This window comes from Streptomyces sp. CB02056 (assembly GCF_001905545.1).
Classification (GTDB): domain Bacteria; phylum Actinomycetota; class Actinomycetes; order Streptomycetales; family Streptomycetaceae; genus Kitasatospora.
In genome coordinates this window covers 513642-628984 of record NZ_LIPD01000002.1, presented here as the reverse complement: position 1 = coordinate 628984, position 115343 = coordinate 513642, and the positions used below count along the sequence as shown (strand labels likewise).

Below are 115343 nucleotides of genomic sequence, written 5' to 3'. Positions count from 1 at the left end.
CCTCCAGCTGCACGTCGAGGTAGCCGTTGAAGGCGATCGGCTCGTCGTACTGCGAGGTCTGGAAGTTCTTGGGCATGTCCGGGTAGAAGTAGTTCTTCCGCGCGAACCGGCACCACTCGGCGATCTCGCAGTTCAGCGCCAGGCCGATCTTGACCGCCGACTCCACGCCGACCGCGTTGACCACCGGCAGCGAGCCCGGCAGGCCCAGGCAGGTCGGGCAGGTCTGGCTGTTCGGCTCGGCACCCAGCTCGGTCGAGCAACCGCAGAACATCTTGGTCTTGGTACCCAGCTCGACGTGGACCTCAAGGCCCATCACCGGGTCGTACGACGCGAGAGCGTCCTCGTAGGAGACCAGGTTCATGACGCTCACAGCGTCCCTTCTCACTTGAAGCTTGGGAGGTACGGGCCCGGCCGCCGCGTCGCGCGGGGCCGGGCCTGGGCGCTTGACTCAGCTCAGCCCAGCAGCACGTCGTCGGAGCCCAGCTGACGCAGCTCGCGCACCAGCAGGGCGGTGCCGGTGACCAGCGCGGCCGCGCCGACCAGGGCGTTGACCAGCTTGAGGGTGTCGCTCTCCTCGCGGGCCTTGCGGACGTCCTTGACGACGGAGATCGCGCCGAACGCGCTGGTGCCGATGGACAGCCACAGGCCGGGCTTGGAGTGCTTGAAGCCCTTCAGCGAGCCGGAGCCCTTGGCCTTCTCGATCTTGCTCACAGTGCCGGTGCCTCCTCCAGCAGGGTGTGCCCCCACTTGTCGTTGAGTGCGGCCTCGACGGCGCCGCCCACGCGGTACAGGCGGTCGTCCGCCATCGCGGGTGCGATGATCTGGAGGCCGACCGGGAGATTGTCCTCCGGGGCCAGGCCGACCGGCAGCGACATGGCCGCGTTGCCCGCCAGGTTCGACGGAATCGTGCACAGGTCGGCCAGGTACATCGCCATCGGGTCGTCGGCGCGCTCGCCGATCGGGAAGGCGGTGGTCGGCGTGGTCGGCGAGACCAGGACGTCCACGCCCGCGAAGGCCGCGTCGAAGTCGCGCGAGATGAGCGTGCGGACCTTCTGGGCCGAGCCGTAGTAGGCGTCGTAGTAGCCCGAGGACAGCGCGTAGGTGCCCAGGATGATGCGGCGCTTGACCTCGGGGCCGAAGCCGGCCTCGCGGGTCAGGGCGGTGACCTCCTCGGCCGAGCGGCTGCCGTCGTCGCCGACCCGCAGGCCGTAGCGCATCGCGTCGAAGCGGGCCAGGTTGGAGGAGCACTCGCTGGGCGCGATCAGGTAGTACGCCGGCAGCGCCAGGGTGAACGACGGGCAGGAGACCTCGACGACCTCGGCGCCCAGCTCGCGCAGCAGCTCCACCGACTCGTTGAAGCGCTGCATCACGCCGGCCTGGTAGCCCTCGCCGGCGAACTCCTTGACGACGCCGATCCGCATGCCGCGGATGTCGCGCATCTTGGCGGCCTCGACGACGGCCGGGACGGGCGCGTCGATCGAGGTGGAGTCCAGCGGGTCGTGGCCGGCGATGGCCTCGTGCAGCAGGGCCGCGTCCAGCACGGTGCGGGCGCACGGGCCGCCCTGGTCCAGGCTGCTGGAGAAGGCGACCAGGCCGTAGCGGGACACCGAGCCGTAGGTCGGCTTGACGCCGACGGTGCCGGTGACGGCGCCGGGCTGGCGGATCGAGCCGCCGGTGTCGGTGCCGATCGCCAGCGGGGCCTCGAAGGCGGCCAGCGCGGCGGCCGAACCGCCGCCGGAGCCGCCGGGGATGCGGGAGAGGTCCCACGGGTTGCCGGTCACGCCGTACGCGGAGTTCTCGGTGGAGGAGCCCATCGCGAACTCGTCCATGTTGGTCTTGCCGAGGATGACCACGTCAGCGTCCTTGAGACGGCTGGTCAGCGTGGCGTCGTACGGCGGGATCCAGCCCTCGAGCATCTTCGAACCACAGGTGGTCGGGATGCCCTTGGTGGTGAAGACGTCCTTGAGCGCGAGCGGGACGCCGGCCAGCGGGCCCAGCTCCTCGCCCTTGGCGCGCTTGTCGTCCACGGCCTTGGCCGCGGCCAGCGCGCCCTCGGTGTCGACGTGCAGGAAGGCGTTGACCTTCTTGTCGACGGCTCCGATGCGGTCCAGGTGGGCCTGCGCGACCTCGACGGCAGACACCTCGCCCTTGGCGATGGCGCTCGCGGTCTCGGCGGCGGTGTAGCGGATCAGCTCGGTCATATCGGTCAGTCCTCCCCGAGGATCTGCGGCACACGGAAACGCTGCTCCTCGGAGGCGGGGGCGCCGGACAGCGCCTGCTCCGGGGTGAGCGACGGCCGCACCTCGTCCGCGCGCATGACGTTGGTCAGCGGCAGCGGGTGGGAGGTCGGCGGGACGTCCTGTCCGGCGACCTCGGAAACGCGGGCGACCGCGCCGATGATCACGTCGAGCTGCTCGGCGAAGTGGTCCAGCTCTTCGGGCTTCAGCTCAAGACGCGACAGCCGGGCGAGGTGGGCGACCTCCTCGCGCGTGATGCCAGGCATGCAGCGATCCTCAGGGTGAGTTCTGGTGAGACCCGGCGGTGCCTTGCGGGCGGAGCCGGGCCCGGGCAGGAGCAGCCGGGTTCGGCGCTCCGTCCTCGTGGTCTTTGGACCCCATCCTATGGGGCCCGTCCCCTACCCCGGCCAACGAGTGATCCGCGGCGGCCGTCGCCGACACCTGTCACGCCCGTCGCCGGCTCCCGTCGCGGCCCGGCGGCGGCGTCCGGCGGGCTACTGCGGCCGGGTGCGGGCCCAGCCCTGCGGCTTGATCTCCCGGTGCGCGGCCTGCACCACCTGGGCCACCGGCGGCAGCGTGGGCGGGATGACCGGCGGCCGGACCGGCGGGAGCGTCGTCGGCGGCAGCGCCGGCGGCCTGGCCGCCGGGCCGATCGGCTTGGCGCCCTGGGCCGGCTGGAAGCCGGCGTGCAGCTGGGGCGGCAGGCCGAGCCGCTCCACCGGCGGGGCGCCGGTGCGGTGCACCCGCAGCCAGGCGGTGGCCTGCTCGGCCGGCAGCGCGGCCGACACCAGCCAGCCCTGGACGGCGTCCACGCCCATGCAGTGCAGCCGCTCCCAGGTCTCGTCGTCCTCGACGCCCTCGGCGACCACGGTCAGGCCCAGCGAGTGGGCGAGCTCCACCGAGCAGCGGACCACCGCCGCGTCGTGGTCGTCGGCGACCATCCGGGAGACGAAGGAGCGGTCGATCTTCAGCTCGCCGACCGGCAGGCTGCGCAGCCGCACCAGCGAGGAGTGCCCGGTGCCGAAGTCGTCCAGGGACATCCCGACGCCGTAGCCGCGCAGTTCGGCCAGGGTGTCGGCGGCCCGCCGGGAGTCGTCCAGCAGCAGCCGCTCGGTGATCTCCAGCTGGAGCGCGTGGGCCGGCACCTGGTGGCGGACGAGGTGGCCGGCCACCCGCTGGGCGAAGCCGGGGTTGAGCACGTCGCGCGGCGAGACGTTGACCGCGACCTGCACCTGGAGGCCCTGCTCGCGCCAGTAGGCGAGCTGGCCGACGGCCGCCTCCAGCACGTAGTCGGTGAGCCGCGGCATCAGGCCGCTGGACTCGGCGAGCCCGACGAACTCGTCCGGCGAGACCTTCCCCTGGCCGGGCCGCTCCCAGCGCAGCAGCGCCTCCAGGCCGACCACCCGGCCGTCGAAGGCCACCTTCGGCTGGTAGTGCAGCTGCACCTCGCCGGTCTCCAGCGCCCGGCGCAGGTCCCCCAACAGCCCGATCCGGTACGGCGTGTCGGCGTCCTGGGTCTCGTCGTACTGGGCGACGCCGCAGCAGCCGCGCTGGGCGTGGCCCATCGCGACGTCGGCCCGGCGCAGCAGCGACTCGGCGTCCTGGGCGTGCTGCGGGTAGACGCAGACGCCGCCGCTGGCCTCCAGGACGAGCAGCAGCCCGTCCAGCCGGATCGGGGCGGCCAGTTCGGCGATCAGCGCCTTGGCGACCCGCTCCAGGCTGTCCGGGCAGTTGATGCCGGGCAGCAGGACGGCGAACTCGTCGCCGCCCATCCGGGCCACCATCGGGCGGCCGCGGCGGTAGTGCCGGGGCAGGCCGGCGAAGACGTCGTCGATGGACTCCCGGGTGGCGCTGCCGGCCGGGCCGCCGGAGCGCAGGGCCCGGTGCAGCCGGCGGGCGATGTGAACCAGCAGCCGGTCGCCGGCCGTATGACCGAGTGTGTCGTTGAGCGATCGGAAGCGATCGAGGTCGAGCAGGATGAGACCGACGCTGTACCCCTGCTCACACTCCGCAATCGCCTCCTGGGCGGCCAGCAGCAGGGCCTGACGGTTCGGTAGATCCGTCAGCGGGTCGGTCAGTTGGTCGCGGGCGCGGTCCCGGGCGATCCGCCAGGCCGCCACCAGCACCGCCAGGGGCACGGCGAACAGCGGCAGCAACTCGGGTTCGTACCGGTAGACCAGGACGGCCAGCGGGATGAGCGGCGCGGCTCCGGCCAGCAGCACGCCGAGCAGCAGGACCGCACCCGCCACCCCCTGCGGCGGGCGTGTGGGCGCACCGCCGGTCGTACGATCCATAAGCCCTGTCCTCCGTCGGGCCCGCCCCGTCAGGCCGCCTTACGGTGAGGCACCGTGCCGGTACCGACAGCTGCCGGGCATGGAGCGACCCCGTGGAACTCCGGTCCAGCCGGCGCCCCCACCCCTGCTGACACTCTGTTGCGCTCCAGGGTATGCCGGGGTCCACCCGGTGGGCAGACTTTCGGACAACCGGAAACGCGCCACCGCGCCCGGGTGCCGCACAGTGACACAATGCCCGCTTTCACGGTGCGGCACCCGGTGACGTTGCATCAGGACGATAACAACACCGATCCGGTCATCAGCCGATCGGGGCGGCTCCGGATCAGTCCTCGACGGTCTCCCCCACCGCCTCTCCGGCCTCCTCGGGCTCCGGAAGCCCCAGGTGGGCGCGGGCGGCGGACGGCCCGTCGGCAAGCAGGACGGTGAACCCCGCGTCGTCCAGGACCGGCAGGCCGAGCTGAACAGCCTTGTCGTACTTGGACCCTGGGTTGTCACCAGCGACCACAAAATCGGTCTTTTTCGAAACCGAACCGGTCACCTTCGCTCCGCGCGAGGTCAGCGCCTCCTTGGCGCCGTCCCGGGTGTGGCCGGCCAGCGTGCCCGTCACCACCACGGTCAGCCCCTCCAGCGGGCGCTCCGCCTCCTCCTCGTCCGCGAACTCCTCGGTGAAGCGGACGCCGTCCGCCTCCCAGTTCCGGAGGACCTCCTTGTGCCACTCCTCCGCGTACCACTCCTGGATCGAGCGGGCGATCGTCGGACCGACCCCCTCGACGGCCGCCAGCTGCTCCTCGCTCGCCTCGAAGATCTTCGTCAGGTCGCGGAACTCCCGGGCCAGCGCCTGCGCGGCGACCGGACCGACGTGCCGGATCGACAGACCGTTGACGAACCGCCACAGCGGCCGCTGCTTCGCCGCCTCCAGGTTGTCGATCAGGGCCTGCAGCGACTTCTTCGGCTCGCCCTTGGTGGTGGCGAAGAAGAAGACCTCCTTCTCCTTGCCCGTCTTGTCGTCCAGCTTCGGCATGCCCGTCTTCGGGTCCCGGACCAGCACCTTGATCGGCAGCAGCTTCTCCCGCGTCAGCCGGAAGATGTCGGCCTCGTTGCGCACCGGCGCCTCGGCCGGCTCCAGCGGCTGGGTCAGCGCGGTGGCCGCGACGTAGCCCAGCCCCTCCACGTCCAGGCACTGCCGCCCGCCGAGGAAGGCGATCCGCTCCCGGATCTGGGCCGGGCAGCGCTCCGCGTTCGGGCAGCGCAGATCGATGTCCCCCTCGGCCATCGGCCGCAGCTCACTGCCGCACTCCGGGCAGTGCGAGGGCATCACGAAGGCCTGCTCGGTGCCGTCCCGCAGGTCGTACACCGGGCCGAGGATCTCCGGGATGACGTCGCCCGCCTTGCGCAGCACCACGGTGTCCCCGAGCAGCACGTCCTTGGCCTTGACGATCTCCTGGTTGTGCAGCGTCGCGTACTGCACCATCGAGCCGGCCACCTTCACCGGCTCGGCCAGCACCGCGTACGGGGTGGCCCGGCCGGTGCGGCCGATGCCGACCTTGATCTCCGCCAGCCGGCCGGTGACCTCCTCCGGCGGGTACTTCCAGGCGATCGCCCAGCGCGGCGACTTGGAGGTGGCGCCGAGCCGGCCCTGCAGGGCGATCTCGTCCACCTTCACCACGACGCCGTCGATCTCGTGCTCGACCGAGTGCCGCTGCTCGCCGAAGTGCTTGATGAACGCCCGCACCTCGGCGAGCGTCCCCACCACCCTGTTGTGCCGGGCCGTGGGCAGGCCCCAGTCGTGCAGCAGCCGGTAGGCGTGCGACTGGTTGTCGATGTCGAAGCCGACCCGGGCGCCGATGCCGTGCACCACCATGTGCAGCGGGCGGGAGGCGGTGACGTGCGGGTCCTTCTGGCGCAGCGAACCGGCGGCGGCGTTGCGGGGGTTCATGAACAGCCGGATCATCGCCCGGGGCCGCTTGCCCTCCCTGGCGCGCTCCTCGTTCTCCTGCCGGCGCCGCTCGTTCTCCTCCGCGAAGGAGGCGTTGAGCGCGTCGAACTCCTCCGTCGGGAAGTAGACCTCGCCGCGGATCTCCACCAGCTCCGGGACGTTCTCGCCCTTGAGCCGGTGCGGGATCTCCTTGATGGTGCGGACGTTCGCGGTGATGTCCTCGCCGACCCGGCCGTCGCCGCGCGTCGCCGCCTGCGTCAACTGCCCGTTCTCGTAGGTGAGGTTGACGGCCAGGCCGTCCACCTTCAGCTCGCACAGGTAGTGGTAGTCGATGCCGTGCAGCTCGGTGGCGACCCGCTCCGCCCAGGCCGCCAGCTCCTCGTCGTCCATCGCGTTGTCCAGGCTGAGCAGCCGCTCACGGTGCTCGACCTCGGCGAACAGCACAGTGGGGGCGCCGCCGACCCGCTGCGTCGGCGAGTCCGGGGTGACCAGGGCCGGGTGCTCGGCCTCGATCCCCTCCAGCTCCCGCATCAGCACGTCGAACTCGGCGTCGCTGACGACCGGCGCGTCCTGCTCGTAGTACCGGGCCCGGTGGTCGGTGATCTCCGCCGCCAGCTCGGCGTGCCGCCTGCGCACCTCCGCCGGGACGTCCTCCCAGCCCTCGACAGCCGTCACCGCAAGCCCTCCTACGTTCTCATTCCGGGTTGTCCACCAGGCTCTGTGCCGCCCGCGCCGCGGACGACAGCGCCCTGCGCGCGTACGCCGGGGAGGCCCCGGCCAACCCGCAGGTCGGCGTCACCAGCACGCGACGGCCCAGCAGCTCCGGGGCGAACCCGAGCCTGCGCCACAAGGTCCTGACACCCTGGACACTACCGGCAGGGTCGGACACTGCCTGGTCAGTGGCGGGGACGACACCAGCGAGGATCATCGTGCCGCCCTCCACCGCCTCGCCGAGATCGTCGTCCTGGCGCTCGGTGAGGAGCGAGAAGTCCAGCGAGATCCCGGCGACCCCGGCCCGGCGCAGCAGCGGGACCGGGACGTCCGGCGCGCAGGAGTGCACGACGACCGGCGCGTCCAGGCTCCCGACCACCTCGCGCAGCACCTCCTCGGCGACCTGCCGGTCGACCGAGCGCAGCCGCTGGAAACCGCTCGCGGTCTTCACCGACCCCGACAGCACGGCCGGCAGCGAGGGCTCGTCGAGCTGGAGGACCACCTCGGCCCCGGGCACCCGCCTGCGGACGTCCGCGAGGTGGCGGCGCAGGCCCTCGGTCAGCGAGCCGGCGATGTCCCGGCAGGCACCGGGGTCGGAGAGCGCCTTCTCCCCGTGCTTGAGCTCGATGCTCGCCGCCAGCGTCCAGGGGCCGACGGCCTGGACCTTGACCGCCCCCTGGTAGCCCTGGGTGAACTCCTCCAGCGCGTCCAGGTCCTCGCCGAGCCAGGAATGGGCGCGCCGGGTGTCCCGGCCCGGACGGTCGGTGAACCGCCAGCCGCTCGGCTCGGTCTGCGCGAACAGCTCGACCAGCAGGCCGGCGCCGCGGCCGATCATGTCCGCGCCCGGCCCGCGCGCGGGCAGCTCGGGCAGGAACGGCAGGTGCTCCAGTGCCCCGGTGGAGGTCTTGGCGGCCTCCCGGGCGTCGGTACCGGGCAGCGAACCGACACCGGTGGCGGTGCCACGCAGGTCGGGGAAGGGATGTGGGGTGCTCACCCGCCCGAGCCTACTCAGCCGGACGGCCCCGGCGCCGAGCACGGGGCTCGGCACCGGGGCCGTCGGGGTGGGGCGGGGTCAGTACGACTGGTAGCCGAACAGGTCGACGATCAGGTGCAGCGGAGCACCGCTCGCGTTGTAGAACGACACCTTGCCGTCCTTGACCGGGACGACCACCTGGTTGGGGATCGTCTCGCCCGGCAGGAAGTTCAGGTTCGAGGCGTTCGGCGCCGCGTCCCCGTGCGGGAAGACGGTCAGGTGCCCGTCGGTGCCCGGCTCGGTGACCGTCACGTTCAGGGTCACCGCCGCGGCGTTCGGGATCTCGCCGACCGGGACGTCCACCGTGCCCCAGGCCGGGACGGTGGCCGCCGGGCGGACGCCCGACTCCCAGTAGGTGTCCTGGCGGGTGTCGAGGACCCGGATCGGGCCGGCCGGGCGGTAGCTGACCTTGCCCTCGGTGGCGTAGTAGCCTGCGAGGTCGGCGACCAGGTGCACCGTGCCGCCGGAGGCGTTGTGGAAGGACACCTTGCCGTCCGCCACCGGCACCGTCACCAGGTTCGAAACCGTACGCCCAGCTGGCCAGTTGAGGTTGGAGGTGTTCGGCACCGCGGCACCGTGCGGGTAGACGGTCAACCAGCCGTCGACCTGCGGATCGGTGACCGTCACGTTCATCGTCACGGCCGTCACGCCCTCCACCGGAACGCCCGCGACACCGGCCACCTGGAGGTCGACGGTGCCGTCCGCCGCCACGGCCTGCGCCGCCGGCACGCCGATCGGCTGACGGGTGTCCAGCAGCCGGGCCGGACCCTGGGCATGGAACAGCGAACCCTTCGGGCCGTAGTAGCCCGCCAGGTCGGCGACCAGGTGCACCGTGCCGCCGGAGGCGTTGTGGAAGGACACCTTGCCGTCCACCACCGGCACCGTCACCAGGTTCGAAACCGTACGCCCGGCTGGCCAGTTGAGGTTGGAGGTGTTCGGCACCGCGGCACCGTGCGGGTAGACGGTCAACCAGCCGTCGACCTGCGGATCGGTGACCGTCACGTTCATCGTCACGGCCGTCACGCCCTCCACCGGAACGCCCGCGACACCGGCCACCTGGAGGTCGACGGTGCCGTCCGCCGCCACGGCCTGCGCCGCCGGCACGCCGATCGGCTGACGGGTGTCCAGCAGCCGGGTCGGACCGGCCGGGGTGAAGGCGCTGCCGATGTCGAGCATCTCGTAGGCACCGCGGTCGCGGAAGCCGCTGCCCGTACCGGTGTTGGCGACCGTCGGGTCGTCCACCGGGGCCTGGCCGCCGCGGTCGGTCGGCAGCATGCCCGGGGCGGTCTCGTCCGCCGAGTCGATCCGGTGGTCGACCGGGGCGTCCGGGCCCTTCGGCACGTAGGTCAGGGCGACGAAGTCGTGCACGCCCTGGCCGCTGTTCGCGGTGAGCTGGTCCTGGGTGCCGAAGGCGGCGCCGGCCCAGCTGTAGGGCGCGCCGCCGCTGCGCGGGTCGATCAGGTTGTAGTCGACCTTGGTGCCCGCGGTGGCGTTCGCCCCGACGGTGATCCCGGTGGCGGCGGCCGGGGTGGCGCAGGCCGCGCTCTGGTTCTTCGCGGTGTTCACCACGTTGTTCTCGACCACCGCGCCGGTCGAGCCGCCGTCCAGCACGATCCCGGCGAAGCAGGACGAGGTGACGGTGTTGGCCACCACGACGGTGTTCGGCGCGTCCTTGACCAGGATCCCGGTCATGTCGGACACGTAGTTGGCCTGGACCACGTTGGTGGTCAGGACGGTCCCGGTGGAGCCGCCGTCGACCTGGAGCAGCGGGCCGGGCGCGTAGCTGAAGTCGCCGCGGGCCCAGGTGACCTTGTCGGAGGCGTCGGTGATCCGGACGCCGCCGCCCGAGGCCGCGATGTTGGTGAAGGAGACGTCGTGCCCGCCGTCGACCACGACGGCCGGACGCTGGTTGCTCAGCACCGTCAGGTTCTCGAAGCGCAGGTGGTCGGCGCCCTTGACCACGATGGCGCTGTCCGGGTGGTTCGGCGCCCCGCCGCTGAGCGAGGCGACGCCGCCCGGCGAGTACTGCTGGGCCTGGCTGCGGAAGGTGATCGGGGCGTCGGCGGTGCCGGAGCGGGTCACGGTCACCGCGGTGTCGACGTAGGACCCGGCCGCGATCTCGACGGTCTGCCCCGGCTGGACGACCGCCGCGGCGGCCGCGACGTGGCAGAACGGCGCCGACTGGGCGCCGCTGCCGCTGTCGGTGCAGTGCGCACCCGCGGCGTTGTTGACGTAGAGCGTGCCGCCTGCCGCAGCCGCGCTGCTCGCACCGACGGCCGGCAGACCGACCGTCCCTACGAGCAGCGCGCCGACGGTCAGCGCGGATCGGACTCTGGACACGAATCCCCCCTGGTCACAGCGATCTCAGATCGCTAGGCAACCCTCGCCGCCGGACATCCCGGGGAAGGGCGCGGACATCCTTCCACGGGCTGTTCGGTCGGTACCAGGAGATTTTTCCCGAACTCCGGTGGGCGCGCGGGGCGTCGGCCGTCGCCGGTGTCCCGCGCGGCGCGTCAGCGCCCCGGGCGGACGGTGATGTCGGTGATCTCCGCGTCGCGGGAGGCGTCGAGGGCGGCGAGGACCGCCTTGGCGACGGACTCCGGCTCGATCCAGCGGTCGGCGTCGTACTCCTTGCCCTCCTGCTGGTGCACCTTGACCTGCATCGCGGTGGCGGTGCGGCCGGGGTAGACGGAGGTGACCCGGACGCCGTTGGCGTGCTCCTCGTGGCGCAGCGCGTCGGCGAGCGCCTTGAGGCCGTGCTTGCTGGCCGCGTACGCCGACCACTCGGCGTGGGCGTTCAGGCCGGCGCCGGAGTTCACGAAGAGCACGTGGCCCTTGACCAGCCGGATCGACGGCAGCAGGAGGCGGGTCAGCTCGGCGGGGGCGACGAGGTTGACGTTGAGCGTCTCCTGCCAGGCCTTGGGGGTCAGGTCGCCGACCGGGCCGAGCTCGACGACGCCCGCGACGTGCAGGAGGGAGTCGAGCTCGACGGGCAGCTGCTGGTGGCCGAAGGCCCAGGAGAGCTTGCCCGGGTCGCCGAGGTCCCCGACGAGGGTGCGGGCCCCGGGGAAGCGCTCGCGCAGCTCGGCGGCCCGGCGGGCGTCGCGGGCGAGCAGCCAGAGCTCGTCCCCGCGCTCGGCGAGTCGCTCGGCGAGGACGGCGCCGATGCCGGAGCCGGCGCCGGTGATCAGATGTGCAGCCATGGACCCGATCCTCTCAGGCCTTGAGCTGGGCGAAGACCTCGGCGGGGGTGTCCGCAAAGGTGATCAGCTCGGCGAGCGGGCGCGGCAGGAAGCCCTCGGCGTCCATCCGCTCCATCTGGGTGCGCAGGCCGGAGTAGAAGCCCTCGGTGTCCAGCACGACCACCGGCTTGTCGAACATCCCGTGCTTCTTGAGCTCCAGCACCTCGGTCACCTCGTCCAGGGTGCCCAGCCCGCCCACCAGGACGACGATCGCGTCGGCCCGGGCCGCCAGCTCCGCCTTCCGCTCGGGGAGGTCGGCGGTCCACACCAGCTCGTCGGCGCCGACGTACGCCTTGTGCCGCAGCATCTCGACCATCACGCCGACCAGTCGACCGCCGGCCGCCTTCACCTCGTCGGCGAGCAGCCCCATCAGCCCGGCGTTCGAGCCGCCCCACACCAGGGTGTGCCCGCCCTCCCCCAGGAGCCGGGCGAACTCGGCGGCGGGGGCGGAGTAGCGGTCGTCGAGCGAGTACGCGGAGCAGAAGACAGAGATATTCATAGTGTCGTCTGGTCTATCACGCCCCCTGCCCACCGCTCACCGCCATTACTCGGTGTACGGCACGAGCTTCGACAGGCTCAGGCTGAAGCCGAAGGGCTCCGGGATGGTGATCGCGTCGCCGAACTTCCGGTCGCTGCGGGTGTGGTAGCGGTCGTGGTTCGGCTCGGAGAACAGCGTCACCGTCTGCTGGCGCGGGTCCACGATCAGGTACAGCGGGATGCGCATCACGGCGTAGTCGTGCAGCTTGTCCATCCAGTCGTTGCCCGGGTTGGACGGCGAGACGATCTCCACGGCAATCAGGGCTTCGGCGGCAGGGGCTTTGTTACCCGGCTGGGAGAGGACGTCGAGGGGGAGGTAGGTCAGGTCCGGCTCACGCCCCTTGGAGACGTCCGGGCTGACGATCTCGCTCCGCTCGCTGGGAAGGTAGCCGTCAGGAGCGTGCTGCTCGAACTGCCTGCGCACCTGGGCCACGTTGAGCTGATGGATGTTGGACGGCGACGCCTGCATGATCAGCGTGTCTCCGGACCATTCGATCCGGACGCCTTCCGGGGTGATCCGCTCCAGCTCCTCGATGAACTCGCGGTGCTGCTCGTAGAAGGTCATGCCGTCCACTATGGCCGACCGGGCCGACATCTCACCCGCTGCCGGTCGGCCTGCCGACACCGGGATCCAGCCGGGCCTCTGCGTGGACAGGAGGCCCGACCGCCGGCCGCTGCCGCTCAGGCGGTGACGGCCGGGCGCTCGGTGGTGGCGATGGTGGCGGAGCCGACGACGCGGGTGCCGTCGTAGAGGACCACGGCCTGGCCGGGGGCGATGCCGCGCACCGGGGTGTCCAGCCGCACCCGCAGTTCGCCGTCGACGACCGAGGCGCTCACCGGCACCTCCTCGCCGTGGGCGCGGAGCTGGGCGGTGTAGCGCCCGTCGGCGAGGGGCTCGGTGCCGCACCAGCGGGGGCGGATGGCGGTCAGCCCGGTGACGTCGAGGCCCTCGACCGGGCCGACCGTCACGGTGTTGTTCACCGGGGAGATGTCCAGGACGTAGCGCGGCTTGCCGTCGGCGGCCGGGCGGCCGATCCGCAGGCCCTTGCGCTGGCCGATGGTGAAGCCGTACGCGCCGTCGTGCTCGCCGAGCTTGGTGCCGTCGGCGTCGAGGATGTCGCCGGGCGCGGTGCCGAGGTGCTTGGCGAGGAAGCCCTGGGTGTCGCCGTCGGCGATGAAGCAGATGTCGTGGCTGTCGGGCTTCTTGGCGACGGCCAGGCCGCGGCGCTCGGCCTCGGCCCGGATCTCCTCCTTGGTGGTGTCACCGAGCGGGAAGAGCGAGTGGGCGAGCTGGTCGGCGTCGAGGACGCCGAGGACGTAGGACTGGTCCTTGGCGGAGTCGACGGCCCGGTGCAGTTCGCGCGCGCCGGAGGGCAGGTCGACGATCCGGGCGTAGTGGCCGGTGCAGACGGCGTCGAAGCCGAGGGCGACGGCCTTGTCCAGCAGCGCCGCGAACTTGATCTTCTCGTTGCAGCGCAGGCACGGGTTGGGCGTGCGCCCGGCCGCGTACTCGGCGACGAAGTCGTCGATGACGTCCTCGCGGAAGCGCTCGGCGAGGTCCCAGACGTAGAAGGGGATGCCGATCACGTCGGCCGCCCGCCAGGCGTCCCGGGAGTCCTCGATGGTGCAGCAGCCGCGCGCGCCGGTCCGGAAGGACTGCGGGTTGCTGGACAGCGCCAGGTGGACGCCGGTCACCTCGTGTCCGGCTTCGACGGCGCGGGCGGCGGCGACGGCGGAGTCGACTCCGCCGGACATCGCCGCGAGCACGCGCAGACGGCCGGTGGACGGAGTGGTCGGGGCACCCGGGAAGTCAGTCATGATGGCAACAAGGGTACGGGGTGGCCCGGCTGTTCCCGGAAGACGGGATCAGCGCCGGACGGCCGGGAACGGCGCCGCACGGCCGGGATCAGCGCCGGACGGAGGCCAGCCCGGCGTTGCGCGCCCGCTGCACCGCCGGCCCGATGGCCGCCGCCAGCGCCGTCACGTCCTCCCGCACCGAGGTGTGCCCGAGCGAGAACCGCAGCGACGCGCGCGCCAGCAGCGGGTCGACGCCCATCGCGAGCAGCACGTGGCTGGGTTGCGGCACCCCGGCGGAGCAGGCGGAGCCGGTCGAGCACTCGATGCCCTGGGCGTCCAGCAGCATCAGCAGGGCGTCGCCCTCGCAGCCGGGGAAGGAGAAGTGCGCGTTGGCGGGCAGCCGCCCGGCCGCGGACGGGTCGCCGTTGAGGATCGCGTCGGGGACGGCGTCCAGCACCGAGGCCACCAGTTCGTCCCGCAGCGCGCCCAGCGTGACGGTGTGCTCGGCCCGCCGTTCGACGGCGATCGCGGCGGCGGCCGCGAAGCCGGCCGCGCCGGGGGCGTCCAGGGTGCCGGAGCGCACGTCGCGCTCCTGCCCGCCGCCGTGCAGCAGCGGTACGGGCGCGGCGCCCCGGGAGAGCAGCAGCGCGCCGATGCCGAACGGGCCGCCGATCTTGTGTCCGGTGACGGTGAGCGCGGTGAGGCCGGATTCGGCGAAGGAGACCGGGACCTGACCGAGCGCCTGCACCGCGTCGGCGTGCACGGGGATGCCGTACTCGGCCGCCACGGCGGTCAGTTCGCGGACCGGCTGGACGGTGCCGACCTCGTTGTTGGCCCACATCACGGTGACCAGCGCCACCGACGCCGGGTCGCGTTCGATCGCGGACCGCAGCGCCTCGGGGTGCACCCGGCCGTGCTCGTCGACCGGCAGGTACTCGACGGCGGCGCCCTCGTGCTCGGAGAGCCAGTGCACCGCGTCCAGCACCGCGTGGTGCTCGACCGGGCTGCACAGCACCCGGGTGCGGGCCGGGTCTGCGTCCCGGCGGGCCCAGTACAGGCCCTTGACCGCGAGGTTGTCGGACTCGGTGCCGCCGCCGGTGAGCACGATCTCGCTGGGGCGGGCGCCCAGCGACTCGGCCAGCGACTCCCGGGACTCCTCGACCACCCGGCGGGCCCGGCGGCCGGCCGCGTGCAGGGCCGAGGCGTTGCCGACCACCCCCAGGTGCGCCGTCATCGCGGCGATCGCCTCGGGCAGCATCGGCGTGGTCGCCGCATGGTCCAGGTATGGCATAACCATCCGATTGTAGAGCGCCGCACGGAGCGGGGTTCCGGCCCGGGGCACCGATCCAGCCACCGCCCGCACGGGCCGGACGCACCACGGCCGGACGGCCGCGTCCGGTACTGGTTTGTACCACTGAGCCACCCAGCGGTTAGCCTGACGCCACCAGTCAGCCGGATCCACGGGGAACGCCATGTCGCAGTCGGTCGACCGCGCGCTGACCCTGCTCGACGCGCTCGGCGACGCACCGCTCTCGCTGGAGCAGGCCGCCAGCAGCCTCGGGGTGCACAAGTCCACCGCCCTGCGGCTGCTGCGCACCCTGGAGGAGCACGGCTTCGCCCGCCGCCAGCCGGACCTGCGCTACCGGATCGGCGGCCGGGTGCTCTCGCTGGCCCACCGCGCGCTGGAGGACTTCGACGTCCGGCAGGTCGCCGCGCCGTACCTGGCCGCGCTCAACGCCCGCTGCGGCTACACCGTCCGGCTCGCCGTGCTGCACGACGGCGAGGTGCTCTACCTGGACGAGGTGGCCGGGCCGCCGGGCGCGGAGCCGTCCCGGATCGGGCGCCGGGCCCCGGTCGACGGGACGGCGGTCGGCCGGGTGCTGCTCGCCGGGCTGTCCGCGGACGACGCCCGCGCGGAGCCCGAGCTGGCGGCGGTGCGCCGCCGGGGCTGGGCGGCCGAGTCGCGCGAGCACCGGGAGCCGGTGACCTGCGTGGCCGCGCCGGTCGCGGGCAGCGGCGGGCGGACGGTCGCGGCCTGCGCGCTGAGCGCCCCGGCGAGCGAGGTTCCGCCGGCCGAACTGGCCAGGATGGTGCCGGAACTGCTCTGCACGGCCGAGGCGATCTCGCTCGCGTACGGCGGCTCGCCTACTCCTCGCTGGTGCGAGAACCGTTGCGGTGCCAGGCCCGCGGGGCACGCCAGCCGTACTTCAGGGCGAGCATCCGCAGCCCGAAGGCGGTGAGCGCGGCGGCGGTGCCGGTCACGCCGGTGAGCCGGTCGGTGGCGATCAGCAGGGCGACGACGGTGGCGCCGACCAGGGCGGGGACGGCGTAGATCTCCCGGTCCCAGCGCAGCAGCGAGGGGATCTCCCCGGCGAGTATGTCGCGGATCACGCCGCCGCCGGCCGCGGTCACCATGCCGAGCGCGATCGCGGCGACGGCGCCGAGCCCGAAGTCGTGGGCCTTGGCGGTGCCGGTCACGCAGAACAGCCCGAGCCCGAGGGCGTCCAGGGTCTGCACCGCCCGGTTGATCCGCTCGACCTCCGGGTGCAGGAAGAACACCACCAGGGCGGCGCCCAGCGGGGTCACGAAGTAGCCGAGGTTGGTGAACGCGGCGACCGGGGTCGCGCCGATCACCAGGTCGCGCATCACGCCGCCGCCGAGGGCGGTGACCTCCGCCAGTACACAGATGCCGAAGATGTCCATGTTCTTGCGGACGGCGAGCAGGCCCCCGGAGAGGGCGAAGACGAAGATGCCGACGAGGTCCAGCGACTGCTGGACGTCGGTCGGGAAGAGCTGGGATGTCACCGTCCATGTGTACCCGATGTGCACGGATGTGCCGGTGAACGTCCGTTCTCTGGATGCGAACGCACCGCCGGAAGGGTGCCGGACGGCTTGCGCGCCGTCCGGCCGGAGCGGCTCGGCTAGCCTCCGCCTGTGAAGCTCGTGAAGCCCAGGTCGGCCCCGGCGTCACCGCCGGAACCGTCGAAGTCGCCGCCGGAACCGCCCGCCTCCGCCAGGCTCGGCTGGCTCGACGCGCTGCGCGGCGTCGCCGCCCTCGCCGTCGCCATGCACCACTTCGGACTGCTCGGCAAGATCCCCCACGCGGACCGGGTGCCGCGCCAGCTGGACCTCGGCTTCTTCGGCGTGATGCTGTTCTTCCTGGTCAGCGGGTACATCATCCCGGCGTCGCTGGAACGGCGCGGCGACGTCCGGGCGTTCTGGACCGGACGGCTCTTCCGCATCTACCCCGCGGTGGCCGTCACGATCGTGGTGAGCCTGCTGGTGCTGCCCCGCGGCGGCCAGATCGTCCAGAGCTTCCCCTTCGACCACCCGGTGCTGTCGCTCGCCGCCAACGGCCTGCTGCTCCAGGACCTGGTGGGGGTGCCCAGCGCCATCGGCGTGATGTGGTCGCTCACCTACGAGATGGTCTTCTACTACTTCGTGTGCGCGCTGTTCGTCCGGGGGTGGCACCGGAACAGCGCGCCGATCGCGGTCGGCTTCGCGTCCGTCGCCCTGGTGCTCGGCACCTGGCTGCCGATCGGCGGGATCTCGGTGGACCTGCCGGCCACCAGGCACCTGGTGGCGGTGGCCGGGATCGTGGTGCTGATGGCGATGGCCTGCATCGCCACCGCCCGTCCGGACCTGACCCGTTGGGGCGCGCTGCTGCTCGGCGGCCTGGGCCTGGTCCTGATCACGGTGAACAACCGGAGCACCGGCTTCGAGACCATGCTGATCTTCGCGACGATGTTCGCCGGCACCGTGCTGTACCGGCTGGAGCACGGCCTGCTCGACCGGCTCCCGGCCCTGCTCTGCTGCGCCTTCGTGGTCGTCGCCGGCGTCACGGTCGGCTACCTGTACAACCGGGACACCGCGCTCTGGCACACCTGGACCCCTTCGTGGCAGTCCTTCTCCCTCGCCTACCTGGCCGCCTGGGCCCTGTTCGCGGCGGCCATGCTGCTGCGCCGGCGCCGCTTCCCGCGCTGGCTGAGCGGGCTCGGCACGATCAGCTTCTCGGTCTACCTGCTGCACGGGCCGCTGATGTACTTCGTCGGCTGGAGGCTCCAGGGCTACCCGCCGATCGTCGGGCCGACGGGGCAGGCCGCGCTCACCCTCGGCTACCTGGGGGCGCTCGTGGTGCTCTCGTACCTGTCGTACCGGCTGGTCGAGATCCCGTTCCAGCGCCTCGGCCGCCGGGTGGTCCGGGCGCTGGACCGCCGCTTCCCGGCCCCCGCCCCGGGCCCGCGCGAACCGGCGCCGAGGCCCGAACCGGTGTCGGCCGCGGGCGTCTGAGGCGCCCGGACGCCTGGGACGCGGACACCGAAGAGGCCGCCCGCCCCGGGGGTCCGGGGCGGGCGGCCTCTCGCGTCCGTGCGGGGACCTCAGGCCTTGGCGTCGGCCGGAGCGTTCCCCGGAGCGTTCTCTGGGAAGTGGCACGCCACCTGGTGCCCGGTCTCGAGCACCGCCAGCGGCGGCTCCTGGCTCGCGCACACGTCCTGCGCCTTCCAGCACCGGGTGCGGAAGCGGCAGCCGCTGGGCGGGTTGATCGGCGAGGGGACGTCGCCCTTGAGCAGGATCCGGTCGCGGCCCGCGCGCTGGCGGCGGCGCGGGTCCGGGACGGGCACGGCGGACATCAGCGCGTTGGTGTACGGGTGCATCGGGCTGCGGTAGAGCGAGTCCCGGTCGGCGATCTCCACGATCTTGCCGAGGTACATCACCGCGACCCGGTCCGAGACGTGCCGGACCACCGAGAGGTCGTGCGCGATGATCAGGTAGGTCAGCCCGAGCTCCTGCTGGAGGTCGTCCAGCAGGTTGACCACCTGCGCCTGGATCGACACGTCCAGGGCGGAGACCGGCTCGTCCGCGATGATCATCTTCGGCTTCAGCGCGAGCGCCCGGGCGATGCCGATGCGCTGGCGCTGGCCGCCGGAGAACTCGTGCGGGTAGCGGTTGTAGTGCTCGGGGCTGAGCCCGCACAGCTCCAGCAGCTCCTGGACGGCCTTCTTGAGGCCGCCCTCGGGCACCGCGTTCTGGAGCCGGAACGGCGCGCCGACGATGGTGCCGACGGTGTGCCGGGGGTTCAGCGAGGAGTACGGGTCCTGGAAGATCATCTGGATGTCGCGGCGCAGCGGCCGCATCGCCCCGACGCTCAGGTGGCTGATGTCGGTGCCCTCGAACTCGATGGTCCCGCCGGTCGGTTCGTCGAGCCGGGTGACCAGTCGGCCCATGGTCGACTTGCCGCAGCCGGACTCGCCCACGACGCCCAGCGTCTCGCCGGCGTTGACGGTGAAGTCGATGCCGTCGACGGCCCGCACCGCGCCGGTCTGGCGCCGCAGCAGCCCGCCGCGGATCGGGAAGTGCCGGGTCAGGCCGGCCACCTTCAGCAGCGGCTCACGGCCGGGGGCGGGTGCCGACCGCGGGGTCGGAGCCGCCTGAGTGTCCGTCATCGGTTCTCTCCAGAAAGGTGGTACGAGGCCGGGCTCACAGCCGGGGCGCGATCTCTTCGGCGAAGATGCGGTGCCGCTCGCCGGCCGCCAGGTGGCAGGCCGCGAAGTGCCCGGGCACGGCCTCGGCCAGTGCCGGGACCTCGCTCGTGGAGCGCCCGTCGGTCAGGGCGGCGTACGGGCAGCGCGGGTGGAAGGCGCAGCCGGACGGCACGTTGATCAGGCTGGGCGGGGTGCCCTTGACCGGCACCAGCCGGTCCTGGAGTTCCCGGTCCAGTCGCGGCATCGAGCCCAGCAGGCCCCAGGTGTACGGGTGCTCGGGCGCGTCGAAGAGGGTCTCGGCCGGGCCGCGCTCGACGCACTTGCCGCCGTACATGACCAGGATGTCGTCGGCCAGTTCGGCGACCACCCCGAGGTCGTGGGTGATGATGATGACCGCGGAGCCGAACTCCTCCTGGAGGTCGCGGATGAGGTCCAGGATCTGCGCCTGGACGGTGACGTCCAGGGCGGTGGTGGGCTCGTCGGCGATCAGCAGCGAGGGGTCGTTGACCAGCGCCATGGCGATCATGGCGCGCTGGCGCATGCCGCCGGAGAACTGGTGCGGGTAGTCGTCCACCCGGCGGTCCGGCTGCGGGATGCCGACCCGGTCGAGCATCTCGACCGCGCGGGTCCGGGCCTGCTTCTTGGTGGCCTGGGGGTGGTGCACCCGGTAGGCCTCGACGATCTGCTGCCCCACCGTGTAGTAGGGGTGCATCGCGGTCAGCGGGTCCTGGAAGATCATCGCCAGTTCGCGGCCGCGCAGTTGGCGCACCCGGTCCGGGCCGGCCGCGATCAGGTCCTCGCCGTTCAGCCGGATCTCGCCGCTGATCCGGGCCCGCTTGGAGCGGTGCAGGCCCATGATGCCGAGCGAGGTGACGGACTTGCCGGAGCCGGACTCGCCGACGATGCCGAGGGTGCGCCCCTTGTGCAGGTCGAAGCTGACCCCGTCCACCGAGCGGACCAGGCCGTCGTCGGTGTCGAAGTGGATCCGCAGGTCGCGCACGGAGAGGAAGGGGTCGCCGGCCGGGGCGGGCGCGGCCGCCGGGTCCTTCTGGAGGTCGGTCACGAGAGCCTCACCCGGGGGTCGACGAGGGCGTACAGGAGGTCGACCACGAGGTTGCAGGCGACGATGAAGAAGGCGGCGAGCAGGGTGACGCCGAGGATCTTGGGCAGGTCGTTGTCGGAGATCGCCTGGACGGCGAACTGGCCGACGCCCTGGAGCGAGAAGACCTGCTCGGTGATCAGCGCGCCGCCGAGCAGCAGCCCGAGGTCCATGCCGAAGATCGTGACGATCGGGGTGAGCGCGGCGCGCAGCCCGTGCCGGGCGACGACCTTGCGCTCGACCAGGCCCTTGGCCCGGGCGGTGCGGATGTAGTCCTCGCTCATGGTCTCCAGCATCCCGGCGCGGGTGAGCCGGGCGTAGAGCGCAGAGTAGAGGAAGGCCAGCGAGATCCAGGGCAGGATCAGGTTGCGGGCCCACATCAGCGGGTCGTCGGTGAAGTCGACGTAGTGCAGGTTGTCCAGGATCGGCCACTCGTAGCTGAACAGCGTGAGCAGCAGCGCGCCGGTGAAGAAGACCGGCAGCGAGACGCCGGCGAGCGCGACGCCCATGGAGAGCCGGTCGAAGATCGACCGCGGCTTCAGGGCGGAGACGACGCCGGTGGCGACGCCGGAGACCAGCCAGAGCACCGCCGCACCGGCGGCGAGCGAGATGGTGATCGGGATCCGCTTGGTCAGCTCGGGCCAGACCTCCAGGTGGTTCTTGAAGGAGTAGCCGAAGCAGGGCACGTGACAGGTGGCCGGTTCCGGTCCGAAGTGGTACTCGGCGCCGCTGACCAGCCCCTTCAGGAAGTTCCAGTACTGGGTGTACAGCGGCTGGTCGAGGCCGAGGTTCTGCTTGACCGCCGCGATCGCGTCCGGCGACGGGTTCTTCCCGATGTACTGGGCGGCCAGTTGGTCGGCCGTCTCGCCCGCGAGGCGCGGGAGCAGGAAGAAGATCGCGAAGGTGACCGCGCTGACGACCAGCAGCAAAATCGCCGCCGCGAAGATCCTGCGGATGATGTAGGCAAACACAGTTGGGCGGCTCCGGCGGCCGCCGCCGTCCGGGATCTTCCGGACGGCGGCGGGCGCCGCTGCCTTCACCTGCCTTCAGGGATGCGGAGCCAGGCTCTTACTTGACGCCGATGTTCAGGTAGTCGTACTCGCCCGAGAACGCCGAGGTGGAGACCACGTTGGTGGCGTTGTCCGGGCGGTACAGGAAGACCTTGAAGTAGGTCAGCGGGACGTAGACCGCCTGGTCCATGACCTTCTTGTCGACGTCGCCGTAGATCTTCTCGCGGGCCGTCTTGTCGGGGTTGATCGCGGCGTCGTCGAGCAGCTTGTTGACCGCGGGGTTGTCCAGCTGGGCCAGGTTGTTGTTGCCGGACGGCTTGATGGTGCGGCCGTCGACGATCTGCTGGAGGAAGCCGTAGCCGGTCGGCCAGTCGGCACCCCACTGCATCATCATCAGGCCGATGTTGTGCTCGGCCGCGAACTGCGGGGAGCCGGCGCTGTCCTGGAGGTACTTGCCCTGCGGGTACTGCTGGATCTCGGCGTTGATGCCGACCTTCTTCAGCGCGGCCTGGATCGAGGTGGCCGCGGCGACCTCGGTGGCGCGCTCGGTGCGGGCGGAGAGGACGGTGTTGATGCCGCCCTCCTTGCCGCAGGCCTTCAGGGCCTCCTTGGCCTTGGCCTCGTCGCCCTTGTTGTCCTTGGTCTCGTACGTGTTGAAGTCCTGGTGGCCCGGGATGTCCGGCGGGAGCACCGTGTTGGCGATCTGGCCGCGGATCGGGCCGCCGAGGGCGGTCTGCACCGAGACCTTGTCGACCGCGTACTGCACGGCCTTGCGGCACTCGATGTTGTCGAACGGCGCGAGCTTGGAGTTGATCGCCATGTAGACCAGGCGGCCGCCGTAGGCGTTGTCGGTGCTGGCCTTCAGCTTCTGGTTCTGGAGGATCTGCGCCTGGGTCTGCGGGTCGACGCCGCCGCCCACCAGGTCGACCTGGGCGTTGCCGGCCAGCAGGTCCTTGTCGATGGTGGACTGGTCGATGTTCATCCGGAGCACGATCTTGTCCGCGAGCTGCTTGCGGATCGGGTCGGTGCTCGCGTCCCAGTTGGTGTTCGGGACCAGGACGGCCTGCTTGCCGTCCTCGTAGGACTCGAACTTGTAGGAGCCCGAGGAGACGATCTTCTTCACGTACTCCGAGCCGGTGTCCTTGGCCTGCGGGACCGGCGCGGTCTGCGGGGCGCTGACCAGGTAGTCGAAGTCGGCGAAGGGCTGCTTCAGGTGGAAGACGATCGTGGTGTCGTCGGGCGTCTCGATCGAGTCGAGGCCGCCCTCCTTGTCCTTGTACGGGCCGGCGTACGGCGTGGCGTTGTCCACCAGGTGCTCGCGGAAGTAGACCGGGCCGTTGGAGTTCACGTCCAGCGCGTAGTTCGAGCGCTCGACGGCGTACTTGACGTCCTTCGAGGAGATCGGGGTGCCGTCGTCGTACTTCAGGCCCTTGCGCAGCTTGTACGTCCAGGTCAGGCCGTCCGCGCTGACCTGGCCCATCGACTCGGCGAGGTCGGGGACGAGCTTGTTGCCCTCGTCGCCCGGCGCCGGGTTGAAGGTGGTCAGCGAGCGGGCGTACAGGCGCGAGAAGTTGTAGATGTACGCGTAGTACGTGTTGCCCGGGTCGAGCGAGTCCGGGGTGCCCTTCATCTCGTAGGTGACCGTCCCGCCCTTCTTGTCCGAGGCGTTGACGATGCCCTTGGTGGCGGCGTTGGCGCCGGAGCCGCCTCCGGTGCCGGAGGACGAGGCGGAACCGGTGTCCTTCGACGAGCTGGTGCAACCGGTCACGACCAGGACGGCGGCGGCTGCGGCCGCGGTCAGGGCGACGGTACGGGACCTACGCATGGGTGAGATCAACCCCTTGGGGATGGGAGGCGGTGAAGGAGAGCCTTGACGGCGCATCACATGATGCGTGGTCATGTGCGGCGGGATCAGTTGCTCTTGGGATCGAGGGCGTCGCGAAGACCGTCGCCGAGCAGGTTGAAGGCGAGCACGGTGACGAAGATCGCCAGACCGGGGACCACCATGTACTGGGGGTCCACCTGGTAGTACCGGATCGCGTCCTGGAGCATCCCGCCCCAGGAGGCCTGCGGCGGCTGGATGCCGACGCCGAGGAAGCTCAGCCCCGCCTCGAAGAGGATGTTGGTCGGGATCAGCAGGGTCGAGTAGACCAGGATCGGACCGACCAGGTTGGGCAGCAGCTCCTTGAACAGGATGAACGGGCCGCGGGCGCCGAGGCTGCGGGCCGCGTGGACGAACTCCCGCTCGCGCAGCGAGAGCGTCTGGCCGCGCACGATCCGACCCATGTAGGGCCAGTTGAAGAAGCCGATCACGAAGATCAGCACCAGCATGTGCAGCGGCAGGCCGTGCAGGCCGAAGGCTCCGCCCTGGAGCGAGGTCGAGATCGCGATGGCGAAGAGCAGCAGCGGGAAGGCCAGGAAGACGTCCATCACCCGGCTGATCACGGTGTCCACCCAGCCGCCGTAGTAGCCGGCCATGATGCCGAGCACGGTGCCGATGGTGTTGGACAGCAGGGTCGCGCCGAAGGCGACCAGCAGGGAGACCCAGGAGCCCTCGATGACGCGGGTGAGCAGGTCACGGCCCTGCAGCGGGTCGATGCCGAGCGGGTGTTCGAGGCTCATGCCGCCCCAGTCGCCGAACGGCAGACCGCCGAGGTCGGCGTCCAGCAGGTCCTGGTGGAGGGCGTCCGGGTCGAGCCCGAACATCGACTCGATCGGCTTGGCCAGCACGGCGAGCATGATCAGCAGGATCACCACGACGCCGCCGGCGACGGCGGCCTTGTCCCGCTTGAAGCGGGTCCAGGCGATCTGGCCGAGGGAGCGGCCCTCGATCTTCTTGGCCGGTCCGGCGGCGGCTGCTGCCTCCGGCTCGTTCCCGGCGGTGGTCACGGATGTCATGGTCAGTTGGTCCCCTCGCCGACGGTGGCCGGCCCACGGGTGCCGGTCGCCGTCTTCGGCGGTGCGGCTGCGGACGTGCGGAGGTGCTTAGGAGGAGCGGGTGTTGACGGCAGTGCGTCGTGCACAGGCACTGCCACCACGCGGGATGGGCGTCGCGTGGACGGGCTTGTCGGCGTGCGCGCTCACCTTTGTGGGGTTCCAGCACGCGCGGTGCGTTGCGCAGAACTCTCTGCCATCCGAACTGGCTTGCGCCAGCCCTGACAACCGACAGATGCCCAACTGTGATCTGCGTGCATGCACCTCCCCGATCTTCGGCATATACCTCTTCACATGGCTGTAACTGCCATGTCAAGATGACCGGGCCGCACATCCGGAAATTCGTCCGGAAAGCATCGAAGCCGACTTGACGGACAATCAAGTCGGCTTCGGAGAATGGGTTTTGGGATTCAGCGCCCGGGGTAGCCGGGCCACGGCCGCTGCGGCTGCTGCTGCCAGCCCTGCGCCGGCGGCTGGGTGCCGTACGCGTAGCCCGGCATCGACTGCCCGGGGTACGGCGGCGGGGGCACCGGCGGGTACGGGCCGGTCGGCGGGCGGCCCGCCTCCCGGTCGAAGAACGGCCGCGCGTTGGCGCGCATCCACAGCGCCACCGGGTCGTACTCGTCCGACATCGCCACCGTGGACACCGCGAGCCCCTCCGGGGCCACCGCGATCGCGCGCTGCATCAGCGCCCGCACCGCCTCCACCGCCGGCGGCGAACTCTCGTAGAGGTCAAGGCCGATGGCCAGGTACGGCTCCCCCACCGCGGGCTGCACCCAGGCCCGGCGCAGCGCCCGGACCGCGCGCACCTCGGCGGCCTGCCGCTCCAGCAGCGCGAAGAACGGCTGGGCGTTCAACTGCGGCTCGCTGAGCTTCAACGGCCCGGCCGGCAGCCGGTCCAGGCCCGCGGCGACCCGCCGGAGGTCCGCCCAGGGCACCCCGACGCCGCCGCCGGGGGCGTGCGGGTTGAGCCACAGGCCCCAGCGGGTGCGGTACAGCGAGGCCGCGATCTCCCGGCCGGAGACGACCTCGTGGGCCCGCGCCCAGCCGGAGGCGGTCAGCTGCTCGGGCGAGGTGACGGCCGGCGCGTAGCCGTGGCCGCTGATCTCCATGTTCCCGTACTGCGCGTCCGGGCTGCCCGGCGTGCCGTGCCACAGCAGCATCCAGACCCGGCCGTCCGCCAGCGCGTGCAGCAGCCGCTCGTACGCGTCGTAGCGCTCCGGCGCGACGTCGCGCAGGGCGCGCTCCAACGCGCCGGGATCAGCTCCCGGGCGCCCGGCCGGTGCCTGGCCCCAGGGCCCCGGCACACCGCCCGCTCCCGTTCCCGCACTCATGCGCCCACCTCGCCGCGCCTCTTTCCCTCAACCCGCCGACCCGTCGGCCGTCTGCACGCACCCTATGGCGCGGCACCGGCCACCGCCACGGCGACGTGCCTCTGATCCGGACCCGCTCACGCCCGCGTGTGGAAAGGCAGTACCCGGGTGAGCAGCCACTCGACCACCGGGTCGTCGGCGAGGTCGAGCAGTACGAGGTGGACGCCCCCGGGCAGCGGCGCGGTTCCCAGCGCTCGCCCGAGTGCCTCGTTCACCGCGGCCGGGTCGGCCGGGGCCGCCGGGTCCAACTGGACGCCCACGAACATCACGGTCGGTTCGCCCTCGATGCTGGCCAGCGCCCTGCGGGCGGTCAACACACCGGGCAGCGCCGACAGTTCGCTCCGGCAGGCGGCCAGGAAGTGCTCCGGGTCCTCGCCCGGCACCGGCTCGCGCAGCGCCACCCGGCCGCCGGTCGGCTCCGCGGCGCCCTCGGCCTGTTCCCAGCGGTCCTCGCGCGGGCCGCGGCGCAGCTCGGCGACCCCCTGCGGCGGCACCGGGAGGCCCACCGGCGCGTCCGGGTTCACCGCGATGCCGAGGCCCAGCGGCAGCCCGCGGGCGAACTCCCACACCGGCGCGATCGCGAAGGCCATCCCCGGCGCCTGCCGGAGGAACACCTCCTGCGAGGAGAACACCGGCACGTACGGGTCGCCGCCCAGCTCGATGGTCGGCAGGTCGAGCGCCTGGCCCTGCGGGTCGGCCCCGGCCGGCAGCGGCACCCACACCTGGCTGCGCGCCAGCACCTCGAACACCCGTGGGGTCGCGCCCGGGTCGCCCAGGGCCGCGGTCAGCACCTGCTCCAGTTCGTTGGCCGGCCAGGAGCCGCCCGCCGGCGCCTCCTCCGGTCCGCCCCACCCCTGCTGCTGCTCCACCGGGTACCCCATGCGCCGCCGATTCCGCCCTCTGCCGTCGGCCGCCCACTGCCGCACCGACGCGCAGCAGTCTAGAGGCGTGCGGGGGGTGTGGTCAGGACTCGTGTTCGGGTCCCGCGCGGTGTGACCGGGTCCCCCCTCCCCTCGTCGTCCGGGACGTGCCATGATGTGCCCGTCCGACGGCATGCGCCGCGGGCCCCCACAACTCCATACCGGCCGCTCGAACCCGCGCGGGAGAGCCCGGAGTGCCGCTCAGGCACAGCCGGCGCCGAAGGAGCAAGTCCTCCCCGGAATCTCTCAGGCACCCCTACCGCACGGGTTAGGCACATCTGGAAAGCGGCGCCCGGCCCTGTCGTGCGCCCACCCACGGTGCAAGCCGTCATGCTGTCCCCCAAGCTGGAAACGGCTGCGGGCGGCGGGGCGGTGAAGCTCTCAGGTTCGACGACAGATGGGGAGACCCACGCCGCCGCATGCCCGCGCGCAGGGTCGGCCCCCAGCGGGTCCGGTCCGGTGCGTGCACCCCTGAGTGCCCCGACCGAGGAGTTCCTGGCCATGTCGTCCCTCCGCCTGACCGCGCTCGACGCGCTGCACCGCGCCCTCGGCGCGACCATGACCGACTTCGCCGGCTGGGACATGCCGCTGCGCTACGGCAGCGAGCGCGAGGAGCACCTCGCCGTCCGCACCAAGGCCGGCCTGTTCGACCTCTCGCACATGGGCGAGATCACCGTCACCGGCCCGCAGGCCGGCGAGATGCTGGACCACGCCCTGGTCGGCTTCGTCTCCGCGCTGGGCGAGCTGCGCGCCCGCTACACCATGATCTGCGCCGAGGACGGCGGCATCCTGGACGACCTGATCGTCTACCGCCTGCGCGAGGACGCCTTCCTGGTCGTCGCCAACGCCTCCAACGCCCAGCTGGTCCTCGACGAGCTGATCGCCCGTGCCAAGGGCTTCGACGCCGTCGTCACCGACGACCGCGACACCTACGCGCTGATCGCCGTCCAGGGCCCGGAGGCCACCGGCATCCTGGCCGACACCACCGACGCCGACCTGCCCGGCCTGAAGTACTACGCGATCCTCCCGGCCTTCGTGGCCGACCGCGAGGTGCTGCTCGCCCGCACCGGCTACACCGGCGAGGACGGCTTCGAGATCTTCTGTCACCCGGCCGACGCCGAGCCGGTCTGGCAGGCGCTGACCGCCGCCGGCGCGGACCGCGGCCTGGTCCCCTGCGGCCTGTCCTGCCGCGACACGCTGCGCCTGGAGGCCGGCATGCCGCTGTACGGGCACGAGCTGTCCACCGACCTGACCCCGTTCGACGCCGGCCTGGGCCGGGTCGTCCGCTTCGACAAGACCACCAACGAGGGCGCCTTCGTCGGCCGCAAGGCCCTGGAGGCGGCCGCCGCCGCGGCCGAGACCAACCCGCCGAAGGTGCTGGTCGGCCTGGTCTCCGACGGCAAGCGGGTGCCGCGCGCCGAGTACACCGTGGTCTCCACCGAGGGCGAGCCGATCGGCCGGATCACCTCCGGCGCGCCGTCCCCGACCCTGGGGCAGCCGATCGCGATGGCCTACGTCGACGCCGCCCACGCCGCCCCCGGCACCACCGTCGCGGTGGACGTGCGCGGCAAGCACGAGCCCGTCAGGGTCGTGGCGCTGCCGTTCTACAAGCGCGCCCGCTGACCCCTCGCACGCCCCCCGTTTTCCCATACGCGCACGTCGCAGCCGTCCGCGCGGCGGCCCGCTTCGTCGTACCCGCTTCCCATCCTGGAGAATGACGCCATGAGCAACCCCCAGCACCTTCAGTACACCAAGGAGCACGAGTGGCTGACGGCCGCCGTGGACGGTGTCTCCACGATCGGTATCACCAAGCACGCCGCGGACGCGCTCGGTGACATCGTCTACGTGCAGCTGCCCGAGGTCGGCGAGACCGTGACCGCCGGCGAGACCTGTGGCGAGCTGGAGTCCACCAAGTCGGTCAGCGACCTGTTCTCCCCGGTGACCGGCGAGGTCACCGAGGTCAACCCGGACGTCCTGGACAACAACGCCCTCGTCAACAGCGACCCCTTCGAGGGCGGCTGGCTGTTCAAGGTGCGCGTCGAGGCCACCGACGAGCTGCTCAGCGCCGACGAGTACGACGCGCTCACCAACCCCCAGGGCTGAGCCCCCGACGGGACGGGCCGCCGCACCGCGGTCCGTCCCGCCCTGGCCCCTTTCCCTCCTCCTCCCGGGAAGACCACACCATGACTGTTCTCAACCAGTCCCTGCACGCCCTCGACCCGGAGATCGCCGCCGCGGTCGACGCCGAGCTGCACCGCCAGCAGACCACCCTGGAGATGATCGCCTCCGAGAACTTCGCCCCGGTGGCGGTCATGGAGGCCCAGGGCTCGGTGCTCACCAACAAGTACGCGGAGGGCTACCCCGGCCGCCGCTACTACGGTGGCTGCGAGCACGTCGACGTGGTCGAGCAGATCGCGATCGACCGCATCAAGGCCCTGTTCGGGGCCGAGCACGCCAACGTCCAGCCGCACTCCGGCGCGCAGGCCAACGCCGCCGCGATGTTCGCGCTGATCCAGCCGGGCGACACCATCCTGGGCCTGAGCCTGGCCCACGGCGGTCACCTGACCCACGGCATGAAGATCAACTTCTCCGGCAAGCTCTACAACGTGGCCGCGTACCACGTGGACGAGAAGACCGGCCAGGTCGACATGGCCGAGGTCGAGCGCCTCGCCAAGGAGCACCAGCCGAAGCTGATCATCGCCGGCTGGTCCGCCTACCCGCGCCAGCTCGACTTCGCCGCGTTCCGCCGGATCGCCGACGAGGTCGGCGCGCTGCTCATGGTGGACATGGCGCACTTCGCCGGCCTGGTGGCCGCCGGGCTGCACCCGAACCCGGTGCCCTACGCGGACGTGGTCACCACCACGACCCACAAGACCCTGGGCGGCCCGCGCGGCGGCGTCATCCTGTCCAAGGCCGAGTTCGCCAAGAAGATCAACTCCGCGGTCTTCCCCGGCCAGCAGGGCGGCCCGCTGGAGCACGTGATCGCCGGCAAGGCGGTCGCCTTCAAGGTCGCGGCCTCCGAGGAGTTCAAGGAGCGCCAGCAGCGCACCCTGGACGGCGCCCGCATCCTCGCCGAGCGCCTGCTCCAGGCCGACGTGGCCGAGGCCGGCGCCAGCGTGCTCTCCGGCGGCACCGACGTCCACCTGGTCCTGGTCGACCTGCGCAACAGCCAGCTCGACGGCCAGCAGGCCGAGGACCGGCTGCACGAGGTCGGCATCACCGTCAACCGCAACGCCATCCCGAACGACCCGCGCCCGCCGATGGTCACCTCGGGCCTGCGCATCGGCACCCCGGCCCTGGCCACCCGCGGCTTCCAGGCCGAGGACTTCCGCGAGGTCGCCGACATCATCGCCGAGGCGCTCAAGCCCGCCTTCGACGAGACCGTCGCCGACGCGCTGAAGGCCCGGGTCTCCGCCCTGGCCGCGAAGTACCCGCTCTACCCGAACCTCTGATCACTCCGGTGATCGTTCGGGCGGGGTGACCGGCCTCACCCCTCCGGCGTACCAGGCACCCCGGGGCACCGCGCACACTGGAAGTGCGCGCGGTGCCCCGTCCCGTGTCGGCCCCTCCCTGCCCGCAAGTCCTTCCACGAGACCAGACAAGGACGTCCCCCGTGGCCATCAGCGTCTTCGACCTCTTCTCCATCGGCATCGGCCCGTCGAGCTCCCACACCGTGGGCCCGATGCGCGCCGCCCGGATGTTCGCCCGCCGACTGCGCACCGAGGACCTGCTGGACCGGGTGACGGGCGTACGGGCCGAGCTGTACGGCTCGCTCGGCGCCACCGGCCACGGCCACGGCACCCCGAAGGCCGTCCTGCTCGGCCTGGAGAACGCCTCGCCCCGCACCGTCGACGTCGACCAGGCCGACAAGGACGTCGAGCGGATCCTCGCCGAGAAGCGGATCAACCTGCTCGGCGAGCACCCGATCGACTTCGACCCGGACACCCAGCTGATCCTGCACCGCCGCCGCTCGCTGCCGTACCACGCCAACGGGATGACCCTGTGGGCGTACGCGGCGGACGGCTCGACCCTGCTGGAGAAGACCTACTACTCGGTCGGCGGCGGCTTCGTGGTGGACGAGGACGCGATCGGCGCGGACCGGGTCAAGCCCGACGACACCGTGCTGAAGTACCCCTTCCGCACCGGTGACGAGCTGCTGCGGCTCAGCCGGGAGACCGGCCTGTCGATCTCCGGCCTGATGCTGGAGAACGAGAAGGCCTGGCGCAGCGAGGAGGAGATCCGGACCGGTCTGCTGGAGATCTGGTCCGTGATGCAGGAGTGCGTGCGGGCCGGCATGTCCCGCGAGGGCATCCTGCCGGGCGGGCTGAAGGTCCGCCGCCGGGCCGCCTCGGGTGCCCGCGCGCTGCGCGCCGAGGGCATCGGGCCGGCCAACGCGATGGAGTGGGTGACCCTCTACGCGATGGCCGTGAACGAGGAGAACGCCTCCGGCCGCCGGGTCGTCACCGCGCCGACCAACGGCGCCGCCGGGATCATCCCGGCCGTCCTGCACTACTACCTGAACTTCATCCCGGGCGCCGACGACGACGGCATCGTCCGCTTCCTGCTCGCCGCCGGCGCCATCGGCATGCTCTTCAAGGAGAACGCCTCCATCTCCGGCGCCGAGGTCGGCTGCCAGGGCGAGGTCGGCTCCGCCTGCTCGATGGCCGCGGGCGGCCTCGCCGAGGTCCTCGGCGGCACCCCCGAGCAGGTCGAGAACGCCGCCGAGATCGGCATCGAGCACAACCTCGGCCTCACCTGCGACCCGGTCGGCGGCCTGGTCCAGATCCCCTGCATCGAGCGCAACGGCATGGCCTCCGTCAAGGCCGTCACCGCGGCCCGGATGGCGCTGCGCGGCGACGGACGGCACCACGTCTCGCTGGACAAGGCGATCAAGACGATGAAGGAGACCGGGGCCGACATGAAGATCAAGTACAAGGAGACCTCGCGCGGCGGGCTCGCCGTCAACGTCATCGAGTGCTGAGCTGACCGGCTTTTCCGCAGGCCCCCGGGCGGTCCCCCGTTCCGCCCGGGGGCCTGCGCGTTCTCCGGATCACCCGGCCGTGGCCGCCTTCGCGGGGGTGTCGGCCGGCTCCGGCTCCGGGTCTGGCTTCGTCGGCTCGGGCTCGGGCTTCGGCGGCTTGATCTCCCTGGCCGCTCCCTGCCGCGGGCGGACCAGGCAGGCGAGGGCCGTCGCCGCGGCCGCCAGCAGCACCCCGCCCACGACCGTGCCGTGCAGGCCGCCGGTGACCGCCGCCCCGACGGCGTCGCGAACCTCGGCCGGGAGGCCGTCGAGGGAGGCCGGGGTCAGCCCTCCGCCGGTGAGCCGGCCGGCCTCGGCAGCCCCTAGGTGCTCCGTGAGGGAGTCGGTGAGCCGCGCCGTGTAGACCGCGCCGAGCGCCGCCATGCCGAGCGAGCCGCCGATGCTCCGCAGCAGCGTCACCACGCCCATCGCCGCGCCCATGTCCTGCGGGCGGACGGCCCCCATCGAGGTCAGCAGGGTGCTCTGCATCACCAGGCCGAGGCCGATCCCGGCGACGGCCGTGAGGGCCGAGGCCACGGCGATCGGGGTGTCGGTGCGCAGGAGCAGCAGCAGCGCGCCGCCGGCCAGGGTGACCGCGCCGCCCAGCAGCGGGTAGCGCCGCTCGCCGCCGGGCCGGCCCATCAGCCGCGCCGTCACCAGCTGGGTGCCCATCATGCCGAGCATCAGCGGCAGCAGGAGCAGCCCGCCGGCGGTGGGCGAGGCGCCCCGGGCCAGCTGCAGGTAGAGCGGCAGGTAGCCGACCAGGGCGATCATCACCGCGCCGGTGAGGAAGCCGAGCACCTGCGCCACCGTGAAGTTGCGGTCGCGGAACAGCGCGGGCGGGATCAGCGGCCCGGGGGCGCGCAGTTCGGTCCGGGCGAACCAGCCCAGCGCGACCACCGCGACGAGCGCCGTGCCGAGGAGCACCGGGGAGGTCCAGGAGTAGGCGGTGCCGCCCCAGCTGCTCACCAGGGTGAGCGCGAGGATGCCGGTGGTCAGCAGGGCGACCCCGGCCCAGTCGAACGGGGCGCGCACCCGCTCCGTCCGCAGCCGCACCCCGACGCCGACCGCGAGCAGCGCGACCAGCCCGACCGGCAGGTTGACGTAGAAGGCCCAGCGCCAGCTCAGCCGTTCGGTGAGGAAGCCGCCGAGCAGCGGTCCGCCGACGAAGGCGATCGGCATCAGCACGCCGACCACCGACTGCACCCGCGCCCGGTCGGAGGCGGGGACGAGCACCCCGATCACCGAGAGCGCACCGACCATCAGCCCGCCCGCGCCGATCCCCTGGAGGCCCCGGAAGGCGATCAACTGCCCCATGTCCTGGGCGAGTCCGGCCAGCACCGAGCCGGCCAGGAACACCACCACCGCCCACTGGTAGGCGCCCTTGCGCCCGTACAGGTCGCCGAGCCGGCCCCAGAGCGGGGTGGCGGCGGCGGAGGTCAGCAGGTAGGCGGTGACCGCCCAGGAGAGGTGCTCCAGCCCGCCGAGGTCGCCGACGATGGTCGGCAGCGCGGTGCCGATGATCTGGCCGTCGAGGGCCGAGAGGAAGATGCCGAGCATCAGTCCGACGACGCCGAGCAGCGGCGGCTTGGGCCGCTCGTCGGCCTGCTCCTTGTTCTGGCCCCCGCTCTGTTCCGTGGCCATGCCGTCCGCCCCCTTCCCCGGCTCAGGCCGCGAACGGGCGGGCCCGGCGGGCGTCCCGCAGCGCCTGCGCCCACCAGGTGAGCTGGTCGAGCATGGTCTTGGCGGCGGTGTCGGCGGCCGGGTCGATCGCCTTGCCCTCGGCGTCGAAGCACTGCGAGGCGCCGTGGAAGCTGACCGTGTTGCGGATCGTGGCGGCGTTCAGCTCGGCCATCACCACCCGCAGCTGCTCGACCGCCCGCAGGCCGCCGGACAGGCCGCCGTACGAGACGAAGCCGACCGGCTTGCCGTGCCACTGCCGGTTGTGCCAGTCGATGGCGTTCTTCAGCGGGGCCGGGAAGCTGTGGTTGTACTCGGGCGTGACGATCACGAAGGCGTCGGCCGCCTCCAGCCGGGGCGACACGGCGGCCAGCAGCGCGGCGTCGTCCGGGGAGAGCTCGCCGCCGAAGGACGGGAAGGTGACGGGCAGCGGGGTCTCCACCAGGTCGATCCGGTCGGCGGTCAGGTCGCCGCGCGCTTCGAGGTGGCCGAGCAGCCAGTCGGCGACCACCGGGCCGAAGCGGCCGTCGCGGGTGCTGCCGACGAGGACGGCGACCTTCAGGTTCTGCTCGCTGGACGCCTGCTCGCTGGACGTCCGCTCGCTGGACTTCTGCTCGCTGGACTTCTGCTCCGTGGACATGGGAGTCCCCCTCCGGGATGGCTGGTGTGTACGGCGTATCCGTCTCGAATACAACGTACACATCGACGTGTACGGCGTCCACTGCCGATACGCCGTACACAGGAGGGTGCTACGGTGGGACCGACCCCCAGTCGGAAGGAGCCCGCCCCCATGCCCGCTCAGCAGGCCCCCACCGGGGACACCCCCGCCGGCGACGACAGGCCCCCGGCGTCACTCTGGGAGCGCCTGGACCGCCCGGCCCCCGCCCCGCGCACCACCCTGACCCCGCAGCGGATCGCCGAGGCCGCCGTCGCCGTCGCCGACGCCGAGGGCCTGGACGCCGTCACCATGCGCCGACTGGCCGCCGAACTCGGCGTCGCCCCGATGGCCGCCTACCGGTACGTCTCCGGCAAGGACGAACTCATCGAGCTGATGGTCGACTTCGTCTACGGCCGACTCCCCCTGGACGCCGCCCCCGCCAAGGACTGGCGGGAGACCATGCGCGCCCTCGCCCTCCACCTGCGGGCCATGCACCTGGCCCACCCGTGGACCGTCCGGGCGGCCACCCCGTTCTCGCTCAGCCCGAACCAACTCGCCGTCCCCGAGCACGCGTTCGCCGCCCTGGCCGAACACGGCCTGGACGCCGACACCACCATGGCGGTGTTCCGCACCGTCACCGGCTACGTCCACGGCTCGGTCACCACCGAGGTCACCCTGAACACCCTGCGCCGCGAGCGCGGCTGGTCCGACGGCGACCAGACCCGGGCCGGCCTCGCCCCCCGGATGACCTGGCTGATGGGCACCGGCCGCTACCCCAACTACCAGCGCTACCTCCACGCGGCCACCCGCAAGGACGACCCCGACTGGCAGTTCGAAACCGGCCTCGACTGCGTCCTCGACGGCATCGCCGCCCACTTCGCCCTCTGACCGGGCCGCTCACGGAGTGGGAAGTCGGCCGGTCCGACTTCCCACTCCGCCCCCTCTTACTTGCCGGCCGCCCCGGCCCCCAGCCGCGCGGCGACGGCACCCAGCCGGCCCATCGCGTGGGCCACGCCCAGGCCGTCCATGTAGTCCCGCACGTGCACCAGCAGGCCGTCCCGGGCGCGCATCACCAGCAGGCCCGGCACGGTGAACGGCTCCCCGGTGGTGGCGAGCGTCCCGACCACCTGCTGCTCGACGGTCAGCACCTCGGGGTCGGCCCCCGGATGGACGGCCACCTCCCGGATCTCCCGCGGCCGCGCCGCACTCGCACCCCAGGCGGCGCGGTAGCCGGCCCGGATCTCCTCCCGCCCCCGGTACCGCTCCGGCATCCCGGGGAACAGGAACGGGAACTCGTGCACCCCGTCCTCGGCGTACAGCTCTGCCAGCGCGTCCGCGTCCAGGTCGAGCATCGCCCGCCGGTAGCGGACGAGCAGGTCGAGCGGGCTGGGTGTGCTGGGCGGGCTGGGCGTGGCGGAATCCGGCATGACGGCGGCCCCTTCGGCAGCGGACGGGGACGCCAGGATCCCTCTACGGCAATCGACTTGGCCCCCGCGCATCGATCGATGGCCCCAACCCTAGCCGCCGGAAGTCGGCTCCCCCTCGACGACCTGACAGCCACCGCGCTCCAGCAGGCCTTCACCCGGCACCGAGGGGCCGTCCTCGTACCCCCGGGATCGGCACCTGCGAGTCCTGCGCTCCGTTCACGGCCCTCGGTCAACCAGCCGCACTGCACAGGAAGTCGGCCGGTCCGACTTCCTGTGTGGCGGCAGCCGCCGAGAACGCCTACCCGGCCGGCCGCTCGCCGGCGAGGACCAGGCGGTAGCCGTAGTCCATGCTGTCCCGGTCGAGCAGGTCGGCGTACCGCCGGTGCCACGCCCCCGAGGCGAGGTCGGCCCGCAGCCGCTCGACGGCCGGCTCGACCACCTCCGGCGGCAGCTGCGCGAAGGTCGAACTGGCCTGCCGGACCACCGGGTCCAGGTAGTGCTCGGGCCGCCGCCAGTGGGCGATCTGGAAGCCGTCGGTGAAGTCCCAGGGGACGGGGAAGGGCAGCACGGTGTGCGCGTCCAGGGCCTCCACCACCTGCTCCAGCGGCGTGAAGCGGGAGTCCTCCAACTCCCTGATCTCCGGCAGGTAGTCCTCCAGCAGCCACAGCTGCGGCCGGTGCGCCGGATCCCAGGTGAACACCGCCTGCCGCCGCGCGACCCGCCGCAGCTCGGCCAGCCCGCGCCGCGGGTCCGACCAGTGGTGGACGGTCAGGACGGCCATCGCCGCGTCGAACGCACCGTCCTCGAAGGGCAGTTGCTCGGCCGAGGCCTTGACCTTCCGCTCCCCCGGATGCTGGTCGAGCATGACCTGCGACGGGTCGACGGCCGTGACCTCGGCGTCCTCCGGCTCGTATGACCCCGCCCCCGCACCGACGTTGACCACCGTGCGCGCTCCCCGCAGCGCCGACCCGATCAACGCGTGCAGCCGCGGATCGGGCCGACGGACCTGCCGGTACCCGACGCCGATCCGGTCGTACCTCGCCGTCCGGCTCTCCTGCCCCGTGTGTCCCATCCGACCAGCCCATCAAACGGGACCACCGGAGGCAACCGCTTCACGTGAACCCGCACCGACGGAGGAGGCCGTGGCGGTACCGTCGGCCGCATGACCGAACTCAGCGACTGGACCTACGTGGTGACCGACATCGAGGTGGACGGCCCGTGGCCGGGACCGAACTCGATGCGGTCCTTCGCGTCCGTGGCCACGACCATGGACGGCCGGACCTTCGGCGAGTTCGAAGCCGTCCTCGAACCGCTTCCCGGATCGGCCCCGAACCCGCGCACGAAGGAGTGGTTCGACTCCGAGCCGGGCGCCTGGGAGGCCGCGACGACGAACCCGGAGCCCGTCACCGACGTCATGACCGGGTACGTCGAGTGGGTCCGGTCCCTGCCCGGCCGGCGGGCGTTCGCCGCGGCACCCCTGTCGTTCGACGGAACCTGGATCGACTACTACCTGCGCCGGTTCACCTCCTTCGGACTGCACCAGGGCCCCTACGAGCAGGATCTCCTCTTCCACGGCCCGGCCCTGTGCCTGCGCTCGTACACGGCGGCACTGACCGGCCGACCGCCCGCGGACCTCCCGGCACCGGCGCTGCCCCCGCACTGGCTCGGCGGCGTGCGGCACACCCACAAGGCCCTCGACGACGCGCGCGGCTTCGCCGAGCTGCTGCACTTCCTCACCCGGAACTCCGGGACGCCCGCCATCACCCTCGACACCTGAGGACCACCCCGCGACCACCGGTCCCCGGTCACGCCTCCGGAAACGGCGGAGCATCCCTCCCTCCCCCCACCACGAGTGCCCCGAGGCCCTCGCGCGAGAAGTCGGCCGGTCCGACTTCTCGCGCAGACCAACACTCCCTATCGCTACCCCGGAAGCACCAAGAAGGCCAACCCCCGGCCAGGTCAGCGAGCCCACGACGGCAACTCGCCCTCGCAGACCACGTGCGACGCCCGACCAGTTCGAGCAGGAACGGCACCGTGGGAGCCGTCGCCTCGCCGACAACGAACCCCAGCGCGCAGACGACATCGGCCAGTTCACCAACAGCCCTGCGGGCCGCCCCCTCCTCCCCACAGCCGATCCGGGACGGCAACAGGAGAACGCGCCCGGCCAAAGCCCCCGCCACATCGCGCAACTCACCCCAACGAACCCCGAGAACCACCCTCCGCAACCTCCCCCACCACGAGCGGCCCAGGGCCCTCGCGTGAGAAGTCGGCCGGTCCGACTTCTCACGCAGCCCAGCACTCCCTACCGCCGACCCGGGAGCACCAGGAAGGCCGCACCCGGCCAGGGCAGCGAGCCCGCAACCGACCGGCCCACCAGGACAGCCCTCCGCGCGGCCGCCTCCAAGCCAGGCTGCGGCCGACAGCTCGCCGCCCCGATCCCCCGTCGCGTCCCGCAGCTCACCCCTGCGGACCGCGAAAATCGCCCTCCGCAGACTTCCTGCGCCACGAGTACCCCGAGGTCATCACGCGAGAAGTCGGCCGGTCCGACTTCTCGCGCAGACCAACACTCCTACCGCCACCCCGGAAGCACCAGGAAGGCCAACCCTCCAGCCAGGACAGCAAGCCCACGACCGACCAGCCCGCCTGAACGGCCCTCCTCACGGCCGCCTCCAAACCGGGCTGCGGCCGACAGCTCGCCGCCCGGATCCCCCTTCGCATCCCGCAGCTCACCCCGGCGGCCCCCGAACACCGCCCCAGCAGCCTTCCCCCACCGCGAGCGAACCGGGGCCCTCGCGCGAGAAGTCGGCCGGTCCGACTTCTCGCGCGGGCCGACGCACCAACCGGAAAGCCGGGAGCATCAGGAAAGCCGACCCTCCGGCGAGGACGGCGAGCCCGCAACCGACCAGCCCACCTCGCGACCGCCTCCGACAACTCGCCGTTGCCGACCACATGCGGCACCCCGACCAGTCCGAGCAGGAACGGCACCGTGGGAGCCGTCGCCTCGCCGACAACGAACCCCAGCGCGCAGACGGCATCGGCCAGTTCACCGACAGACCTGCGGGCCGCGCCCTCGTCCCCGTAGGCGATCCGGGACAGCAACAGGGGAACGCGGTCGGCCGGAGCCCCCTTCGCATCACGCGGTTCTCCCCAGCTGACCCCGGAAACCGCCCTCCGCAGAGTTCCCGCACCGCGAGCGAACCGGGGTCCTCGCGTGAGAAGTCGGCCGGTCCGACTTCTCGCGCAGACCAACGCTCCTTCCGCCGAGCCGGGAGCGCCAGGAAGGCCAGGACGGCGAGGCCTCGACCGACCAGCCCGCATGGACGGCCCTCCGCGCGGCCGCCTGTAAGCCGGGCTGCGGCCGACAGCTCACGCCGTGCCGACCGGAGCCCCCGTCGCATCGGGCGGCTCTCCCCTCAGCAGAGTTCCTGCACGGCGAGTGACCCGGACCCTCGCGCGAGAAGTCGGCCGGTCCGACTTCTCGCGCGGGCCGAGGCCCCTACCGCCGAGCCGGGAGCATCAGGAAGGCCAGCCCTCCGGCCACGACGGCGAGCCCGCGACGGCGACTCGGCCTTGCGGACCATGTGCGGCGCCCCGGGCAGGTCGAGTAGGAACGGCACGGACGACGAACCTCAGCGCGCGGACGGCATCGGTCAGTTCACCGACAGACCTGCGCCCCCACAGGCGATCCGGGACAGCAGCCGGGGAAAGTGCCCGGCCACATCGCGCAGTTGCCCCCTTGGCAGGGTTCCTGCAGTGCGAGCACCCCCGGGGCCGCTACCGGCGGGCTGGGAGGGCCAGGAAGGCCAGGCCTCCGGCGAGGATGGCGAGGCCGTACCAGGAGGCGGTGGGCAGGCGTTCGCCGAGGGCGGCTACGCCGAGTACTGCGGCGACGGCGGGTTCGGCGAGGGTCAGGGTGGTGGCGGTCTGGGCGGTGGTGTGGCGCAGGCCGTGGCCGAAGAGCCAGTAGGCGAGGAAGGTGGTGATCACCGCGAGGTGCAGCACCACGCCTGCCCCGCGCGGCGTGAGCAGCCAGCCCGTGGGGCCGCACAGCAGCACCGGGAGGACGATCAGCGCTCCGCCGCCGAACATCGCGCCCATCACCCCGCCGGAGGGGTGTCCGCCGGCGATCAGCCGCCCGCCGATCAGCGAGTAGACGGCGTACGAGAGTCCCGAGAGCGCGGCCAGGAGCACGCCCGGCAGGTCCACCGTCGCGCTGCCTCCCGCGAGTTCGGGGCCGAGCACCAGGAGGGCGCAGCCGAGTACGGCCAGCGCGGTGGCCCCGGCCCAGCGTCCACCGGGCCGTCCCTGTCGGGTGAGCCAGCCGAGCAGTCCGGTGAACACGGGCGCGCTGCCGAGCGCGATGACGGTGGCGACGGCCACGCCGGTACGGCTCACCGCCGGGTAGAAGGTCACCGGGTATCCGGCGACCGCGATGGCGCCGGCCGCGAGCAGCCACCGCTCGTGCGGCCCGCACTTCCGGGGCAGTACGCGGGCGGTGCGGTCGGTGAGGAAGAGGAGCAGCCCGCCGAGGACCAGCCCGGCGGCTCCGATTCCCGCGGCCGGGGCGCCCGCGGGTGCCAGCGAACTGGCCGTCCCGGTGGTGCCCCAGAGCACGGCGGCGGTCAGGATCGGCGCCACGCCGCCACGCGGGCGGGTACGGCGGGCGCGGCGGGGGGCCGTGGGGAGGGTGCGGGCAGGTGAGGACAAACGATTCGGCACAGTCGTGAACTTCCGTCGTCGAAGACCGTCAGGGGAACGGGTTTCCGAGAACGGGCGCACGCCGCCGACCCACGGCGGCCACTGTCGGGCCGAGCCGGGGTCGTGGGGGGGTCAAGCCACCGAAGCGCGCGCCCGATCAGGCGCTGAGCGGTGGCAGCACGACGTGCCAGTACAGGTTCACGCGTCGATGGTACCGACCGGCGGGCATGAGAAGTCGGCCGGTCCGACTTCTCACGCGGCGAAGGCCGTTGACGCGTCCTCACCCCGCAGGAACGGTCTCCTCGCGGCAGTCGCGGGGTCCGGGGCGCAGAACGCCTGACCGCCCGCCCCACGCGCCCCCGGGAGGCCGTCACGCCCCTCCCGGGGGCGCGTCTCCTCGGCCGTGCAACCATCGGCGGCCCGCCCTCGACTTCCGGACCGTAGCGGACCGTTCATTCCTCCCTACGCTGAGTGTCGACCCCATCGGCCCACCGGAAGGACCCGCTCGTGCGCCGCTCAAGCCTCGTGCTGTCCCTGGCCCTGACCACCGTGGTCGCCTCCGCCCTGATGGCCGCCGACGTCGTGAAGGACGAGCCCTACCTGTCGGTGACCCTGCCGGTGCTCCGCGATCCGAAGGCCCAGCAGTTGCTCCACCACATGACGGACCCGGTGCAGGAGTGGGTGGAGTCCCGGGATCCGGCGGCGGCCGGCTACGCCGGGACGGTGATCGACGCGGCGAACCAGCACGCCGACATCTACTGGAAGGGCGAGACCCCGGCCCAGGTCCGTTCCCTGCTGGACGCGAACGCCGCGGACGTCGGCCCCGGCTACACCGTCGACGTCCATCCGAGCCCGTACTCCCGCGCGGAGATGCGCGCCGCGATCGACCGGTTCACGGCCGCGGTGGCGCGGGACGCGTGGACGTCGATCGGCCCGCAGGAGGACGGCACCGCCATCGCGATCACGTACGCGCCGGCGCCGGCGAAGCAGCTGACCGGCGGCGACGCGACCGTGCAGGCGTACTCCTCGCGGGCCGCCGAGATCGCCGGGATGCCGGTGTCGGCCGGCGTCGAGGAGACACCGGTGGCGCTGTCCGGCAACCGGCACTCCGACAGCGCGCCGTACTACGCGGGCGCCGAGGTGAACACCGGAAAGGCGTCGTTCTGCTCGACGGCGTTCAGCGGCTGGAAGGGCGGGACGAAGGTGGTGCTGACCGCCGCGCACTGCGGCGGCGGCCGGTACTACAACGGCACCGGCAGCTACATCGGCGACCTGGCCGCGGTCGGCAACGGCCTGGACGTCGGCATGATCGCGGTCAACGGGAACGGCGGCGGCCGGTTCTACGACGGCTCCTGGTCGGACAACGGCGGCTCGTCCCGGCACACGTACGGCGCCGGGCGGAACAACGTCGGGGACCTGATCTGCCTGAGCGGCGCCCAGTCGGGGTGGAGGTGCGACGTGCAGGTCAAGCGGGTCGACGTGGAGACGACGAACGACGAGGGCACCAAGATCAAGCCGGTGGACATCGCGGAGTCGAAGGGCGGCGACCGCCGGGCGGTCGCCGCGAAGGGCGACAGCGGCGGCCCCGCACTGGCGAACCCGTCCGGCCCGAACGGCGACATGGAGGCCCGCGGCGTGATCGTCGCCGCCCGCTCGGAGGTCGCCTGCCCGCCCGGATCGACGGCGCACCAGACGACCTGCTATGCGCAGGTGCTGTACGTGCCGATGACGCCGGTGGTCAACCAGATGGGCTTCTCGATCTCCTGAAGGCGTCATCGACGCGCCCCGAAGCGCGAGAAGTCGGCCGGTCCGACTTCTCGCGCAGGCCCTCAGGTGGAGAGAGGGTCAGCGGCGGTGACGGCGGCCCTGGCCGCGTCGTCGGCGAACACGGCGAGCACGGCGAACTCGGCGCGAGCGGACGCCACATCCGCCGCGAAGCCCTCGTCCTGCCCGAACCGCCGGAGAACGTCGTTCAGCGCGGCTCCGTTGCCCGAGGGGGCGGCCCGACCAGCGCGACGCGGCGGCCGCCCCGGGCGTGAGCGCCGTGGGCTTCCTTGGCAGGTCGCACGGTCACCGCGCGGCCGGGTGCAGGCCGACGATGGGCCATCTCGGGCCGGTGTCCGGGGCGCCCTGCCAGGCCCACTGGGAGTCAGGGGTGACGGTGATGCCGTAGTCGTACAGGTCGGGGCGGCCCAACGCCTCCCACTGGGACCAGGCGGCCAGCACCTCGTCGCCGAGGCGGCGCGGCCCGCCCTGGAGGAGCTGCGGCAGCTCACCGTCGCTCCGTGCGACGAGGGTGGCCCATGACCGTGGCCGTCGTGGATCCAGACGTTGGTGCCGTCGGCATCCCGGGCGGTGAGCAGCACGGCGTCCGGGACGGCGACGCGCAGCGCGAACCGGAGGTGCCAGTCCTCCAGGCCGACCGGGTCGCGGTTCAACGCCCTGCTGGTCTCGGGTTCGGTGTCACCGCGCACCTGCGCATAGGCGGCGGGCCCACCGTCCGGCTGGGCCGGAGCGTGCCGGTCGCCCATGAACTGGGCCAGGCCCTGGACCCAGCCGGTGGCGGACTGTCCGTCGTCGGCGACGGTGAGGGCGATGTGTCCGAGCCGGCCCCAGGGGTAGACGATCCGTCCGCCCGGTCGTACCGCCTTCACCCAGGACCAGGGGACGGTCTCGACGGCGTAGGTGGCGTGCAGCCGGTCGACCTGGCCACCCCCCGGCACCCCGCCGTCGGTGCCGTCGCCCGCCGTCACCTCGGCGTCGAGGCCGGCGGCCGCGAGCCGGGTGCGGGCGAACGCGACCAAGCGCTCGTCGACTTCGGTGCCGACCACCAGGCCGGGCCCGGCCCGCCAGGCGGCCAGTGCCGCCGTCCAGCCCTGGCCGGTGCCGAGGTCCCACACCCGGTGCCCCGGTTCCACGCGGAGGCTGTCCAGCATGTCCGCCACCACGGAGGGCGCGGACAGCGACGAGGACGGCCGGCCGCCGTCGAGCTGGGTGACGGCCGCCGAGTAGACCCCGGAGTACAGCTCGTCCGCCCAACCGGCCGGATCCACCGCGCGGTCGACCGGCACGTAGGCCCGACCGTCCCACCGCCACAACCGGTCCGGCGCGAACCGGTCACGCGGCAGCACGGCGAAGGCGTCGCGTAGCCATGGCGAGTCGACCGGCCACGCCCCGCCCCGCTCCATCGCCGAGTCCAGGCGCGTCCGGCACCCGGCCAAGTCGTCGTCAGCGGCCACTACTTGCGGTGCTTTCCGTCGGACGGCGGCTGGGGCGGGACCTCGCCATCGGCGTTGCCGGGCGGGGGCGTTCCCTGCCCGGGGTCCGGCGGCGGCTTCTCGTGCTCACCCATCGTGGCTTCCCCTTCGGTCGGGTGCAACGGTCGGCAATCACTCTGGCGCGGCACCGCACCAGGAGGTAGAGGCGTGCGGGAGCTGCCAGGGGCGCGCGCGCAGGAAGTCGACCCGGCCGACTTCCTGCGCATCAGGCCCGTGACGTGTCAAAACAGGGATGCTTGCGTCCGCTCGGCTTCGCCGCCCTTGCCATCATCGTCCCCCCGCGCCGCCACGGCGCTGGCAAAATCGTCGCCGATGTACGGCACGCCGCCGTAACTCCCGCCGAGGTACCGCCGCTCGCGATTCTCCTCCTGGCGCGGCTTGAAGTCGGCGAGGGCGAACAGCTCCGTCTCGCCGTGCTCGTTCTTCTCCACGAACCAGACTTGGTCCCGCCGCAGGACGTCCTCGCCGTCGGTTCGGCCGAGCAGGCTGGCATCGTGCGAGGTGAAGATCAGCTGGGCACCGTTCGGGTTGGTCGCGGAATCCTGGAACAGCCCGATCAGGCGCGCTGTCAGGATCGGGTGGAGGCTCGAATCGATCTCGTCCACCACGAAGGTGCCACCCCGACGGAGCGCCCCCATGAAGAGAGGTGCCTGCCGCAGCAGGGCCTGGGTGCCCTCGGACTCCTCGGAAACGTCCATCCTGACGATCCCGTCGCGCCCGCGATGGCCTATCCAGGGGCGCATGACCTCACGCAGTCCGTGCTTTTCGAGTTCCTCCAGCCGCCACGACGGAATGCGCGTACCGCAGCTCTTCCTCGTCGAGCAGCACGCGCTCCGTGCCGCATTCCGCGATCCCGAGGTCTGCGGCACGCAGGAGCGCGACGAACTCAGGGTGCTGGTCCGGGTTTTCGAGGATCCGCGCTGTACCGATGCGGCCAGGGCCCTGCATTCGCCGGCTGAACTGGAGGCTTCGGGCGAACCAGTCGTACACCGGGCGGAAGCCGTCCTGCCGGGAGCGTGCCGCGAGGGACATGAAGAGGACGTCGGGCTCGGTGATGTTCTCGACCAGCTCCAGCTCTCGCCGGTGCTGCGGGTCACCGATCTCCAGCCCGTCGACCGAACGCTCGAAGATCTTGCGCTTCCTGCCGTGGGGGAAGCTGTGCAGCCATTCGTCGACCACCCGGTCGTCGTCCACGCTGAACCCGTAGGTGTAGCGGATCCCGTCGATCAGCAGGTCCACCACGTACCAGGACGGTTCCCCGCGCGCCGCCTCTTCGAGCCGGAAGTTGTCCGCGTCGTAGACCGGGTTCAGCTGTAGGGATTGCTCGTCTCTGATCGAGCGGTGGTTCGCGACCCTGAAGTTCAACAGCATCTGTGATCCCCCCTTCGCGGGCTGTGGGGCCTTTCTGTGCAAGTGAACAGACCTCACTCGCCGAGGCCCCCGACCGGCGCGAGAAGTCGGTCGGGCCGACTTCTCGCGCGGCCGGCGGCTGGCCGCGCCACCCGCGACGGCCCCGGGTGTTCCGTCCCGTGAGGTCGGGGATGCGGGTGCCACCGGTGGCGTCGGCGCCGCGAAAACCCCGGCGGGGCTTGCGGGCGCTGCCGTAGGATCCGGGCCCGTGCAGAGTGACGATACGACCGGGTCCGAGAGTGACCAGGGAGCCGAGGAGCCCAGCGGCCTCCGGGCGATCTGGGCGAACACCCTGGAGCCGGTGGCTCCGCTGCCCTGGTACCGGCGGGTGCCCCGCAACGCCCTGATCGCGGGGGCCGTGGTCGTCGTCCTGTTCACCGCGGTGACGGTCGCGGCGGTGACCGGGTTCGGCGCCCCGACGCGGCACCGGATCGTGCTCACGGACCGGATCGGCGACCAGGTGCGGCTCCCGGACGACGACAGCGTCCTGACCCTGCGCGCCGACTACGAGCGGCAGATGACGGCCCTGCGGCCGTACCGGGAGCTGACGGTGGCCGGCTACGGCGCCGCCGGGTCGACCGAAACCACGCTGACCGTGATCGGGCTGACCGGCAGCTTCCCGGACGTCCGGCGGGAGCTGGACAAGTACTTCGGCACGGAGACGCAGACGGCGGGCGCCCCGTCGGACGACCCGGTGGTGGTCGGGCGCCAGGACTACCCGGCCGGCCCCCTCGGCGGCGCGCTGGACTGCGCGGTGATCGAATCCCCGGCCGCGTCCCTGGCCACCTGTGCCTGGGCGGACGGCAACACCGTCGGCATCGTCGTCGACGAAACGGGCGCCGGCAAGCCCGGGGAACTGGCCCGGCGCACGCTGGACATCCGGGCGGCCGTCGAGGTCGAGGAGAAGGACTGATCGACGGTCCGGCCGGAATCGTCGGACACGACCTGGAGCCGCTGAGATGAAACCCAACCTTGTGGACCCGTCGACGGTCACCACGGAGATGGCCGTGCAGGTTCGCACCTGGCGGGTCGACGAGGAGTTCAGTTGGCGCGCCGTGGCCCGGGCCGCCACCGACCTGTGGGGCTCCGGGTACGGCAGCAACCAGCTGTACGGCCGGGACCTCTGTGCGGCCGCCGCTCACGTGCTGGGCGAGGACCCGGACCGGGAGCCGTGGAACTGACCTCCACCAAAGCGGTTGAGCGCGAGAAGTCGGCCCACCCGACTTCTCGCGCGGCCGGCGACAGGACCGGCGGCGGGGCCGGTCAGTCCCGGTGCGGCTCCGGGGACCTCCGGCCGAGCCACTGGTCGGCGCCGAAGGCCTCGAAGCGCTCCACCTCGGCGAAGCCCAGCTTCGCGGCGAGGCGCATCGAGGGGAGGTTGGCGGTCTGGGTGGCGAGCACCACCGGCTCGCCGGGCAGCACGCCGGTGAACCAGTCGAGGACCGCCGCGCACGCCTCGGTGGCGTAGCCACGCCCCCAGGCCTGCGGCAGGAACAGGTAGCCGAGTTCGGCCTGCTCACCGACCCGGCCGAGGCGCCCCGCCTCCTTGCGGAGCAGGACCTGGCCGATCGTCTCCCTGTCGCGATCGACGGCGAAGACCCCGGGGCTCCGGCTGGGCGCCCCGGGCATCTCGCGCTCGATCTCGTCCCGCGGCTTGGGGCCACCGAGGTAGGTGTTCACCTCCGCCGAGGCCAGCAGCTCGACGAACGCCGCACGGTCCCGGGCCTCGGGCTCGCGGAGTACGAGCCGCTCGGTCCTGATCGGGGCGGGCGGCCAGGGCAGCGGGCGCATACAGGTCTCCTGATCCTCTCGGGCGCCGGTTGCCGACGCCGTCGAAGATCAGGACGCGCTCCGGCGGAGCGCCAGTTGCGCGTCTCCGCAGGTCGCGGGCTCAGCCGTGCGGGTTGGCCGGGGTGGGAAGGGCGAGTTCGCACCAGACCGTCTTGCCGATGTAGCCGTCACCGCGCAGGTGGGCGCCCCACGAGGTGGCCAGGGCGGCGACGAGTTCGAGGCCCCGGCCGGACTCGTCCTCCGGGGTGGCCTCGCACGGGGTCGGGAGGGTGGAGTTCGCGTCCGAGACCTCGATCCGGAGCAGGGAGTCGGTGGGGAGGAGAACGCGGACACCGATCATCCGGTCACGCGGGGAACGGGCGTGGCGGCAGGCGTTGGTGACGAGTTCGCTGAGGAGGATCAGCCCGGTCTCGGCGGAGTCGATGGGCACCTCCCACTCGAAGGCCTGCCGGATGAACCGGATACGGGCACGGCCGGCGCTGCGGGGGAGTCGGGGGAACATCCACTCGACGACATCGACGGGCTGAGTGAGCATCAGGGTCCTTGGGTGTGTACGGACGGCGTCACTCGGGAGAGCTGAGTTCGGCCATTTCACCCTTCGATCGTCGGCATCCAGGCATAGCCTCAGCAGTTACACCGCATGTACAACGACAGCTTGACCGCCCTGTGACCAGGGCAGGGAGGGGTACCGGCCGTGAGCGCGCCGAAGGAGAACCCGATGTCGTGGAAGTACTGCGGCGACCAGCTCAAGCGGTGGCGCCAACGGTCGGGCGTGACGCGGGAGCAGTTGAGTCAGGCAGCCAGCTACGACATCGAGAGCATTCGGTCGATGGAGGCGGGGAGGCGGCGGCCGACGCTCAAGGTTCTTCAGGCTGCGGATGAACTGTGCGACGCGCAGGGGATGCTGACAGCGGCCAACCCTTACCTGATGCCAGAGCCACGGCCCGCACGCAGCGATGTCTTCTTTGATATCGAGAAGGAGGCAGTTGCCCTCTACTTCTTCGAAGCCCTCCACATCCCGGGCTTGTTGCAGACCGAGAACTATGCCCGGACGCTTCTCAGCCTGCCCATTCCGCCCGTGGACAGCGCCACCGCCGAGACCCGCCTGGCGATCCGTCTCAAGCGACAAGAGAGGCTCACGGACCCCGAGGTACTGTTCAGCTTCACCATCTACGAAGCAGCCCTCCACACTTCCATCGGCGGCAGGGAGGTCATGAAGGAGCAGCTCCACCGGCTGCTTGAGTTCGAGGACTCTCACAACATTCGGATCCAGATCGTGCCTACCGGGCGAATCACCCCGTCCGGACTCTCGGGATCGCTCACGATCTTGGAGACGATCAACAACGAGCAGTATGCGTATGTTGAGACGCACGAGACGAACGCACTCCACTCCGAACCACGACTCGTAGGTAGGCTCAGCCGACGCCACGCGATGATCCGCGCGCAGGCCCTGAACACGCGGGAGTCAGCACAGCTCATCCGAAAGACAGTGGAGCAACTATGAACGCCACCAAACCGTGGTATCGCTCTAGCTACAGCAACCACGACGGTGGCGAGTGCGTCGAGGTCGCCACCTCCCCCTCCGCCATCCACGTCCGCGACTCCAAGGACAAGGCCGGCCCCACCCTCACCTTCTCCCCCGAGGCCTGGTCCGCCTTCATCACCTTCGCCACCGAAGCTCAAGTGACACGAGCCGAGTGACCCCTTAATGGAACGGTGAGGTAACTACCTCCCAACCACCCCCGCACGCAGCACATATGACTTATCGTCACGACTACACCACAGCCGGTTCCCCCGTGTAGCGTGCGCACCAACGAAACAACCCCCGCCAGTGCTACCAACACCGAACGGGGGTCTGACCGGCACGATCGAAAGTGAAGTTCGATCCTGTGGCTACCCACGACGATACCGCCATGGCCACCCCTGGGTACGGCAAGCAGTCCGCCCCGGAGCAACTCCCCCGCTCCGCGCGCGACTTCGCCCACCTCCCGGCCCGCGAGGCCTACCTCGCCTCGCTCATCGACCATCTCCCCGACGGCGCCGCCATGGACGCGAAGACCCTCGCCGTCCTCCAGCCCCACTACGGGCAGATGGCCTGCCGCTCGGCCCTCACCAAGCTCTCCACCGCAGGTCACCTGCGCCGCGTCCGCGAGCGCCTCGACTCCCGCCAGTGCCGCTGGGTCTTCCGCACCTACTTCTCCCGGACGCCCCGCTCCGACGGCTGGTGGGCGCACTTCCTCTCCACCGGGGAGGCGTCAACGCCCGCCGCACCCGATCCCCCCAGGGAGCGAACGCTCAACCGCACCTCCCCCACTTCGGCCGCCTACGCCGCCCTCGCCGGCCTCGGCCTCGTGGACCCCCGCCTCGCCCTCTCCGCCGCCGACTGCGCCGCACTCGAACCGCTGGCCGCCGAGTGGCTGGACCGGGGCACCACGCTCCCCCTCTTCACCGCCGCGCTCACCGCGAACCTGCCGCCGGACATCCACAGCCCGGCGGGCTTCACCCGGCGCCGCCTGATCGACAAGCTGCCACCCGAGCGCCCGCAGCCCCCGCGCCCCCCGCAGCCGGTCCCCATTCCCGAGTGCACCGACTGCCGCACCCCCTGCCGCCCGCACGCCCTCCTCGGCGGCCTCTGCCGCGCCTGCCGCAGCACCCCCGGCGCCCCACCGGCCGCACCACCCCGCCCGGGCACCCTCTCCCCGGCCGCCGTCCACCGCCACGCCGCCCGCGCCAGGGGCGCACTCCGGCGGGACAGCACCCCACCCCTGCCCCTGCGAGCCCCTTGATACCGAGCCCCCGGCAGACCTCGCCGTCACAGGCAAGCAGGCCCGTGATCATGAATATTCACAGGCGGCAGCGTTAACCTATGCAAAATCCAAAGGTGAACTACGTAACATGCCTTGCATTCGAAGTCATCCGGTTTGCCCGCATGCTGAGATTCGTGCGATAGTCGAAGCAGCCCAACGGCGGGCGACACCGCACGCCGCCCTGGGTTGATGACTTCGGCGGGCCCGACCTGGCACTGCCGACGCCCATCGCGCGGCACGCACCCCCTTGGCCGGCGCGATGACTTGCAAGGGCCCCCGGCCGCCGGACCACGGCGAATCCGGGGGCCCTGCGCGTTTCCCCACAAAAAAAGCGCCGACCGGCCGGACGCCTCAGCCCCGCTCGCGCACCTTCAGCTCGAACCAGACGCCCTTGCCCCGCGGCAGCAGGTCCGCGCCCCAGCGGTCGGCGAGGTCGTCGACGACCCTCAGCCCCCGCCCGCGCTCGTTCACCGGCTGGGCCTCGGCGAGGATCATGCAGGGCAGCGCCCGGGAGGAGTCCCGGACCTCGATCCGGAGCCAGCCGGGCTTGCGGCTGACGTGCAGTCCGATGGTGCGTCCGGCCGCGTGCCGCACCGCGTTGGACACCAGCTCACTGGTGAGCAGTTCCCCGGCCTCCAGGTGCTGGTGGAGCTCCCAGGACTCCAGGACCGAGAGCACCAGCCGACGGGCCACCGGGCCCGACTCCGGCCGGGAGGGCAGCCGTACCTCGTTGGGCGCGGACTGGTCGCACAGTCTGCTGGAATACATCTCCTCCAGCTCCGCGGAGGTGAGCCGCTCCAACGCCGAGAGCCCGCCGCCCTGCACGTCGATCCAGGACACTTCGGCGACCACGCCGGCCCCGGAAACCAATGACTGATCTGCTTCGCCCCAACCCGCCATGCGGACCATCATTGCGGAACGCAAGCAGCCGCGTACGGACAATGAGCAAACGATCTCTCCGCGTCGGCATATGCCGGATGCAAGAAGGGGTCCCCCCGGGCCGACTTCCGTCAATCCCGGGTTGACCCCTCCCCCACCTCAGCGGCGGTTTACCAGGCGCTCCACGGGACGTTCCAGCCGCTCAGCCCGTTCGACGGGTCGAGCGTCTCCTTCCTGATCGAGTTCTTCACGATCATCACGTCACCGATCAGCGAGCCGTCGTAGAACTTGCCCGCCGACGTGCCGGAGCCGCCGCCCTCGACGTCCTTGAGGCCCACGCAGCCGTGGCTGACGTTGTCCTCGCCGAAGGTCCTGCTGCTGCTCCAGTAGTTGCCGTGCACGTACGTGCCGGAGTCGGTGAGCCGCATCGAGTGCGGGACCTGGAGGTCGTACGGCGCGCCGGTCATGCCGGGCATGCTGCTGGACTGCATCCGCACCACGCCCTCCTTGGACATGACCACCATCGTGCCGTTCCAGGTGGGGTGTTCGGGCGCGCCGGCGCTGATGTCGATCTCGCTCGACTGACCACCCTGTACGACCGTCATCTTGTGCGCAGCGGCGTCAACCGTCGAAATCTGGGACCGCCCGATCGTGAAGGGCTCGTCCCGGTCCGCGCCGTACACCCCGGGGGCGATCTCGACGCTCTTCAGCCGGTACTTGACGGTCACCTTGGTGTCCGGCGCCCAGTACTGCTCGGGGCGGAAGTCCAGCCGGCGGTCGCCGAACCAGTGGCCCTTGACCACGGTGCCGTTGCTGGTCTCGAAGCTGATGCCGCGGGCGACCTCGTCCCGGTTCTTCACGTCCTTGCTGAAGTTCACCGAGACGATCATGCCGACGCCGTACGTGGCGTTGTCGTCCACGTTGTCCGAGGCCTTGGCGAGCGCCGTCGGGGTCAGCGTGGTGAAGTCGCTGTCCGCCGTGGCGACCGCGCCGTCGGCGTCCGCGGCCATCGCGCTGACCCGGTAGGCGGTGCCCACCTCCAGGCCCGCCGCGGGCGTCCAGGAGGCGCCGTCGGCGGAGATCGTCCCGGGGACCTCCTTGCCGCTCTTGTCGCTCACCTTGACGGTGGTCAGCTTGCCCCCGGTCGCGCCGACCTTGAGCGCGTTCGGCGCCACGTCCACCGAGCCGGCCTTGGGCTCGATGCTCACGGCGGCCGTCGAGACCTTCGGCGTCTTGCTGCTGGGCGCCGCCTCCGTGGGCTTGGCGCTCGCCGCGCCGGCCGCCAGATCGGCCTTGGCCGCGCTCCCCCCGCCCCCGTTCCCCCCGTTTGCCCCGCTGCCCCCACCGCAGGCGGCCGTCAGCGCCATCGCCCCGCCGACCAGACCGACGGCCACCACTCTGCGTATCGACCTCATCGTCGATTCCCTCCCTCAGAAGATCCGAGAAACTCCCCGTGGACCCGACGGACCCGACCGGTATACGCAACCGGCCACCGGAAAGGTTGCGCCATGCGCAGGGCTGCTCGCCCCGGAAACCGCGGCGGCCCGACCCCAACGAGTGAGGACCGGGCCGCACGACGGACGACGGACGCCGAAGGGGCCTACCAGGCGGCCCAGTCGACGTTCCAGCCGCCGAGCCCGTTGGAGGGCGCGACGGTCTTCTCCTTGGTGTTCACGACCTTGATCGGGTCACCGATCATCGAGTCGTTGAAGAACTTGCCGGCGACGGAGGAGTCGCTGCCGCCCTTCACGTCCTGCATCGACACGCAGCCGTGGCTGGCGTTGGTCTTGCCGAACGGGCTGGCCCAGTAGTTGCCGTGCACGAAGGTGCCGGAGGTGGTCAGCCGCATCGCGTGCGGCACGTCCTGGATGTCGTACTCGCCGCCGAGACCGACGGTCTGCGAGTTCATCCGGGTGACCTTCTCCTTGGACATGACCACCATCGTCCCGCCCCAGGACGGCGTGGCGTCCGCGCCGAGGGTGACCGGCAGGGTGGTGCTCTTGCCGTCCCGCTCGACGGTCATCTGGTGCGCCTTGGCGTCCGCGGTGGAGACCATCGACCGGCCGATGGTGAACGGCTCGTCCTTGTCCACGTCGCCGTAGATGCCGGGGGCGACCTCGACGTTCTTCAGCCGGTACTTGACGGTCACCTTGGTGCCCGGCGCCCAGTACGCCTCCGGGCGGAAGTCCACCCGGCGGTCGCCGAACCAGTGGCCCTTCACCACGGTGCCGTTGCTGCTCTCGATGGAGATGCCCTTGACGACGGCGTCCTTGTTCTTGACGTCCTTGTTGAAGTTCACCGAGACGATCATGCCGACGCCGTAGGTGGCGCCGTCGCTGATGTTGTCGTTGGTGGAGATCTTCTTCTCCGGCGTCAGCGTGGTGAACGAGGTGGTGGACGCGGCCACCAGGCCCTCGCCGTCCTTCGCCTGGGCGTTCACCTTGTACGCCATGCCGACCGCGAGCGCGCCCGCGGGCTTCCAGCCGGAACCGTCCGGGGTGATCGCGCCCTCGACCGGCTTGCCGTCCTTGTCGGTCACCTCGACCGTCGTCAGCTTGCCGTTCGAGACGGACACCTGCAGCCCGTTCGGCGGGACGTCCAGGGCACCGTCCTTCGGCTCCACGGCCAGCACCGCGGCCGAGGGCTTCGGCGTGGCCGACCCGCCCCCGTCCGCCGCGGCCGAGGCCGCGCTGCCGCCGCCCGAACCCCCCGTACCGCCCGAACCACTGCCCTTGTCGTCGCCACAGGCCGCGGTGAGCAGCAGTACCCCGCCCATGACCAGCGCCATCGCACTCTTCCGCCCGTAGCGGTTGGTGGTGCGTATCGCGGTGCCGGCCGTCTTCCCCGTCTTCACGGTTTCTCCCCTCCCGGTATTCACTCTCTTGACGCGTTGAGTGCCCCCGTGAGTTGCACCGGACGTGGATCTTTCCGGGCCGGGCTGCGGGCGCGCCGGAGCAGGATAGCTAAGCCGTCCGAGTGAAACCTGAGAGGAGTCGGTTGACGCGGGCGTGAAACCGTGGTGAAGACAGGACGTAACGGGCGAACGGGACTTACGGCAGCGCCGAAGCCGACGGAGGAGCCGCCGAAGCGGACGCGGTGGCCGCCGCCCCCCGACCCAGCGCGCTCCCCGCCACCCACTGCTCCCACGGCACGTTCCAGCCGTTCAGCCCGTTCTGCGGCGGCACGAAGTCCCCGGACGAGGCCTTCACCTCCAGCACGTCCCCCTCCAGGGTGTGCTCGAACAGCCAGCCCGCCGGGGAGTCCTTGCTCGCCCCGCCCTTGGCGTCGGACAGCCCGATGCAGCCGTGGCTCGTGTTGGCGGCGCCGAACACCCCCGGGTCCGCCCAGTAGTTGCCGTGCACGAAGGTGCCGGAGGCGGTCAGCCGCATCGCGTGCGGGACGTCCTTGATGTCGTACTCGTCGCCCATGCCGACGGTCTGCGAGTTCATCCTGGTCACCTTGTACTTCTCCGACACCACCATCACCCCCCGGTAGGTGGAGTGGTCCCGGCTGCCGCCGGAGACCTTGAGCACCCGGACCACCTTGCCGCCCTGCCCCGCCCGGACGGTCAGGGTGTGGGCGTCCAGGTCGACGGTGGAGACCTGCGCCCGCCCGACGGTGAAGTGCAGCTCCCGGCTCTGGGTGCCGTACTCCCCCGGCGCGCCCTGCACGTCCTTCAGCCGCAGCGCCACCGTGACCCTCGTCCCGGCCGCCCAGTACGCCTGCGGGCGGAAGTCCAGCCGCTGCCCGTCGAACCAGTGCGCGGCCACCGGCACCGGCGGATCGGCGGTGACCTGCACCGCCTTCTCCACCGCCGCCCGGTCGGTGATCGGACGGCTGAACCGCAGCGAGACCGGCATCCCGACCCCAACCGTGGAACCGTCCTCCGGGGTGAAGAACGCCACGAAGGTGTGCGTCGGGGTGACGGTCGTGAACGCCGAGTGCTGCGCCGCCCGCTGCCCCTGGTCGTCCTCCGCCACGGAGTCCACCGTGAAGGCCGTCCCGAGCGGCAGCGGCCCGTCCGGCGCCCACTCGCCGCCGTCGGCCGCGATCGTGCCCGGCACCTCCGTGCCCTTCCCGTCCGCCAGCCGCACCGAGACCAGCCGCCCCTGCGCCACCGTCACCCGGACGGCCCCCTCCGGCCGCACGTCCTGCGCCCCGTCCACCGGCTGCACCGAGAGCACCGCCCGCGAGGGCGCCGCCGGGGCCGTACGCCCACCCGGCCCCACCGCGTCCCCGTCCGGCACGACCGGAGGCCCGCCGCACCCCGCCAGGACCGCCACGCAGCAGGCCACCGCCGCCACGCCCCGCGCCCACACCCGTCCACGGCGCCGCATCCCGGGGCCCTCCCACTGTTCAAGTCCGATGCCCGGAACAACGAGAACCCTCCCAACGAAGACACGCCGCCCCCGAAACCCCCGCTCCCGAAACCCCGGACCGCTTCCGGCCAACACATTCCGGGAAAGAGAAGGTGAATGGACCCAGAACACCCCGCCCAGGGAGGCCCCCGCCATGGCGTCAGAACAGCAGCTGAACCCCGGCAGCTGCCAACCCCTCGGCGCCCGCCACCACCTGGACCGCACGGGCCGGCGAGGCACCAACTTCGCCCTCTGGGCCCCCGCCGCCGAAGCCGTCGAACTGTGCCTGTTCGACGAGGACGGCCAGGAGACCCGCCACCACCTCACCGAGCAGGACGTCCAGGTCTGGCACGGCTTCCTCCCCGGCGTGCGCCCCGGCACCCGCTACGGCTACCGCGTGCACGGCCGCTGGGACCCGTGGACCGGCGCCCGCTGGAACCCCGCCAAGCTGCTGCTCGACCCGTACGCCCGCGCCGTCGACGGCTGTTACACCTCCCACGACGCCGCCTGCGCGGCCGTCCGCAACTGGCCCGAGGCGGACGTCGCCGACACCGTCCGGGACAACCGCGACTCCGCGCCGTACGTGCCCAGGTCCGTGGTCGTCCACGACGAGGACGACTGGTCCGACGACCGCCGCCCGAAGACCCCGTGGGCCGAGACCGTCCTCTACGAGCTGCACGTGCGCGGCTTCACCATGCGCCACCCCGACGTCCCCCCGCCGCTGCGCGGCACCTACGCCGGCCTCGCCCACCCCGCCGCCCTCGCCCACCTCACCCGCCTCGGGGTGACGGCCGTCGAACTGCTGCCAGTGCACCAGTACGCCAGCGAGGACCACCTCCAGGCCCGCGGCCTGGTCAACTACTGGGGCTACAACACGATCGGCTACTTCGCCCCGCACGCCGGCTACTCCGCCTCCGGCTCCCGCGGCGGCCAGGTCGGCGAGTTCAAGCGGATGGTCCGCGCCCTGCACGCCGCCGGGATCGAGGTGATCCTGGACGTGGTGTTCAACCACACCGCCGAGGGCGCCGAACTCGGCCCCTCGCTCAGCCTCCGCGGCATCGACAACGCCGCCTACTACCGCCTCCCGCCGAACCGCCCGCGCGGCTACGCCGACTACACCGGCTGCGGCAACACCCTGGACACCCGCCGCCCCCAGGTGATCCGGCTGGTCACCGACTCGCTGCGGTACTGGGTCACCGAGATGGGCGTGGACGGCTTCCGCTTCGACCTGGCCGCCGCCCTGGCCCGCGGCGGCACGAACGGCGGCGACGCCGTCGACACCGACCACCCCTTCCTCGCCGCCGTCGCCCAGGACCCGGTGCTGAACCGGGTGAAGCTGATCGCCGAGCCCTGGGACGTCGGCCCCGGCGGCTACCAGGTCGGCGGCTTCCCCCCGCTGTGGGCCGAGTGGAACGACAAGTACCGCGACACCGTCCGGGACTTCTGGCGCGGCGCCCGCCCGGACGTCCGCGAACTCGGCTACCGCCTCTCCGGCTCCTCCGACCTCTACCAGCGGGCCGGCCGCCGCCCGTACGCCTCGGTCAACTACGTGACGGCGCACGACGGTTTCACCCTGCGCGACCTGGTCTCCTACGACCGCAAGCACAACGAGGCCAACGGCGAGGACAACCGGGACGGCACCGACGACAACCGCTCCTGGAACCACGGCGCCGAGGGCGAGACCACCGACGAGCAGGTCAACCGGCTGCGCCTGCGCCAACTGCGCAACCTGACGGCCACCCTGCTGCTCTCCGCCGGCGTCCCGATGCTCACCGCCGGGGACGAGCTCGGCCGCACCCAGGGCGGCAACAACAACGCCTACTGCCAGGACAACGAGGTCGGCTGGCTGGACTGGTCACTGCTGGAACAGCCCGGCTGGCAGGAGCTGTGCGCGCTCACCGCCCGGCTGGTCCGGCTGCGCCGGGACCACCCGGTGCTCCACCGGCGGGCGTTCTTCTCCGGCCGGGCCACCACCCCCGGCGGCCGGCCCGACCTCACCTGGTTCACCCCGCGGGGCACGGAGATGACCGAGGCCGACTGGTTCGCGCCGACCGCCTGCCTCGGCATGCTGCTCTCCGGCTCCGCGCTGCCCGAACGCGACGAGGCCGGGCGGCCGATCGGCGACGACGGCTTCCTGCTGCTGCTCAACGCGGGCCACGAAGCGGTGGTGTTCACCCTGCCCGCGGCGGCGCCGGCCCCCGGCTGGGAGCCCCTGGTCGACACCGCCGCCGCACACCCCGACGAACCGGCCCCGGCCGGCGCCGTCGTGCTGGGCGGGCGCTCGCTGCGGCTGCTGCGCGCGCCCGCCCCCGCCACGTAGCCGGGGCTCAGCTCCCGGCGTGCCCGAGCTCGACGTTCTCCAGCACGCCGATCGCGTCCGGCACCAGCACCGCCGCCGAGTAGTAGGTGCTCACCAGGTAGGAGGCGATCGCCTTCTCGTCGATGCCCATGAAGCGGACGTTCAGACCCGGCTCCACCTCGTCCGGGATGCCGATCTGGGTCAGGCCGACCACGCCCTGGTTGTCCTCGCCGACGCGCATCGCGATGAACGCGCTGGTCTGCTGGTCGGACACCGGGATCTTGTTGCACGGGAAGATCGGCACCCCGCGCCAGGTCGGCCGCTGCTTGCCGAGGACGTCGACGGTGGACGGGTAGACGCCGGCCCGGTTGCACTCCCGCTCGAAGGCCGCGATCGCGCGCGGGTGGGCGAACAGGTAGTCGGTGTCGCGGCGCATGCTCAGCAGCTCGTCCAGGTCGTCCGGGGTGGGCGCCCCGGCGCGGGTCTGGATCCGCTGGTCGAAGTCGGTGTTGCCGAGCAGCCCGAACTCCGGGTTGTTGATGATCTCGTGCTCCTGCCGCTCCCGCAGGGCCTCGATGGTCAGCCGCAGCTGCTCCTCGGTCTGGTTCATCGGCTGGTTGTAGAGGTCCGCGACCCGGCTGTGCACCTTGAGCACGGTCTGCGCGACGCTCAGCTCGTACTCGCGCGGCCTCAGCTCGTAGTCCACGAAGGCGCCGGGCAGCTCGTACTCGCCCTGCCGGCCGGCCGCGAGGTCGATCTCCGCCTCGCCGTGCTCGTTCTGCGCCTGCGCCGCGTCCGCGGCGAAGCCCAGCAGCTGCTCGCGCAGCGACTCGGAACGGCCGATCAGCTCCTGGAGCACCGGCCAGGACAGCGCCATCGCGACCCCGGAGGTGCTCGCCTTCACGGTGTACGGCCAGCTGCCGCCGCCCTCGGTGATCGCCTCGTCGCCGACGTGGTCGCCGTCGGCGAGCGTGCCGAGCACCGTCACCTCGCCGTACTTGCCGGTGCCGATCCGGTCCACCTTGCCGTGCGCGATCAGGAACACCTCCTCGATCGGCGCCCCCTCCTGCACCAGCACCTCGCCCTGCGCGAAGTCCCGCTGCACGAACCGGCGGGCCAGCTCGGCCAGCACCTCCTCGTCCTCGAAGCCGCGCAGCGCCGGGACCTCCGCCAGCGAGGGGGCGATCACCGTCACCGCGGCGCCGGTCTTGGCGAAGCTCACCCGGCCGCGCCCGGGCGCGTAGCTCAGCCGCCGGTTGACCCGGTAGGTACCCGCGCTGACCTGCACCCACGGCAGCATCTTCAGCAGCCAGCGGGAGGTGATCTCCTGCATCTGCGGCTTCGACTTGGTCGTCGTCGCCAGGTTCCTCGCCGCGGTCGTGCTGAGGCTGAGCTGGGCCCGTACCTGCACGATTGCCGAGCCGGGGCCGGGGGTGGGCTCGGTTTCGACCGTCATCTGTGCACTCCTGTCACTCACGCACCACTGGACATCCGTACAGGACGTGTCATCGGCTCATCGGCAGGCGCCCGCAAGAGGCGCACGGCGCACTCCTACCTGCACGAATGGCGGCGCGCGCCCCCTGATTCGCGCCCGCACCGCCCGTCCGAGTGGCCGGTTCTCGCCGGGCGCCACCGACAGGGGCGAAAAACCGGATGAGAAATGACGGCCCGTCTGCCTACCCTCACCGCGATGGCCGAGAACAGACAAGACCCCGAGAACCCGACCCCGGGAAGCCCCCAGAGCGACGGAACCGGCCCCGCCGGGCCCGGGCCGCGGCACTCCACGGTCCGCTCCCTGCTGCGCCTGTGGCCGTACGCGCGCGCCGTCCGCGGCCGGCTGGCCGTCTCGGTGACGGCCGCCACCCTCGGCATGCTCAGCACCCTCGCCGTCCCGGTGGTCCTCGGCCTGATCGTGGACGGCCCGCTCGCCGAGCACGACCTGGCCGGCCTCTGGCCGCTGGTCGGCCTGCTGCTGGTCCTCGGCACGGTCGAGTCCGCGCTGTTCTACACCCGCCGGGTGGTGCTGGCCCGCCCGCTGGCCGGGCTGGAGACGGCGATGCGCGGGGACCTCTTCGCCAAGCTCCAGCGGCTGCCGGTCTCCTTCCACGACCGCTGGGGCTCCGGCCAGCTGCTCTCCCGGGCCACCGCCGACATGTACACCATGCGGCTGTTCCTGGCCTTCCCGCTGGTCTTCCTGATCGTCAACTCGGTGATGTTCCTGGCCGGCACCGTGGTGATGTTCACCCAGGACTGGCGGCTCGCGCTGATCGCCCTGGTGCCCGTCGTCCCGCTGTTCGTGCTCACCCGGCGGTTCGAGTCCGGCTTCTCCGGCGCCGCCCGGCTCGCCCAGGACCAGAACGGGGACATCGCCACCCTGGTCGAGGAGTCCGTCCTCGGCATCCGCATCCTCAAGGCCTTCGGCCGGCACCGGTCGATGACCGAGCGCTTCCGCGCCCAGGCCCAGGAGCTGCGCCGCACCGAACTGCGCAAGGCGCACCTGCTCGCCAACCTCTGGGCCGTCATCGTCGGCCTGCCGGAGATCGCGCTCGCCGGCGCCCTCGCCGTCGGCGCCTACCTGGTGGCCCACGACGACCTGAGCGCCGGCACCCTGGTCGCCTTCCTCTCCACCGCGCTCGCGCTGCGCTGGCCGGTCGAGTCGCTCGGCTGGCTGCTCGCCTACGCCAACGAGGCCGCCACCGCCACCGACCGCTTCTTCGAGGTGCTGGACGAGCCGGACACCCCCGAGGCGGACACCCCCGCCCCGGGCACCGCCGCCGCGCCCACCGCCCCGGACGGCATCCGCTTCACCGGCGTCCGCTTCCGCTACCCCGACGCCCCCGACGACAGCCCCGACCTGCTGGCCGGCGTCGACCTGCACATCCGCAGCGGCGAGACGATGGCCCTGGTCGGCGCCACCGGCAGCGGCAAGACCACCCTCACCGCCCTGCTCCCCCGGCTGTACGAGGCCACCGCCGGCACCATCACGCTGGACGGCCGGGACATCCGCGAACTGCCCCGGCCGCGGCTGCGCGAACTCGTCTCGGTCGCCTTCGAGGAGCCCACCCTGTTCTCCGCCACCGTCCGGGAGAACGTCCTGATGGGCGCCCCGGGCGCCGGCGAGGAACAGCTGCGCACCGCCCTCGACACCGCCCAGGCCGGCTTCGTCGAGAAGCTCCCGAACGGCCCGGACACCGAGGTCGGCGAGCAGGGCCTGAGCCTGTCCGGCGGCCAGCGCCAGCGCCTCGCGCTGGCCCGCGCGGTGGTCGGCGACCCGGCCTTCCTGGTCCTGGACGACCCGCTCTCCGCCCTGGACGTGCACACCGAGGCCCTCGTCGAGCGGGCCCTGCGCGAGGTCCTCGGCACCACCACCGCCCTGGTGGTCGCCCACCGCCCCAGCACCGTGCTGCTCGCCGACCGGGTCGCGGTGCTGGCGGACGGCCGGATCACGGCCGTCGGCACCCACCAGGAACTGCTGCGCGACTGCGCGCACTACCGGGAACTGATGTCGGGCGAGGCCGCCCTGATACCCGACGGCCCCCTCGCACCGGAAGGAGCGCGCGCATGACCACCACCGCCGAACCCGTACGGGCCGAACCCGTCGCGCCGGCCGAGGAGGAGCTCCCCCCGCCGCCCGCCGACGAGGAGGACATCCCCGTCCCACCGGGCGCGCCCCGGGCGCTGCTGCGCTCGCTGCTGCGCACCCACCGGGCCCGGATCACCGTCGCGATGGTGGTGATCCTGGTCCAGCAGGCCGCGCTCCAGTCCGGCCCGCTGCTGGTCGCGGTGGCGATGGACCGCGGCATCCCGGCGCTGCGCGAGCACGACTCCGGCCCGCTGGTCGCCGTGGTCGCGGCCTACCTGTTCTGCGCGCTGCTCAGCCCGGTGCTGCAGTGGGTCTTCATCAAGATCAGCGCCCGGGTCAACCAGGACATCGTGCTGGAGCTGCGCGGCCGGATCTTCCGGCACGCCCAGCGGCTCAGCCTGGACTTCCACGAGCGCTACACCTCGGGCCGGATCATCTCCCGCGCCACCAGCGACATCGACGCGCTGCGCGAGCTGCTCTCCGAGGGCCTCCAGGAGCTGCTGACGGTCCTGCTGTCGGTCTGCTACATCTCGGTGCTGCTGGTGGTGCTGGACTGGCGGCTCGGCCTGGTCTCGCTGGCGTCCTTCCTGCCGCTGGCCCTGATCGCCCACTCCTTCCGCCGCCGCTCGCGCCGGGTCTACCGGCGCTCGCGCACCTCGGCCGCCTCGCTGATCGTCCGCTTCACCGAGACCATGAACGGCATCCGCCCGGTGCAGGCCTTCCGCCGGGAGAAGGCCAACGACGCCGCTTTCGCCGTGGTCAACCGGCAGTCCGCCACCGCCACCGCGGACGGCCTGCTGGAGATCGCCCGCTACGTCGGCCTCTCCCGCCTCACCGCCAACCTGTGGTTCGCCGGCGTGGTGCTGCTCGGCGCCTACCTGGTCGTCGACGACGCGCTGGAACTGGGCGTGCTCACCGCCTTCGCGCTCTACCTGCGCCGGCTCTTCGACCCGGTCGACCAGCTGGCGATGTTCCTGAACAGCTACCAGTCGGCCGCCGCCGCCCTGGAGAAGATCGCCGGCCTGCTCGCCCACGAGCCGACCGTCGCCGAGCCGGCCGAACCCGCCGAGCTGCCGGAGGCCTCCGGCCAGGGCCGCGCGGTCGCCTTCGAGGGCACCCGCTTCGCCTACCGGACGGGCAAGGAGGTGCTGCCGGCCTTCGACCTGCTGATCCCCGCCGGGCAGACGGTCGCGGTGGTCGGCGCGACGGGCGCGGGCAAGTCCACGGTCGCCAAGCTGCTGGCCCGCTTCTACGACCCGACCGACGGCCGGATCCGGCTGGACGGCGTGGACCTGCGCGACCTGGCCACCCCCGAACTGCGGCGCGGCGTCGTGATGGTGACCCAGGAGTCCTTCCTGTTCTCCGGCACCGTCGCCGAGAACATCGCGGTCGGCCGCCCCGGCGCCACCCGGGAGGAGGTCGAGCAGGCCGCCCGGGACATCGGCGCGTACGAGTTCATCGCCGCCCTGCCGGACGGCTTCGACACCGACGTGCGCAAGCGCGGCGGCCGGATCTCGGCCGGCCAGCGCCAGCTGGTGGCCTTCGCCCGCGCACTGCTGGCCGACCCGGCGGTGCTGATCCTGGACGAGGCGACCAGCTCGCTGGACGTCCCCGGGGAGCAGGCCGTGCAGCGGGCCATGCGCACCGTGCTGGCCGGCCGGACGGCCGTGATCATCGCCCACCGGCTCTCCACCGTGGAGATCGCCGACCGTGTCCTGGTGATGGACCAGGGCCGGATCGTGGAGGATGGCTCCCCACAGGAGCTGATCGACGGCTCCGGCCGTTTCGCCGCCCTCCACCGGGCCTGGCGGGACAGCCTGGTCTAGGGCCCCGGCCCCGGACCCCACGAATGTGCCCGTCCGGGTGCGCCGTCACGCACCCGGCCGGGCATTCCCCATTTCCCGCACGGAGGTACGCGGGCGGCCGCCCACCCGGTTCACCACCGGTGGACGGCCGCCCGCGGCCTCAGCGCAGCAGCCCCGCGTCCATCCCGGCCGACTCGGCCGGCAGCGCGACCAGCCCCAGCTCGGCCGGCGAGGCCAGCCGCGGGTGCGCGGGCAGCACCCGGACGGTGTAGCCGAACGGGCCGGTCCGGCAGAGCTCCAGCGAGCCCTCGTAGCGGATCCGGCCGTCCAGATCGGGCCCGCCGACCGGCTTGAGGGCGAGCAGGCAGGCGTCCGAGATCCGGTCCCGCTCGTCCACCCGGCCGGAGACCGCCTGCACCTCGACGTCGCCCGGCCGCAGCGTCCCGAGCGCGACCTGCACCCGCAGCTCCAGCGAACTGCCCAGCTCCTGCGCCTCGGTCGGGCAGTCCGCCTCGACGTGCTCGACCCGGACGGCCGGCCAGGCCTCCCGGACCGTCGCCTTCCAGAGCGCCAGCTCCCGCGCGCCGTGGCCGTGCTGCCCGGCCAGCTCCCGCTGGGCCTGCGCCGCCGGGGCGTACAGCCGCTCGACGTACTCCCGGACCATCCGCCCGGCCAGCACCTTGGGCCCGAGGGTGACCAGGGTGTGCCGGACCATGGCGATCCACTGCTGCGGCAGCCCGTCCGCGTCCCGGTCGTAGAACCGGGCGGCGACCTGGTTCTCGATCAGGTCGTAGAGCGCGGCCGCCTCGATGTCGTCGCGCCGCTCGGCCTCGCCGCTGTCCGGGTCGAGCGCCCCGCCGCTCTCGTCGGCCGTGGGGATCGCCCAGCCGTTGCGGCCGTCGAACCACTCGTCCCACCAGCCGTCCAGGACGGACAGGTTGAGGCAGCCGTTGAGCGCCGCCTTCATCCCGGAGGTGCCGCAGGCCTCCAGCGGGCGCAGCGGGTTGTTCAGCCAGACGTCGCAGCCCGGGTAGAGGCGCTGGGCCATCGCCATGTCGTAGTCCGGCAGGAAGACGATCCGGTGCCGCACCGCCGGATCGTCGGCGAACGCGACCATCTGCTGGATCAGCCGCTTGCCGCCGTCGTCCGCCGGGTGGGCCTTGCCGGCGACCACGATCTGCACCGGCCGGGTGGGGTGCAGCAGCAGCGCGCGCAGCCGCTCCTGGTCCCGCAGCATCAGGGTGAGCCGCTTGTACGAGGGCACCCGGCGGGCGAAGCCGATGGTGAGCACGTCGGGGTCGAGCACCGAGGAGACCCAGCCGAGCTCGGCCTCGCCGGCCCCGCGCCGGCGCCAGGAGGCGTGCAGCCGGCGGCGGGCCTCCTCCACCAGCTGGGCCCGCAGGGCGCGCCGCAGTTGCCAGACCTCGGTGTTGCCGATCCGCTCCAGGCCCGTCCAGCGCTTGCTCTCGCCGGTGGTCATCGCCTCCTCGGCGCGCTCGGCGCCGATCTCGGCGGCGCCGAGCCGGACCACCGCCGGGTCGATCCAGGTGGCGGCGTGCACGCCGTTGGTGACCGAGGTGATCGGCACCTCGGCCGGGTCGAAGCCGGGCCACAGGCCGTTGAACATCGAGCGGCTGACCTCGCCGTGCAGGGTGGACACCCCGTTGGCGCGCTGGGCCAGCCGCAGGCCCATGGCGGCCATGTTGAAGAGCTTCGGGTCCCCGTCCTGCCAGCTCTCGGCGCCGAGCGCGAGCACCTGCTCGACCGGCACGCCGGGCAGCGCGGCGTCGCCGCCGAAGTGGCGGGCGACCAGCTCGCGGTCGAAGCGGTCGATGCCGGCCGGGACGGGCGTGTGGGTGGTGAAGAGGGTGCCGGCCCGGACGGCCTCCAGGGCGGCGGCGAAATCGAGGCCGGTCCGGTCGTCGGCGACCAGTTCGCGGATGCGCTCCACGCCGAGGAAGCCGGCGTGGCCCTCGTTGGTGTGGAAGACGTCGGGGGCGGGGTGCCCGGTGAGCCGGCAGTAGGCGCGCACCGCCCGGACGCCGCCGATGCCGAGCAGCATCTCCTGGAGCAGTCGGTGCTCGCTGCCGCCGCCGTACAGCCGGTCGGTGACGTCCCGCTCGGCGGGCGAGTTGGCCTCGATGTCGGAGTCGAGCAGCAGCAGCGGGACCCGCCCGACCTGGGCCTTCCAGATGTGGGCGGCCAGGGTGCGGCCGCCGGGCAGGGCCAGGTCGACCCGGCCGGGGGTGCCGTCGGCCTCCCGCAGCAGGCTGACCGCGAGTTCGTCCGGGTCGAGCAGCGGATAGCGCTCCTGCTGCCAGCCGTCCCGGCTCAGGGACTGGCGGAAGTAGCCGTGCCGGTAGAACAGGCCGACGCCGACGACCGGCACGCCGAGGTCGCTGGCGGCCTTGAGGTGGTCGCCGGCCAGGATGCCGAGCCCGCCGGAGTACTGGGGCAGCGCGGCGGCGATGCCGTACTCGGGCGAGAAGTAGGCGATCGCGGCGGGCAGCGGGGCGGCGTCGGACTGCTGCCGGGTCTGGTACCAGCGGGGGCCGGTCAGGTACTCGCGCAGGTCGTCGGCGAGGTCGCCGAGTCTGCGCAGGAAGCGCCGGTCGGCGGCGAGCGCGGCCAGCCGGGCGGCCGGGACCTCCCCGAGCAGCCGCACCGGGTCCTCGCCGGTCGCGGCCCAGACCTCCGGGTCCACGGACCGGAAGAGGTCCCTGGTCTCGGGGTGCCAGGACCAGCGCAGGTTGAGGGCCAGCTCGTGCAGCGGCTGGAGTTGTTCGGGCAGGACGGTGCGGACGGTGAATCTGCGGATTGCCTTCACGGCGTGAAGCGTAGCCGTGGCGGTCGGCCGGACAGTGCGTCAAGTGGACTATTGGGCATCCGTTCGGGCTATTGATGAGATCGCATTCGGCGCATTGGACTGCACGGGGGGCGCGCGAGGCGCACATTTCGGGGGCCCGCGCTACCAATACGTGAACTCTTCGGTACGGCTTCATTTCCGATGGCGCATCCACCCGGGAGAAGGCCCGAAACTACTGTCGTACCGCTGCAAAAACCTTGTCGCCGGTGCGAGGATGACCGAAGGTCGTTGATGCAGTGGGGAGTACGACGACGGGTGGCGTCCCCCGCGAAGCAGCACGTCCGAATCCTTTTCGTGTTGTCCGTTCCCGTCCTTCTTAGCCCATTCGGCGCTCACCGCGCACGGACGCGTGTCCTCCCTACCGGCCCGCTCGTTCACGGGTGGACCGGGTCGGCCGGGGCGCGCCCGGCGGAGGCGTGCGCCGGGACGCACACGGGCTCCGGGGCGTCCCACCGCCGGCTCGGCGGGCGCCGGGCAGGTTGCCGGGAACAGCGGCGCGGGCAGGCTTCCGGTCGCACGTCCTCCCCACCCAGCAGTCCTCCGGTACTCCCCCGGCCCGTACCCAGGCCCGCGGGGAGCTGCCGCCGATCTCGGGCAGGAGCTTGGCATGCACGGCGACACGCGGGACCAGTCCACACCGGTGGCCGAAGGCCTCGACGCAGCGGTCGCGGAATCCGCCGGACGGATGGATTCTGACACTCGGACAGATCCGGCGATGCCGGCGCCGAGGGCCTCCGGGGCGGTCCGTGCCGGATCCTCCGAATCCGAAGCCCCCTCGACGGCCCGGCACCCCGCGGCCGAGGAGGACCGGGCGGCGGCACCCCGCAGGCGCACCACCACCACGCGCCGCACCACCGCCACCACCCCGAAGACCGCAGCTCCGAAGGCCGCCACCGCGGAGGCCGCCGGGTCCGCCTCCGCGAAGGCCCCGGCCACCGGGGCAGCCGCCCGGAAGGCCCCCGCTCGCAAGCCCTCCGCCCGCAAGACGACAGAGAGCGACACCGTGATCGGCCGCATCCCCGTCCTGGACGTCAGTCCCCTCGTCGACGCCGGCCGCCGCCCGGCCAAGGCCGTCGTCGGCGAGACCTTCCTGGTCACCGCGACCGTCTTCCGCGAGGGCCACGACGCCGTCAACGCCAACGTGGTGCTGCGCGACCCGCGCGGCCGCAGCGGCCCGTGGACGCCGATGCGCGAGCTGGCCGAGGGCACCGACCGCTGGGGCGCGCACGTCACCCCGACCGCGCCCGGCCGCTGGTCGTACCTGGTGGAGGCGTGGAGCGACCCGGTCGCCACCTGGCGCCGGACCGCCTCGGTGAAGCTGCCCGCCGGGATCGACACCGCGCTGGTCCTGGAGGAGGGCGCCCGGCTGCTGGAGCAGGCCGCGGCCGGGGTGCCCAAGAAGGAGGGTCGCGCCGACGTGCTGGCCGCCGCCGACGCGCTGCGCGACCAGACCCTGCCGCCGCTGTCCCGGCTGGCCGCCGCGCTCGCCCCCGAGGTGCTCGACGCGCTGGTCCGCCACCCGCTGCGCGAGCTGCTCAGCGCCTCCCGCCCGATGCCGCTCCAGGTCGACCGCGAGCGCGCGCTGTTCGGCTCCTGGTACGAGTTCTTCCCCCGGTCGGAGGGCGCCGTGGTGGACCCGGCCGGCGTCGAGCCGCCGCGCCCTGGCAACCTGCGCAGCGCCGCCGAACGCCTGCCGGCCGTCGCCGCGATGGGCTTCGACGTGGTCTACCTGCCGCCGGTCCACCCGATCGGCCGAGCCTTCCGCAAGGGCCCGGACAACACCCTGACGGCCGGCCCGCACGACGTCGGCTCGCCCTGGGCGATCGGCTCCCCCGAGGGCGGCCACGACGCCGTCCACCCGGACCTCGGCACCATCGAGGACTTCGACCACTTCGTCGCCGAGGCCAAGGCGCTGCACCTGGAGGTGGCGCTGGACTTCGCCCTCCAGTGCTCCCCCGACCACCCCTGGGTGAACAAGCATCCGGAATGGTTCAGCCACCGCACGGACGGCACCATCGCGTACGCCGAGAATCCGCCGAAGAAGTACCAGGACATCTATCCGGTCAACTTCGACCAGGACATGGACGGAATCGTCAAGGAAACCATCCGGATCCTCCGGTTCTGGATGTCGCACGGCGTCCGGATCTTCCGGGTCGACAACCCGCACACCAAACCGGTGGTGTTCTGGGAGAAGGTGCTCGCCGACGTCGCCCGGACCGACCCCGACGTGGTGTTCCTGGCGGAGGCCTTCACCCGCCCCGCGATGATGCACACCCTGGCGAAGATCGGTTTCCACCAGTCGTACACGTACTTCACCTGGCGCACCACCAAACCGGAACTCACCGACTACCTCACCGAACTCAGCGGTGACGCCGCCGCCTACATGCGGCCCAACTTCTTCGCCAACACGCCGGACATCCTGCACGAGTACCTCCAGCACGGCGGCCGGGCCGCCTTCGCGATCCGCGCGGTGCTCGCCGCCACCCTCTCCCCCAGCTACGGCGTCTACGCCGGCTTCGAGCTGTACGAGAACGAGCCGGCCCACCCGGGCTCCGAGGAGTACCTCCACTCGGAGAAGTACGAACTGCGCCCGCGCGACTGGAGCCGCACCGACACCCTGGCCCCGCTGCTGACCGTGCTGAACCGGCTGCGCCGCCGCCATCCCGCCCTCCAGCAGCTGCGCGACCTGCGCTTCCACCCCACCGACAACGACCAGGTGCTCGCCTACTCCAAGACCGCGACCACCCCCGAGGGGCTCACCGACCAGGTCGTCACCGTGGTGAACCTCGACCCGCACCACGTCCAGGAGGCCACCGTCACGCTCGACGGCGACGGCCCGTACGCGGTGCACGACGAGCTCACCGGCGCCGTCTACACCTGGGGCCGGCACAACTACGTCCGGCTCGATCCCTCAGCCGAGCCGGCTCACCTCCTCACGGTTCGGAGGAACCCAGCGTGACAGTGAACGAGCCCGTCCCCGACACCTTCCCCGAGACCTCGAAGAAGAAGCTCGACCCGCAGTGGTTCAAGCGTGCGGTCTTCTACGAGGTGCTGGTGCGGTCCTTCCAGGACAGCAACGGCGACGGGGTCGGGGACCTCAAGGGGCTCACGGCCAAGCTCGACTACCTCCAGTGGCTCGGGATCGACTGCCTCTGGCTCCCCCCGTTCTTCGCCTCGCCGCTGCGCGACGGCGGGTACGACGTCTCCGACTACACCTCGGTGCTGCCGGAGTTCGGCGACCTCGCCGACTTCATGGAGTTCGTCGACGCCGCGCACGCCCGCGGCATGCGCATCGTGATCGACTTCGTCATGAACCACACCAGCGACCAGCACCCGTGGTTCCAGGCCTCCCGCTCCGACCCGGACGGGCCCTACGGCGACTTCTACATGTGGGCCGACGACGACAAGCAGTACCCGGACGCCCGGATCATCTTCGTCGACACCGAGACCTCCAACTGGACCTACGACCCGGTCCGCAAGCAGTACTTCTGGCACCGCTTCTTCTCGCACCAGCCGGACCTCAACTACGACAACCCCCGGGTCCAGGACGAGATGATCGCCGGGCTGCGGTTCTGGCTCGACCTCGGCATCGACGGCTTCCGGCTGGACGCGGTGCCGTACCTGTTCGCCCGCGAGGGCACCAACTGCGAGAACCTCCCGGAGACCCACGAGTTCCTCCAGCGGGTCCGCAAGGAGATCGACGCCAACTACCCGGACACCGTGCTGCTCGCCGAGGCCAACCAGTGGCCGGAGGACGTCGTCGACTACTTCGGCGACTTCGCCTCCGGCGGCGACGAGTGCCACATGGCGTTCCACTTCCCGGTGATGCCCCGGATCTTCATGGCGGTGCGCCGGGAGTCCCGCTACCCGGTGTCCGAGATCCTCGCCAAGACCCCGCAGATCCCCGGCGGCTGCCAGTGGGGCATCTTCCTGCGCAACCACGACGAGCTGACCCTGGAGATGGTCACCGACGAGGAGCGCGACTACATGTACGCGGAGTACGCCAAGGACCCGCGGATGCGCGCCAACGTGGGCATCCGCCGCCGGCTCGCCCCGCTGCTGGAGAACGACCGCAACCAGATCGAGCTGTTCACCGCGCTGCTGCTCTCCCTGCCCGGCTCGCCGGTCCTCTACTACGGGGACGAGATCGGCATGGGCGACAACATCTGGCTCGGCGACCGGGACGGCGTGCGCACCCCGATGCAGTGGACCCCGGACCGCAACGCGGGTTTCTCCTCCGCCGACCCGGGCAGGCTCAGTCTGCCGCCCATCATGGACCCGGTGTACGGCTATCAGGTGACCAACGTCGAGGCGCAGCAGAGCAGTTCGAGCTCCCTGCTGCACTGGACGCGTCGCATGATCGAGATCCGCAAGCTCAATCCGGCGTTCGGCCTCGGCAGCTACGCCGAACTGCCCTCCAGCAACCCCGCCGTGCTGGCCTTCGTGCGCGAGTACGAGGGGGACCTGGTCATGTGCGTGAACAACTTCTCGCGGTTCGCGCAGCCGACCGAGCTGGACCTGCGGCAGTACGGCGGGCGGTACCCGGTCGAGCTGATCGGCGGGGTGCGCTTCCCGTCGATCGGCGAGTGGCCCTACCTGCTCACCCTGGCCGGGCACGGCTTCTACTGGTTCCAGCTCCGGCAGCCCCCGCGCCTGAGCGGGACCAGGCGATCGAAGTAACGATCCGCCGCACGTGGCACAGCAGCCGTGAACAGCACCACCAGACCCTCCGGGGGCGCGAGTTGAACCCCCGCGCCCCCGGAGTTCTCTGCACCACCGCGTACGGAGAACAGCCCAACGGCCACCCACACGAAGGCGTGACACCCGAGCCGTGCTCGCGTGCCGCGACCGCCGCGCCGCCGCAATCCGGAAGACTGACGGACCCGGCCACGACCCGTCGGGCAGTCCGCGTGCTTCCGGGGAAAGGGAGCCATGTCCGAAACCTCCCGTTCTCAAGCCCACCTCCAGGACGACGCCCCCACCGGTCCCGCCACCCCCGCGGGCACCCGGGGCGCCGGGGCCCGGAGAACCGCCCTGGGCGTCAGCGAACTCGTCCAGGCGGCCCTGCCACTGATCGCCTCCTGGCTGCCCACCCAGCGCTGGTACGCCGGCAAGGGAAGGCCCATCACCGGCCTCACCCCGGTCGTCGGCACCCCGCTGCAGGTCGGCGACCCGGCCCTGCTGCACCTCCTGCTGCGGGTCGAGCACGCCACCACGGCCGGCGCCCCGCACGGCGACATCTACCAGCTGCTGCTCGGCATCCGCTCCGGCGGGCTCGGGGACATCGGGCCCGCCGCCGTGCTCGGCCGGCTCAGCCAGGGCCCGTACGACGGCGCGACCCTCTACGACGCGGTGCACGACCCCGAACTCACCGGACGGCTGCTCGAACACCTGGCCACCGGGGACCGCTTCGGCGCGCTCTCCTTCCGCCGCACCCCCGGCTCCGGACTGCCCGCCAACCTCCCCGGCCGCGCCTCCACCGCCGAGCAGTCCAACAGCTCGGTCATCTACGGCACCTCGTACATCCTGAAGCTGTTCCGCCGCATCCACCCCGGCACCAACCCCGACCTCGAACTCTCGCTCGCGCTCTCCCGGGCCGGCTCCACCCGCATCCCCCGGGTCGCCGCCTGGTTCGAGAGCCGGATGGAACGCGCCGAACCCGCCACCCTCGGACTGCTGCAGCGCTACCTGCCGGACGCCGAGGACGGCTGGGAACTCGCCCTCGACCAGGTCGGCCGGCTCAAGGGGGACCGCTCCCCCGGCAACTTCGCCATCGAGGCGCACCGGCTCGGCCGGGCCACCGCCGAGGTGCACCGGGTCCTCGCCCGCTCGATGCCCGTCGCCCGGCTCGACCGCGCCCAGACCGGACGGCTGGCCGGCGCCATGGCCGACCGGCTGGACAGCGCCGTCGCCGCCGTCCCCGGCCTGCTGCGCTTCCGGGCCGCCCTGCGCACCGCCTTCCAGCAGCTCGCCGACGCCCACCCGGACGGCCTGCCGGTCCAGCGCATCCACGGCGACCTCCACCTCGGACAGGCCATGCGCACCCCGCACGGCTGGGTGCTGCTGGACTTCGAGGGCGAGCCCGCCAAGTCCGTCAACGAGCGCCGCGAACCGCAGCCCGCCCTGCGCGACGTCGCCGCGATGCTGCGCTCCTTCGACTACGCGGCCGCCCACCTGCTGGCCGGCGGCCCCGTCGACCCGGAACTGGCCCACCTGGCCGCCGCCTGGGCCCAGCGCAACCGCACCGCCTACGGCGCCGGCTACACCGCCGGCGGCGGCGCCGACCCGGCCGCCTCACCGGAGCTGATGCGGGCGCTGGAGATCGACAAGGCGGTCTACGAGGTGGTGTACGAGGCCCGGCACCGGCCGAGCTGGCTGCCGATCCCGCTGGCCGCGATCAACCGGCTCGCCCTGTCCGTCTGACCGGCCCTTCCCGTACCCACGCCTTTTCCGCACCGCCCGATTCCCGCACCGCCCGTCTCCGCACCACGCGTCTCCCGTCCCACCCGTTTCCTGTCCCGACCGTTTCCTGTCCCGCCCGCAGGAGTTCGCCCACCCCGCCGCAGGAGGACCCCGCCGTGACGCCGATCGACCCGACCGGCCGCCCCACCCGCCCCGTACCGGCCACCTTCCTGGCCGGACCGCTCCCCGCCGAAGGCCACACCGGCCACGAGCACGGGGCGCACCGGGCGGCCGAGGAGGAGGGGGGCGCCGGCACCGGCTCGGAGCCCCCGGACGCCCTCCCGTCCCCGGCCGACCCACTCGCGGCCCCGCAGCCCCGGGGGGCCGAGCGCCCGGCCCCCACCGGGGCGCTGCGGCTGCCCGAGGCGCCGCTGCCGCCGGCCGAGGTCGACCGGCTGGTGGGCGGGCAGCACCACGACCCGCACGCGCTGCTCGGCGCGCACCCGGTGCACGGCGGCACGGCGATCCGGGTGCTGCGCCCGTTCGCCGAGCGGGTGGTCGTCGAGACCGCCCACGGCCCGGCCGAACTCACCCACCAGCAGAGCGGGTTGTTCACCGGCCTGGTGGCCGGCGGCGAACCGCCGGAGTACACCCTGCTGGTGACGTACCCCGACGGCGAGCCGCTGCGCCAGCACGACGGCTACCGCACCCCGCCCACCCTCGGCGAACTCGACCTGCACCTGATCTCCGAGGGCCGGCACGAGCAGCTGTGGCGGGCGCTCGGCTCGCACGTGCGCACCGTCGACGGGGTGGCCGGCACCGCCTTCGCGGTCTGGGCGCCGAACGCCGTCGGGGTGCGGCTGATCGGCGGCTTCAACCACTGGAACGGCACCGGGCACCCGATGCGCTCGCTCGGCTCGTCCGGGATCTGGGAGCTGTTCGTCCCCGGCCTGGCCGAGGGCGCCACCTACAAGTACGAGGTGCACACCCGGCAGGGCTGGGTGCTGGACAAGGCCGACCCGCTGGCCCGGGCCGCCCAGTGCCCGCCCGGCACCGCCTCGGTGGTCACCTCCTCCGACTACGCCTGGCAGGACGGCGAGTGGATGGCCCGCCGGGCCCGCGCCGCGCACCACCGGGCCCCGATGTCGGTGTACGAGCTGCACCTGCCGTCCTGGCGCCCGGACCTCACCACCTACCGCGCCATCGCCGAGGAACTGCCGCGCTACCTCCAGGAGTTGAACTTCACCCACGTGGAGCTCATGCCGGTGATGGAGCACCCCTTCGGCGGCTCCTGGGGCTACCAGGTGTCCGGCTACTACGCCCCCACCGCCCGGCTCGGCGGCCCCGACGACTTCCGGTTCCTGGTGGACACCCTGCACCGGCACGGCATCGGCGTGATCGTCGACTGGGTGCCCGCGCACTTCCCCAAGGACGACTTCGCGCTCGCCCGCTTCGACGGCGAGCCGCTGTACGAGCCCGCCGACCCGCTGCGCGCCGAGCACCCCGACTGGGGGACGCTGGAGTTCGACTACGGCCGCAAGGAGGTGCGCAACTTCCTCGTCGCCAACGCGGTGTACTGGTGCGAGGAGTTCCACGTCGACGGCCTGCGGGTGGACGCCGTCGCCTCGATGCTCTACCTCGACTACTCCCGCGAGGGCGGCGACTGGACCCCCAACCGGTTCGGCGGCCGGGAGAACCTGGACGCCGCCTCCTTCCTCCAGGAGATGAACGCCACCGTCTACCGGCGCTGCCCGGGCGCGGTGACCATCGCCGAGGAGTCCACCGCCTGGGACGGGGTCACCCGCCCCACCGACGCCGGCGGGCTCGGCTTCGGGCTGAAGTGGAACATGGGCTGGATGCACGACTCGCTGGTCTACATGTCCAAGGAGCCGGTGCACCGCAAGTACCACCACAACGAGATCACCTTCTCGATGGTGTACGCCTACTCCGAGAACTACGTCCTGCCGATCTCGCACGACGAGGTGGTGCACGGCAAGCGGGCGCTGGTCTCCAAGATGCCCGGGGACTGGTGGCAGCAGCGCGCCAACCACCGCGCCTACCTCGGCTTCATGTGGTCCCACCCGGGCAAGCAGCTGCTGTTCATGGGGCAGGAGTTCGCCCAGGGCGCGGAGTGGGACCACGAGCAGGGCCCGCAGTGGTGGGTGCTCGACGAGCGGTGGCCGGCCCACGAGGAGCACCTCGGGGTGCGCCGGCTGGTCCGCGACCTCAACCGGCGCTACCTCGACACCCCGGCGCTGTGGGAGCTGGACACCGTCCCGGAGGGCTTCCGCTGGCTCGACGGCGGCGCCGCCGAGGACAACCTGCTCTCCTTCGTCCGGTACGCGGCCGACGGCTCGCCGCTGGTCGCGGTCTGCAACTTCTCGCCGGTCGTCCGGCACGGCCACCGGGTCGGGCTGCCCCGGCTGGCGGGCCGCGACCAGCTGTGGGAGGAGGCGCTGAACACCGACGCCGAGGAGTACGGCGGCAGCGGCGTCGGCAACTCCCACCCGGTCAAGGCCGAGCCGGTGGAGTGGGACGGCCAGCCCCGGTCCGCCGAACTGGTCCTCCCCCCGCTCTCCACCGTCTGGCTCCGCCCCGCGCGCTGAGCGCCGGGCGCCTCCGGTGCCCCGGACGCCCCGGGTGCCCGCCCCGTCGGCGGGCACCCGGGGCGGGACCTCCGCCCCTTGCCCGAACCCCGTCGCTCTGCTCGCGGACACCCGTTCGGGGTGCGAAGGTATGGTCGATATGACCACTTTCCGAGACGACGGGACGGAGACAACCACGTGGCGCGCAGCGTGTACGTGACCGGCATCGACCGGGGGGACGGCCGCCAGGCGGTCGAACTCGGGGTCATGGAACTGCTCACCCGCCAGGTGGACCGGGTCGGGGTGTTCCGCCCGCTGGTGCACGCCGCCCCCGGGCAGCCGGGCTCCGACCACGTGGTCGAGCTGCTGCGCGGCCGCTACCGGCTCGACCTGCCCAGCAGCGAGCTGTACGGCCTCGGCTACGAGGAGGCCGCCGCCCTCCAGGCCGCCCACGGGCAGGACGAACTGGTCTCCGCGCTGGTCGACCGCTTCCACGCGCTGGAGCGGCGCTGCCAGGCCGTCCTGGTGCTCGGCACCGACTTCGCCGACACCAGCATCCCGGACGAACTCGCCTTCAACGCCCGCCTGGCCAACGAGTTCGGCGCCGCCGTGCTGCCGGTGGTCGGCGGGCACGGCGAGGACCCCGAGACGGTGGTCGCCGAGCTGCTGGGCGCCCACCGCGCCTACACCGACCTCGGCTGCCAGACCCTGGCGATGATCGCCAACCGGGTCGCCCCCGGCGCCAAGCAGCGCATCCAGCGCGCCCTCACCGAGAAGCTGCCCGTCCCCGCCTACGTCATCCCGGAGGAGCCGGCCCTGGCCGCGCCCACCGTCGCCCAGCTGGTCGAGGCGACCGGCGCCGAGGTGCTGCTCGGGGACGCCGCCGGCCTCGCCCGGGACGTGCGCGGCTACGTCTTCGGCGGCGCCATGCTGCCCACCTTCCTGGACGCGCTGACCGAGGGCGCCCTGGTGGTCACCCCCGGGGACCGCGCCGACCTGGTGATCGGCTCGCTGGCCGCGCACGCCGCCGGCGCCCCGCCGATCGCCGGCGTGCTGCTGACGCTCGGCCAGCACCCCGGCCCCAACGTGATGGCGCTGGCCGCCCGGCTCGCCCCCGGCACCCCGGTCGCGGTCGTCCCCGAGGGCAGCTGGCCCACCGCCGCCCACCTGACCCACCTGGAGGGCAAGCTCACCTCGGCCAGCCCCCGGAAGGCCGAGATCGCCCTCGGCCTGTTCGAACTGCACGTCGACACCGCCGAGTTGACCAACCTGATCGAGGTCGGCCGGTCCGAGCGGGTCACCCCGATGATGTTCGAGCACGAGCTGCTGGAGCGCGCCCGGGGCACCCGCAGGCACGTCGTCCTGCCGGAGGGCACCGAGGAGCGGGTGCTGCGCGCCGCCGAGATCCTGCTGCGCCGCAACATCTGCGACCTCACCCTGCTCGGCGAGGCGGACGCCGTCCGCCGCAAGGCGTCGAGCCTGAGCATCGACCTCCCGGCCGAGGACCCGGCCGCCGACCGCGCCCAGGTGCGGATCGTCGACCCGGCCACCAGCCCGCTGCGCCGCCAGTTCGCCGAGCTGTACGCGAAGCTGCGCGCCCACAAGGGGATGACCGTCGAACTGGCCCTGGACGTGGTCACCGACGTCTCGTACTTCGGCACCCTGATGGTCCAGGAGGGCATCGCGGACGGCATGGTCTCCGGCGCGGCGCACTCCACCGCCGCCACCATCCGGCCCGCCTTCGAGGTGATCAAGACCTCGCCGGGCGCCTCGATCGTCTCCTCGGTCTTCTTCATGTGCCTGGCCGACCGGGTGCTGGTGTACGGCGACTGCGCGGTCAACCCCGACCCGGACGCCCAGCAGCTGGCCGACATCGCCATCCAGTCGGCCGCCACCGCCGCCCAGTTCGGGGTGGAGCCGCGGGTCGCGATGCTCTCGTACTCGACCGGCACCTCCGGCTCCGGCGCGGACGTCGACAAGGTCCGCAAGGCCACCGAGCTGGTCCGCGAGCTGCGGCCGGACATCCTGGTCGAGGGCCCGATCCAGTACGACGCGGCGGTGGACGCCCGGGTCGCGGCCACCAAGCTGCCGGGCTCCCCGGTGGCCGGGCGGGCCACCGTGCTGATCTTCCCGGACCTCAACACCGGCAACAACACCTACAAGGCGGTCCAGCGCTCGGCCGGGGCCGTCGCGGTCGGCCCGGTGCTCCAGGGGCTGCGCAAGCCCGTCAACGACCTCTCCCGCGGGGCGCTGGTGCAGGACATCGTCAACACCGTCGCGATCACCGCCATCCAGTCCCAGGACCACGCCTCCCAGGACCGCACCTCCCAGGACCTCGCGTCGGACAGCAAGGAGCTCCCCGCATGAGCAAGGGCACCCGCGTCCTCGTCCTGAACGCCGGCTCCTCGTCGGTGAAGTACCAGCTGATCGACATGCTGGACGGGGCCAGGCTGGCCGCCGGGCTGGTCGAGCGGATCGGCGAGGCCGGCGGGCGGCTGGTGCACACCCCGCGCACCGGCGGGCCGCGCGAGACCGTCCAGGCCTTCCCGGACCACGCCGCCGCGCTCAAGGCCGTCGCCGAGGAGCTGTCCGCCGACGGCGTCGGGCTGGACTCCCCCGAGCTGGCCGCGATCGGCCACCGGGTGGTGCACGGCGGCCTGCGGTTCACCGAGCCGACCGTGATCACCGACGACGTGCTCAAGGAGATCCGCCGGCTGATCCCGGTCGCCCCGCTGCACAACCCGGCCAACATCACCGGCATCGAGGTCGCCCGGGCCCTGCGCCCCGACCTCCCCCAGGTGGCCGTCTTCGACACCGCCTTCCACGCCTCGATGCCCGAGTACTCGGCCCGGTACGCGATCGACAAGGACGTCGCCGACCGGCACCGGGTGCGCCGCTACGGCTTCCACGGCACCTCGCACCAGTACGTCTCGCGGGCCACCGCCCGGCTGCTCGGCAAGGACCCGGCCGAGGTCAACGTGATCGTGCTGCACCTGGGCAACGGCGCCTCCGCCTCGGCGGTCGCGGGCGGCCGCTGCGTGGACACCTCGATGGGCCTGACCCCGCTGGAGGGCCTGGTCATGGGCACCCGGTCGGGCGACATCGACGCCGGCGTGGTGTTCCACCTGCACCGGGTCGGCGGGCTGTCCGTGGACGAGATCGACGACCTGCTCAACCGCCGCAGCGGCCTGCGCGGGCTGTGCGGCGAGAACGACATGCGCGAGATCATGCGCCGGGCCGACGAGGGGGACGCGGACGCGAAGCTCGCGTTCGACTCGTACGTCCACCGGCTGCGCAAGTACATCGGCGGCTACTACGCGGTGCTCGGCCGGGTGGACGCGATCGCGTTCACCGCCGGGGTCGGGGAGAACGCGGCGCCGGTGCGCGCGGCGGCCACCGCGGGACTGGAGGAACTGGGCATCGCCGTCGACCCGGAACTGAACTCGGTGCGGTCCGGCGAGGCCCGGATCGTCTCGCCCGAGTACGCCCGGGTGGCGGTCGCCGTGGTGCCCACCGACGAGGAGCTGGAGATCGCCCGACAGACCTTCGCGCTGGTGCACCGGGAACGCCGGGAGTCCGAGGACTGACACGGATCCGTCTCACTCCTCGGAAGCTTTCGTCGGCGATTCCTCCCGGTGCGTGCCGAATGCACCTATAACACGAACGGATAGACTGATCCATATGCGCCGAGCGAAAATTGTCTGCACCCTGGGTCCGGCGACGGACTCCTACGAACAGCTGAAGGCCATCGTCGAGGCGGGCATGAACGTCGCCCGACTGAACATGAGCCACGGCAACCACGCGGACCACGAGGAGCGGTACCGCAAGGTCCGCCAGGTCTCGGAGGACACCGGCAAGGCCATCGGCGTCCTGGCCGACCTCCAGGGTCCGAAGATCCGTCTGGCGACCTTCGCCAACGGCCCGGTGACCGTCGACAACGGCGACGAGTTCACCATCACCACCGAGGACGTCCCCGGTGACCAGCACATCTGCGGCACCACCTACAAGGGCCTGCCCGGCGACGTGAAGGCCGGCGACCCGATCCTGATCAACGACGGCGTCATCGCCCTGGAGGTCGTCAGCGTCGACGGCCCGCGGGTGAAGACCGTGGTGATCGAGGGCGGCGTGCTCTCGAACAACAAGGGCATCAACCTGCCCGGCGCGGCCGTGAACGTGCCCGCCCTGTCCGAGAAGGACAAGGACGACCTGCGCTTCGCGCTGCGCCTGGGCGTCGACATGATCGCCCTGTCCTTCGTCCGCAACGCGGACGACATCAAGGACGTCCACGAGGTCATGGACGAGGTCGGCATCCGCGTGCCGGTCATCGCCAAGATCGAGAAGCCGCAGGCCGTCGAGGCCATGGAGGAGATCGTCCTCGCCTTCGACGCCATCATGGTCGCCCGCGGCGACCTGGCCGTGGAGTACCCGCTGGAGCGGGTGCCGCTGGTCCAGAAGCAGCTGATCACCCTGGCCCGCCGCAACGCCAAGCCGGTCATCGTCGCCACCCAGATGATGGAGTCGATGATCCACGCCTCGCGCCCGACCCGCGCCGAGGTCTCCGACGTCGCCAACGCCATCCTGGACGGCGCCGACGCGGTCATGCTGTCCGCCGAGTCGAGCGTCGGCAAGTACCCCGTCGAGACCGTCCGCACCATGGCCCGGATCTGCGAGACGGCCGAGGGCGAGCTGCTCGCCCAGGGCCTCCAGCCGCTCAACCCGGGCCGCAAGCCGCGCACCCAGGGCGGCTCCGTCGCCCGCGCCGCGTGCGAGCTGGGCGACTTCCTGGACGGCAAGGCGCTGGTCGCCTTCACCAAGTCCGGCGACACCGCCCGCCGGCTGTCCCGCTACCGCTCGCCGATCCCGGTGATCGCCTTCACCCCGGACAGCGCCACCCGCAACCAGCTCTCGCTGAGCTGGGGCGTCGAGGCGTACGTCACGGAGCAGGTGGCCACCACCGACGCGATGGTCGCGCAGGTCGACCGGGAGCTGCTGAAGCTCGGCCGGCTCGGCGAGGGCGACACCGTCATCGTCACCGCCGGTGTCCCGGTCGGCGTCCCCGGCACCACCAACATGGTGCAGGTGCACCACCTGGGCACCCGGGGCGAGTGAGCACCCGTCAGGCCTGAACGCCCGTGGGGCGGTCCTCCTTCCGGAGGGCCGCCCCACGGTCCTTGTGGCGTCCGCTACTTGTCGCTGTAGGGGGCGTCGTCGTTGAACAGGCGCATCCCGGGGATGCGCAGGGTGCCGCCGAACTGGCCGGCCTGCTTGGCGGTGACGCCGGTCAGCTCCAGGTCCAGCGGGATCGGGATGGAGCCGATCAGGTCGTACAGCCAGCGCGGCAGGGTGTCCGGGGTGAGGGTGATCTCGCCCAGGTCGATCGGGATCGGCAGGCCGAGCACCTTGGAGAGGTGGCCGGACAGCCGCTCCACGTACATGGTGACCGGGCCCTTGCGCATCGTCGAGGTGGAACCCGGGGCGCCCTGGACGTGGAAGGTGACGCCGTTGCCCTCCAGGGTCGACATGTCGAGGTTGTCGATGTCCACGCTGTCGACCACGAACTTCAGGACGCGCTTGCTGCCGGTCACGGTCTTCACGTCGTAGACGCCGTGGAAGGCCGCGCCGTGCAGGGCGAGCCGGCTGGTCTTCAGGGTCCAGTTCTGCTCCGGGACGACGTGCCCGGGGGCGGGCGCGCCGGCGGTCAGGCCCCGGGCGTCCACATCGCAGTCGGGGTTCTCGGTCGGCGTGCCGGACGGGCTGCCGGAGGCGCCCGCGGAGGGCGTCGCCGAGGCGTCCGCGGACGGGGTCGCGGAGGACTTCGGCTTGCCGCTCGCCCTGCCACTCGGCGTGGCGGTGGGCGAGGGCTCGTCGGCGGCGGGCTGGGTCGCGGGCGGCGCGGCCTGCGGGGCGGCGGCCGGGGCCTGCACCGGGGCGTCCGGGTGCGGGGCCTCGGTGTGCGGGGCGGGGGCGGCCGGAGCGGCCGGGCCGGCGGGCGCCGCGGGGGTGGTGGTCGGGGCGCCGCCCGGGGTCGGGCTCGGCGAGCCGTTCGGGGTGAGCAGCCGGTTGACGCCGTCGACGAGGCCGTCGATCAGCCCCGCCCGGGCCGCCGGGCCGGTGGTGGTGGGCGTCGCGGCGGCCGACGGCTTGACCGGCGAGGTCGGCTGCTGGGCCGGGCCGGTGGTCGGTGCGGGGGTCGGCACCGAGCCCGGGTCCGTCGAGGGGCCGGCGGTGGGCGCGGTGCCCGGCGCGGTGCTCGGCGCGGTGCTCGGCGCCGTGGACGGGCCCGGCGGCGGCTCGGGCAGCTCGCTCTTGGGCACCGGCGTCTCGACCGGCGCGACGTCCGGCACGGCGGCCGGCGCGGTGCCGCAGGGCTTGCCCGCCGCCGACTCGGCGACCGCCGGGTTGGGCGTGTAGGCGGCGGCCATCAGCAGCGCGGTCGGCACCGCGGCCAGCGCCAGTGCCCGGCCCCTCAGCCGGACCCGTACGGGCGTGCGCGGGGCCGCGTGCCGGCCGGAGCGCTGCGCGGGAACGGTCGTACCGTCGGCTTGCTCGGCCGGCCCGGTCACCGCGCCTCCTCCTGGTCCACGGCGGCGGCCCGCTTCCGGTCCGCGGTGTCGGCCTGCTTCGGGACGGCGGCCGCGGGTTCGGCGGCCTGCGGCCCGCCCTGGGCGGGCAGTTCGGCGGTGGGCGCCTCGACGGCGCCGTCGGTGGCCGGCTCGGTGGCGACGCTCCGCGCCACGGCGTTCCCGGCCGCCGCGTCCCCGGCGCCGCCCTTGGCCCGGCCCCAGCGTCCGCGCCCGGCCGCCTTCGCGGCCTTGGGCTCCGGCAGCGGCGCCCAGGAGACCATCAGCCCGCCGCCGATCAGGCCCGGCAGCAGGGCCAGTCCGAAGCCCCCCAGGTTGGAGACCGGGAGGGAGACCAGCGTCAGCAGCGTGGTGGCGATGCCGGCGAAGACCCGTACGGCCGGCTGGAACCAGGCGGTCAGCCCGAGCACGATCAGCAGCACGCCGATGATCAGTGACCCGGCACCCGCCGTGGTGGCCATGGCCACCGTCATGCCGCCCAACGAGAGCTTGGCGTACGGGAAGTACATGATCGGGACGCCGGCGATCATGGCCAGCAGACCGCCGTAGTACGGCCGCGTCCGACGGAACGTACGGAACACCCGGCGCAGCCACTGGGCGGGGTTCTCGTGCTCGGCGGGCCGGTAGGAGGCAAGGGCGCTGGACACGGTGCAGCTCCTCGATGGTGTGAACGAGGGATGGAGGAGACACGGGATCCGGGGACGGCGCACGCACCGCCCCCGGTCCCGCGGGTGCCGTCGGGGCGGGCGGGCCGGGCCCGGCCCGCCGCCGTCAACGGCCTAGTAGCACTCGCCGGAACCGTCGGTGTGCAGCGCGAGCTTCAGGCCCGGGAGCTTGAAGGTGCCGGCCGAGGTGGCCCAGGCGGTCTGCTGCACGTTGTACAGGTCGGCCTTCTCGGCGGCCTGGGCGAAGCCGGTCTGCCCGGACGGCAGGCCGCCGAGCTTGGACTTCCAGCCCTGGGTGGCCTCGCCCTTGAGGGTCGACGCCTCCTGGCCGATGTTGATGTTGGAGAACTCGGCGTCGGCGTTCAGCTGGTCGAGGTCGATCAGCAGGTTCTTGGCGTAGACCTGCTTCTTGACGTCCTCGCTGTTGCCGGCCTCCAGACGCAGGATGATCTTGGGCAGCTTCCACGGCAGGCCGGGGATGACGTTGGGGTCGGTCACCACCGACTGGCAGAGGCCCTTGATGGTGGCCTCGTCGAAGGCCGAGACGGCGACCGGGTGCGGCGTGCCGTTCGACTCCGCGTCGATCGAGCCGAACTGGGCGAAGTTCCTGCCGTGCAGCTCCGGCGTGGTGACCTTGAAGCTCTGGCCGGAGACGCTGAACGAAGCCGCCAGCGCGTTGTTGGCGATCGAGACGCCCACCGCGGCGGTGGCCGCGATGCTCGGCACCATCACCAGGGCGAAGCGCTTCCAGCGGGTCTTGCCGTAGGTCTGGGACATGCGAGTCCTCCTTCTAGGACGTACATCTCCGGCTCCCCGGCGGCGCGTCCCGCACCGGTGGGGACCTGGGATGGGAGAGAGCTACGTCCTCGGTAGCGGAGAGCGCCTTGGGCGTCGTCGGACGCGGGAGCGGCCCGCGTGCAGCGGACCTCCCGTCCAAGCACCGGCCGTCCTTGCGGGGCGGCGGGCAGGACCGACGACATCGGCGATCACCCCCGAGCGACAACCAGCGACCGCGCAGGGCCGCGCGGCCGGTCGAAGGACAGGAACCGCCGTGGGACCGCGGATACCCCCCTGCCCTCCCTCCCGCCGGCCGGGGCCGACGGACCGCCCGGTGGGGATCCCGCGCTCCGCGTGGCCGACCGGGGTCGGGGTGTGGAGCCCGGGACCGGGCGTGGCCGATCGTGCTTGAATCCCGGGCGAAGCACAAGAGGTTCCTTACTGACGGGTAATGCAACATCAGGTGGCGTTGATCATGGAATCGACCCGGACCGCACCCTGCGTGACGTCTTGAAGGAAACGTGACGGCGAAATCTGCCGGAAACGCAAGCGAAACACCCGTGGGCGGTCACACAAGGTGACCACCCACGGGTGAAATCAAGATTTGGTAAACCTCTGTTCAGTTGACCGGATTGTCGCCAAATCACCAGCGACACCGCAGGTCATCCGCCGTGCCAGGCAGCGGACCTGATCCGGGCTCAGAACGGGCTCGGGACGGACCGGGAACCGGCCCGGAGCGGGCTCAGAACAGCACGCGCGCCAGCGCCGTACGGGCCGCGACGACCCGCGGGTCCTCCGGGCCGATCACCTCGAACAGCTCCAGCAGGCGCAGCCGGGCGGTGTCCCGGTCCTCGCCGGCCGTCCGCCCGACGGTGGCCACCAGGCGCCCGAAGGCGTCCTCGACGTGACCGCCGACCAGGTCCAGGTCGGCCGCCTTGAGCTGGATCCCGACGTCCTTCGGGTCGGCGGCGGCCGCCGCCCGGACGGCCTGGAGGTCCAGACCCTCGATCCGCTTCAGCAGCTCGGCCTGGGCCAGGCCCAGCTTGGCCTCGGTGTTGCCCGGCTGCTCGGCCAGCACGTTCCGGTAGGCCTGGATGGCACCGCCCAGGTCGCCGGCGTCCAGCGCGTCGTGCGCGGCGGACAGCGCCGGGTCCTCGGGGCGCTGCGGGGCGGCGGCCGGGGCCTCGCCCGGGGCGGCCGCGCCACCGGCCAGGCCGGCCACGCCGAAGCGCTGCTCGGCGACCAGGATCAGCTGGTCCAGGATCTGACGGATGTTGGCCGCGCTCTCCGCGCCCTGGAACAGCGGCACCAGCTGGCCGGCCACCACGGCCATCACGGCCGGGATGCCCTGGATGCCGAACTGCTGGGAGAGCAGCGGGTTGGCGTCGACGTCGATCTTGGCGAGCACGAAGCGGCCGGCGTACTCCTCGGCCAGGCCCTCCAGGACCGGGCTCAGCTGCTTGCAGGGCCCGCACCACTCGGCCCAGAAGTCGATGACGACCGGCACCTCGGTGGAGCGCTGGACGACCTCGGTCTCGAAGGTGTCCTCGGTGACGTCGATGACGAGCTGGTGGGCGGTCCGGGCGGGGGCGGCTCCGTCCGCATCGGCGGCGGACGCCTGACGAGCCCGCTCGGCCCGGGCCTGCTCGGCCTTCTGGGCGGCTTCGCCGGCCGCCTTCACTGCGGCGAGGTCGACCGCACCGCGCAGGGCGGAGCTGTTGAGACGCGAATTCCGTGGCTGCATGGCACCATCCTCCCCCGTCCGCGCTGCTCGCGGGCACCAACCTCCGGAAAGTCGCCCCGCGCGGGCCGCGCGGTGCGGGTTCCCGGGCGCCGTGCCCCTCCCCCGGTAGCCTGGACCGTTCGGCGCGGATCCCCACCCGCGCCCGCGCCGCTCCCGTCCCACGGGACGCGGCGCCTGGTTGTCACTGCTTTCGCTACGAGTCGTAGCGTAACTGGAGCCGGTGGCCCGGCCGCAAGCCCCTCCGGTGGTTCGGGGACGTGACCTGCCCCACTTTCCCGGGGTGCCCCGCTGCCCGAACGGACGAACAGTCGCTACCGTTACCAGCCCCACCCAAGTTACTTACCAGTAGAGCGCAAGGAGGCCCGGTGCCGGCCGCCCAGCCCCCAGCGAGCCCGCAGGGCACGCACCAGGACTGCCCGGCGCCCGCGGGCACCGCCCGGGCCAAGGGCCGCCCGCGCAGCGCCGCCGCCGACCGCGCCATCCTCGACGCCACCCGCGAGACCCTGGCCGAACTCGGCTGGGGCGGACTGACCATGGGCCACGTGGCGAGCCGGGCCGGGGTCGCCAAGACCACCCTCTACCGCCGCTGGCCGTCCAAGAACGAGCTCGTGGTGGACGCCGTCGCCACCCTCTTCGACGAGCTGGTGATGCCCGACCTCGGCAGCCTGCGGGCCGACATCGAGGCCGTGGTGGCCCAGTTCGCCGACCTGCTGGCCCGCCCGGAGACCCAGGCCGCGCTGCTCGCGCTGTTCGCCGAGGGCACCCGCGACCGGCAGCTGCGGCGGCGGATCCGCGAGGCCATCGTGGACCCGCAGAAGCGGCTGGTCCGCCAGGGCCGGGCGGCCGCCCAGGCCCGCGGCGAGCTGGAGGCGGACACCGACGACACCTCGGCCCGCGAGGAGGTCGACATCATCTTCGACACCATCGCGGGCACCGTCGAACACCGCGTCCTGGTCAGCGGCGAGCCGATCACCCCGGAGTGGACCCGCCGCTTCACCGACCTGCTGCTCGGACCGATGCTCGCGGGCTGAGAGCACCCCGGCCGGAGACACGGCAAAGCCGCCGTACGGGATCCCGTACGGCGGCTCCGCGTCGGCCGCGGCCTCAGAACATCGCGTTCTCCTGGTACGTGCCCCACTCCTCGCGCAGCGCGTTGCAGATCTCGCCCAGCGTCGCCTCGGCGCGCACCGCGTCCAGCATCGGCGGGATCATCGACTCGCCCGAGCGCGCCGCCGCCAGCATGGCGTCCAGCCCGGCCCGGACGGCCGCGTCGTCCCGGGCCGCCTTGCGCTCCCGCAGCACCCGGACCTGCTCGCGTTCGACCTCGTGGCTGACCCGCAGGATCTCCAGCTCAGGGGTGACGCTGCGCGGGTGGCAGTTGACGCCGACCACGCGCTTGTCGCCCTTCTCCACCGACTGCTGGTACTGGAAGGCCGCCTCGGCGATCTCCCCGGTGAACCAGCCCTCCTCGATGCCGCGCAGGATGCCGGAGGTGATCGGGCCGATCTCGTGGTCCTCCCGGCCCTTGTCCAGGATCCGCTGGAAGATCGCCTCGGCCTGCTGCTCGATCCGGTCGGTCAGCGCCTCGACGTACCAGGAACCGCCCAGCGGGTCGGCGACGTTGGCGACGCCGGTCTCCTCCATCAGCACCTGCTGGGTGCGCAGGGCGATCTCGGCGGCCTGCTCGGAGGGCAGCGCCAGGGTCTCGTCCAGGGCGTTGGTGTGCAGCGAGTTGGTGCCGCCGAGCACCGCGGCCAGCGCCTCGACGGCGGTGCGGACCACGTTGTTGTACGGCTGCTGCGCGGTCAGCGAGACGCCGGCGGTCTGGGTGTGGAAGCGCAGCCACTGCGCCTTGTCGGTCTTGGCGCCGAAGCGCTCGCGCATCCAGCGGGCCCAGATCCGGCGCGCGGCGCGGAACTTGGCGATCTCCTCGAAGAAGTCCAGGTGCGCGTCGAAGAAGAAGGACAGGCCGGGCGCGAAGACGTCCACGTCCAGGCCGCGGGAGAGGCCCAGCTCGACGTAGCCGAAGCCGTCCGCGAGGGTGTACGCCAGCTCCTGCGCGGCCGTGGCCCCGGCCTCGCGGATGTGGTACCCGGAGACCGACAGCGGCTTGTACGCGGGGATGCCCTCGGCGCAGTAGGCCATCAGGTCGCCGATCAGGCGCAGGTGCGGCTCGGGGGCGAAGAGCCACTCCTTCTGCGCGATGTACTCCTTGAAGATGTCCGTCTGGAGGGTGCCGTTGAGCACCGCCGGGTCCACGCCCTGGCGCTCGGCGGCCACCAGGTACATGCAGAAGACCGGCACGGCCGGGCCGCTGATCGTCATCGAGGTGGTGACCCCGCCGAGCGGGATGCCGTCGAACAGCACCTCCATGTCGGCGGCCGAGTCGATGGCCACGCCGCAGTGGCCGACCTCGCCGAGCGACTTCGGGTCGTCCGAGTCGTAGCCCATCAGGGTCGGCATGTCGAAGGCGACCGAGAGGCCGCCGCCGCCCGCGTCCAGGATCATCCGGTAGCGCTCGTTGGTCTGCTGGGCGTTGCCGAAGCCGGCGAACTGGCGGATGGTCCAGGTGCGGCCCCGGTAGCCGGTCGGGTGCAGACCGCGGGTGTACGGGTACTCGCCCGGCCAGCCGATCCGCTCGAAGCCCTCGTAGGCCTGCCCGGCGGGCGGGCCGTAGACCGGCTCGACCTCGTCGCCGGAGAGGGTGGTGAAGTCCGCGTCGCGCTTGCGGGCCTTGTCGTACCGCTGCTGCCAGCGCTGCCGGCCCCGCTCGATCTCCTCGGCGTCCATGATCCCGAACTCCGCTCCGTACGGCCGCCGCGGCGACGGGGCGGCACAGCTAGTAGGACGTCCTAACAATTTACTCGGACGTCCTAGTACTTGTCGATGGACAACCCGCCCGCACGGCCCGCGATCCCCCGAAAGGGACCCGGAATCCGGCCCGGGGCTCCGGGAGCCGCCCGAACGGGGTCCGAGAACGCCGGAGCGCCCCTCCCCCGGTCGGGGAAGGGGCGCTCTCGCGAAACCTGGGAGTCGGAGCCCGGGAGTCGGAGCCCGGGGCTCAGACGCCGGCCGGCTGGCGGGCGCCGCCGCCCGCCGGGAGCTGCTCGGCGGCCTCGCGGGCCACCTTGCGCTCGAAGACGAAGGAGAGGAACGGGATGCAGCCCGCCGCCAGGGTGAGCACCAGCCGGCCCATCGGCCACTTCAGCTTCTGCCCGAGCATGAAGGTCACCACGAAGTACCCGATATAGAGGTAGCCGTGCAGCATCGCGACGTACGTGGTCACGTCCTTGGCCGCGTCGAAGCCGTACTTCGCGACCATGAAGCCGCAGAACACCAGCAGCGCCGTACCGGTCGCAATGGCCAGGGCCCGGTACCAGCCCAGCAGGGGGGTCGCCTTCATGATCTTCCTCGCCTCGCTCGGCACGGTCCGCCGGTACGCCCGGATCCGCGCACCGCTCACACGAGGGTAGCCGCCTTCACGCCCGGCCCTTCGCAGCCCCCTCGGACGGCTCGGCGAAGTCGCCGGCCGCGATCCGCAGCGGCCTGAGCAGTTCGAACACCTGGTGGCACTGCTCGGCGTCGTACTCCTCCAGCCCGAACTCCATCGCCATCAGCTCCCGGGTCGCCTCCTCGACCACCTCGCGGCCGCGCCCGGTGATCGCGGCCAGCACGCCGCGGCCGTCCAGCGGGTTGGGGCGGCGGGCGACCAGGCCGGCCCGCTCCAGGCGGTCGACGGTGTTGGTGACGCTGGTCGGGTGGACCATGAGCCGCTCGCCGATCTTGGAGAGCGAGAGCTCGCCGGTCCGGCTGAAGGTCAGCAGCACCAGGGCCTCGTAGCGGGCGAAGGTCAGCCCGTACGGCTTGAGCACCGCGTCCACCCGGGAGAGCAGGATCTGGTGGGCGCGCATGACCGAGGTGATCGCCGCCATCGAGGGGACCCCGCCCCAACGGCGGGTCCACAGCTCGTCGGCGCGGGCGATCGGGTCGAAGTCGAGAGCGAGGGGCTTGGCCACCTCCTTACCGTACCGGCGGACGGGACGTGTGCTACCAGGCGTCCTGATGGTGGACAAGCGCAACACGTGGCGGGAACCCGCCAATCGGACGGCCAGGTCCATACCAGGACATTGCGCCGGCGTGAACGCGCGGCAACGGGCCACCGGCGCACCGGGGTTGGCCCCGGAGCGGGCCGGCGCCGCGCTACCAGGCGTCGGTTCGGACGGTAACCCGCTGCAAACCAGGACGATTTGCCCCTTTTGTCCATCCGTTCACATTCCTCCGCCGTGGCGGGACTTGGCCAATTCATGAGCAAGACCTGTCATTTGATTTGCTCGATTGTCATGCTTTCGATCAACCCCGTTCGGCAGCCACCACCCCCACCCACCGGTGGCGAAGCCGCTCAGTCCGCACGGGGCCCGCACGTCAGCGCCCGTTCCGCCCCTCAGGTGCCGTCCCCGGCCCCCGGAACGCCGCGCGACCGCGCCCGCTCGCGGTTTTCCGGAAGGACTCGTTCGTGAAGCGAAAGCTCGCCGCAGTCGCCGTACTCTCCGCCACCGCCCTGCTCACCGGTGTCGTCCAGGTGAGCACCGCAGCCGTCGCGGACCCCGCCCCGCAGTCCCAGGGCGCGAAGCAGCGCGCCGACCTGATCGCCCTGGCCAACGGCCAGGCCGGCAAGGTCGCGCACGCCCTGGCCCTGGGCGGCCAGGAGCAACTGGTGGCCAAGGACGCCGTGGTGGACGCCGACGGCACCCGCCACCTGCGCTACGAGCGCACCTTCGCCGGCCTCCCCGTCCTGGGCGGCGACCTGGTGGTGCACCAGAAGGCCGACGGCTCGACCACCTCGGTGGACAAGGCCACCGGCGCCACCATCGCCCTGCCGAGCCTCACCCCGCAGATCCCCGCCGACAAGGCCGCCGACCAGGCGACCGGCGCCGTGCAGTCCACCGTGGGCATCGCCGCCGACAAGGACGAGTCCCCGCTGACCGCCGTACACCAGACCGGCAAGGCCGAGCTGGTCGTGTGGGCCACCGACGGCAGCCCGCGCCTGGCGTACCGCACCACGGTCGAGGGCGAGCGCGCCGACGGCACCCCGAGCCGCCAGCTGCTGGTCACCGACGCGGCGAGCGGCGAGGTGCTCTCCAGCCACGAGCAGGTGCGGACCGCCGCCGGCACCGGCAAGGGCGTCTTCGTCGGCTCCGTCCCGCTGACCACCACCCAGAGCGGTTCGAGCTACCAGCTCAAGGACGCGACCCGCGGCGGCCAGGCCACGTACACCCTGAAGGGCAAGACCTCCGGCTCGGGCACCCTGGTCGCCAACACGACCAACAGCTTCGGCAACGGCCTGTCCTCCAACAGCGAGTCCGCCGCCGTGGACGCCCAGTACGGCGCGGCGGTCACCTGGGACTTCTACAAGAACACCTTCGGCCGCAACGGCATCAAGAACAACGGCGTCGGCGCCACCAGCCGGGTCCACTACGGTTCCAACTACGTGAACGCGTTCTGGGACGACTCCTGCTTCTGCATGACGTACGGCGACGGCAGCGGCAACACCCACCCGCTCACCGAACTCGACGTGGCCGGCCACGAGATGAGCCACGGCGTCACCTCCGCCACCGCCAACCTCAACTACTCGGGCGAGTCCGGCGGCCTGAACGAGGCCACCTCGGACATCTTCGGCACGATGGTCGAGTTCTACGCCAACCTGCCCTCCGACAAGCCGGACTACCTGATCGGCGAGTTGATCAACATCAACGGGGACGGCACCCCGCTGCGCTACATGGACAAGCCGTCCAAGGACGGCGCCTCGGCCGACTACTGGTCCTCCACCGTCGGCAACAAGGACGTCCACTACTCCTCCGGCGTCGCCAACCACTTCTTCTACCTGCTCGCCGAGGGCAGCGGCGCCAAGACCATCAACGGCGTCAGCTACAACAGCCCGACCTCCAACGGCTCCACGCTCGCGGGCATCGGCCGGGACAAGGCCGCACAGATCTGGTACCGCGCGCTGACCACCTACTTCACCTCCACCACCAACTACGCGGGCGCCCGCACCGGCACCCTGAAGGCCGCCGCCGACCTGTACGGCGCCTCCAGCGCCGAGTACAGCGCCGTCGCCGCGACCTGGGCCGCCGTCAACGTCAACTGACGTACCGCACAGGCGCGTCGGACGCCCGGGGCCTCCGGCAGGAGGGCCCGGGCGTCCGCCGTTCCGGGCGGCAGCCCGGGCCGTCCCGGACCGTCGAGACCGTCCGGGGCCGCCCGAGCCGCCCGGGGCTGTCAAGGCCGTCCGGCTGGCGGAGTCCCGCCAGGGGGACGAACCGCCGAAACCGGGCAACGGGCGGCAACCGAACCATCCGTACCGGCACTGGCGGTTCTTGGCCAATCCCGGTAGGCGCCCTGTCCATCCCTGCCAACGATTGTCATGCTTCTGACCAAGTCCCGTCCGACCATCCGCCGCCCCACCCGTTTCCGGCGGATCGTCAGGTACCGCACGGGACCGGCACGTCCGCGCCCTACCGCCCCCAAGGTGCCAACCCCGGCGCCCCGGTACGCGGCGCACCCGCACGCACCCGCGGGTCTCGTGGAAGGAACCCCCGTACGTGAAGCGAAAGCTGACTGTCGGAGCCGTACTCTCCGCCACCGCACTGCTGGCCGGCGTCATCCAGATCGCCGCCGTCCCCGCCCAGGCCGCCGCCCCCTCCCCGGCCCAGCAGCAGTCCGCGCTGCTCGCGCTGGCCTCCGGGCAGAGCGCCCCGGTCGCCCAGGCCCTCGCCCTCGGCGGCCAGGAGAAGCTGGTGCCCAAGGACGTGGTGGTGGACAAGGACGGCACCCGCCACCTGCGGTACGACCGGACCTACGCGGGCCTGCCGGTGCTCGGCGGCGACCTGGTCGTCCACCAGAAGGCCGACGGCTCGGTGAAGTCCGTCGACCGGGCCTTCGCCGGACAGCTGTCCGTGCCCAGCCTGACCCCGGGCCTCGCCGCGCCCCAGGCGGCCGAGAAGGCCACCGCCGCCGTGCGGGCCACGGTCGGCGCCGCCGACCAGGAGGAGGCCGCGCTCAGCCGGGTCGACGGCGCCGGCGCGCCCGAGCTGGTCGTCTGGGCCGCCGACGGCACCCCGCGACTGGCCCACCGCACCACGGTCGAGGGCCAGCGCGCGGACGGCACCCCGAGCCGCCAGGTGGTCGTCACCGACGCCGCCACCGGCCAGGTGCTCTCCACCGACGAGCAGGTGAAGACCGCCACCGGCACCGGCAAGGGCGTCAACGTCGGCAGCGTCTCGCTCACCACCACCCAGAGCGGCAGCTCCTACCAGCTGAAGGACGCCTCCCGGGGCAACCAGTCCACCACCGACCTCAAGGGCGGCACCTCGGGCAGCGGCACGCTCGTCGCCAACACCACCAACAGCTTCGGCAACGGCCTGGCCTCCAACCGCGAATCCGCCGCCGTGGACGCCCAGTTCGGCGCGGCGGCCACCTGGGACTACTACAAGAACACCTTCGGCCGCAACGGCATCAAGAACAACGGCGTCGGCGCGGCGAGCCGGGTCCACTACAGCACCAACTACGTCAACGCGTTCTGGGACGACTCCTGCTTCTGCATGACGTACGGCGACGGCTCCGGCAACACCCACCCGCTGACCGCGATCGACGTGTCCGGCCACGAGATGAGCCACGGCGTCACCTCCGCCACCGCGAACCTCAACTACTCCGGTGAGTCCGGCGGCCTCAACGAGGCCACCTCGGACATCTTCGGCACCATGGTCGAGTGGTCCGCCAACCTCTCGGTCGACCCGGGCGACTACCTGATCGGCGAGAAGCTCAACATCAACGGCAACGGCACGCCGCTGCGCTACATGGACAAGCCCTCCAAGGACGGCGCCTCGGCCGACTACTGGTCCTCCACGGTCGGCAACAAGGACGTCCACTACTCCTCGGGCGTCGCCAACCACTTCTTCTACCTGCTCGCCGAGGGCAGCGGGGCGAAGGTCATCAACGGGGTCAGCTACAACAGCCCGACCTCCAACGGCTCGACGGTGACCGGCATCGGCCGGACCAAGGCGGCGGCGATCTGGTACCGCGCGCTGACCGTCTACATGACCTCCACCACCAACTACAAGGCCGCCCGCACCGCGACCCTGAAGGCCGCCACCGACCTGTACGGCGCCTCCAGCACCGAGTACAACGCGGTCGCGGCGGCCTGGAGCGGCGTCAACGTCAGCTGACCCGCGCCACCCCCGGTAGGAACCGGTAGCAACCGGTAGGAAATCGAGCCACCCCCGGTAAGAAACGGCGACAGGCTGCCGCGGCCCTTTGGGAGAGGAGGCCGTGGCAGCCTGTCGACCGTCCACGAGGAGGCCGGAGCCCGAGCGGGGGCCCGGGCGGCCGGCTCAGGCGGTGGCGGGCTTCAGCTCGCCCCGCTCCTCCTTGGCCAGCATCCGCTCGGCGAAGAAGCCGCCGGTGGGCAGCACCGCGAGCACGAACATCAGGACGCCGCGCTTGGCGTCCCACTTCTGCGCCTGCCAGGCCTGGATCCAGAAGACCACGTACAGGATGAACAGGACGCCGTGCACCATGCCCATCACCGGGACGGCGTCGAACGAGGTCGTCCGCTTCAGCACCGAGCAGATCAGCAGCAGGATGAAGGAGACCCCTTCGGGGCCGGAGACCAGGCGCAGGCGGTGGACGGCGCTGCTGTTCACGATGGATACCTCGATATGGGGGGTCGGCGGCGCGGGCTCGCTTGTGAAGCGACTCACAAGCATTCCGGCCCATTATCGCCGAGCCCACGGACGGGACCCCGGCCGGGGGTGGCCACCGTGCCCCATCTCACAGCGGCCGGCCCGGCGCCTACCCGGAGCCCGTCCGGCGCCCGCCCGCCCTGTCACAGCTCTGTGCCGGAACGCCACCGAGCGCGACCGCCCGTCACCGGGAACCCCTATCCTGCTGCCCGCGCGCCCACCGATCCGGGCGCCGAGGCATCGCACACGGGGGGTACTCACCACATGTTCAAGCGCGACTGGGACCGCAGGACCTGCGCCAAGCGCGGCCACACCACCTACGCGCCGACGGAGCCGGAGCTGGCCTCCCGGCTGCACGCGTCGACCGCCCTCGGCGACGCCTGGCGCTGCCTGCGCTGCGGCGACTTCGCGCTGGGCGCCCCGCACGGCTCCGGCCCGGCCGACGAAGCGCCACTGGTGCCGCGCGGCAAGGCGCTGCGGGACCTGTTCATCCTGCGCTTCCTGGCCGTCGAGCGGGTGCTGCGCGGACTGCTGATCATCGTGGTCGCCTGGGCCGTGTGGAAGTTCTCCAACAGCCAGGACGCGGTGCACCGGGTCTTCGACGAGAACCTCACGGTGTTCAGGCCGGTCACCGACCACTTCCACTGGGACCTCGAACACGCCCCGATCGTCGAGACCATCCGCAAGACCTTCGACTTCAAGAAGAGCACCCTGCTGATCGTCGCGGGCGCACTGATCGCCTACGCGGTGATCGAGATCGTCGAGGCGGTCGGCCTCTGGCTGAACAAGCGCTGGGCCGAGTACCTGACGGTGGTCGCCACCGCGGCCTTCCTGCCGTTGGAGGGCTACGAGCTGAGCCACCACGTCAGCGCCCTGAAGATCTGCACCCTGGTGCTGAACATCGCGGCGGTGCTCTGGATCATGCTCTCCAAGCGCCTGTTCGGGCTGCGCGGCGGCGTGGTGGCCTTCGAGGCGGAGCGCCACTCGGCCTCGCTGCTGGAGGTCGAGCAGGCGGCCGGCACCGTTCCGAGCCCCGGACAGGGGGCGCACGCCCGGGCCTGACCGGGGCGCGTGCGCCGGGCGTGACCGGCGCGTTTGTCCCAGACCGGTACCAGTCGGCCCACGCACCCTCCCCGCGCCACGGCCGCAGCGGCTAGATTGCGGCCGTGGCACAGTTCAGACTCCAGGGATCGCGCGTGCTCGCCGTCGACTTGGGCGGCGACGCCGTCAAGGCGCGACACGGTTCGATGGTCGCCTACACCGGGCAGATGGCCTTCAAGAAGTTGACCGGCGGCGGGGACGGCCTGCGCGGCATGGTCACCCGCCGGCTGACCGGCGAGAAGATGACGGTCATGGAAGTGAAGGGGCAGGGCACCTGCTACTTCGCCGACAAGGCCACCGAGATCAGCCTGGTGCGGCTGAACGGCGAGACGCTGTACGTCGAGTCGGACAACCTGCTCTGCACCGAGTCCGCCCTGCACACCGGCACCAGCTTCACCGGGCTGAACGGCATGTCCTCGGGCAACGGCCTGTTCACCACCAAGGTGGAGGGCCACGGCTGGGCGGCCGTCACCTCCAACGGCCCGGCCGTCATCCTGCGGGTCGACAAGAGCATGCCGCTGCGGGTGGACCCGGGCGCGTACGTGGCGCACACCGGCACCCTGCAGCGCAGCCTGAAGTCGGGCGCGGGCTGGACCACGATCATCGGCGAGGGCGGCGGCGAGGCCGTCCAGATCGAGTTCACCGGCGAGGGCCTGGTGTACGTCCAGCCCTCCGAGAAGGCCACCATCGGGGGCGACGTCTGATGGGCTTCACGAAGATCAACGGGAAGATGGTCGAGGCCCAGGTGGTGCCCGGGCAGCGGCTGTTCAGCCAGCGCGGCGCGATGCTCGCGTACAGCGGCGACGTCCGCTTCACGCCGAACATCACCGGCGGGCAGGGCGGCGTGATGTCGATGATCGGCCGCCGGGTGGCCAACGAGGACACCCCGCTGATGACCGTCGAGGGCCAGGGCCGGGTGATGTTCGGCCACGGCGGCCACCACGTCCACGTGATCGACCTGTTCGGCGACACCCTGTACGTCGAGGCGGACCGGCTGCTCGCCTTCGAGGGCACGCTGCGGCAGTCCACCATGTTCATGGGCTCGCAGGGCGGGGTGATGGGCATGGTCCGCGGCCAGGTCACCGGACAGGGCCTGTTCACCACCAAGCTGGAGGGCCAGGGCTCGGTCGCGGTGATGGCCCACGGCGGCGTCTTCGAGCTGCCGATCACCCCCGGCCAGTCGGTCCACGTCGACCCCCAGGCGTACGTGGCGCACCGCGGCGACGTGCGCAACAAGCTCTCCACGGCGCTGGGTTGGCGCGACATGATCGGCCGCGGCTCGGGCGAGGCGTTCCAGCTGGAACTGTCCGGGCAGGGCGCGGTGTACGTCCAGGCGAGCGAGGAGAAGCTCTGATGTCCTACCCGCCGCAGCCCCCGTACGGTTCGCCGCACAACCAGCCGACCCAGCCCGGCTTCGCGGCCCCGCCGCCCCCGCCGGGGTACGGCCCGCAGCCGGGCTACCCGCAGCCCGGCGGGTACCCGCCGCCCCCGCCGCAGGGCTACCCGCCGCCCCCGCCCGGCCACCAGCCCCAGCAGCCGTACCAGCAGCCGCCCCAGCAGCCGTACGGCCAGCAACAGCCGTACGCCCAGGAGCAGTTCGGCGGCCCGCTGGCCCCGCTGCCGACCGGCCACGGCGGCACCGGGCCGGTGGTGTGGGACGCCCACAGCCTGCCGGCCGGCGACAACGTCAACCCGTACGCCTTCTCGGTCGACCTGAACGGCTCCTACTTCCTCCAGAAGGGCAAGATGGTCGCCTACTACGGCGACATCACCTTCAAGGGCGTCGGCGCCGGGGCGGTCGACCGGGTGCTCGGCCAGCACTTCAACTCGCCGATGCACGCGGCGGACTGGGTGGTCGCCGAGGGCCGCGGCAAACTGCTGCTGGCCGACCGGGCGTTCGACCTCAACTCGTACGACCTGGACGAGGGCAACCTGACCGTCCGCTCCGGCAACCTGCTGGCCTTCGACCCGACGCTGCGGCTCAAGCAGTCGATCATCCCGGGCTTCCTGACCCTGATCGGCACCGGCCGCTTCGTCGCCGCCTCCAACGGCCCGGTGCACTTCGTCGAGCCGCCGCTGCGGGTGGACCCGCAGGCGCTGGTCGGCTGGGCGGACTGCCCGGCGCCGTGCCACCACTACGACCACGACTACATGCACGGGCTGATCGGCGGCCTGCGCCGGCTGACCGGCATCGGCGGGGCCTCCGGCGAGGAGCACCAGTTCGAGTTCATCGGCGCCGGCCAGGTGCTGCTGCAGTCGAGCGAGAAGCTGATGGCGGAGCGGTCGGTCGGAGCGGTCGACGCCGAGGCGGGCGTCCCGGTGGGCGGCGTGCCGTCCCAGCCGGGCACGGCCGGGCACGGCGGCGGCAACCCCAACATCCCCGGGCTCGGTAACCTGGGCGACCTCGGACGACGTTTCGGTCTGTAAACTTGTACAAGATTGAACTAAATCGGCTATGCTAGAGGGCATGGATACGCACACGATCGAGACCGCGGACACCCCTCCGTCGCAGCCCGAGGAGGAGACTCCCTGGCTGACCGCCAGGGAGCAGCGGATGTGGCGCGCCCATCTGGAGGTCGCCAAGCTGCTGGACTACCAGCTCAGCCGCGAACTCCAGCCGCACAACCTCGCGATCAACGACTACGAGATCCTGGTCGTGCTCTCCGAGGCCCCGGACCGCCGGATGCGGATGACCGACCTCGCGACCGCCACCCTCCAGTCGAAGAGCCGCCTCTCCCACCAGATCACCCGGATGGAGAACGCCGGCCTGGTGCTGCGCCAGGAGTGCCCCGGCGACCGCCGCGGCCTCTACGCCCACCTCACCGAACACGGCTGGGAGACCATGCAGCGGGTCGCCCCCGACCACGTGCGCAGCGTCCGGGCCCACTTCATCGACCGCTTCACCCCGGAGCAGCTCGACGACATGTACCAGGCCCTCGCCCCCGTCGCCGAACACCTCCGCGGCCTGCGCGGCAAGCCGTAGCACCGCACGCACCACTCCGCCCCGCCGCGATCCGATCGCGGCGGGGCGGAAACGGTTCGCGGGCCCCGCGCGCCCGGCCCGGGTCAGCCGCGGGTCAGGCCGGCGACGAGTTCGTCGGCGGCGCCGTACGGGTCCAGGGCGCCCTCGGCGACGCGTTCGGCGAGGACGGCCAGGTGCCGGTCCCCGCGCAGGTCGCCGATCCGGGCGCGCAGCTCGGCCAGCGCGATCGCCTCGATCTCCTCGGCGGCCCGGCGGCGGCGCCGCGCGGCGAGCTCGCCGTGCTCCTCCAGCCAGGCGCGGTGCTTCTCCAGCGCCTCGACCACCTCGTCCACGCCCTCGCCGCGGGCCGCGACGGTCTTGACGATCGGCGGACGCCAGTCCCCCGCCTCCCGCGCCTCGCCGAGGCCCAGCATGTGGTTGAGCTCCCGCGCGGTGGCGTCGGCGCCGTCCCGGTCGGCCTTGTTGACCACGAAGACGTCGCCGATCTCCAGGATCCCGGCCTTGGCGGCCTGGATGCCGTCGCCCATCCCGGGGGCCAGCAGCACCACGGTGGTGTCGGCCTGGGCGGCGACCTCGACCTCGGACTGGCCCACCCCGACGGTCTCCACCAGGATCACCTCGCAGCCGGCCGCGTCCAGCACCCGCAGCGCCTGCGGCGCCGTCCAGGAGAGCCCGCCGAGGTGGCCGCGGGTGGCCATCGAGCGGATGAACACCTCGGGGTCGGTCGCGTGGTCCTGCATCCGGACCCGGTCGCCCAGCAGCGCGCCGCCGGAGAACGGCGAGGACGGGTCGACGGCCAGCACCCCGACCCGCTTGCCGAGCCGCCGGTAGGCGGAGACCAGCGCCGAGGTGGAGGTCGACTTGCCGACCCCGGGCGAGCCGGTCAGGCCCACCGTGTACGCCCGCCCGGTGTACGGCGCGAGCGCGGCCATCGCCTCCCGCAGCTGCGGCGCGGCGTTCTCGACCAGCGTGATCAGCCGGGCGACCGCCCGCGGCCGGCCCGCCCGGGCCTGCTCGACCAGCGTGGCGACATCGATCATCAGGAGCTCCTTGCGCGGATGCCGAAGGGGCTGCGGACCGCCACCGGCGGTCCGCAGCCCCGAAGTCGGGTCGGAGCCGGTCAGGCCTTCGGGACGCGCACGATCAGCGCGTCGCCCTGGCCGCCGCCGCCGCACAGCGCGGCCGCGCCCACCCCGCCGCCGCGGCGCTGCAGCTCCAGCGCCAGGGTCAGCACCACGCGGGCGCCGGACATCCCGATCGGGTGGCCGAGCGCGATGGCGCCGCCGTTGACGTTGACGATGTCGGAGGTGACGCCCAGGTCCTTCATCGACTGGTGGGCGACGGCCGCGAAGGCCTCGTTGATCTCGATCAGGTCGAGGTCGGCGACCTCCAGGCCCTCCTTGGCCAGCGCGTGCCTGATCGCGTTGGACGGCTGCGACTGGAGCGAGTTGTCCGGGCCGGCCACGTTGCCGTGCGCGCCGATCTCGGCGATCCAGGTCAGGCCCAGCTCCTCGGCCTTGGCCTTGCTCATCACGACCACGGCGGCGGCGCCGTCGGAGATCTGCGAGGAGGTGCCTGCGGTGATCGTGCCGTCCTTGGTGAAGGCCGGGCGCAGCTTGGCCAGGCCCTCGACGGTGGTGTCCGCGCGGATGCCCTCGTCCTGGCTGAACAGCACCGGCTCGCCCTTGCGCTGCGGGATGGCGACCGGGACGATCTCGGCGTCGAAGACCCCGTCGGCCTGCGCCTTGGCGGCCCGCTGGTGGGAGGCGGCGGCGATCTCGTCCTGCGCCTCGCGCGGGATGCCCAGGCGGGTGTTGTGCTTCTCGGTGGACTCGCCCATCGGGATGTTCTCGTAGGCGTCGGTGAGGCCGTCGTGGGCCATCGCGTCGAGCATCGCGATCGCGCCGTACTTGAAGCCCTCGCGGGACTTCGGCAGCAGGTGCGGGGCGTTGGTCATCGACTCCTGGCCGCCGGCCACCACGATGTCGAACTCGCCGGCCCGGATCAGCTGGTCGGCGAGCGCGATGGCGTCGAGGCCGGAGAGGCAGACCTTGTTGACGGTCAGCGCCGGGACGTTCATCGGGATGCCGGCCTTGACGGCGGCCTGGCGGGCCGGGATCTGGCCGGCGCCGGCCTGGAGCACCTGGCCCATGATCACGTACTGGACCTGCTCGCCGGTGATCCCGGCCCGCTCCAGGGCCGCCTTGATCGCGACGGCGCCGAGGTCGGCGCCGGAGAAGCCCTTGAGGGAACCCAGCAGGCGACCCATCGGGGTCCGCGCACCGGCAACGATCACAGAGGTGGTGTTGGTCATGGGACGGGCCCCTTCGCACGTCGTGGCCAGGTGAGGATGCGCTCAATGTACTGACCTGTTACCCGCCCGTCACCGGAGCGACGGTGTGATCGAGCGCACTGGCACCATCCAGTCAACACCGTGCCGACCCGCTCCGGGTGAACCGCCCACGGGCCGTCCGGCGGGCGGCCCGCCGTGTGAGCAGGCTCGCACGCCCGGCACTGGCGCCCGTCGCGGGCCATGCGCTGCACTGGGTGCACCTTTAGCCCCACCACCTTCTCCCCACCTCCCGGAGGCCGTCGTGCTGACCCGCATCGACCACATCGGCATCGCCTGCCGAGACCTCGACAAGACGGTCGAGTTCTACCGCGCCACCTACGGTTTCGAGGTCTTCCACTCCGAGGTCAACGAGGAGCAGGGCGTCCGCGAGGCCATGCTCCGGATCAACGGCACCGACGACGGCGGCGCCTCGTACCTCCAGCTGCTGGAGCCCACCCGGCCCGACTCCACCGTGGCCAAGTGGCTGGAGAAGAACGGCGAGGGCGTGCACCACATCGCCTTCGGCACCGCCGACGTGGACGGCGACTCCGAGGCCATCCGGGACAAGGGCGTCCGGGTCCTCTACGACCAGCCGCGGATCGGCTCGATGGGTTCGCGGATCACCTTCCTGCACCCCAAGGACTGCGGCGGCGTGCTGACCGAGCTGGTCACCTCCGCGCAGCAGGGCCACGACGGGCACTGACCCCCTCCCGGCCCGCCCCCGGGCGCGCGGCGTCCCGGGGGCAGCCGACGGTCCGTCGGTCATGACCCGTCAGTAACCTGGCGGGAAGAGCCGGAAAACACCCCTGCGGCCATTCCCCCGCAGTGCGCTCCCACTACAATGCCCAGGTGCGCGAAGGCTCCGGGGGACGGAGGCGACGGGCACGGCCGAAGACAGGCCTGTCCGCCCTCCGGCGGTCGGCCCGTCGCAAGGGGAGTCCATTACGCGGGCACGGCTGAACAGTCGCAAGACGGATCTGTCACCATTCTCCACAAGGCAAGAGTTCGCCCAGGAGTCCACTCGGACGGGGGAACGCGGCACCCCCGCGCTCCCGCGCCCCGGATTCCGACGACCGCGGCGGGCGGCCCCGGCATGGCGGGGGACCGTCCACCGGCTGCGGATGCAAGGACCAGTCGGACCGGCGCCCGGGATACCGGAGCCCGGAACCGGCCGGGTCGAGGACGCGACCAGGAGATGGATGGGACCGCGGAGTGCGGGGCAACGACCGCTACGAGGCTGACGATCACCTCTCCCAGTTCGAGGCCGAGATGGGTCGGACTCGGAAGGAGCGCGACAAGGCAGTCGAGCATGCCGAAGACCTCGCCTACCAGGTGGAGGTCCTGCGGGCGAAACTGCACGAGTCCCGCCGGATGCTGGCCCAGCCGCGCGCCTTCGACGCCGTCTCCGGCCAGGCCGAGCAGATGCTCCGCACCGCCGAGATGCAGGCCCAGCAGCTGCGCGCCGACGCCGAGCGCCAGCTGCGCGACTCCCAGGCCGCCACCCAGCGGATCATGGCCGAGGCCGCCGAGCGCACCGCCCGGCTGGAAGCCGACCTCGCCGCCCGCCGCCGCCAGCTGGAGGACGAGCTCGCCGAGCTGCGCCGCTCCGCCGAGCAGCACGTCAACGGCTGGGCCGAGCAGACCCGGGCCGGCTCCGAGCAGGAGGCCCAGCGGCTGCTCCAGGACGCCCGCGCCGAGGCCGAACGGATGGTCGCCGCCGCCCGTGCGGAGGCCGTCGCCCTCTCCGACCACGCCCGCGCCCAGACCGCCGCCGACGTGGACGCCGCCCGCGGCGAGGCCCAGGCCGCCGCCGAGGCCGCCCTGCAGCGGGCCCAGAACGACGCCGAGCGCCTGCTGCGCGCCGCCTCCGAGCAGGCCCAGCAGGCCGGCGCCCAGGCCGCCGCCGACGTGGACGCCGCCCGCGGCGAGGCCCAGCAGCAGCTGGCCGCCGCGCACGCCGCCGCCGAGGGCCAGCTGGTCGCCGCCCAGGCCGAGATCGGCCGGCTCAAGGCGCAGGCCGCCAACGAGCAGGCCCGGGCCGAGCAGCAGCTCGCCGCCGCCAAGGCCGAGATAGAGCGGCTGCGCGCCGAGGCGATCGCCGAGGCGGAGCGCACCCGCCACGAGGCCACCGAACTGCGCGCCCAGGCCGAGCAGGCCGCCGAGCAGCTCCAGGCCGACGCCGAGGCCGCCGCCGAGCGCAGGGTCGCCGACGGCGAGGCCGCCAACGAGCAGCGCTCGCAGACCGCCCGGGCCGAGGTGGCCCGGATGGTCGCCCAGGCCACCAAGGAGGCCTCGGCGATCCGTGCCGAGGCCGAGGGCGTCCGCACCGAGGCCGCCACCAAGCAGGCCGAGGCCGACGCCGCCCGGGCCGCCGCCGCCGAGGAGAGCGAGCGGCTGCGGGCCACCGCCGAGTCGGTGGCCTCCGAACTGAAGGCCGAGGCCGAGGCGGCGATCGCCGAACTCCGCGCCCTGGCCGAGCGGGACGTCGCCGAGCTGCGCGCGCACGCCGAGGCCGACGCCCAGCGACTGCGCGGCGAGGCCGAGGAGGCGGGCCGGGCGGCCGGCGCCAAGGACGCCACCGTCCACCTCGCCAAGGCCGCCAAGACCGCCGAGGAGGTCCTCGGCCGGGCCGACCAGGACGCCGAGACGGTGCGCGGCGAGGCCGCCGCCGAGGCCGAGCGGATCCGCGCCGAGGCCGCCGCCGAGGCGCAGCGCCTGCGCGAGCAGGCCCAGGCCGCCGTCGAGCAGGCCCAGAACGCCGCCCTGGACGACGCCGCCGCGATCCGCGAGCGGATCGAGCAGATGCAGGACGAGGCGGCCCGGCTGCGGGCCGAGGCCGAGGAGCTGCGCGCCCAGGCCGCCGCCGAGGCCGACCGGGTGCGCGGCGAGGCCCGCCGCCAGGCCGTGGTCCAGATCGAGGAGTCGGCGAAGAACGCCGAGGAGCTGCTCACCAAGGCCAAGGCCGACGCGGACGAGCTGCGCGCGGGTGCCGCCGGGGAGATCGAGCGGCTGCGCGAGCAGGCCCAGGAGCAGGCCGCCGAGACCCAGGGCCGGGCCGAGCAGACCCTGACCCGGGCCCGGGCCGAGGCCGGGAAGATCACCGAGGCCGCCGAGCAGCAGGGCCAGGACGCGCTCGCCGCCGCCAAGGCCGCGGCCGCCGAGAACCGGTCCGCCGCCGAGCGCGAGACCGCCGAACTCCGGCGCGACGCAACCGAGTTCGACCAGCGGGTGCGCGCCGAGGCGACCGCCGCGGCAGAGGCTACGACCACCGAGGCACAGGCCGAGGCGAAGGCCGTCCGGGACGCCGCGGTGGCCGACGCCGAGCGGGTGCGCACCGAGGCCGACACCGAGGCCGCCCGGGCCCGGGCCGAGGCCGAGGCGGCCGCGAACGCGCTGCGCGAGGAGAGCCGGCGCGAACGCGAGGAGGCCGCCGACGGCCTGCGGCGCGAGCGCGAGGAGACCTCCGAGCACCTGGACGCGGCCGAGGCCGCCCGTGAGCAGGCCGAACAGGCCGCCGCGGAGACCAGGGCCGAGGCCGAACAGGCCGCCGGGGAGCTGCGGGCGCTCGCCCAGCGCGAGACCAGCCAGCAGCGCGAGGCCGCCGAGGCCTACGCCGACCGGGTCCGCACCGAGGCCGAACAGCACGCCGGCGACCTCACCGAACGCACCGCGGCGGAGACGGCCGAGGTCCGCGAGACCGCCGACCAGTACAGCGCCGAGGTCCGCGAAGCCGCCGACCGGCACAGCGTCGAGGTCCGCGAAGCCGCCGACGCCTACGCCGACGAGCAGCGCACCGCGGCCGACACGTACGTCACCGAGCAGCACACCACCGCCGACACGTACGCCACGGAGCAGCACACCGCCGCCGACGCCTACGCCGCGGAGACCAGGGCCGAGGCCGAACAGGCCGCCGGGGAGCTGCGGGCCCTGGCCCAGCAGGAGACCACCCAGCAGCGCGAGGCCGCCGAGGCCCACGCCGACCGGGTCCGCACCGAGGCCGAACAGCACGCCACCGACCTCACCAAGCGCACCGCGGCGGAGACCGCCGAGGTCCGCGAGGCGGCCGACCGGTACGGCGTCGAGGTCCGCGAAGCCGCCGAGAAGCACAGCGTCGAGGTCCGCGAGGCCGCCGACACGTACGCCGGCGAGCAGCAGACCGCCGCCGACGCCTACGCCGCCGAGGTCCGCGAGCAGGCCGACGCCCACACCGCCGAGCAGCGCGCCGCCGCCGACGAGGCCCTGGAGCGCGCCGAGGCCACCGCCGAGCAGCGCCGCGCCGAGGCCGCCAAGGACGCCAAGGCCACCCGCGAGAAGGCCGCCGCCGAACTGGCCCTGGCCAACGAGCAGGCCTCGACCGTCCGGGCCGAGGCCGGCCGCGAGCTGTCCGAGGCCCGCGCCACCGCCGACGGCATCCGCGCCGAGGCCGGCGCCGAGCTGGAGCAGGCCAGGGCCGACCGCGCCGAGCTGATCGCCGCCGCCAAGGCCGAGGGCGCCGAGCTGGTGGCCGCCGCCGAGGACGAGGCCGCCGAGGTCCGCCAGTCGGTGGCCGGCATGCACGAGGCCGCCGCCGAGCAGATCGCCGCGCTCAGGGCCGCCGCCGAGCAGGAGGTCACCGAACTCCGCGAGGCCGCCGAGCAGGACGCCACCGAGCTGCGCACCCTCGCCGAGTACGAGACCACCGAGCAGCGGGAGCTGGCCGAGCGGGAGAGCACCGAGCAGCGCGAGTCCGCCGACGCGTACGCCGCCGAGCTGCGCGGCCTGGTCGAGCGGGAGAGCGCCGAGCAGCGCGAGCTCGTCGACCGCGAGACCGCCGACCTGCGGGCCCGCACCGAGGCCGAGACCACCGCCCTGCGCGAGCAGACCGAGCTGGAGCTGGCCGCCGAGCGGGAGGCCGTCGAGGACGAGCTCGGCCGGCAGCGCGCCGAGGCCCGGGCCTACGACGGGCAGCTGCGCGCGGAGGCCGAGGCCGAGCTGCGGGCCGCCCAGGAGGCCGCCGAGCAGCTGCGCGCCGACGCGGAGGCGCAGGCCGCCCGTACGGTGGCCGAGGCCGAGGCCCAGGGCGCCCGGAGCATCGCCGACGCCGAGGAGCTGTCCGCGGCCCTGCGCGCCGAGGCCGACGAGTACGCCCTCGCCACCCGCACCCTGGCCGACGACTACGACTCCGCCACCCACTCCCGCGCCGACGCCTACGACGCGGAGACCCGGGAGGCCGCCGAGCAGTTCGACAAGGCCACCCGCGAGCACGCCAAGTCCGTCCTGGAGAAGGCCTTCGCGGACGCCGAGGCGCTCGGCGAGGACGCCCAGACCACCGCGCTGGCGACCACCGCCGCCGCCGAGGAGCAGGCGGACGCCATGGTCGCGGCCGCCCGCAAGGAGGCCGACCGGCTGGTCGCCGCCGGTGAGGCGGCCGGTCAGGCCGAGGTCGAGAAGGGCCGCTCCGACGCGGACACCCTGCTCGCCGAGGCCCGCCGGGACGCGACCGCGATCCGCGAGCGCGCCGAGGAGCTGCGCGAGCGCACCGACGCCGAGGTCGAGGCCCTGCACGAGCGCGCCCGCAAGGAGAACGCGGCGGCCATGAAGTCGGCCGGCGAGCGGGTGGACGCGCTGGTCACGGCCGCCCAGGAGCAGCTGACCGAGGCCGAGGAGCAGGCGGTGGCCACCGTCGCCGAGGCCGAGGACCGCGCGGCGGCCCTGGTCGCGGCGGCCGAGGACCGCGCGGCCGAGCTGACCTCGGAGGCCTCCGCGGAGGCCAGCAAGGTCCGGCTGTCCGCCGTCCGCAAGGCCGAGGGCCTGCTCAAGGAGGCGGAGACCAAGCTCGCCAACTCCACCGACCGCGCCGAGGCGCTCATCGGGAAGGCCGAGGCCAAGCTCCGGTCGTCCGAGGCGGAGGCCGAGGAGCGGCTGGACCGGGCCTCCACCGAGGCGGAGAAGCGGCTGCGGGACGCCGACGAGTCCGCGGACGAGCAGGTCGAGCTGGCGAAGGCGGAGGCCGAGCGGCTGCTCGCCGAGGCGAAGGCCGAGGCGAAGCGGGTCACCGACGAGGGCCGGCGCGAGCTGGACGAACTGGTGCGCCGCCGCAAGGACATCAACACCGAGATCTCCAGGGTCCAGGACGTGCTGTCCGCCCTGGAGGCGTTCGAGGCGCCGTCACCGGTCGCCCAGGCCAACGGGGGAAGCAGCACCAAGAAGGACGGGGGCGCCAAGGCCGGTGCCGGAGTTGGCTCCCCCCGGTCGGGTGGCAATCGCTCCAAGAGCTCACCACCCGATTGAGCGGACATTGGCGGTCATTGTCCGTGAGAGAACGGCATAACGCCGTCGACACTCCGGTACCGTGTCAGGATTCCCTCAACCACCTCAGCGGTTTGACGACAGGAAGCCCAGAACCCCATGAGCGACAGTCACTCCCCTCACGGCTTCGACCTGGTGCGCCGTGGGTACGAGCGCGCCCAGGTCGACGAGCGGATCACCAAGCTGGTGGCCGACCGTGACAGTGCCCTGACCCGGATCAGCGCGCTGGAGAAGCGCATCGAGGAGCTTCACCTCGAGACCCAGTCCGCCCAGGCGGCGGTCACCGAGGCGGAGCCCTCCTACGCCGGTCTCGGCGCCCGGGTCGAGAAGATCCTGCGACTCGCCGAGGAGGAGGCCAAGGACCTGCGCGACGAGGCGCACCGCGCCGCCGAGCAGCACCGCGAGCTCGCCGAGGCCGCCGCCCAGCAGGTCCGCACCGAGGCCGAGAACTACGCCAAGGACCGCAAGGCCAAGGCGGAGGACGAGGGGCTGCGGATCGTCGACAAGTCCAAGAGCGACGCCGCCCAGCTGCGCGCCGAGGCCAACAAGGACGCCCAGAACAAGCGCGAGGAGGCGGACGCCCTCTTCGAGGACACCCGCACCAAGGCCGCCCAGGCCGCGCTGGAGTTCGAGACCAACCTGGCCAAGCGCCGCGAGCAGTCCGAGCGCGACCTGGCCGCCCGTCAGGCCAAGGCCGAGAAGCGCCTGGCCGAGATCGAGCACCGGGCCGAGCAGCTGCGCCTGGAGGCCGAGAAGCTGCGCACCGACGCCGAGCGCCGCGCCCGCCAGACCGTCGAGACGGCCCAGCGCCAGTCCGAGGACATCGTGGCCGACGCCAACGCCAAGGCCGACCGCATCCGCAGCGAATCCGAGCGCGAGCTGGCGGCGCTCACCAACCGCCGCGACAGCATCAACGCCCAGCTGACCAACGTCCGCGAGATGCTGGCGACGCTGACCGGCGCGGCCGTGGCCGCCGCCTCGCTGCCGACCGACGACACCCTGGGCGTGCCCGCCCAGCAGTCGCGCTGACGCACACCGGCCGAGCCGCACCGCAGGCCCTCACCCGCCCGGGTGAGGGCCTGTCGGCTTGTCGCGCCGTCATCGCCTCGGGCGCGGCTTGACGAAGGGTCCCTAGCGGGGGTAGGCGCCGTCCGGCCGCTGGTACCCGCTGCTGAGCTGGTTGCCCTCGTCGTCCGAGACGGTGCCGAACCAGGAGGTGCACCAGACCGACACCGAGTCCGGCCAGTACTGCACCTCGAAGGGGTGCCCGGGCCCGTAGTCGCCGTACGAGGTGACGATGAAGGTCTCCCCCGGGCGCATCCAGTAGTCCTCGCCGAGCGGTTCCAGGGTCAGCTCGACCAGCCCCTCGCCCCGGTTGGTCACCGGCATCCGGCCGCTCACCTCCAGCGCCGAGAAGTCCCAGGCCGCCGCGTCCTGGCTCTCCTGGCTCATCCGGCGGCCACCCGGGCGAGCAGGGCGCGCACGACGGCGTCGAAGGCCTCCGGCGCCTCCAGGGCGCTCAGGTGGCCCACCCGGGGCAGGACGGTCAGCTCGGCGTCCGGCCGGGCCCGCAGCATCGCCTCGGCCTCCTCCGGCGCCACCAGGGCGTCCTCGGCGCCCGCCACGACCGCGACCGGCACCGGCAGGCCGGCCAGCACGTCCAGGGAGTCCGGGCGGGCCGCCATGGCCCGCTGGGCCCAGGCGACGGAGGCCGGCGACGCGGCGGCGACCATCGCCTCCACCCGCTCCACCAGGTGCTGCGAGTCCGGCCCGAGCTGCCCGGCCGCGACCCGCTCGTCCAGCAGCAGCCGCACGCTGTCCCGCGCGGTGACGGCGGCGGCCATCCGCTCCCGGTTGGCCCGGACCGCGTCGGTGTCGGCGGTGGCCCGGGTGTTGGCGAGCAGCAGGCCGGCCAGCCGGTCGGGGTGGCGGCGGGCCAGGGCCAGCGCCACGTAGCCGCCCATGGAGAGCCCGGCGACCACCGCGCGTTCGATTCCGGCGGCGTCCAGCAGCAGCGCGAGGTCGTCCGCGACCAGGTCCAGCGAGGGCTCGTCGTCGCCCAGCCCGGTGCCGCCGAACCCCCGCTGGTCGGGGGCGAGCACCCGCGCTTCGTCCCCGGTCAGGCCGGGCAGCGCGTCCAGCTGGGACGACCACATCGAGGCGTTCAGAGGAAAGGCGTGCAGCAGCAGGAGTGGTGTTCCGGTACCGCTCTCGCGGACCGACACTGCGGAGGGGAGCTGGGTCATGCCACCAACCTATTCCGGCACGCCCGGCGGGCCCACTCAGCGGGCCGCGATACCCCCTTTGTCCTAGCCTGGCAAAGACCTGAGGGAGCGCGAATGATCGAGTTGCACGACCTGACAAAACGTTACGGCAAGACCCTCGCGGTGGACCGCCTCAGCTTCCAGGTCCCCCAGGGCGTGGTGACCGGCTTCCTCGGCCCCAACGGCGCCGGCAAGTCCACCACCATGCGCATGATCCTCGACCTCGACCGCCCGACCTCCGGCCGGGTCACCATCGACGGCAAGCGCTACGGCCAGCTCAGCGAGCCGCTCAAGTACATCGGCGCACTGCTGGAGGCCAAGGCCGTCCACCCCGGCCGCACCGCCCGCGACCACCTGCTCTGGCTCGCCCAGAGCAACCGCATCCCCGAGCGCCGGGTGGACGAGGTGCTCGCCCTGGTCGGCCTCACCCCGGTGGCCCGCAAGCGGGCCCGCGGCTTCTCGCTCGGCATGGGCCAGCGCCTGGGCATCGCCTCCGCGCTGCTCGGCGACCCGGAGATCGTCATGTTCGACGAGCCGGTCAACGGCCTGGACCCGGAGGGCATCCTCTGGATCCGCAACCTGATGAAGCGCCTCGCCGGCGAGGGCCGGACGGTCTTCGTCTCCTCCCACCTGATGAGCGAGATGGCCGTCACCGCCGACCACCTGGTGGTCATCGGCCGGGGCCGGCTGCTCGCCGACCTGCCGATGCCGGAGTTCATCCGGCGCAACTCCCGCTCCGCCGTACGGCTGCGCGGCCCCGAGCCCGAGCGGCTGCTCGACGTGCTGGCCCGGGCCGGCCTGCGGCACGAACCCGGCCCGGACGGCTCCTACGAGGTGGTCGACGGGGACATCGCCCGGCTCGGCGAGCTGTTCGCCGGCCAGGGCGTGGTGCTGCACGAGCTCAGCCCGCAGCAGGCCTCGCTGGAGGAGGCCTTCATGCAGATGACGGCCGACTCGGTGGAGTACCACGCGGGCGACGGCCCGGGCCTGGACGCGGCCGGCGCGCCCACCGAGTGGGGCGCCGGCTGGAAGGCGGACGGCGCCCCGCAGAACACCACGGCACGGCAGGAGGAGAACTGAGATGGCGTCCTTCCCGGCGGTCCTGCGCTCCGAGTGGACGAAGATCCGCAGCGTCCGCTCGACGGTCTGGACGCTCGCGCTGACCTTCGTCGTCACGGTCGGCATCGGCGCGCTGCTGTCCCTGCTCACCAACAACAACTTCACCGAGTTCCGCCGCGGCGACCAGTCCCCGTTCGACGCCACCGGGACGTCCTTCTCCGGCATCATGCTCGGCGAGCTGGCGATCATCGTCTTCGGGGTGCTGGCGATCGGCAACGAGTACAGCAGCGGCATGGTCCGGGTCACCCTGGCCGCCGTCCCGCAGCGCGGCACCCTGCTCACCGGCAAGGCCGTGGTGCTCGGCGCGCTGGCCCTCGCGGTCTCGCTGGTGACGGCCTTCGCCACCTTCTTCGCCGGCCAGGCGCTGCTCGGCGAGCACTCCACCACGATCGGCGAACCGAACGTGCTGCGGGCGGTGTTCGGGGCGGCGCTGTACCTGACGCTGCTCTGCCTGTTCTCGGCGGGCGTCACCACGATGCTGCACAACCAGACGCTCGCGCTCGGCGTGCTGGTGCCGTTCTTCTTCCTGCTCTCGCCGATCCTCTCGGCGGTGCCGAAGGTCAAGACCCTGGCCCACTACTTCCCCGACTACGCGGGCTCCCGGATGCTGCTGGTGTACGAGCAGCACGGCCAGCCGTACGGGCCGTGGACCGGCTTCCTGATCTGCCTCGCCTGGACGGCGGCCGCGCTGGTCGGCGGCGCGCTGGTGCTCAAGAAGCGCGACGCGTAGCCGTCCCGGCGGCCCGGCCGTCAGTACCGCGGAGCGCCGCGGCCCCGCAGCAGGTTGGAGGCCCGGCGCTCCCGCGCTCCCCAGCAGGCGCGGTGCCAGTGCCGCCGGTCGTCCACGCCCGCGCCGTGCATCGGCCAGGCCACCACGTGGCCCGTCCCCGGCGGGATCTCCTGGTCGCAGCCCGGGCAGCGGTAGAACCGTCCGGCCGTCCCGGCGACCGTCTGGACCACCCAGTCGTCACCCTGGTAGCTCTCGGTGCGGCGCAGCGAACCGCCGAGCGGGGCGGCCGGTTCTGCGCTCTCGTGGGGGGCGGCGCTCTTGATCCGGTTGCGGCGCGGCGACACGGCGGACTCCCTCTCCTGCTGGCCTCTGGGTCGTTCCAGCCTACGGCCGCCCGGGGCCCCGTACGGCCACTACCACGGCTCCGTCCGGCACTTCGGCGTTTTTGCCGAGATCCACCCGATCATCGGGGAAATTCGGGGTTCGGCGTGCCATTGGCACATGACATCCGATACCCACAGGGGGAGAAGGCGGGGCCCGCAGACCCTGCGCGCACCCGAGGAGGCCCCACGATGAGCAAGACCAGCGCCCGAGCCGAGAGCGGCCGGCCCGTCGGGGTCCGGTCACCCGCCCCCGGCCCGACGCTGACCTCCGTCCCCCCGGTGACGGCCGTCGCGGGCGAGCCGCTGCCGGCCACCCAGTGGGCCGGCGCGCTGCCGCCGGCCACCGGTCCGGTGCGGGTCGGCCTGTTCCTGCTGTCCGCGCAGTTCCCCGGGCAGAGCCACGGCGAGGCGCTGGAGCGCACCGTCCACTCCGCCGTCGAGGCCGAACGCGCGGGCCTGGACAGCGTCTGGCTGGCCGAGCACCACTTCGTGCCGTACGGGGTGTGCCCGGACGCCGCCACGCTGGCCGGGCTGCTGCTCGGCCGCACCCGCCGGATCGGCGTCGGCACGGCGGTCAGCGTGCTCTCCACCCGCCACCCGGTGGGGCTCGGCGAGCAGGCCGCGCTGCTGCACCTCACCTCCGGCGGACGGTTCACGCTCGGGGTGGGCCGCGGCGGCCCGTGGATCGACCTGGACGTGTTCGGCGGCGGCGTGGACGCCTTCGAGAACGGCTTCCCGGAGCGGCTGGACCTGCTGCTGCGCTGGCTGCGCGGCTCCCGGGTGGGCGCGGACGGTCCGCAGTTCGCCTTCCCCGAGGTCGCGGTGGTGCCGCGGGCCACCGAGCCGGTGCGGCGGCCCGGCCTGAGCAGCTGGCTCGGCCTGGGCCAGCGGTCCGGCCCGGTGCGCTTCCCGCGCCAGCGCCGGGACGACGGGGGCCTCGGCGAGGAGCTCACCGCCTCCGGGCGGCCGGTGTCAGGCCCGCCCGTGGTGGTCGCCTGCACCTCGCCGGGCGGGGTGCGGATGGCCGCCGAGCGCGGCCTGCCCATGCTGCTCGGCATGCACTCCGGGGACGACGACAAGCTGCGGATGCTGGAGCTGTACCGGTCCGCCTGGCTGGCCGCCGGGCGGTCCGAGGAGCAGCTGCGCCGGATCGGTCGCCGGCACGTCGCGGCCGGGGTGGCCCAGGTCGACGACCGCGCCGCGGCGGCCCGGTCCACACTGCTGAACGCGATGCCCGGCTGGTTCGAGTACGGGCTCGGCGCCCACCGCACCGTGGACGGCCGCGAGCGCAGGATGCGCGACCCGCGCCAGTACACCGAGCTGCTCTGCGACCTGCACGCGGTGGGCACCCCGCGGCAGTGCGCCGACCGGCTGCTGGCCACCGCCGAACGCACCGGCATCCGGCGCTTCGCCCTGCTCGCCGAGGGCAGCGGCGACGAGGAGACGACCCTGCACAACATCGCCCGGCTCGGCTCCGAGGTGCTGCCGCAACTGGGCTGAGCCCCGTACGGGTCACGGGCCCGGGCCGCCGCCCCTCCCCCCGCACCGGGGAACGGGGCGGCCGGCGCCGCGGCACCGCGGGAAGGCGATCAGCAGTCCCGCAGCTCCTCGGACTGGTTGAGCAGCTGCTCCCGGACCGAGGTGAAGCGGTCGTACCGCGCCGCGTTGGCCTCCGACGGCAGGAACACCGCGACCCGGTGACAGTTCTGGAACGCCAGCCGGACCCCGAAGTGGCGCTGCAGGGCGCCCCGGATGGCGTCGCTGGCGAGGGCGCGCAGCAGCTGGCCACGGGCCTGCTCGCTGGGCGGTGGCACCTGGTTGTCGGCGAAGTCGGTGCCGTCGACCTTCGCCTGGGCGACCAGCGAGCTGATCAGGTCCCAGGCGTACGGCAGCGAGACGCGGACGCAGTCGACGAATTCCCGCTCGTCGACCTCGCCCCGCTCGGCCTTCTCCAGCAGGGCCGGTGAGACGTCGAGCGACATGGATTCTCCTCTCGCGGTCCACCCGCGCGGCGCCCGGGTGGTCGTGCGTAGGTCAAGCTCACAGTGAGGGTGGTGGTTTCGCATGGGGCGTCCGGAACACCGAGGGACAGGGGTTTCCGGCGCCTTCGCGACGGCGGCGGCGCCACGGGACGTGACGTCCCGGACACCGAACGCGCTCACAACAGCGTGGCAGTCAACGGAGCGGCGGGCCCGTCATTCCTGTGGATTGCTTCGGAAACACAGTGCGGTGCACCAGATTGGCCGGATCCCGTCGGATCGTTCATCTGAAGTCTCCATCCCCGTTGACAGCGATCCCGCGAGCGTGTCGTCACACACCGTAGCGACCCGAGGGTGGGGGCGCCAGGCCTCGACGGGCGGTAGCCGGACCGCAGGACCTCAATGTTGGCCGGGTTCGCGCTTTCTTCACCCAGCCGTCGCGGAATCGCATCAACTGGCCCCGGTGGGCTAGCGTGGTCGACCGTGCGTCTCGTAATTGCCCGCTGCTCAGTCGACTATGCCGGTCGGCTCTCCGCCCATCTGCCCTCCGCCACCAGGCTGATCCTGGTCAAGGCCGACGGCAGCGTCAGCATCCACGCCGACGACCGCGCCTACAAGCCGCTCAACTGGATGTCCCCGCCGTGCGTCCTCAAGGAGGCCGACGGGGTCTGGACGGTGGAGAACAAGGCCGGCGAGAAGCTCATCATCACGCTGGAGGAGGTGCTGCACGACTCGTCCCACGAGCTCGGGGTCGACCCGGGCCTGATCAAGGACGGCGTGGAGGCACACCTCCAGGAGCTGCTCGCGGACCGGATGGAGGTGCTCGGTGCCGGCTGGTCGCTGATCCGCCGCGAGTACCCCACGGCGATCGGCCCGGTCGACATCCTCTGCCGCGACGCCGACGGCTCCACGGTGGCCGTCGAGATCAAGCGCCGCGGCGAGATCGACGGCGTCGAACAGCTCACCCGCTACCTCGAACTCCTCAACCGGGACCCGCTGCTGGCCCCGGTCAAGGGCGTCTTCGCCGCGCAGGAGATCAAGCCGCAGGCCCGCGTGCTGGCCACCGACCGCGGCATCGGCTGCGTGGTGCTGGACTACGACGAGCTGCGCGGCATCGACGACGACAAGCTCAAGCTGTTCTGACCGCTCACGGCGTCGCGCTCGCCGTCCCGCTCGGGGTCGTCGGCGACCCGGACGTGGCCGACGGCGAGCTCGTGGTGGACGCCGAGGCCGACGCGCTGTGGCCCGTCGTCGGCGGCTGCGAGGGCTGCCCCGTCTGCTGGGGCGGCGGCGACTGACCCGGCGGCTGGACCGGCGGCTGCGACTGGCCCGGTGCGGGCGGCTGCGACTGCTGCGGGGCCTGCGACTCGCCCGCCCCCGGCGAGGAGCTCGGCCGCCTGGTCGGCGAGGAGCTCGACGCGTGCGAGGCGCTGCCGCTCGTGGACGGCTGCGGGCCGCTCCCCTGCCCCGCCGGGCTGCCCGGCCCGGCGCCGGCCGTCCCCGTCCCGGTGCTGCCGGAGGGCTGCGGGAACGGCGCCTCCTGGGTGTCGCCGCCGCCGTCCATCCGGCCGCTGTACGGGTCCTTCCCCTTGACCTCGTCCGGCCCGCTGAAGCTCATCGCCACCGCCGTGCCGAGCACCCCCAGGGTCAGCACGGCCGTGGAGACCACGGCCGCCCGCCGCCGCCTGCTGGACTTCAGGCGGGCCGGCACCCGGGCCGCGATCTTGCGGATCACCGGGGCGCGGCCGGGCGCCGCCACGGCGGGCGCGGCGGCCGGCAGCTGCCGGCCCTCGGCGCGGAGCAGGTCGAGCATCCGGCCGACGGCGGCCACCCCGCGCTGGTCGCCCGCGGCGGCCCGCAGGGTGAGCGCGGTCTCCAGTTCGGCGATGGCCCGGGAGGGCTGCTGGAGGCAGATCGCGTGCACGCCCGCCTCGTGGTGGAACCAGGCCTGGTCGACCGCCGAACCGGTCTGGCGGGCCGCCTCCAGGCCGAGCTGGAGCACCCGCTCCCAGGCGCCCCAGCGCAGCGACAGCGCCAGCGCGGGCGCCGCCGCACGGGCGAGCCGGACCACCGCGTCGTGCCGCCCGGCGGTGCGGTCGGCGAGCAGCACCCCGATCATCACCTCGGCCTCGGCGGCGATCTGTTCCAGCGTCACCGAGCTGTGCCCGACCCACCAGGCGAAGTGCTGGGCGGCGCCGTCGACGCAGCCGCGGGCCGGCCAGTGCGGGGCGAGCAGGTCCTGCGCGCCGGCGGTCAGCCGGTGGTGCCCGCCGATGGACACCGCCAGTCCGGCGTCGGCGAGTTCGGCGAGCGCGGCCTCGCCCTGCCCGACGTCGATCAGCGCCGGCAGGTGCGGCGCGGTGGGGCACTCGCCGCCGAGCGCGACGGCGAGCCGCAGCACGGCCTGCGCGGGCTCGCTCAGCCCCTCGGCGAGCCGGACCGCGGGCGAGGCGGTCTCCGCCACCGAGGGCAGCGGGACGGTGCGGCGCAGCGCGTCCTCCCGGATCGCCGGGTCCGGGTCGTGGACGGGCCCGTCGACGGCCCCGAAGACGTCCATCCGGTCGTCCTCGGCGGCGACCAGCGCGTCCACCGCGACGTCCCGCTGGCGCAGCAGGGCGGCGGCCTGGACGAAGCGCAGCGGCAGGCCCTCGGACTCGAACCAGAGGTCCACCGCCCAGGCCTTCTCGTCGACGTCCAGCGGCCGCCCGGCCAGCCGGGCGGTGAGGGCGAGGCAGGCGGAGCGGGAGAGCCCGGCCACCAGGTGGTCCTGGAGCCGGGAGCCGGCCGGCAGCGGCGGGCCGTCCGGGGCGGCGGAGATCAGGAAGGCGCAGCCGGGGGCGGCGGCGAGCAGCTGCTCCAGCTCGGCGCCCGCGGGCTCGGCGGAGTCGATCACCACGATCGCGCCGACCTCGGCGAGGTGGGCGGCCAGCTGCCCGGGGTCGGGGCGGTAGCCGGGGGCGTGGTGGGTGGCCGCGAAGAGGTCCTGGAGCAGGTCGGGAAGGGTCCGGCGGTGGCCACAGAGCTGCACCACTCCACCGGGGGCGAGGTCGGCGGCGGCCTCGGCGACGGCCGACAGCAGCGCGCTGCGGCCCGAGCCGGCCTGGCCGACCAGGCGTATCGAGCGGCCCTCGGAGAGCAGGCCGAGCAGTTCGACGACGTCGACCTCGCGGTCCAGCATCGGCAGGTCGGCGGGCCCCGCGCCGAGCGCGAGCGGGCCGACCGCGCGGCCGACGCCGCCGACCGGGCCGCGGGCGGGCTCGCTGCGTCCGGTCCGGCGCGGACGCGGACGCCACTCCTCGGGACAGGTCCTGGCCTCGGAGCCGTCCGGTGCGCCGACGCCCACCAGCAGGCCGCCGGAGACCAGTTCACCGCCACGGGTGCGGACGGCCTCCTGCCGGAACTCACCGGATGGCTGTGACACGTTCTGCTCCGCATCGTGCTCGGCCGTCGGCGCCCCGCGCCGCCCGGCTGACGTCCCGCTCGCGGCCGCGGCCGGGCTGGAGGCAG

The 115343-nt window shown here is 72.6% G+C and carries 91 protein-coding genes and 1 riboswitch (1 of these 92 only partly in view); of the genes, 39 read left to right on the top strand and 52 right to left on the bottom strand.

Annotation, left to right across the window (positions count from 1 at the left end; genetic code table 11):
* The 13 genes from gatB to AMK13_RS06725 all read right to left on the bottom strand — a co-directional run.
* Positions 1–370: the 5' portion of an Asp-tRNA(Asn)/Glu-tRNA(Gln) amidotransferase subunit GatB gene (gatB, locus tag AMK13_RS06785; RefSeq protein WP_049657772.1), read on the bottom strand. Its footprint begins 1136 nt before the window's first position; the window shows 370 of its 1506 coding nt (coding positions 1–370); the start codon lies at positions 368–370; the stop codon falls past the left edge of the window.
* 83 nt (positions 371–453) lie between these two features.
* On the bottom strand, positions 454–711 hold the full coding sequence (locus AMK13_RS06780) for a hypothetical protein (protein WP_049657770.1): 258 nt from the start codon (positions 709–711) through the stop codon (positions 454–456).
* Complete coding sequence (gene gatA, locus AMK13_RS06775) at positions 708–2201, bottom strand: Asp-tRNA(Asn)/Glu-tRNA(Gln) amidotransferase subunit GatA (RefSeq protein WP_074001495.1); 1494 nt, start codon at positions 2199–2201, stop codon at positions 708–710. The genes AMK13_RS06780 and gatA overlap by 4 nt, the downstream gene beginning before the upstream one ends.
* A 5-nt stretch (positions 2202–2206) precedes the next feature.
* The gene (gene gatC / locus AMK13_RS06770) at positions 2207–2503 is read right to left on the bottom strand and encodes an Asp-tRNA(Asn)/Glu-tRNA(Gln) amidotransferase subunit GatC (protein ID WP_049657766.1); all 297 of its coding nucleotides are present in this window, start codon (positions 2501–2503) and stop codon (positions 2207–2209) included.
* A 228-nt stretch (positions 2504–2731) separates the two neighbouring features.
* A complete protein-coding gene (locus tag AMK13_RS06765) occupies positions 2732–4531 on the bottom strand; it encodes a putative bifunctional diguanylate cyclase/phosphodiesterase (RefSeq protein WP_079271897.1) in 1800 nt (599 codons plus the stop codon).
* A 322-nt stretch (positions 4532–4853) separates the two neighbouring features.
* Positions 4854–7142: an NAD-dependent DNA ligase LigA gene (gene ligA, locus AMK13_RS06760; protein ID WP_074001493.1), complete on the bottom strand. Its 2289-nt coding sequence runs from the start codon at positions 7140–7142 to the stop codon at positions 4854–4856.
* 19 nt (positions 7143–7161) lie between these two features.
* The gene (locus AMK13_RS06755; protein ID WP_241852773.1) at positions 7162–8172 is read right to left on the bottom strand and encodes a methionine synthase; all 1011 of its coding nucleotides are present in this window, start codon (positions 8170–8172) and stop codon (positions 7162–7164) included.
* Between the two features lie 78 nt (positions 8173–8250).
* Entirely contained in the window at positions 8251–10551 is a 2301-nt protein-coding gene (locus AMK13_RS06750; protein WP_074001492.1) for a right-handed parallel beta-helix repeat-containing protein, read from the bottom strand.
* A 173-nt stretch (positions 10552–10724) separates the two neighbouring features.
* On the bottom strand, positions 10725–11414 hold the full coding sequence (locus tag AMK13_RS06745; protein ID WP_049658860.1) for an SDR family oxidoreductase: 690 nt from the start codon (positions 11412–11414) through the stop codon (positions 10725–10727).
* Positions 11415–11427: 13 nt separating this feature from the next.
* On the bottom strand, positions 11428–11952 hold the full coding sequence (locus AMK13_RS06740; protein WP_074001491.1) for a TIGR00730 family Rossman fold protein: 525 nt from the start codon (positions 11950–11952) through the stop codon (positions 11428–11430).
* 45 nt (positions 11953–11997) lie between these two features.
* Positions 11998–12555, bottom strand: coding sequence for a Uma2 family endonuclease (locus AMK13_RS06735; RefSeq protein ID WP_049658858.1), 558 nt, complete (start codon positions 12553–12555; stop codon positions 11998–12000).
* Positions 12556–12671: 116 nt separating this feature from the next.
* Entirely contained in the window at positions 12672–13808 is a 1137-nt protein-coding gene (gene mnmA / locus AMK13_RS06730; RefSeq protein WP_049658857.1) for a tRNA 2-thiouridine(34) synthase MnmA, read from the bottom strand.
* 88 nt (positions 13809–13896) lie between these two features.
* The gene (locus AMK13_RS06725; protein ID WP_074001490.1) at positions 13897–15078 is read right to left on the bottom strand and encodes a cysteine desulfurase family protein; all 1182 of its coding nucleotides are present in this window, start codon (positions 15076–15078) and stop codon (positions 13897–13899) included.
* Positions 15079–15259: 181 nt separating this feature from the next.
* Here AMK13_RS06725 and AMK13_RS06720 point away from each other — a divergent pair, with 181 nt between their 5' ends.
* A complete protein-coding gene (locus tag AMK13_RS06720) occupies positions 15260–16027 on the top strand; it encodes an IclR family transcriptional regulator (protein ID WP_074001489.1) in 768 nt (255 codons plus the stop codon).
* Here AMK13_RS06720 and AMK13_RS06715 read toward each other — a convergent pair.
* A complete protein-coding gene (locus AMK13_RS06715; protein ID WP_049660599.1) occupies positions 15933–16592 on the bottom strand; it encodes a trimeric intracellular cation channel family protein in 660 nt (219 codons plus the stop codon). The two genes, AMK13_RS06720 and AMK13_RS06715, sit on opposite strands and share 95 nt — an antisense overlap.
* 129 nt (positions 16593–16721) lie before the next feature.
* On the opposite strand from AMK13_RS06715, the gene AMK13_RS06710 reads away from it, so the two are divergent.
* Positions 16722–18077: an acyltransferase family protein gene (locus AMK13_RS06710; RefSeq protein ID WP_079271896.1), complete on the top strand. Its 1356-nt coding sequence runs from the start codon at positions 16722–16724 to the stop codon at positions 18075–18077.
* 89 nt (positions 18078–18166) lie between these two features.
* On the opposite strand, the gene AMK13_RS06705 is transcribed toward AMK13_RS06710, so the two are convergent.
* From AMK13_RS06705 to AMK13_RS06675, 7 genes are all read right to left on the bottom strand, one after another.
* A complete protein-coding gene (locus AMK13_RS06705) occupies positions 18167–19231 on the bottom strand; it encodes an ABC transporter ATP-binding protein (protein ID WP_049649103.1) in 1065 nt (354 codons plus the stop codon).
* Between the two features lie 34 nt (positions 19232–19265).
* The gene (locus tag AMK13_RS06700) at positions 19266–20333 is read right to left on the bottom strand and encodes an ABC transporter ATP-binding protein (RefSeq protein ID WP_049649102.1); all 1068 of its coding nucleotides are present in this window, start codon (positions 20331–20333) and stop codon (positions 19266–19268) included.
* On the bottom strand, positions 20330–21340 hold the full coding sequence (locus tag AMK13_RS06695) for an ABC transporter permease (RefSeq protein ID WP_049649101.1): 1011 nt from the start codon (positions 21338–21340) through the stop codon (positions 20330–20332). The genes AMK13_RS06700 and AMK13_RS06695 overlap by 4 nt, the downstream gene beginning before the upstream one ends.
* A gap of 97 nt (positions 21341–21437) precedes the next feature.
* The gene (locus tag AMK13_RS06690; RefSeq protein WP_074001488.1) at positions 21438–23204 is read right to left on the bottom strand and encodes an ABC transporter substrate-binding protein; all 1767 of its coding nucleotides are present in this window, start codon (positions 23202–23204) and stop codon (positions 21438–21440) included.
* Between the two features lie 86 nt (positions 23205–23290).
* Positions 23291–24277 (bottom strand): ABC transporter permease, encoded by a 987-nt coding sequence (locus AMK13_RS06685; RefSeq protein WP_049649099.1) that lies wholly within the window; start codon positions 24275–24277, stop codon positions 23291–23293.
* A 446-nt stretch (positions 24278–24723) separates the two neighbouring features.
* The gene (locus AMK13_RS06680; RefSeq protein ID WP_079271895.1) at positions 24724–25647 is read right to left on the bottom strand and encodes an enhanced serine sensitivity protein SseB C-terminal domain-containing protein; all 924 of its coding nucleotides are present in this window, start codon (positions 25645–25647) and stop codon (positions 24724–24726) included.
* Between the two features lie 116 nt (positions 25648–25763).
* Complete coding sequence (locus AMK13_RS06675; RefSeq protein WP_074001487.1) at positions 25764–26567, bottom strand: enhanced serine sensitivity protein SseB C-terminal domain-containing protein; 804 nt, start codon at positions 26565–26567, stop codon at positions 25764–25766.
* 209 nt (positions 26568–26776) lie between these two features.
* Positions 26777–26878, top strand: a riboswitch (glycine riboswitch).
* Between the two features lie 229 nt (positions 26879–27107).
* Between AMK13_RS06675 and gcvT the strand changes: the two genes are divergently transcribed.
* The 4 genes from gcvT to AMK13_RS06655 all read left to right on the top strand — a co-directional run bounded on the left by gcvT (position 27108) and on the right by AMK13_RS06655 (position 31587).
* On the top strand, positions 27108–28229 hold the full coding sequence (gene gcvT / locus AMK13_RS06670) for a glycine cleavage system aminomethyltransferase GcvT (protein WP_049649097.1): 1122 nt from the start codon (positions 27108–27110) through the stop codon (positions 28227–28229).
* Positions 28230–28328: 99 nt separating this feature from the next.
* Positions 28329–28709 (top strand): glycine cleavage system protein GcvH, encoded by a 381-nt coding sequence (gene gcvH, locus AMK13_RS06665; RefSeq protein ID WP_049649096.1) that lies wholly within the window; start codon positions 28329–28331, stop codon positions 28707–28709.
* A gap of 80 nt (positions 28710–28789) precedes the next feature.
* Positions 28790–30058 (top strand): serine hydroxymethyltransferase, encoded by a 1269-nt coding sequence (glyA, locus tag AMK13_RS06660; protein ID WP_049649095.1) that lies wholly within the window; start codon positions 28790–28792, stop codon positions 30056–30058.
* 161 nt (positions 30059–30219) lie between these two features.
* Entirely contained in the window at positions 30220–31587 is a 1368-nt protein-coding gene (locus AMK13_RS06655; RefSeq protein WP_074001486.1) for an L-serine ammonia-lyase, read from the top strand.
* A 69-nt stretch (positions 31588–31656) separates the two neighbouring features.
* Here AMK13_RS06655 and AMK13_RS06650 read toward each other — a convergent pair whose 3' ends face one another.
* The gene (locus AMK13_RS06650) at positions 31657–33270 is read right to left on the bottom strand and encodes an MDR family MFS transporter (RefSeq protein WP_074001485.1); all 1614 of its coding nucleotides are present in this window, start codon (positions 33268–33270) and stop codon (positions 31657–31659) included.
* Between the two features lie 22 nt (positions 33271–33292).
* Positions 33293–33946, bottom strand: a complete 654-nt coding sequence (locus tag AMK13_RS06645) for an NADPH-dependent FMN reductase (RefSeq protein WP_079271894.1) — start codon at positions 33944–33946, stop codon at positions 33293–33295.
* Between the two features lie 150 nt (positions 33947–34096).
* Between AMK13_RS06645 and AMK13_RS06640 the strand changes: the two genes are divergently transcribed.
* The gene (locus AMK13_RS06640) at positions 34097–34852 is read left to right on the top strand and encodes a TetR/AcrR family transcriptional regulator (RefSeq protein WP_074001484.1); all 756 of its coding nucleotides are present in this window, start codon (positions 34097–34099) and stop codon (positions 34850–34852) included.
* A gap of 56 nt (positions 34853–34908) precedes the next feature.
* Here the strand turns inward: AMK13_RS06640 and AMK13_RS06635 are convergent, their stop codons facing one another.
* A complete protein-coding gene (locus AMK13_RS06635) occupies positions 34909–35391 on the bottom strand; it encodes a nuclear transport factor 2 family protein (protein ID WP_074001483.1) in 483 nt (160 codons plus the stop codon).
* Positions 35392–35689: 298 nt separating this feature from the next.
* Positions 35690–36463 (bottom strand): class I SAM-dependent methyltransferase, encoded by a 774-nt coding sequence (locus tag AMK13_RS06630; RefSeq protein WP_049649083.1) that lies wholly within the window; start codon positions 36461–36463, stop codon positions 35690–35692.
* Between the two features lie 90 nt (positions 36464–36553).
* On the opposite strand from AMK13_RS06630, the gene AMK13_RS06625 reads away from it, so the two are divergent.
* Entirely contained in the window at positions 36554–37168 is a 615-nt protein-coding gene (locus AMK13_RS06625) for a hypothetical protein (RefSeq protein ID WP_074001482.1), read from the top strand.
* Between the two features lie 1997 nt (positions 37169–39165).
* Here AMK13_RS06625 and AMK13_RS06615 read toward each other — a convergent pair.
* Complete coding sequence (locus AMK13_RS06615) at positions 39166–40029, bottom strand: DMT family transporter (RefSeq protein ID WP_241852772.1); 864 nt, start codon at positions 40027–40029, stop codon at positions 39166–39168.
* Between the two features lie 567 nt (positions 40030–40596).
* Between AMK13_RS06615 and AMK13_RS06610 the strand changes: the two genes are divergently transcribed.
* Positions 40597–41856 carry a hypothetical protein gene (locus tag AMK13_RS06610; protein WP_049649075.1) on the top strand — a complete coding sequence of 420 codons (1260 nt, stop codon included), beginning with the start codon at positions 40597–40599 and terminating at the stop codon, positions 41854–41856.
* 62 nt (positions 41857–41918) lie between these two features.
* Here AMK13_RS06610 and AMK13_RS06605 read toward each other — a convergent pair whose 3' ends face one another.
* From AMK13_RS06605 to AMK13_RS44575, 3 genes are all read right to left on the bottom strand, one after another.
* Positions 41919–43328: a methyltransferase domain-containing protein gene (locus tag AMK13_RS06605; protein ID WP_241852771.1), complete on the bottom strand. Its 1410-nt coding sequence runs from the start codon at positions 43326–43328 to the stop codon at positions 41919–41921.
* Between the two features lie 260 nt (positions 43329–43588).
* Positions 43589–44065 (bottom strand): AAA family ATPase, encoded by a 477-nt coding sequence (locus AMK13_RS44580; protein WP_241852770.1) that lies wholly within the window; start codon positions 44063–44065, stop codon positions 43589–43591.
* Positions 44066–44114: 49 nt separating this feature from the next.
* On the bottom strand, positions 44115–44738 hold the full coding sequence (locus tag AMK13_RS44575) for an AAA family ATPase (RefSeq protein WP_241852769.1): 624 nt from the start codon (positions 44736–44738) through the stop codon (positions 44115–44117).
* A gap of 247 nt (positions 44739–44985) precedes the next feature.
* Here AMK13_RS44575 and AMK13_RS06595 point away from each other — a divergent pair, with 247 nt between their 5' ends.
* Both AMK13_RS06595 and AMK13_RS06590 read left to right on the top strand, forming a co-directional pair.
* Complete coding sequence (locus AMK13_RS06595) at positions 44986–45690, top strand: hypothetical protein (protein ID WP_074001479.1); 705 nt, start codon at positions 44986–44988, stop codon at positions 45688–45690.
* 46 nt (positions 45691–45736) lie between these two features.
* Positions 45737–45958 (top strand): hypothetical protein, encoded by a 222-nt coding sequence (locus tag AMK13_RS06590; RefSeq protein WP_074001478.1) that lies wholly within the window; start codon positions 45737–45739, stop codon positions 45956–45958.
* Between the two features lie 82 nt (positions 45959–46040).
* Here AMK13_RS06590 and AMK13_RS06585 read toward each other — a convergent pair whose 3' ends face one another.
* Complete coding sequence (locus AMK13_RS06585) at positions 46041–46568, bottom strand: GNAT family N-acetyltransferase (RefSeq protein WP_074001477.1); 528 nt, start codon at positions 46566–46568, stop codon at positions 46041–46043.
* Positions 46569–46668: 100 nt separating this feature from the next.
* Positions 46669–47103, bottom strand: coding sequence for an ATP-binding protein (locus tag AMK13_RS06580; protein ID WP_241852768.1), 435 nt, complete (start codon positions 47101–47103; stop codon positions 46669–46671).
* A gap of 159 nt (positions 47104–47262) precedes the next feature.
* Between AMK13_RS06580 and AMK13_RS06575 the strand changes: the two genes are divergently transcribed.
* The 3 genes from AMK13_RS06575 to AMK13_RS06565 all read left to right on the top strand — a co-directional run bounded on the left by AMK13_RS06575 (position 47263) and on the right by AMK13_RS06565 (position 49354).
* A complete protein-coding gene (locus AMK13_RS06575) occupies positions 47263–48072 on the top strand; it encodes a helix-turn-helix domain-containing protein (protein WP_241852767.1) in 810 nt (269 codons plus the stop codon).
* Complete coding sequence (locus tag AMK13_RS06570; protein WP_074001475.1) at positions 48069–48269, top strand: DUF397 domain-containing protein; 201 nt, start codon at positions 48069–48071, stop codon at positions 48267–48269. The genes AMK13_RS06575 and AMK13_RS06570 overlap by 4 nt, the downstream gene beginning before the upstream one ends.
* A 212-nt stretch (positions 48270–48481) precedes the next feature.
* Complete coding sequence (locus AMK13_RS06565; protein ID WP_074001474.1) at positions 48482–49354, top strand: hypothetical protein; 873 nt, start codon at positions 48482–48484, stop codon at positions 49352–49354.
* A gap of 372 nt (positions 49355–49726) precedes the next feature.
* Here AMK13_RS06565 and AMK13_RS06560 read toward each other — a convergent pair whose 3' ends face one another.
* From AMK13_RS06560 to AMK13_RS06545, 4 genes are all read right to left on the bottom strand, one after another.
* Entirely contained in the window at positions 49727–50227 is a 501-nt protein-coding gene (locus AMK13_RS06560; protein ID WP_074001473.1) for an ATP-binding protein, read from the bottom strand.
* A gap of 197 nt (positions 50228–50424) precedes the next feature.
* A complete protein-coding gene (locus AMK13_RS06555) occupies positions 50425–51669 on the bottom strand; it encodes a L,D-transpeptidase (RefSeq protein ID WP_107418682.1) in 1245 nt (414 codons plus the stop codon).
* 185 nt (positions 51670–51854) lie between these two features.
* Complete coding sequence (locus tag AMK13_RS06550; protein ID WP_234348164.1) at positions 51855–53108, bottom strand: L,D-transpeptidase; 1254 nt, start codon at positions 53106–53108, stop codon at positions 51855–51857.
* Between the two features lie 196 nt (positions 53109–53304).
* Positions 53305–54591 carry a L,D-transpeptidase gene (locus AMK13_RS06545; protein WP_079271891.1) on the bottom strand — a complete coding sequence of 429 codons (1287 nt, stop codon included), beginning with the start codon at positions 54589–54591 and terminating at the stop codon, positions 53305–53307.
* A 175-nt stretch (positions 54592–54766) separates the two neighbouring features.
* On the opposite strand from AMK13_RS06545, the gene glgX reads away from it, so the two are divergent.
* Positions 54767–56932 carry a glycogen debranching protein GlgX gene (glgX, locus tag AMK13_RS06540; protein WP_074001471.1) on the top strand — a complete coding sequence of 722 codons (2166 nt, stop codon included), beginning with the start codon at positions 54767–54769 and terminating at the stop codon, positions 56930–56932.
* A 7-nt stretch (positions 56933–56939) separates the two neighbouring features.
* On the opposite strand, the gene AMK13_RS06535 is transcribed toward glgX, so the two are convergent.
* Positions 56940–58367, bottom strand: coding sequence for a family 2B encapsulin nanocompartment shell protein (locus AMK13_RS06535; protein WP_074001470.1), 1428 nt, complete (start codon positions 58365–58367; stop codon positions 56940–56942).
* A 234-nt stretch (positions 58368–58601) separates the two neighbouring features.
* Between AMK13_RS06535 and AMK13_RS06530 the strand changes: the two genes are divergently transcribed.
* A complete protein-coding gene (locus tag AMK13_RS06530; RefSeq protein WP_074001469.1) occupies positions 58602–60476 on the top strand; it encodes an ABC transporter ATP-binding protein in 1875 nt (624 codons plus the stop codon).
* Positions 60473–62320 (top strand): ABC transporter ATP-binding protein, encoded by a 1848-nt coding sequence (locus AMK13_RS06525; protein ID WP_074001468.1) that lies wholly within the window; start codon positions 60473–60475, stop codon positions 62318–62320. The genes AMK13_RS06530 and AMK13_RS06525 overlap by 4 nt, the downstream gene beginning before the upstream one ends.
* A 139-nt stretch (positions 62321–62459) precedes the next feature.
* Here the strand turns inward: AMK13_RS06525 and glgP are convergent, their stop codons facing one another.
* Complete coding sequence (glgP, locus tag AMK13_RS06520) at positions 62460–65126, bottom strand: alpha-glucan family phosphorylase (protein WP_049651957.1); 2667 nt, start codon at positions 65124–65126, stop codon at positions 62460–62462.
* Positions 65127–66168: 1042 nt separating this feature from the next.
* Between glgP and AMK13_RS06515 the strand changes: the two genes are divergently transcribed.
* From AMK13_RS06515 to pyk, 7 genes are all read left to right on the top strand, one after another.
* The gene (locus AMK13_RS06515; RefSeq protein ID WP_074001576.1) at positions 66169–68124 is read left to right on the top strand and encodes an alpha-1,4-glucan--maltose-1-phosphate maltosyltransferase; all 1956 of its coding nucleotides are present in this window, start codon (positions 66169–66171) and stop codon (positions 68122–68124) included.
* Positions 68121–69845 carry a maltose alpha-D-glucosyltransferase gene (treS, locus tag AMK13_RS06510; protein WP_074001467.1) on the top strand — a complete coding sequence of 575 codons (1725 nt, stop codon included), beginning with the start codon at positions 68121–68123 and terminating at the stop codon, positions 69843–69845. The genes AMK13_RS06515 and treS overlap by 4 nt, the downstream gene beginning before the upstream one ends.
* A 252-nt stretch (positions 69846–70097) precedes the next feature.
* Entirely contained in the window at positions 70098–71588 is a 1491-nt protein-coding gene (locus AMK13_RS06505) for a maltokinase N-terminal cap-like domain-containing protein (protein WP_074001466.1), read from the top strand.
* Positions 71589–71743: 155 nt separating this feature from the next.
* On the top strand, positions 71744–74173 hold the full coding sequence (gene glgB, locus AMK13_RS06500) for a 1,4-alpha-glucan branching enzyme (protein ID WP_074001465.1): 2430 nt from the start codon (positions 71744–71746) through the stop codon (positions 74171–74173).
* A gap of 177 nt (positions 74174–74350) precedes the next feature.
* A complete protein-coding gene (gene pta / locus AMK13_RS06495; RefSeq protein WP_079271889.1) occupies positions 74351–76519 on the top strand; it encodes a phosphate acetyltransferase in 2169 nt (722 codons plus the stop codon).
* The gene (locus tag AMK13_RS06490) at positions 76516–77739 is read left to right on the top strand and encodes an acetate kinase (protein WP_074001464.1); all 1224 of its coding nucleotides are present in this window, start codon (positions 76516–76518) and stop codon (positions 77737–77739) included. Before pta ends, AMK13_RS06490 begins: the two co-directional genes overlap by 4 nt.
* 94 nt (positions 77740–77833) lie before the next feature.
* Positions 77834–79261: a pyruvate kinase gene (gene pyk / locus AMK13_RS06485; RefSeq protein WP_049656903.1), complete on the top strand. Its 1428-nt coding sequence runs from the start codon at positions 77834–77836 to the stop codon at positions 79259–79261.
* 74 nt (positions 79262–79335) lie between these two features.
* On the opposite strand, the gene AMK13_RS43375 is transcribed toward pyk, so the two are convergent.
* The 4 genes from AMK13_RS43375 to AMK13_RS06465 all read right to left on the bottom strand — a co-directional run bounded on the left by AMK13_RS43375 (position 79336) and on the right by AMK13_RS06465 (position 83919).
* Positions 79336–80715 carry a hypothetical protein gene (locus tag AMK13_RS43375; RefSeq protein ID WP_074001463.1) on the bottom strand — a complete coding sequence of 460 codons (1380 nt, stop codon included), beginning with the start codon at positions 80713–80715 and terminating at the stop codon, positions 79336–79338.
* Positions 80712–81380 carry a DUF6114 domain-containing protein gene (locus AMK13_RS06475; protein WP_074001462.1) on the bottom strand — a complete coding sequence of 223 codons (669 nt, stop codon included), beginning with the start codon at positions 81378–81380 and terminating at the stop codon, positions 80712–80714. The genes AMK13_RS43375 and AMK13_RS06475 overlap by 4 nt, the downstream gene beginning before the upstream one ends.
* Before the next feature lie 132 nt (positions 81381–81512).
* Complete coding sequence (locus AMK13_RS06470; RefSeq protein ID WP_049651461.1) at positions 81513–82175, bottom strand: DUF6230 family protein; 663 nt, start codon at positions 82173–82175, stop codon at positions 81513–81515.
* A 742-nt stretch (positions 82176–82917) separates the two neighbouring features.
* Complete coding sequence (locus AMK13_RS06465; RefSeq protein WP_074001461.1) at positions 82918–83919, bottom strand: tetratricopeptide repeat protein; 1002 nt, start codon at positions 83917–83919, stop codon at positions 82918–82920.
* Positions 83920–84284: 365 nt separating this feature from the next.
* Here AMK13_RS06465 and AMK13_RS06460 point away from each other — a divergent pair, with 365 nt between their 5' ends.
* Positions 84285–84950: a TetR/AcrR family transcriptional regulator gene (locus AMK13_RS06460; RefSeq protein WP_079271888.1), complete on the top strand. Its 666-nt coding sequence runs from the start codon at positions 84285–84287 to the stop codon at positions 84948–84950.
* A gap of 73 nt (positions 84951–85023) precedes the next feature.
* Here the strand turns inward: AMK13_RS06460 and AMK13_RS06455 are convergent, their stop codons facing one another.
* From AMK13_RS06455 to AMK13_RS06445, 3 genes are all read right to left on the bottom strand, one after another.
* Positions 85024–86709 carry an acyl-CoA mutase large subunit family protein gene (locus tag AMK13_RS06455; RefSeq protein ID WP_049651459.1) on the bottom strand — a complete coding sequence of 562 codons (1686 nt, stop codon included), beginning with the start codon at positions 86707–86709 and terminating at the stop codon, positions 85024–85026.
* A 271-nt stretch (positions 86710–86980) separates the two neighbouring features.
* Positions 86981–87322, bottom strand: a complete 342-nt coding sequence (locus AMK13_RS06450; RefSeq protein WP_049651458.1) for a DUF3817 domain-containing protein — start codon at positions 87320–87322, stop codon at positions 86981–86983.
* Positions 87323–87398: 76 nt separating this feature from the next.
* Positions 87399–87935 carry a MarR family winged helix-turn-helix transcriptional regulator gene (locus AMK13_RS06445; protein ID WP_049651457.1) on the bottom strand — a complete coding sequence of 179 codons (537 nt, stop codon included), beginning with the start codon at positions 87933–87935 and terminating at the stop codon, positions 87399–87401.
* 497 nt (positions 87936–88432) lie between these two features.
* Here AMK13_RS06445 and AMK13_RS06440 point away from each other — a divergent pair, with 497 nt between their 5' ends.
* Positions 88433–90064, top strand: a complete 1632-nt coding sequence (locus AMK13_RS06440) for a M4 family metallopeptidase (RefSeq protein WP_049651456.1) — start codon at positions 88433–88435, stop codon at positions 90062–90064.
* A 454-nt stretch (positions 90065–90518) separates the two neighbouring features.
* Positions 90519–92141, top strand: coding sequence for a M4 family metallopeptidase (locus tag AMK13_RS06435; RefSeq protein WP_074001460.1), 1623 nt, complete (start codon positions 90519–90521; stop codon positions 92139–92141).
* A 165-nt stretch (positions 92142–92306) separates the two neighbouring features.
* Here AMK13_RS06435 and AMK13_RS06430 read toward each other — a convergent pair whose 3' ends face one another.
* On the bottom strand, positions 92307–92681 hold the full coding sequence (locus AMK13_RS06430; protein ID WP_049651454.1) for a DUF3817 domain-containing protein: 375 nt from the start codon (positions 92679–92681) through the stop codon (positions 92307–92309).
* A 240-nt stretch (positions 92682–92921) separates the two neighbouring features.
* Between AMK13_RS06430 and AMK13_RS06425 the strand changes: the two genes are divergently transcribed.
* The 5 genes from AMK13_RS06425 to AMK13_RS06405 all read left to right on the top strand — a co-directional run bounded on the left by AMK13_RS06425 (position 92922) and on the right by AMK13_RS06405 (position 96741).
* Positions 92922–93719 (top strand): DUF2127 domain-containing protein, encoded by a 798-nt coding sequence (locus AMK13_RS06425; RefSeq protein ID WP_049651453.1) that lies wholly within the window; start codon positions 92922–92924, stop codon positions 93717–93719.
* Positions 93720–93823: 104 nt separating this feature from the next.
* Positions 93824–94462 (top strand): AIM24 family protein, encoded by a 639-nt coding sequence (locus AMK13_RS06420; protein ID WP_074001459.1) that lies wholly within the window; start codon positions 93824–93826, stop codon positions 94460–94462.
* Complete coding sequence (locus tag AMK13_RS06415) at positions 94462–95112, top strand: AIM24 family protein (RefSeq protein WP_049651451.1); 651 nt, start codon at positions 94462–94464, stop codon at positions 95110–95112. The genes AMK13_RS06420 and AMK13_RS06415 overlap by 1 nt, the downstream gene beginning before the upstream one ends.
* 263 nt (positions 95113–95375) lie before the next feature.
* Positions 95376–96185, top strand: a complete 810-nt coding sequence (locus tag AMK13_RS06410; protein ID WP_074001575.1) for an AIM24 family protein — start codon at positions 95376–95378, stop codon at positions 96183–96185.
* Between the two features lie 40 nt (positions 96186–96225).
* Positions 96226–96741, top strand: a complete 516-nt coding sequence (locus tag AMK13_RS06405; protein ID WP_049651450.1) for a MarR family winged helix-turn-helix transcriptional regulator — start codon at positions 96226–96228, stop codon at positions 96739–96741.
* An 83-nt stretch (positions 96742–96824) separates the two neighbouring features.
* On the opposite strand, the gene meaB is transcribed toward AMK13_RS06405, so the two are convergent.
* Entirely contained in the window at positions 96825–97781 is a 957-nt protein-coding gene (meaB, locus tag AMK13_RS06400) for a methylmalonyl Co-A mutase-associated GTPase MeaB (RefSeq protein ID WP_074001458.1), read from the bottom strand.
* An 80-nt stretch (positions 97782–97861) separates the two neighbouring features.
* Entirely contained in the window at positions 97862–99055 is a 1194-nt protein-coding gene (locus tag AMK13_RS06395; protein ID WP_074001457.1) for an acetyl-CoA C-acetyltransferase, read from the bottom strand.
* Positions 99056–99335: 280 nt separating this feature from the next.
* Between AMK13_RS06395 and mce the strand changes: the two genes are divergently transcribed.
* From mce to AMK13_RS06380, 3 genes are all read left to right on the top strand, one after another.
* A complete protein-coding gene (mce, locus tag AMK13_RS06390) occupies positions 99336–99776 on the top strand; it encodes a methylmalonyl-CoA epimerase (RefSeq protein WP_049651447.1) in 441 nt (146 codons plus the stop codon).
* Positions 99777–100285: 509 nt separating this feature from the next.
* On the top strand, positions 100286–105343 hold the full coding sequence (locus AMK13_RS43370; protein WP_074001456.1) for a hypothetical protein: 5058 nt from the start codon (positions 100286–100288) through the stop codon (positions 105341–105343).
* A gap of 117 nt (positions 105344–105460) precedes the next feature.
* The gene (locus AMK13_RS06380) at positions 105461–106390 is read left to right on the top strand and encodes a cellulose-binding protein (protein WP_049655735.1); all 930 of its coding nucleotides are present in this window, start codon (positions 105461–105463) and stop codon (positions 106388–106390) included.
* A gap of 102 nt (positions 106391–106492) precedes the next feature.
* On the opposite strand, the gene AMK13_RS06375 is transcribed toward AMK13_RS06380, so the two are convergent.
* Both AMK13_RS06375 and AMK13_RS06370 read right to left on the bottom strand, forming a co-directional pair.
* Positions 106493–106813 (bottom strand): hypothetical protein, encoded by a 321-nt coding sequence (locus tag AMK13_RS06375; RefSeq protein WP_049655736.1) that lies wholly within the window; start codon positions 106811–106813, stop codon positions 106493–106495.
* The gene (locus AMK13_RS06370; protein ID WP_107418680.1) at positions 106810–107607 is read right to left on the bottom strand and encodes an alpha/beta fold hydrolase; all 798 of its coding nucleotides are present in this window, start codon (positions 107605–107607) and stop codon (positions 106810–106812) included. The genes AMK13_RS06375 and AMK13_RS06370 overlap by 4 nt, the downstream gene beginning before the upstream one ends.
* A gap of 93 nt (positions 107608–107700) precedes the next feature.
* Here AMK13_RS06370 and AMK13_RS06365 point away from each other — a divergent pair, with 93 nt between their 5' ends.
* A complete protein-coding gene (locus tag AMK13_RS06365) occupies positions 107701–108705 on the top strand; it encodes an ABC transporter ATP-binding protein (RefSeq protein ID WP_049655738.1) in 1005 nt (334 codons plus the stop codon).
* A gap of 1 nt (position 108706) precedes the next feature.
* Positions 108707–109474: an ABC transporter permease subunit gene (locus AMK13_RS06360; RefSeq protein WP_074001455.1), complete on the top strand. Its 768-nt coding sequence runs from the start codon at positions 108707–108709 to the stop codon at positions 109472–109474.
* 20 nt (positions 109475–109494) lie between these two features.
* On the opposite strand, the gene AMK13_RS06355 is transcribed toward AMK13_RS06360, so the two are convergent.
* Positions 109495–109818 carry a hypothetical protein gene (locus AMK13_RS06355; protein ID WP_049655743.1) on the bottom strand — a complete coding sequence of 108 codons (324 nt, stop codon included), beginning with the start codon at positions 109816–109818 and terminating at the stop codon, positions 109495–109497.
* 390 nt (positions 109819–110208) lie between these two features.
* Here AMK13_RS06355 and AMK13_RS06350 point away from each other — a divergent pair, with 390 nt between their 5' ends.
* Positions 110209–111357 (top strand): LLM class flavin-dependent oxidoreductase, encoded by a 1149-nt coding sequence (locus tag AMK13_RS06350; protein WP_074001573.1) that lies wholly within the window; start codon positions 110209–110211, stop codon positions 111355–111357.
* A gap of 89 nt (positions 111358–111446) precedes the next feature.
* On the opposite strand, the gene AMK13_RS06345 is transcribed toward AMK13_RS06350, so the two are convergent.
* Positions 111447–111839, bottom strand: a complete 393-nt coding sequence (locus tag AMK13_RS06345; RefSeq protein WP_030282024.1) for an SCO5389 family protein — start codon at positions 111837–111839, stop codon at positions 111447–111449.
* Positions 111840–112319: 480 nt separating this feature from the next.
* On the opposite strand from AMK13_RS06345, the gene nucS reads away from it, so the two are divergent.
* Positions 112320–112979, top strand: a complete 660-nt coding sequence (gene nucS, locus AMK13_RS06340; protein WP_049655746.1) for an endonuclease NucS — start codon at positions 112320–112322, stop codon at positions 112977–112979.
* A 4-nt stretch (positions 112980–112983) separates the two neighbouring features.
* On the opposite strand, the gene AMK13_RS42790 is transcribed toward nucS, so the two are convergent.
* Complete coding sequence (locus tag AMK13_RS42790) at positions 112984–115257, bottom strand: hypothetical protein (protein ID WP_074001454.1); 2274 nt, start codon at positions 115255–115257, stop codon at positions 112984–112986.
* Between the last annotated feature and the right edge of the window lie 86 nt (positions 115258–115343).

Excerpts from the sequence above, each read along its gene's own strand:
- gatA (WP_074001495.1), bottom strand. The coding sequence starts at position 2,201 with ATGACCGAGCTGATCCGCTACACCGCCGCCGAGACCGCGAGCGCCATC.
- gatC (WP_049657766.1), bottom strand. The coding sequence starts at position 2,503 with ATGCCTGGCATCACGCGCGAGGAGGTCGCCCACCTCGCCCGGCTGTCG.
- AMK13_RS06765 (WP_079271897.1), bottom strand. The coding sequence starts at position 4,531 with ATGGATCGTACGACCGGCGGTGCGCCCACACGCCCGCCGCAGGGGGTG.
- AMK13_RS06745 (WP_049658860.1), bottom strand. The coding sequence starts at position 11,414 with ATGGCTGCACATCTGATCACCGGCGCCGGCTCCGGCATCGGCGCCGTC.
- AMK13_RS06740 (WP_074001491.1), bottom strand. The coding sequence starts at position 11,952 with ATGAATATCTCTGTCTTCTGCTCCGCGTACTCGCTCGACGACCGCTAC.
- AMK13_RS06735 (WP_049658858.1), bottom strand. The coding sequence starts at position 12,555 with ATGACCTTCTACGAGCAGCACCGCGAGTTCATCGAGGAGCTGGAGCGG.
- mnmA (WP_049658857.1), bottom strand. The coding sequence starts at position 13,808 with ATGACTGACTTCCCGGGTGCCCCGACCACTCCGTCCACCGGCCGTCTG.
- AMK13_RS06725 (WP_074001490.1), bottom strand. The coding sequence starts at position 15,078 with ATGCCATACCTGGACCATGCGGCGACCACGCCGATGCTGCCCGAGGCG.
- AMK13_RS06720 (WP_074001489.1), top strand. The coding sequence starts at position 15,260 with ATGTCGCAGTCGGTCGACCGCGCGCTGACCCTGCTCGACGCGCTCGGC.
- AMK13_RS06705 (WP_049649103.1), bottom strand. The coding sequence starts at position 19,231 with ATGACGGACACTCAGGCGGCTCCGACCCCGCGGTCGGCACCCGCCCCC.
- AMK13_RS06690 (WP_074001488.1), bottom strand. The coding sequence starts at position 23,204 with ATGCGTAGGTCCCGTACCGTCGCCCTGACCGCGGCCGCAGCCGCCGCC.
- AMK13_RS06685 (WP_049649099.1), bottom strand. The coding sequence starts at position 24,277 with ATGACATCCGTGACCACCGCCGGGAACGAGCCGGAGGCAGCAGCCGCC.
- AMK13_RS06680 (WP_079271895.1), bottom strand. The coding sequence starts at position 25,647 with ATGAGTGCGGGAACGGGAGCGGGCGGTGTGCCGGGGCCCTGGGGCCAG.
- AMK13_RS06675 (WP_074001487.1), bottom strand. The coding sequence starts at position 26,567 with ATGGGGTACCCGGTGGAGCAGCAGCAGGGGTGGGGCGGACCGGAGGAG.
- gcvT (WP_049649097.1), top strand. The coding sequence starts at position 27,108 with ATGTCGTCCCTCCGCCTGACCGCGCTCGACGCGCTGCACCGCGCCCTC.
- gcvH (WP_049649096.1), top strand. The coding sequence starts at position 28,329 with ATGAGCAACCCCCAGCACCTTCAGTACACCAAGGAGCACGAGTGGCTG.
- glyA (WP_049649095.1), top strand. The coding sequence starts at position 28,790 with ATGACTGTTCTCAACCAGTCCCTGCACGCCCTCGACCCGGAGATCGCC.
- AMK13_RS06650 (WP_074001485.1), bottom strand. The coding sequence starts at position 33,270 with ATGGCCACGGAACAGAGCGGGGGCCAGAACAAGGAGCAGGCCGACGAG.
- AMK13_RS06645 (WP_079271894.1), bottom strand. The coding sequence starts at position 33,946 with ATGTCCACGGAGCAGAAGTCCAGCGAGCAGAAGTCCAGCGAGCGGACG.
- AMK13_RS06640 (WP_074001484.1), top strand. The coding sequence starts at position 34,097 with ATGCCCGCTCAGCAGGCCCCCACCGGGGACACCCCCGCCGGCGACGAC.
- AMK13_RS06635 (WP_074001483.1), bottom strand. The coding sequence starts at position 35,391 with ATGCCGGATTCCGCCACGCCCAGCCCGCCCAGCACACCCAGCCCGCTC.
- AMK13_RS06630 (WP_049649083.1), bottom strand. The coding sequence starts at position 36,463 with ATGGGACACACGGGGCAGGAGAGCCGGACGGCGAGGTACGACCGGATC.
- AMK13_RS06625 (WP_074001482.1), top strand. The coding sequence starts at position 36,554 with ATGACCGAACTCAGCGACTGGACCTACGTGGTGACCGACATCGAGGTG.
- AMK13_RS44580 (WP_241852770.1), bottom strand. The coding sequence starts at position 44,065 with ATGGACGTTTCCGAGGAGTCCGAGGGCACCCAGGCCCTGCTGCGGCAG.
- AMK13_RS44575 (WP_241852769.1), bottom strand. The coding sequence starts at position 44,738 with ATGCTGTTGAACTTCAGGGTCGCGAACCACCGCTCGATCAGAGACGAG.
- AMK13_RS06590 (WP_074001478.1), top strand. The coding sequence starts at position 45,737 with ATGAAACCCAACCTTGTGGACCCGTCGACGGTCACCACGGAGATGGCC.
- AMK13_RS06585 (WP_074001477.1), bottom strand. The coding sequence starts at position 46,568 with ATGCGCCCGCTGCCCTGGCCGCCCGCCCCGATCAGGACCGAGCGGCTC.
- AMK13_RS06580 (WP_241852768.1), bottom strand. The coding sequence starts at position 47,103 with ATGCTCACTCAGCCCGTCGATGTCGTCGAGTGGATGTTCCCCCGACTC.
- AMK13_RS06570 (WP_074001475.1), top strand. The coding sequence starts at position 48,069 with ATGAACGCCACCAAACCGTGGTATCGCTCTAGCTACAGCAACCACGAC.
- AMK13_RS06565 (WP_074001474.1), top strand. The coding sequence starts at position 48,482 with ATGGCCACCCCTGGGTACGGCAAGCAGTCCGCCCCGGAGCAACTCCCC.
- AMK13_RS06555 (WP_107418682.1), bottom strand. The coding sequence starts at position 51,669 with ATGAGGTCGATACGCAGAGTGGTGGCCGTCGGTCTGGTCGGCGGGGCG.
- AMK13_RS06545 (WP_079271891.1), bottom strand. The coding sequence starts at position 54,591 with ATGCGGCGCCGTGGACGGGTGTGGGCGCGGGGCGTGGCGGCGGTGGCC.
- glgX (WP_074001471.1), top strand. The coding sequence starts at position 54,767 with ATGGCGTCAGAACAGCAGCTGAACCCCGGCAGCTGCCAACCCCTCGGC.
- AMK13_RS06535 (WP_074001470.1), bottom strand. The coding sequence starts at position 58,367 with ATGACGGTCGAAACCGAGCCCACCCCCGGCCCCGGCTCGGCAATCGTG.
- AMK13_RS06530 (WP_074001469.1), top strand. The coding sequence starts at position 58,602 with ATGGCCGAGAACAGACAAGACCCCGAGAACCCGACCCCGGGAAGCCCC.
- AMK13_RS06525 (WP_074001468.1), top strand. The coding sequence starts at position 60,473 with ATGACCACCACCGCCGAACCCGTACGGGCCGAACCCGTCGCGCCGGCC.
- AMK13_RS06505 (WP_074001466.1), top strand. The coding sequence starts at position 70,098 with ATGTCCGAAACCTCCCGTTCTCAAGCCCACCTCCAGGACGACGCCCCC.
- AMK13_RS06490 (WP_074001464.1), top strand. The coding sequence starts at position 76,516 with ATGAGCAAGGGCACCCGCGTCCTCGTCCTGAACGCCGGCTCCTCGTCG.
- pyk (WP_049656903.1), top strand. The coding sequence starts at position 77,834 with ATGCGCCGAGCGAAAATTGTCTGCACCCTGGGTCCGGCGACGGACTCC.
- AMK13_RS06470 (WP_049651461.1), bottom strand. The coding sequence starts at position 82,175 with ATGTCCCAGACCTACGGCAAGACCCGCTGGAAGCGCTTCGCCCTGGTG.
- AMK13_RS06465 (WP_074001461.1), bottom strand. The coding sequence starts at position 83,919 with ATGCAGCCACGGAATTCGCGTCTCAACAGCTCCGCCCTGCGCGGTGCG.
- AMK13_RS06455 (WP_049651459.1), bottom strand. The coding sequence starts at position 86,709 with ATGGACGCCGAGGAGATCGAGCGGGGCCGGCAGCGCTGGCAGCAGCGG.
- AMK13_RS06450 (WP_049651458.1), bottom strand. The coding sequence starts at position 87,322 with ATGAAGGCGACCCCCCTGCTGGGCTGGTACCGGGCCCTGGCCATTGCG.
- AMK13_RS06430 (WP_049651454.1), bottom strand. The coding sequence starts at position 92,681 with ATGCTTGTGAGTCGCTTCACAAGCGAGCCCGCGCCGCCGACCCCCCAT.
- AMK13_RS06425 (WP_049651453.1), top strand. The coding sequence starts at position 92,922 with ATGTTCAAGCGCGACTGGGACCGCAGGACCTGCGCCAAGCGCGGCCAC.
- AMK13_RS06415 (WP_049651451.1), top strand. The coding sequence starts at position 94,462 with ATGGGCTTCACGAAGATCAACGGGAAGATGGTCGAGGCCCAGGTGGTG.
- AMK13_RS06405 (WP_049651450.1), top strand. The coding sequence starts at position 96,226 with ATGGATACGCACACGATCGAGACCGCGGACACCCCTCCGTCGCAGCCC.
- meaB (WP_074001458.1), bottom strand. The coding sequence starts at position 97,781 with ATGATCGATGTCGCCACGCTGGTCGAGCAGGCCCGGGCGGGCCGGCCG.
- AMK13_RS06395 (WP_074001457.1), bottom strand. The coding sequence starts at position 99,055 with ATGACCAACACCACCTCTGTGATCGTTGCCGGTGCGCGGACCCCGATG.
- AMK13_RS06380 (WP_049655735.1), top strand. The coding sequence starts at position 105,461 with ATGAGCGACAGTCACTCCCCTCACGGCTTCGACCTGGTGCGCCGTGGG.
- AMK13_RS06375 (WP_049655736.1), bottom strand. The coding sequence starts at position 106,813 with ATGAGCCAGGAGAGCCAGGACGCGGCGGCCTGGGACTTCTCGGCGCTG.
- AMK13_RS06370 (WP_107418680.1), bottom strand. The coding sequence starts at position 107,607 with ATGACCCAGCTCCCCTCCGCAGTGTCGGTCCGCGAGAGCGGTACCGGA.
- AMK13_RS06365 (WP_049655738.1), top strand. The coding sequence starts at position 107,701 with ATGATCGAGTTGCACGACCTGACAAAACGTTACGGCAAGACCCTCGCG.
- AMK13_RS06360 (WP_074001455.1), top strand. The coding sequence starts at position 108,707 with ATGGCGTCCTTCCCGGCGGTCCTGCGCTCCGAGTGGACGAAGATCCGC.
- AMK13_RS06345 (WP_030282024.1), bottom strand. The coding sequence starts at position 111,839 with ATGTCGCTCGACGTCTCACCGGCCCTGCTGGAGAAGGCCGAGCGGGGC.